The organism is Paraburkholderia monticola, assembly GCF_001580545.1.
Lineage (GTDB): Bacteria > Pseudomonadota > Gammaproteobacteria > Burkholderiales > Burkholderiaceae > Paraburkholderia > Paraburkholderia monticola.
This window is the reverse complement of sequence record NZ_LRBG01000008.1, coordinates 1-113,853: the sequence shown is the minus strand read 5'-3', so window position 1 is coordinate 113,853 and position 113,853 is coordinate 1. Positions and strand designations below refer to the sequence as shown.

The 113,853-nt window shown below is 64.3% G+C and carries 104 protein-coding genes and 6 tRNA genes (1 of these 110 only partly in view); 76 read left to right on the top strand and 34 right to left on the bottom strand.

Features of this window, described 5'->3' with window-relative positions; genetic code table 11:
• Positions 1-312 carry the 3' portion of a Rieske (2Fe-2S) protein gene (locus CI15_RS11655; RefSeq protein ID WP_062127852.1) on the top strand. The gene continues 102 nt to the left of window position 1, outside the view, so 312 of the gene's 414 nt are visible here — the last part of the coding sequence; its start codon lies off the left edge, out of view; it ends in the stop codon at positions 310-312.
• A 28-nt stretch (positions 313-340) separates the two neighbouring features.
• The gene (locus CI15_RS11650; RefSeq protein ID WP_062127850.1) at positions 341-1,342 is read left to right on the top strand and encodes a S49 family peptidase; all 1,002 of its coding nucleotides are present in this window, start codon (positions 341-343) and stop codon (positions 1,340-1,342) included.
• Between the two features lie 84 nt (positions 1,343-1,426).
• Here the strand turns inward: CI15_RS11650 and CI15_RS11645 are convergent, their stop codons facing one another.
• Entirely contained in the window at positions 1,427-2,146 is a 720-nt protein-coding gene (locus tag CI15_RS11645) for an SAM-dependent methyltransferase (RefSeq protein WP_062127848.1), read from the bottom strand.
• Positions 2,143-2,760: a Maf-like protein gene (locus CI15_RS11640; protein ID WP_062127846.1), complete on the bottom strand. Its 618-nt coding sequence runs from the start codon at positions 2,758-2,760 to the stop codon at positions 2,143-2,145. Before CI15_RS11640 ends, CI15_RS11645 begins: the two co-directional genes overlap by 4 nt.
• A gap of 291 nt (positions 2,761-3,051) precedes the next feature.
• Between CI15_RS11640 and CI15_RS11635 the strand changes: the two genes are divergently transcribed.
• The 22 genes from CI15_RS11635 (at position 3,052) to nagZ (ending at position 23,471) form a co-directional block, all read left to right on the top strand.
• Complete coding sequence (locus tag CI15_RS11635) at positions 3,052-3,708, top strand: DUF177 domain-containing protein (RefSeq protein ID WP_062127844.1); 657 nt, start codon at positions 3,052-3,054, stop codon at positions 3,706-3,708.
• A gap of 102 nt (positions 3,709-3,810) precedes the next feature.
• Positions 3,811-3,990: a 50S ribosomal protein L32 gene (gene rpmF, locus CI15_RS11630; RefSeq protein ID WP_006401275.1), complete on the top strand. Its 180-nt coding sequence runs from the start codon at positions 3,811-3,813 to the stop codon at positions 3,988-3,990.
• A 171-nt stretch (positions 3,991-4,161) separates the two neighbouring features.
• Entirely contained in the window at positions 4,162-5,268 is a 1,107-nt protein-coding gene (plsX, locus tag CI15_RS11625) for a phosphate acyltransferase PlsX (protein WP_062127842.1), read from the top strand.
• Positions 5,268-6,257, top strand: a complete 990-nt coding sequence (locus CI15_RS11620) for a beta-ketoacyl-ACP synthase III (RefSeq protein WP_062127840.1) — start codon at positions 5,268-5,270, stop codon at positions 6,255-6,257. The genes plsX and CI15_RS11620 overlap by 1 nt, the downstream gene beginning before the upstream one ends.
• Positions 6,258-6,375: 118 nt before the next feature.
• Positions 6,376-7,311: an ACP S-malonyltransferase gene (gene fabD / locus CI15_RS11615; RefSeq protein WP_062127838.1), complete on the top strand. Its 936-nt coding sequence runs from the start codon at positions 6,376-6,378 to the stop codon at positions 7,309-7,311.
• A 111-nt stretch (positions 7,312-7,422) separates the two neighbouring features.
• Positions 7,423-8,172, top strand: coding sequence for a 3-oxoacyl-ACP reductase FabG (gene fabG / locus CI15_RS11610; RefSeq protein ID WP_062127835.1), 750 nt, complete (start codon positions 7,423-7,425; stop codon positions 8,170-8,172).
• A gap of 152 nt (positions 8,173-8,324) precedes the next feature.
• Positions 8,325-8,564, top strand: a complete 240-nt coding sequence (acpP, locus tag CI15_RS11605) for an acyl carrier protein (RefSeq protein ID WP_004197638.1) — start codon at positions 8,325-8,327, stop codon at positions 8,562-8,564.
• Between the two features lie 255 nt (positions 8,565-8,819).
• Positions 8,820-10,058: a beta-ketoacyl-ACP synthase II gene (fabF, locus tag CI15_RS11600; RefSeq protein WP_062127833.1), complete on the top strand. Its 1,239-nt coding sequence runs from the start codon at positions 8,820-8,822 to the stop codon at positions 10,056-10,058.
• A 14-nt stretch (positions 10,059-10,072) separates the two neighbouring features.
• On the top strand, positions 10,073-10,591 hold the full coding sequence (locus CI15_RS11595) for a hypothetical protein (protein ID WP_082814205.1): 519 nt from the start codon (positions 10,073-10,075) through the stop codon (positions 10,589-10,591).
• 101 nt (positions 10,592-10,692) lie between these two features.
• Positions 10,693-11,292: an RNA polymerase sigma factor RpoE gene (gene rpoE, locus CI15_RS11590; protein WP_062127831.1), complete on the top strand. Its 600-nt coding sequence runs from the start codon at positions 10,693-10,695 to the stop codon at positions 11,290-11,292.
• Between the two features lie 90 nt (positions 11,293-11,382).
• Positions 11,383-11,991: a sigma-E factor negative regulatory protein gene (locus CI15_RS11585; RefSeq protein ID WP_062127829.1), complete on the top strand. Its 609-nt coding sequence runs from the start codon at positions 11,383-11,385 to the stop codon at positions 11,989-11,991.
• Positions 11,992-11,995: 4 nt separating this feature from the next.
• On the top strand, positions 11,996-13,036 hold the full coding sequence (locus CI15_RS11580; RefSeq protein ID WP_062127968.1) for a MucB/RseB C-terminal domain-containing protein: 1,041 nt from the start codon (positions 11,996-11,998) through the stop codon (positions 13,034-13,036).
• Between the two features lie 37 nt (positions 13,037-13,073).
• Positions 13,074-14,603: a DegQ family serine endoprotease gene (locus tag CI15_RS11575; RefSeq protein ID WP_062127827.1), complete on the top strand. Its 1,530-nt coding sequence runs from the start codon at positions 13,074-13,076 to the stop codon at positions 14,601-14,603.
• Positions 14,600-14,872 carry a glutaredoxin family protein gene (locus tag CI15_RS11570; protein ID WP_062127826.1) on the top strand — a complete coding sequence of 91 codons (273 nt, stop codon included), beginning with the start codon at positions 14,600-14,602 and terminating at the stop codon, positions 14,870-14,872. The genes CI15_RS11575 and CI15_RS11570 overlap by 4 nt, the downstream gene beginning before the upstream one ends.
• A 230-nt stretch (positions 14,873-15,102) precedes the next feature.
• A complete protein-coding gene (gene lepA, locus CI15_RS11565) occupies positions 15,103-16,896 on the top strand; it encodes a translation elongation factor 4 (RefSeq protein WP_062127824.1) in 1,794 nt (597 codons plus the stop codon).
• Between the two features lie 18 nt (positions 16,897-16,914).
• Positions 16,915-17,808, top strand: a complete 894-nt coding sequence (lepB, locus tag CI15_RS11560) for a signal peptidase I (RefSeq protein WP_062127822.1) — start codon at positions 16,915-16,917, stop codon at positions 17,806-17,808.
• A gap of 185 nt (positions 17,809-17,993) precedes the next feature.
• The gene (gene rnc, locus CI15_RS11555) at positions 17,994-19,271 is read left to right on the top strand and encodes a ribonuclease III (protein WP_075643691.1); all 1,278 of its coding nucleotides are present in this window, start codon (positions 17,994-17,996) and stop codon (positions 19,269-19,271) included.
• Positions 19,272-19,325: 54 nt separating this feature from the next.
• Entirely contained in the window at positions 19,326-20,225 is a 900-nt protein-coding gene (era, locus tag CI15_RS11550) for a GTPase Era (protein ID WP_062127818.1), read from the top strand.
• Entirely contained in the window at positions 20,212-21,117 is a 906-nt protein-coding gene (gene recO / locus CI15_RS11545) for a DNA repair protein RecO (protein WP_062127816.1), read from the top strand. The genes era and recO overlap by 14 nt, the downstream gene beginning before the upstream one ends.
• On the top strand, positions 21,114-21,878 hold the full coding sequence (pdxJ, locus tag CI15_RS11540; RefSeq protein WP_062127814.1) for a pyridoxine 5'-phosphate synthase: 765 nt from the start codon (positions 21,114-21,116) through the stop codon (positions 21,876-21,878). Before recO ends, pdxJ begins: the two co-directional genes overlap by 4 nt.
• Before the next feature lie 23 nt (positions 21,879-21,901).
• On the top strand, positions 21,902-22,369 hold the full coding sequence (gene acpS, locus CI15_RS11535) for a holo-ACP synthase (RefSeq protein WP_062127812.1): 468 nt from the start codon (positions 21,902-21,904) through the stop codon (positions 22,367-22,369).
• Positions 22,370-22,442: 73 nt separating this feature from the next.
• Positions 22,443-23,471 (top strand): beta-N-acetylhexosaminidase, encoded by a 1,029-nt coding sequence (gene nagZ, locus CI15_RS11530; protein ID WP_062127810.1) that lies wholly within the window; start codon positions 22,443-22,445, stop codon positions 23,469-23,471.
• A 111-nt stretch (positions 23,472-23,582) separates the two neighbouring features.
• Here nagZ and CI15_RS11525 read toward each other — a convergent pair whose 3' ends face one another.
• From CI15_RS11525 to earP, 4 genes are all read right to left on the bottom strand, one after another.
• Positions 23,583-24,965: a sigma-54-dependent transcriptional regulator gene (locus CI15_RS11525; protein WP_062127808.1), complete on the bottom strand. Its 1,383-nt coding sequence runs from the start codon at positions 24,963-24,965 to the stop codon at positions 23,583-23,585.
• 190 nt (positions 24,966-25,155) lie between these two features.
• Positions 25,156-25,362, bottom strand: coding sequence for a CsbD family protein (locus CI15_RS11520; protein WP_062127806.1), 207 nt, complete (start codon positions 25,360-25,362; stop codon positions 25,156-25,158).
• 272 nt (positions 25,363-25,634) lie between these two features.
• A complete protein-coding gene (efp, locus tag CI15_RS11515) occupies positions 25,635-26,192 on the bottom strand; it encodes an elongation factor P (protein ID WP_062127804.1) in 558 nt (185 codons plus the stop codon).
• A gap of 389 nt (positions 26,193-26,581) precedes the next feature.
• On the bottom strand, positions 26,582-27,775 hold the full coding sequence (earP, locus tag CI15_RS11510) for an elongation factor P maturation arginine rhamnosyltransferase EarP (protein ID WP_062127802.1): 1,194 nt from the start codon (positions 27,773-27,775) through the stop codon (positions 26,582-26,584).
• 227 nt (positions 27,776-28,002) lie between these two features.
• On the opposite strand from earP, the gene uvrC reads away from it, so the two are divergent.
• The 5 genes from uvrC to CI15_RS11485 all read left to right on the top strand — a co-directional run bounded on the left by uvrC (position 28,003) and on the right by CI15_RS11485 (position 31,592).
• A complete protein-coding gene (gene uvrC, locus CI15_RS11505) occupies positions 28,003-30,234 on the top strand; it encodes an excinuclease ABC subunit UvrC (protein WP_062127800.1) in 2,232 nt (743 codons plus the stop codon).
• 156 nt (positions 30,235-30,390) lie between these two features.
• Positions 30,391-30,984 (top strand): CDP-diacylglycerol--glycerol-3-phosphate 3-phosphatidyltransferase, encoded by a 594-nt coding sequence (gene pgsA / locus CI15_RS11500; protein ID WP_062127799.1) that lies wholly within the window; start codon positions 30,391-30,393, stop codon positions 30,982-30,984.
• A gap of 190 nt (positions 30,985-31,174) precedes the next feature.
• Positions 31,175-31,250, top strand: a tRNA-Gly gene (locus CI15_RS11495).
• A gap of 63 nt (positions 31,251-31,313) precedes the next feature.
• A tRNA-Gly gene (locus CI15_RS11490) sits at positions 31,314-31,389 on the top strand.
• 129 nt (positions 31,390-31,518) lie between these two features.
• Positions 31,519-31,592: transfer RNA gene (locus tag CI15_RS11485), tRNA-Cys, on the top strand.
• A gap of 142 nt (positions 31,593-31,734) precedes the next feature.
• Here CI15_RS11485 and CI15_RS11480 read toward each other — a convergent pair.
• Complete coding sequence (locus tag CI15_RS11480) at positions 31,735-32,790, bottom strand: hypothetical protein (RefSeq protein ID WP_062127796.1); 1,056 nt, start codon at positions 32,788-32,790, stop codon at positions 31,735-31,737.
• A 187-nt stretch (positions 32,791-32,977) separates the two neighbouring features.
• Between CI15_RS11480 and CI15_RS11475 the strand changes: the two genes are divergently transcribed.
• The 4 genes from CI15_RS11475 (at position 32,978) to CI15_RS11460 (ending at position 36,323) form a co-directional block, all read left to right on the top strand.
• Positions 32,978-33,712 carry a hypothetical protein gene (locus CI15_RS11475; RefSeq protein ID WP_062127794.1) on the top strand — a complete coding sequence of 245 codons (735 nt, stop codon included), beginning with the start codon at positions 32,978-32,980 and terminating at the stop codon, positions 33,710-33,712.
• Between the two features lie 132 nt (positions 33,713-33,844).
• A complete protein-coding gene (locus CI15_RS11470) occupies positions 33,845-34,594 on the top strand; it encodes a TraB/GumN family protein (protein ID WP_062127792.1) in 750 nt (249 codons plus the stop codon).
• 140 nt (positions 34,595-34,734) lie between these two features.
• Positions 34,735-35,715, top strand: coding sequence for a GGDEF domain-containing protein (locus tag CI15_RS11465; protein ID WP_062127790.1), 981 nt, complete (start codon positions 34,735-34,737; stop codon positions 35,713-35,715).
• A gap of 107 nt (positions 35,716-35,822) precedes the next feature.
• Positions 35,823-36,323 carry a GNAT family N-acetyltransferase gene (locus CI15_RS11460; RefSeq protein WP_062127788.1) on the top strand — a complete coding sequence of 167 codons (501 nt, stop codon included), beginning with the start codon at positions 35,823-35,825 and terminating at the stop codon, positions 36,321-36,323.
• 11 nt (positions 36,324-36,334) lie between these two features.
• Here CI15_RS11460 and CI15_RS11455 read toward each other — a convergent pair whose 3' ends face one another.
• Genes CI15_RS11455 through CI15_RS11445 form a run of 3 tightly spaced genes read right to left on the bottom strand, consistent with a single transcriptional unit; the run spans position 36,335 to position 38,474 of the window.
• On the bottom strand, positions 36,335-37,228 hold the full coding sequence (locus CI15_RS11455) for a cytochrome c oxidase assembly protein (RefSeq protein ID WP_062127786.1): 894 nt from the start codon (positions 37,226-37,228) through the stop codon (positions 36,335-36,337).
• Positions 37,229-37,261: 33 nt separating this feature from the next.
• Positions 37,262-37,723, bottom strand: a complete 462-nt coding sequence (locus CI15_RS11450) for a copper chaperone PCu(A)C (RefSeq protein ID WP_062127784.1) — start codon at positions 37,721-37,723, stop codon at positions 37,262-37,264.
• 28 nt (positions 37,724-37,751) lie between these two features.
• Positions 37,752-38,474: an SCO family protein gene (locus tag CI15_RS11445; protein WP_420915856.1), complete on the bottom strand. Its 723-nt coding sequence runs from the start codon at positions 38,472-38,474 to the stop codon at positions 37,752-37,754.
• Positions 38,475-38,797: 323 nt separating this feature from the next.
• On the opposite strand from CI15_RS11445, the gene otsB reads away from it, so the two are divergent.
• Positions 38,798-39,547, top strand: coding sequence for a trehalose-phosphatase (gene otsB / locus CI15_RS11440; protein ID WP_062127782.1), 750 nt, complete (start codon positions 38,798-38,800; stop codon positions 39,545-39,547).
• 52 nt (positions 39,548-39,599) lie between these two features.
• A complete protein-coding gene (gene otsA / locus CI15_RS11435; protein ID WP_062127964.1) occupies positions 39,600-41,078 on the top strand; it encodes an alpha,alpha-trehalose-phosphate synthase (UDP-forming) in 1,479 nt (492 codons plus the stop codon).
• Positions 41,079-41,162: 84 nt separating this feature from the next.
• On the opposite strand, the gene CI15_RS11430 is transcribed toward otsA, so the two are convergent.
• The gene (locus CI15_RS11430; RefSeq protein ID WP_062127780.1) at positions 41,163-42,998 is read right to left on the bottom strand and encodes an ABC transporter ATP-binding protein; all 1,836 of its coding nucleotides are present in this window, start codon (positions 42,996-42,998) and stop codon (positions 41,163-41,165) included.
• 694 nt (positions 42,999-43,692) lie between these two features.
• On the opposite strand from CI15_RS11430, the gene CI15_RS11425 reads away from it, so the two are divergent.
• The 3 genes from CI15_RS11425 (at position 43,693) to CI15_RS11415 (ending at position 46,496) form a co-directional block, all read left to right on the top strand.
• Complete coding sequence (locus CI15_RS11425) at positions 43,693-44,757, top strand: glycosyltransferase family 4 protein (protein WP_062127779.1); 1,065 nt, start codon at positions 43,693-43,695, stop codon at positions 44,755-44,757.
• 269 nt (positions 44,758-45,026) lie between these two features.
• Complete coding sequence (locus tag CI15_RS11420; RefSeq protein WP_062127777.1) at positions 45,027-45,881, top strand: hypothetical protein; 855 nt, start codon at positions 45,027-45,029, stop codon at positions 45,879-45,881.
• A gap of 150 nt (positions 45,882-46,031) precedes the next feature.
• Positions 46,032-46,496 carry a DUF2214 family protein gene (locus tag CI15_RS11415; protein WP_062127775.1) on the top strand — a complete coding sequence of 155 codons (465 nt, stop codon included), beginning with the start codon at positions 46,032-46,034 and terminating at the stop codon, positions 46,494-46,496.
• A gap of 61 nt (positions 46,497-46,557) precedes the next feature.
• Here CI15_RS11415 and CI15_RS11410 read toward each other — a convergent pair whose 3' ends face one another.
• From CI15_RS11410 to CI15_RS11390, 5 genes are all read right to left on the bottom strand, one after another.
• Positions 46,558-48,432 (bottom strand): ABC transporter ATP-binding protein, encoded by a 1,875-nt coding sequence (locus CI15_RS11410; RefSeq protein ID WP_062127773.1) that lies wholly within the window; start codon positions 48,430-48,432, stop codon positions 46,558-46,560.
• Positions 48,433-48,959: 527 nt separating this feature from the next.
• Positions 48,960-49,034, bottom strand: a tRNA-Val gene (locus CI15_RS11405).
• Positions 49,035-49,082: 48 nt separating this feature from the next.
• The gene (gene dnaQ, locus CI15_RS11400) at positions 49,083-49,817 is read right to left on the bottom strand and encodes a DNA polymerase III subunit epsilon (RefSeq protein ID WP_062127771.1); all 735 of its coding nucleotides are present in this window, start codon (positions 49,815-49,817) and stop codon (positions 49,083-49,085) included.
• A gap of 80 nt (positions 49,818-49,897) precedes the next feature.
• On the bottom strand, positions 49,898-50,344 hold the full coding sequence (gene rnhA, locus CI15_RS11395) for a ribonuclease HI (protein ID WP_062127769.1): 447 nt from the start codon (positions 50,342-50,344) through the stop codon (positions 49,898-49,900).
• Positions 50,341-51,222, bottom strand: a complete 882-nt coding sequence (locus CI15_RS11390; RefSeq protein WP_062127767.1) for a class I SAM-dependent methyltransferase — start codon at positions 51,220-51,222, stop codon at positions 50,341-50,343. Before CI15_RS11390 ends, rnhA begins: the two co-directional genes overlap by 4 nt.
• Before the next feature lie 18 nt (positions 51,223-51,240).
• On the opposite strand from CI15_RS11390, the gene gloB reads away from it, so the two are divergent.
• From gloB to CI15_RS11355, 7 genes are all read left to right on the top strand, one after another.
• Positions 51,241-52,032: a hydroxyacylglutathione hydrolase gene (gloB, locus tag CI15_RS11385; protein ID WP_062127765.1), complete on the top strand. Its 792-nt coding sequence runs from the start codon at positions 51,241-51,243 to the stop codon at positions 52,030-52,032.
• A gap of 157 nt (positions 52,033-52,189) precedes the next feature.
• Positions 52,190-53,878, top strand: a complete 1,689-nt coding sequence (locus CI15_RS11380; RefSeq protein ID WP_062127763.1) for a transglycosylase SLT domain-containing protein — start codon at positions 52,190-52,192, stop codon at positions 53,876-53,878.
• Between the two features lie 263 nt (positions 53,879-54,141).
• Complete coding sequence (locus tag CI15_RS11375; protein ID WP_062127761.1) at positions 54,142-55,383, top strand: MFS transporter; 1,242 nt, start codon at positions 54,142-54,144, stop codon at positions 55,381-55,383.
• Positions 55,384-55,710: 327 nt separating this feature from the next.
• Positions 55,711-56,865, top strand: coding sequence for a glutamine-hydrolyzing carbamoyl-phosphate synthase small subunit (gene carA / locus CI15_RS11370; RefSeq protein ID WP_062127759.1), 1,155 nt, complete (start codon positions 55,711-55,713; stop codon positions 56,863-56,865).
• Positions 56,866-57,023: 158 nt separating this feature from the next.
• Positions 57,024-60,278, top strand: a complete 3,255-nt coding sequence (gene carB / locus CI15_RS11365; protein WP_062127757.1) for a carbamoyl-phosphate synthase large subunit — start codon at positions 57,024-57,026, stop codon at positions 60,276-60,278.
• A 153-nt stretch (positions 60,279-60,431) separates the two neighbouring features.
• Positions 60,432-60,908, top strand: coding sequence for a transcription elongation factor GreA (gene greA, locus CI15_RS11360; protein ID WP_062127755.1), 477 nt, complete (start codon positions 60,432-60,434; stop codon positions 60,906-60,908).
• A 20-nt stretch (positions 60,909-60,928) separates the two neighbouring features.
• Positions 60,929-61,438 carry a DUF4149 domain-containing protein gene (locus tag CI15_RS11355; protein WP_174543223.1) on the top strand — a complete coding sequence of 170 codons (510 nt, stop codon included), beginning with the start codon at positions 60,929-60,931 and terminating at the stop codon, positions 61,436-61,438.
• Between the two features lie 131 nt (positions 61,439-61,569).
• Here the strand turns inward: CI15_RS11355 and CI15_RS11350 are convergent, their stop codons facing one another.
• Positions 61,570-62,100, bottom strand: coding sequence for a YhbY family RNA-binding protein (locus CI15_RS11350; protein WP_062127751.1), 531 nt, complete (start codon positions 62,098-62,100; stop codon positions 61,570-61,572).
• A gap of 189 nt (positions 62,101-62,289) precedes the next feature.
• Between CI15_RS11350 and CI15_RS11345 the strand changes: the two genes are divergently transcribed.
• The 11 genes from CI15_RS11345 (at position 62,290) to phoR (ending at position 74,579) form a co-directional block, all read left to right on the top strand.
• Positions 62,290-62,952 carry an RlmE family RNA methyltransferase gene (locus CI15_RS11345; protein ID WP_062127749.1) on the top strand — a complete coding sequence of 221 codons (663 nt, stop codon included), beginning with the start codon at positions 62,290-62,292 and terminating at the stop codon, positions 62,950-62,952.
• Positions 62,953-63,141: 189 nt separating this feature from the next.
• On the top strand, positions 63,142-65,031 hold the full coding sequence (gene ftsH / locus CI15_RS11340; RefSeq protein WP_062127747.1) for an ATP-dependent zinc metalloprotease FtsH: 1,890 nt from the start codon (positions 63,142-63,144) through the stop codon (positions 65,029-65,031).
• A gap of 83 nt (positions 65,032-65,114) precedes the next feature.
• On the top strand, positions 65,115-66,014 hold the full coding sequence (folP, locus tag CI15_RS11335) for a dihydropteroate synthase (RefSeq protein WP_062127961.1): 900 nt from the start codon (positions 65,115-65,117) through the stop codon (positions 66,012-66,014).
• 29 nt (positions 66,015-66,043) lie between these two features.
• Positions 66,044-67,402, top strand: coding sequence for a phosphoglucosamine mutase (gene glmM / locus CI15_RS11330; protein ID WP_062127745.1), 1,359 nt, complete (start codon positions 66,044-66,046; stop codon positions 67,400-67,402).
• A gap of 360 nt (positions 67,403-67,762) precedes the next feature.
• Complete coding sequence (gene pstS, locus CI15_RS11325) at positions 67,763-68,794, top strand: phosphate ABC transporter substrate-binding protein PstS (RefSeq protein WP_062127743.1); 1,032 nt, start codon at positions 67,763-67,765, stop codon at positions 68,792-68,794.
• A gap of 175 nt (positions 68,795-68,969) precedes the next feature.
• Complete coding sequence (gene pstC / locus CI15_RS11320) at positions 68,970-69,971, top strand: phosphate ABC transporter permease PstC (protein WP_062127741.1); 1,002 nt, start codon at positions 68,970-68,972, stop codon at positions 69,969-69,971.
• Positions 69,968-70,864 carry a phosphate ABC transporter permease PstA gene (gene pstA / locus CI15_RS11315; RefSeq protein ID WP_062127739.1) on the top strand — a complete coding sequence of 299 codons (897 nt, stop codon included), beginning with the start codon at positions 69,968-69,970 and terminating at the stop codon, positions 70,862-70,864. Before pstC ends, pstA begins: the two co-directional genes overlap by 4 nt.
• A 16-nt stretch (positions 70,865-70,880) precedes the next feature.
• Entirely contained in the window at positions 70,881-71,729 is an 849-nt protein-coding gene (gene pstB, locus CI15_RS11310; protein WP_062127736.1) for a phosphate ABC transporter ATP-binding protein PstB, read from the top strand.
• 28 nt (positions 71,730-71,757) lie between these two features.
• On the top strand, positions 71,758-72,462 hold the full coding sequence (gene phoU / locus CI15_RS11305; protein ID WP_062127733.1) for a phosphate signaling complex protein PhoU: 705 nt from the start codon (positions 71,758-71,760) through the stop codon (positions 72,460-72,462).
• Positions 72,463-72,488: 26 nt separating this feature from the next.
• The gene (phoB, locus tag CI15_RS11300; RefSeq protein ID WP_008922879.1) at positions 72,489-73,190 is read left to right on the top strand and encodes a phosphate regulon transcriptional regulator PhoB; all 702 of its coding nucleotides are present in this window, start codon (positions 72,489-72,491) and stop codon (positions 73,188-73,190) included.
• A 75-nt stretch (positions 73,191-73,265) separates the two neighbouring features.
• The gene (gene phoR / locus CI15_RS11295) at positions 73,266-74,579 is read left to right on the top strand and encodes a phosphate regulon sensor histidine kinase PhoR (protein ID WP_062127731.1); all 1,314 of its coding nucleotides are present in this window, start codon (positions 73,266-73,268) and stop codon (positions 74,577-74,579) included.
• 121 nt (positions 74,580-74,700) lie between these two features.
• On the opposite strand, the gene ppk1 is transcribed toward phoR, so the two are convergent.
• On the bottom strand, positions 74,701-76,764 hold the full coding sequence (gene ppk1, locus CI15_RS11290; protein ID WP_062127730.1) for a polyphosphate kinase 1: 2,064 nt from the start codon (positions 76,762-76,764) through the stop codon (positions 74,701-74,703).
• A gap of 206 nt (positions 76,765-76,970) precedes the next feature.
• Here ppk1 and ppx point away from each other — a divergent pair, with 206 nt between their 5' ends.
• Positions 76,971-78,623, top strand: coding sequence for an exopolyphosphatase (ppx, locus tag CI15_RS11285; protein ID WP_062127728.1), 1,653 nt, complete (start codon positions 76,971-76,973; stop codon positions 78,621-78,623).
• A gap of 93 nt (positions 78,624-78,716) precedes the next feature.
• On the opposite strand, the gene CI15_RS11280 is transcribed toward ppx, so the two are convergent.
• The 5 genes from CI15_RS11280 to CI15_RS37260 form a co-directional block, all read right to left on the bottom strand.
• Positions 78,717-79,529, bottom strand: coding sequence for a GNAT family N-acetyltransferase (locus CI15_RS11280; RefSeq protein WP_062127726.1), 813 nt, complete (start codon positions 79,527-79,529; stop codon positions 78,717-78,719).
• Between the two features lie 155 nt (positions 79,530-79,684).
• Positions 79,685-80,143, bottom strand: coding sequence for a phosphohistidine phosphatase SixA (gene sixA, locus CI15_RS11275; RefSeq protein WP_062127959.1), 459 nt, complete (start codon positions 80,141-80,143; stop codon positions 79,685-79,687).
• 219 nt (positions 80,144-80,362) lie between these two features.
• Positions 80,363-80,439: transfer RNA gene (locus CI15_RS11270), tRNA-Pro, on the bottom strand.
• 100 nt (positions 80,440-80,539) lie between these two features.
• The gene (locus tag CI15_RS35280; RefSeq protein ID WP_075643690.1) at positions 80,540-80,698 is read right to left on the bottom strand and encodes a DUF3309 family protein; all 159 of its coding nucleotides are present in this window, start codon (positions 80,696-80,698) and stop codon (positions 80,540-80,542) included.
• Between the two features lie 322 nt (positions 80,699-81,020).
• Positions 81,021-81,197, bottom strand: coding sequence for a hypothetical protein (locus CI15_RS37260; protein WP_162842045.1), 177 nt, complete (start codon positions 81,195-81,197; stop codon positions 81,021-81,023).
• A gap of 183 nt (positions 81,198-81,380) precedes the next feature.
• On the opposite strand from CI15_RS37260, the gene CI15_RS37255 reads away from it, so the two are divergent.
• On the top strand, positions 81,381-81,548 hold the full coding sequence (locus CI15_RS37255) for a hypothetical protein (RefSeq protein ID WP_162842044.1): 168 nt from the start codon (positions 81,381-81,383) through the stop codon (positions 81,546-81,548).
• A 291-nt stretch (positions 81,549-81,839) separates the two neighbouring features.
• On the opposite strand, the gene CI15_RS11265 is transcribed toward CI15_RS37255, so the two are convergent.
• The 5 genes from CI15_RS11265 to CI15_RS11245 all read right to left on the bottom strand — a co-directional run bounded on the left by CI15_RS11265 (position 81,840) and on the right by CI15_RS11245 (position 86,743).
• The gene (locus tag CI15_RS11265; RefSeq protein ID WP_062127724.1) at positions 81,840-83,219 is read right to left on the bottom strand and encodes an MATE family efflux transporter; all 1,380 of its coding nucleotides are present in this window, start codon (positions 83,217-83,219) and stop codon (positions 81,840-81,842) included.
• On the bottom strand, positions 83,216-83,524 hold the full coding sequence (locus CI15_RS11260) for a DUF2288 domain-containing protein (RefSeq protein WP_062127722.1): 309 nt from the start codon (positions 83,522-83,524) through the stop codon (positions 83,216-83,218). The genes CI15_RS11265 and CI15_RS11260 overlap by 4 nt, the downstream gene beginning before the upstream one ends.
• 1,001 nt (positions 83,525-84,525) lie before the next feature.
• Positions 84,526-84,852, bottom strand: a complete 327-nt coding sequence (locus CI15_RS11255; RefSeq protein WP_062127720.1) for a hypothetical protein — start codon at positions 84,850-84,852, stop codon at positions 84,526-84,528.
• A gap of 104 nt (positions 84,853-84,956) precedes the next feature.
• Entirely contained in the window at positions 84,957-85,679 is a 723-nt protein-coding gene (locus tag CI15_RS11250) for a peptidoglycan DD-metalloendopeptidase family protein (RefSeq protein WP_062127718.1), read from the bottom strand.
• A 155-nt stretch (positions 85,680-85,834) separates the two neighbouring features.
• Complete coding sequence (locus tag CI15_RS11245) at positions 85,835-86,743, bottom strand: aldose epimerase family protein (protein ID WP_062127716.1); 909 nt, start codon at positions 86,741-86,743, stop codon at positions 85,835-85,837.
• A 591-nt stretch (positions 86,744-87,334) separates the two neighbouring features.
• On the opposite strand from CI15_RS11245, the gene CI15_RS11240 reads away from it, so the two are divergent.
• Complete coding sequence (locus CI15_RS11240; protein ID WP_062127714.1) at positions 87,335-88,165, top strand: undecaprenyl-diphosphate phosphatase; 831 nt, start codon at positions 87,335-87,337, stop codon at positions 88,163-88,165.
• A gap of 68 nt (positions 88,166-88,233) precedes the next feature.
• A tRNA-Arg gene (locus CI15_RS11235) sits at positions 88,234-88,310 on the top strand.
• A gap of 65 nt (positions 88,311-88,375) precedes the next feature.
• Here the strand turns inward: CI15_RS11235 and CI15_RS11230 are convergent.
• Positions 88,376-89,908 carry a metal-dependent hydrolase family protein gene (locus CI15_RS11230; RefSeq protein WP_153041096.1) on the bottom strand — a complete coding sequence of 511 codons (1,533 nt, stop codon included), beginning with the start codon at positions 89,906-89,908 and terminating at the stop codon, positions 88,376-88,378.
• A gap of 259 nt (positions 89,909-90,167) precedes the next feature.
• Here CI15_RS11230 and CI15_RS11225 point away from each other — a divergent pair, with 259 nt between their 5' ends.
• The 3 genes from CI15_RS11225 to CI15_RS11215 all read left to right on the top strand — a co-directional run bounded on the left by CI15_RS11225 (position 90,168) and on the right by CI15_RS11215 (position 92,674).
• Complete coding sequence (locus CI15_RS11225; protein WP_062127712.1) at positions 90,168-91,736, top strand: methyl-accepting chemotaxis protein; 1,569 nt, start codon at positions 90,168-90,170, stop codon at positions 91,734-91,736.
• A 108-nt stretch (positions 91,737-91,844) separates the two neighbouring features.
• Positions 91,845-92,228, top strand: coding sequence for a hypothetical protein (locus tag CI15_RS11220; protein WP_062127711.1), 384 nt, complete (start codon positions 91,845-91,847; stop codon positions 92,226-92,228).
• Positions 92,225-92,674 (top strand): NUDIX hydrolase, encoded by a 450-nt coding sequence (locus CI15_RS11215; RefSeq protein ID WP_062127710.1) that lies wholly within the window; start codon positions 92,225-92,227, stop codon positions 92,672-92,674. Before CI15_RS11220 ends, CI15_RS11215 begins: the two co-directional genes overlap by 4 nt.
• 27 nt (positions 92,675-92,701) lie before the next feature.
• Here CI15_RS11215 and CI15_RS11210 read toward each other — a convergent pair whose 3' ends face one another.
• Positions 92,702-93,595, bottom strand: a complete 894-nt coding sequence (locus tag CI15_RS11210; protein ID WP_062127709.1) for a transporter substrate-binding domain-containing protein — start codon at positions 93,593-93,595, stop codon at positions 92,702-92,704.
• A gap of 203 nt (positions 93,596-93,798) precedes the next feature.
• Positions 93,799-95,523 (bottom strand): glutamine--tRNA ligase/YqeY domain fusion protein, encoded by a 1,725-nt coding sequence (locus tag CI15_RS11205; RefSeq protein ID WP_062127708.1) that lies wholly within the window; start codon positions 95,521-95,523, stop codon positions 93,799-93,801.
• Positions 95,524-95,785: 262 nt separating this feature from the next.
• On the opposite strand from CI15_RS11205, the gene ggt reads away from it, so the two are divergent.
• Complete coding sequence (gene ggt / locus CI15_RS11200; protein WP_062127706.1) at positions 95,786-97,549, top strand: gamma-glutamyltransferase; 1,764 nt, start codon at positions 95,786-95,788, stop codon at positions 97,547-97,549.
• Between the two features lie 58 nt (positions 97,550-97,607).
• Positions 97,608-98,168 (top strand): RBBP9/YdeN family alpha/beta hydrolase, encoded by a 561-nt coding sequence (locus tag CI15_RS11195; protein ID WP_062127704.1) that lies wholly within the window; start codon positions 97,608-97,610, stop codon positions 98,166-98,168.
• Between the two features lie 26 nt (positions 98,169-98,194).
• Here CI15_RS11195 and CI15_RS11190 read toward each other — a convergent pair whose 3' ends face one another.
• On the bottom strand, positions 98,195-99,415 hold the full coding sequence (locus CI15_RS11190) for a CaiB/BaiF CoA transferase family protein (RefSeq protein ID WP_062127955.1): 1,221 nt from the start codon (positions 99,413-99,415) through the stop codon (positions 98,195-98,197).
• A 321-nt stretch (positions 99,416-99,736) separates the two neighbouring features.
• On the opposite strand from CI15_RS11190, the gene alaS reads away from it, so the two are divergent.
• Complete coding sequence (gene alaS / locus CI15_RS11185) at positions 99,737-102,361, top strand: alanine--tRNA ligase (protein WP_062127702.1); 2,625 nt, start codon at positions 99,737-99,739, stop codon at positions 102,359-102,361.
• A 133-nt stretch (positions 102,362-102,494) separates the two neighbouring features.
• On the opposite strand, the gene CI15_RS11180 is transcribed toward alaS, so the two are convergent.
• Entirely contained in the window at positions 102,495-103,439 is a 945-nt protein-coding gene (locus tag CI15_RS11180; protein ID WP_062127700.1) for a LysR family transcriptional regulator, read from the bottom strand.
• Positions 103,440-103,540: 101 nt separating this feature from the next.
• Here CI15_RS11180 and CI15_RS11175 point away from each other — a divergent pair, with 101 nt between their 5' ends.
• The 9 genes from CI15_RS11175 (at position 103,541) to CI15_RS11135 (ending at position 112,205) form a co-directional block, all read left to right on the top strand.
• Positions 103,541-104,857: a YbfB/YjiJ family MFS transporter gene (locus tag CI15_RS11175; RefSeq protein ID WP_062127698.1), complete on the top strand. Its 1,317-nt coding sequence runs from the start codon at positions 103,541-103,543 to the stop codon at positions 104,855-104,857.
• An 88-nt stretch (positions 104,858-104,945) separates the two neighbouring features.
• Positions 104,946-105,977: a threonine aldolase family protein gene (locus CI15_RS11170; RefSeq protein ID WP_062127696.1), complete on the top strand. Its 1,032-nt coding sequence runs from the start codon at positions 104,946-104,948 to the stop codon at positions 105,975-105,977.
• A gap of 44 nt (positions 105,978-106,021) precedes the next feature.
• Positions 106,022-106,552, top strand: a complete 531-nt coding sequence (locus tag CI15_RS11165; protein WP_062127694.1) for an NUDIX domain-containing protein — start codon at positions 106,022-106,024, stop codon at positions 106,550-106,552.
• A gap of 201 nt (positions 106,553-106,753) precedes the next feature.
• Positions 106,754-107,902 (top strand): iron-containing alcohol dehydrogenase, encoded by a 1,149-nt coding sequence (locus tag CI15_RS11160; RefSeq protein ID WP_062127692.1) that lies wholly within the window; start codon positions 106,754-106,756, stop codon positions 107,900-107,902.
• A gap of 31 nt (positions 107,903-107,933) precedes the next feature.
• On the top strand, positions 107,934-108,383 hold the full coding sequence (locus CI15_RS11155; protein WP_062127690.1) for an acyl-CoA thioesterase: 450 nt from the start codon (positions 107,934-107,936) through the stop codon (positions 108,381-108,383).
• 4 nt (positions 108,384-108,387) lie between these two features.
• Entirely contained in the window at positions 108,388-109,326 is a 939-nt protein-coding gene (locus CI15_RS11150; protein WP_062127688.1) for a branched-chain amino acid ABC transporter permease, read from the top strand.
• 22 nt (positions 109,327-109,348) lie between these two features.
• Entirely contained in the window at positions 109,349-110,686 is a 1,338-nt protein-coding gene (locus CI15_RS11145; protein WP_062127953.1) for a branched-chain amino acid ABC transporter permease, read from the top strand.
• Entirely contained in the window at positions 110,683-111,483 is an 801-nt protein-coding gene (locus CI15_RS11140; RefSeq protein WP_062127686.1) for an ABC transporter ATP-binding protein, read from the top strand. The genes CI15_RS11145 and CI15_RS11140 overlap by 4 nt, the downstream gene beginning before the upstream one ends.
• A complete protein-coding gene (locus CI15_RS11135; RefSeq protein ID WP_062127684.1) occupies positions 111,480-112,205 on the top strand; it encodes an ABC transporter ATP-binding protein in 726 nt (241 codons plus the stop codon). Before CI15_RS11140 ends, CI15_RS11135 begins: the two co-directional genes overlap by 4 nt.
• Before the next feature lie 13 nt (positions 112,206-112,218).
• On the opposite strand, the gene gcvA is transcribed toward CI15_RS11135, so the two are convergent.
• The gene (gene gcvA / locus CI15_RS11130; protein WP_174543222.1) at positions 112,219-113,112 is read right to left on the bottom strand and encodes a transcriptional regulator GcvA; all 894 of its coding nucleotides are present in this window, start codon (positions 113,110-113,112) and stop codon (positions 112,219-112,221) included.
• A gap of 156 nt (positions 113,113-113,268) precedes the next feature.
• Here gcvA and CI15_RS11125 point away from each other — a divergent pair.
• Positions 113,269-113,853, top strand: a 585-nt coding sequence (locus tag CI15_RS11125; RefSeq protein WP_062127680.1) for a transketolase, incomplete at its 3' end; no start/stop codon positions are given.

Genomic DNA, 113,853 nt, shown 5'->3' with positions numbered 1-113,853 from the left:
GCGCAACTCGGCGGACAGGAGGTGGTGGTGTTCTTCGTCCGCTATGATGGCCGCGCATACGGCTATCTGAATCGCTGCGCGCATGTGCCGATGGAGCTGGATTGGCAGGAGGGGCGGTTCTTCGAATCGTCCGGCTTATACTTGATGTGCGCGACACATGGCGCGATTTACGCGCCAGATACCGGCAAATGCGTGGGTGGTCCGTGTCGCGGAGGCAGATTGCGCCCCGTACAGGTCGAGGAGCGCGATACGCGCGAGGGCCGTGCGGTATTCTGGCTGCCTGACGGCGAATTGATGCCGCTCTCGCGCTGATTTTCCTTTCAATCTTTCCACTCTCCGCATGTCCGACAATTTGACCCCCGAAAAAGACCCGGCCTCGGGCGGCCGCTCCCGTCCGTCCGCCGACGAGCCGGGCTGGGAGCGGGCAGCTCTCGAGCGCATTGCCCTCGCCGCGATCACGGAGCAACGCGCCGCGCGGCGCTGGCGAATATTCTTCCGCTTTGTGTTCCTCGCCGTGCTCGTGCTGGCCGTGTGGGGCGTGCTGAACTTTTCGGGCGAGCGGGTTGCCACTACCGGCCGTCATACGGCGATGATTTCACTTGATGGTGAGATCGCGACGGATACGAACGCAAACGCTGAAGATATCAACACTGCGCTCGATTCTGCGTTCGAAGATTCCGACACGGCAGGCGTGATCCTGTACTGCAACAGCCCAGGAGGCAGTCCGGTGCAGGCGGGCATTATCAACAGCGAGATTCGGCGGCTGCGTGCCAAATATGCGTCCATACCGCTGTACGTCGTAGTCGGCGATATGTGTGCGTCGGGCGGCTACTACGCGGCCGCCGCGGCGGAGAAGATTTATGTCGACAAGGCGAGCATCGTCGGTTCGATCGGCGTCTTGATGGACAGCTTCGGTTTTACAGGCCTGATGGACAAGCTGGGGATTCAGCGTCGGCTGCACACATCGGGTGAGAACAAGGGCTTTTTCGATCCGTTCTCGCCGGAAACGCCGAAGATGGATGAGCATGCGCAGGACATGCTGGATCAGATCCACGCGCAGTTCATCGACGCCGTGCGTCAGGGACGCGGCAAGCGCCTGCATGAGACCCCAGACATGTTCTCGGGCCTGTTCTGGACCGGGCAGAAGAGCGTCGAACTCGGCCTCGCGGACGGATTTGGCGACGCGGATTACGTCGCGCGTGAGATCTTCAAAGCGCCGGATATCGTCGATTACACGGTAAAAGAGAGCATTACAGACCGTGTTGCGCGCAAATTCGGCGCGGCGGTCGGCGCGGGTGCAGTTCGAGCGATGGCCCTTGGCGCGAAGCTGAATCTGCATTGATCTCGCAGCCATGAGAAAGCCCGCGCGCCCGGTCGGTCTGACCGGTCGCGCGGGCTTTGGCTTTGCGGGCGCGGTTTCGGGCGCTCAGGCCGCCAGGATCAGAAAAATCGCCGGCCGTTTATGCAAATCGATCTCCGACTTCTTTTTCCAGTCGGAGACAGTCCGGCTCGCGATCGTTTCGGTCGGGAGCGTCAGATCGACCGCCACACAGACCAGCGTCGACGGTGCGCAGGTCGCCAGCAAGGTATCGAGCAGCGCACGATTCCGGTACGGTGTTTCGATGAAAATCTGCGTCTGCTTGCCCTTGCGCGACTGTTGTTCGAGATCGCGCAGCCGTTTGGCCCGCTCGGCGGCGTCGACGGGCAGGTAGCCGTGAAACGCAAAGCTTTGGCCGTTCAGCCCCGACGCCATCAGCGCGAGAAGAATCGAGCTCGGCCCGACCAGCGGCACAACCTTCACGCCGCGCTCGTGCGCGCGTCGCACAAGCAGTGCGCCCGGGTCCGCGACCGCCGGACAGCCGGCTTCGGAGACGAGACCCGCATCGGTCCCGGCCAGCAAGGGCGCCAGCAGTTTATCGATCTCACCGGCCGGCGTATTGACGTTCAGTTCTCGAATCTCGATTTCCTGAATCGGCCGCTCGGTGCCGACTTTCTTCAGGAACGCGCGCGTCGTTTTCGCGTTTTCGCCAATGTAATAGCGCAGTGACGCCGCGCGGGCGCGCACGGGGGCGGGCAGCACCAGGTCGAGCGCGCTCGCGTCGCCTTCGCCTAGGGTGTTCGGGATTAGATAGAGTGTGCCGGTCATCGTGCCCCCAAAAGCGGATAGCCGGCCGCGAGCAGCATGCTCGACAGTGCGATCAGTGGCAGGCCGACGAGCGCGGTGGGATCGTCGGAATGGATGGCTTCCAGCAGCGCGATGCCTAGGCCTTCGGATTTGGCGCTGCCGGCTACGTCGTAGGGCGTTTCGGCGTGCAGGTAGGCGTCGAGCGCCGCGTCAGGCAGGTTGCGAAAGCGCACACGTGTGATCACGTCGACGGTTTGCGCGCTGTTCGTCGCGCTGTCGAACAGACACAGCGCGCTATGGAACAGTACCTCGCGGCCGCGCATGGCCCGTAGTTGCGCCAACGCTTTGTCGTGTGTGCCGGGTTTGCCGATCTGCAGGCCGTCGTAGGTGGCAACCTGGTCGGAGCCGATCACGAGCACGTGCTCGTCGGCGGCGAGCCCTTGGGCTACCGCGCGGGCTTTGGCTTCGGCGAGGCGTAGCGCGGTGGCTTCGGGCGTTTCGCCCGCGAGCGGGGTTTCATCGATCGCGGGGACGACGACGTCGAACGGCACGCGCAGGCGTGCGAGCAACTCGCGGCGATAGGGCGAACTCGACGCCAGAATCAGGCGTGGCGGGCGTTTGGAGGAATCAGGCATGGTTTGCGGGCAACGGGAGAGTCGGGTCGTACGGGGTCGGGCACGTACGGGCTTAAGTGTTTGACTCGAAAAGACAAAACGGATATGATTTCGGGCTTTTCACGGTATGCTTGCGCTTGAAGGGGTCTCGGCGCGTTCAGCGGCTTTCCGAAGATCGAAGAAAGCGCAGTAGGCTTGAACGCAATGTCCGCGGGCTTCACCGGCTACCTCGCACACCGGATATCTTCGCGGCGGATCTGATCGTCCTTCGCGAATCACCCCGGCAACATGCTTGCCGACGCAGGAGCGCACATGACTCAACATCTTGGCAAACCTGCAGGTCTGTCCGACCCGCATGAACTCGATCTGTTCGAATTTGCGCGGAGTGGGCGTCAGGCCGCGGGTGTCGTGCGCGTCTCGCAACTGCCGCGCATGTTAAACGAAGTCCCGGCGGAAGCGCCAGATCGCGACACCGCGTTCACATGGCAAGCCGAAGGGACGACGCAGCCGGAATTGCAGGACGACGGCACCGAAGGTCCCCAGCCTTATCTTCGGCTGGCGGTTCACGGTGCCACGTGGCTCGAATGCCAGCGGTGCTTGACGCCGTATTCGCAGGCGTTCAACGTCGATGCAACTTACCGGATCGTCAATACGGAGGCGGAAGCTGAAGAGTTTCCGCTCGACGAGGATGAAGTCGAGGTGATCGTGGGTTCGCGCCAGTTCGATCTCATCGACTTGATCGAAGAAGAGTTGCTGCTTTCCTTGCCGCTCGTGCCCAAGCACGAGGTCTGCCCTGAGGTGCACGAGAGTCTGGTCTCGGGTGCGGACGGCAGTGAAGGCGAGGGCGATGAAGCTGCGCAGGACGAGGCTGGCGATGCCGGCGAGCAGGACCAGTCCACGGAGCGGCGCAATCCGTTCGCGGCGCTCGAAAGTCTGAAGCGCGACGAACCGGGCGGCAAAAAGCATTGAACAGTTGCAGGTGGCGCGATGCGGGCATATTGGCCGTTTGGCCAGTGGTTAAGACCGTATCGGGCTGTGTTAGAATTCGGAAAATTTTTTGGAGTTTTAGTCATGGCAGTTCAACAAAACAAGAAGTCGCCGTCGAAGCGCGGCATGCACCGTTCGCACGATTTCCTGACGGCAGCGCCGCTGGCCGTTGAGCCGAGCACGGGCGAAGTGCATCTGCGTCACCACATCAGCCCGAACGGCTACTATCGCGGCAAGAAAGTCGTCAAGACGAAGAACGACTAATCGTTGACTGCGATGCGCCCTACGGCGTTTCGCGTAGCGATCGGCTCGCTTGACATTTTCCTGGTTCGGCAAAAAGGCGGCATTCACTTGCCGCTTTTTTGTGTCAATCGCAGTTGGCGCTTTGGTGCATACTGCGATCCCAAGCAGAGCGTCTGAATTTCGTCGCACTCCATGACAGTAAAGCTCACGATAGATTGCATGGGAGGCGACCACGGCCCGTCCGTGACCGTTCCCGCTGCCGTCAACTTCGTTCGTTCGCATCCCGATGCGCAGTTGCTGCTCGTCGGCATTGAAAGTGCCATTCGTGCGCAGCTGAAGAAGCTCAAGGCTCAGGATCTGCCGGCACTGACCGTCCTGCCCGCCACCGAGGTCGTCGCAATGGACGATCCGGTCGAGGTCGCGCTGCGCAAGAAAAAAGATTCGTCAATGCGCGTGGCGCTGAACCGCGTCAAGGAAGGCGAGGCGCAAGCCTGCATTTCCGCCGGCAATACCGGCGCGCTGATGGCGGTTTCGCGTTATGTGCTGAAAACGCTGTCGGGCATCGAACGCCCGGCCATCGCGTTTGCCCTGCCCAATCCCACTGGCTATACGATGATGCTCGACCTGGGCGCCAACGTCGACTGCGAGCCGCAGCATCTGCTGCAGTTCGCGGAGATGGGGCACGCGCTCGTGTCCGCGCTCGAGGGCAAGGAGCGGCCCACAATCGGTCTGCTCAACATTGGCGAAGAAGTCATCAAGGGCAACGACATCATCAAGCGCGCCGGCGAACTGCTGCGTGCGAGTACACTGAACTTTCACGGCAATGTCGAAGGCGACGACATCTACAAGGGCACCGTCGACGTGATCGTCTGCGATGGCTTTGTCGGCAATGTCGCGCTGAAGACGTCGGAAGGTCTCGCGCAAATGCTGTCCAACATCATCAAGGAAGAGTTTGGCCGGTCGTGGCTGACCAAGGTGATGGCGGTGCTCGCGCTGCCGGTATTGATGCGCTTCAAGAAACGTGTCGATCATCGGCAATACAACGGCGCCGCGCTGCTCGGCTTGCGTGGCCTCGTGATCAAAAGCCACGGCTCCGCCGATGCCTACGCGTTTGAGTGGGCTATCAAACGCGGGTATGATGCCGTCAAAAACGGCGTGCTGGAGCGCCTTGCGCGAGCGATGGAAGAGAATGCGGGTTCTCTCGAACAGGCGGCGCGCGACGCAAGCGGTGCGGGTCACGCAAGCCCGATCGCAGGCCAGCCGGCCGAGCCCTACGCTGCGCAATCCTCGAAGGCATAATGGCTCAATCCACAATCTATTCCCGCGTGCTGGGCACCGGCAGCTGTCTGCCGCCCAACCGCGTCACCAATCAGGATCTGGCTGAGCGCCTCGCCAGACAAGGTGTCGAGACGAGCGACGAATGGATCGTCGCTCGCACGGGTATTCATGCCCGTCACTTCGCCGAAGCGGACGTCACGACCAGCGACCTCGCGCTGGTCGCTTCGCAGCGCGCGATCGAAGCGGCGGACATCGATCCGCAGTCCATCGACCTGATCGTCGTCGCCACCTCCACGCCGGACTTCGTATTCCCGAGTACCGCCTGCCTGCTGCAGAACAAGCTCGGCATCAAGAATCACGGCGCCGCGTTCGATGTGCAAGCGGTCTGCTCCGGCTTCGCGTACGCGGTCGCGACGGTTGACAGCCTGATCCGCAGCGGCCAGCATCGCACGGCCCTCGTGGTCGGCGCGGAAACCTTCTCGCGAATCCTCGACTTCAACGACCGCACCACCTGCGTGTTGTTCGGCGATGGCGCGGGCGCTGTAATCCTGCAGGCATCCGACGAACCGGGCGTGCTGGCAAGCGCGCTGCACGCGGACGGCAGCCACTCGAACATTCTCTGCACGCCGGGCAACGTGAACGGCGGCGTGGTCGCGGGCAGCGCATTCCTGCACATGGACGGCCAGGCGGTGTTCAAGCTCGCCGTCAACGTGCTCGAGAAGGTCGCTATCGAAGCATTGGAAAAAGCCGATCTGAAACCCGAGCAGATCGACTGGCTGATTCCGCATCAGGCCAATATCCGCATCATGCAAAGCACCTGTCGCAAGCTCGGCTTGCCGCAGGAGCGCATGGTCGTCACGGTGGGCGAGCACGGCAATACGTCGGCGGCGTCCATTCCGCTCGCATTTGATGTCGCGGTGCGCGACGGCCGGATCAAGCGCGGCCAGAACGTGCTGATCGAAGGCGTCGGCGGCGGCTTCACGTGGGGTGCGTCGGTCATCCGCTACTGAGCGCGACGACGCATCACAGGGCGCCATTGGCGGCGCCCGTGCGGCCAGAGCTACGCGCGCGCCATGCAGCACGCCGCGGCCGGCCGCCACATCCGATTAAACAGATTTTGGGGACGATATGAAATTCGCGTTCGTTTTTCCTGGGCAGGGTTCGCAGGCGGTCGGCATGCTGAACGCATTCGCCGATCATGCCATCGTGCGTGAGACGGTCCAGGAAGCGTCCGACGCACTCAATCAGGACCTCGGCAAATTGATCGCCGAAGGCCCCGCCGAAGATCTCAATCTCACCACCAACACCCAGCCGGTCATGTTGACCGCGGCCTACGCGATCTACCGTGCGTGGCAGCAGGCGGGCGGCCCGGCGCCGGCGATCGTTGCCGGCCACAGCCTCGGTGAGTACACGGCGCTCGTCGCGGCGGGCGCGCTCGCCTTCCGTGACGCGGTGCCGCTCGTGCGTTTCCGCGCGCAGGCGATGCAAACCGCGGTGCCGGTGGGCGAAGGCGGCATGGCCGCGATTCTCGGCCTCGACGACGACACGGTGCGCGCGGTCTGCGCGGAAGCGTCGGTGGCGGGTGTCGTCGAAGCCGTCAATTTCAACGCGCCGGCGCAAGTCGTGATCGCAGGCCACAAGGCCGCGGTCGAAAAGGCGTGCGAAGTCGCGAAGGCGAAGGGCGCGAAGCGCGCGCTGCCGCTGCCGGTCTCGGCGCCGTTCCATTCGTCGCTGCTCAAGCCCGCGTCGGACCAGCTGCGCGAATACCTCGCGAGCGTCGACGTGCAAGTGCCGTCGATTCCCGTCATCAACAACGTCGACGTCGCCGTGGTCAACGAGCCGGCCAAAATCAAGGACGCGCTCGTGCGTCAGGCGGCCGGTGCGGTGCGCTGGGTCGAATGCGTTCAGGCCATGGCCGCGCAGGGCGTCACGCACGTGATCGAGTGCGGCCCGGGCAAGGTGCTCGCCGGCTTGACCAAGCGTATCGACGGCAATCTCGTCGGCGCGTCGGTGTTCGATCCGGCCTCGCTCGAAGAAACGCTGAAGCTCGTGAAGGCCGGTTGAGCGCGCTTTCGCGAGCGGGCATCGACAGAGCCGCGCCGCGCGAGCGCGGTATCCCTCGGAAGAATCAACAACGATCAATGAGCCCGATTTGAAGGGCATCCGGACTGACAGATGGAAAAGACTCTCGACAAGCAGATCGCAATCGTGACGGGCGCGTCGCGCGGTATCGGCCGTGCGATCGCGATGGAACTCGCGCGTCAGGGCGCGACGGTCATCGGCACCGCAACGAGTGAAAGCGGCGCGGCCGCGATCTCCGAAGCGTTCAAGGCGGCCGGCTTGAACGGCCGCGGCGCCGTGCTCGACGTCAACGACGCGGCCGCCGCCGAAGCGCTGATCGATGGCACGGTCAAGGAATTCGGCGTGCTCAACGTGCTCGTGAACAACGCCGGCATCACGCAGGATCAACTTGCGATGCGCATGAAGGACGATGACTGGGACGCGGTGGTCGACACCAACCTGAAGTCGGTGTTCCGCCTGTCGCGTGCTGTGCTGCGTCCGATGATGAAAGCGAAGGGCGGGCGCATCATCAACATCACGTCGGTGGTCGGCTCGGCTGGCAACCCGGGGCAGATCAACTACGCAGCTGCGAAGGCCGGCGTCGCGGGCATGACACGCGCGCTCGCGCGCGAGATCGGCAGCCGCGGCATCACGGTCAATTGCGTGGCGCCCGGTTTCATCGATACCGACATGACGAAGGCGCTTCCCGAAGAGCAGCAGACCGCGCTGAAAACGCAAATTCCGCTCGGCCGTCTCGGCAGCCCTGAAGACATTGCGCATGCGGTCGCGTTCCTCGCGTCGCCGCAAGCGGGCTACATCACCGGCACGACGCTGCACGTGAACGGCGGCATGTATATGCAGTAACCGATTTCGGTTACTATCCGCGCCTTGATGCGTTAGTGGAAAGCACGAGGCGCATGCGTTGACAGGAACCCGAAGCGCTGCTTTTTTGCCGGGTCAAACCTGATAAAATGCGCGCACCTGTATTTTTGAACTTCTTTTCCCTTGGAGGGGTAATGGACAATATCGAACAGCGCGTCAAGAAGATCGTCGCGGAACAACTGGGCGTTGCGGAAGCGGAAATCAAGAACGAAGCGTCGTTCGTGAACGATCTCGGCGCCGACTCGCTCGACACCGTTGAGCTCGTGATGGCCCTCGAAGACGAATTCGGCATGGAAATTCCGGATGAAGAAGCCGAGAAGATCACCACCGTTCAGCAAGCGATCGACTACGCTCGCGCGAACGTCAAGGCCTAAGGTCATTCGCGCCTGCGTTTCTGCACAGGCCGCGCATGACGCCCTGCCGTGCCGCTTGTCGGCGCCCGCAGGGTCGGCGCTACTGGAAGTGTCTGTTGGCACGCCAGGCGCCACGCCGCTTGCCATGCAGGAGCCCGCGATGTTGACAGCGCAACTTTTCGCGCGATTGCCGACTTAAACAGCCACAGGGCACACAGGGCGATTCCTGTGGGCGCTGTGGCTTTTGCTTTTGTCATCTATGAAAAAGGGGTTACCGTGAGCCGCCGTCGTGTTGTTGTTACAGGCCTGGGGCTGATTTCGCCTGTTGGCAATAATGTTGCCGATGGCTGGGCCAATCTGGTCGCCGGCAAGTCTGGGATTGCCAATATCACGAAGTTCGATGCGTCGAACTTCTCGACTCGTTTCGCCGGCGAGGTGAAGGGCTTCAATATCGAGGACTACATCCCCGGTAAGGAAGCGCGTCACATGGATACGTTCATCCATTACGGCGTGGCTGCGGGCATCCAGGCGATGCAGGACAGCGGCCTCGAAGTCACCGACGAGAATTCGGAGCGCATCGGCGTCGTGGTTGGATCGGGTATCGGCGGCCTGCCGATGATCGAAATCACCCAAACCGAGTTGCTCAATCGCGGCCCGCGTCGCATTTCGCCGTTCTTCGTGCCGGCCTCGATCATCAACATGATCTCCGGCCATTTGTCGATCAAGTTCGGCATCAAGGGTCCGAATCTGTCGATCGTGACCGCGTGTACGACCGGTCTGCACTGCATCGGCGAGGCTTCGCGCCTGATCGAATACGGCGACGCCGACGTGATGATCGCCGGTGGCGCGGAATCGACCGTGTCGCCGCTCGGCATCGGCGGCTTTGCGGCGGCGCGCGCGCTGTCGCAACGCAATGACGATCCGGCGACGGCAAGCCGTCCGTGGGACAAGGATCGCGACGGCTTCGTGCTCGGCGAGGGCGCGGGCGTGATGGTGCTCGAAGAATACGAGCACGCGAAGGCGCGCGGTGCGAAGATCTACGCGGAAATCGGCGGCTACGGCATGAGCGGCGACGCGTATCACATGACCGCGCCGCTCGAAGACGGCGACGGCGCACGCCGCTGCATGCTCGCCGCGCTGAAGAACGCGGGCATCAATGGCGATCAGGTGAACTACCTGAACGCGCACGGCACGTCCACGCCGCTCGGCGATCTGGCGGAAACGACCGGTATCAAGCGGGCGTTCGGCGACCACGCGAAGGACATGGTCGTCAACTCGACCAAGTCGATGACGGGTCACCTGCTGGGCGGCGCCGGCGGTCTGGAGTCGGTGTTCACGGTGCTCGCCGTGCATCATCAGGTTTCGCCGCCGACCATCAATATCTTCAACCAGGACCCGGCCTGCGATCTCGATTACTGCGCGAACACCGCGAGGGACATGAAGATCGACGTCGCGCTGAAGAACTCGTTCGGGTTCGGCGGCACGAACGGCACGCTGGTGTTCAAGCGCGCCTGATCGCCTGATCACGGGTGACGCGTCAGCTCACGACGCCGGCTTCGCCGGCGCTTTCCCCCGAACCGGTGACCTTGGGCTGGGCGACGCGGCGGATTACGCTGCGTCGCTCGGTTGCAATGCGCGCCGCGTTGGGGGCGTTCGCGCTGATTGTGACGTTAGCCGTCTACACCTGCCTTGCGCCCCGGTTGGGCGCGTGGCAGGCCGCTCCGCTTACGCTTGCCGTGGCGGCGCTGCTCGCGCTGCGCATGGCAAGGCATCACGTGGCGCAGCCCGTCGCGCTGCATATCGCGATGGGCGAGATTTCCGCCTGGAACCGCGCGGGCGCGTTGCTCGCGCGTGGCCGCGTGGTCGGTTGCGCGCATTGGAGCGGCCGTCTGCTGGTGCTCGTGCTGGAGCGCGAGGGCGGTCAGCGACGCAATTCAACGCTCCAGCCGCGTGCTCGCACCTGCACCATGCTGTTTCCCGCCGACGCGCTGCCTCCCACTGTTTTTCGCGAACTTTCCGTGCTGGGCCGGCGTGCGGCCGGCGCCTGACTGTAACGACTGTAACCGCTGTTACCGTAGTAACGTGCCCTCACGAGGGGGACGCTACAATGGTCCCCCGCCATGCGCCCTATAGTTAACGGATTTATCAGGTGAGCGAAAAAGAAATTGATCAGGTGCTGGTCGAGCGCGTCCAGAAGGGCGACAAGGCCGCGTTCGAGCTTCTGGTCTCCAAATACCACCGCAAGATTCTCCGGCTGATCTCACGTCTCGTGCGGGACCCCGCCGAAGTCGAAGACGTCGCGCAGGACGCTTTTATCAAGGCGTATCGTGCGTTGCCGCAGTTTCGCGGCGAGTCGGCGTTTTATACGTGGTTGTACCGGATTGCGGTCAATACTGCGAAGAACTACCTTGCCACCCAGGGCCGGCGCGCGCCGACCTCGACCGAAGCGGATGCTGAAGAAGCTGAAACTTTCTCCGACGCCGACCAACTAAGGGATATCAACACGCCTGAGTCGATGTTGATGAGCAAGCAGATCGCCGAGACGGTCAATGCTGCGATGGCGGTTTTACCGGAAGAATTGCGCACCGCCATTACTCTTCGAGAAATTGAGGGATTGAGCTACGAGGAAATCGCTGAGATGATGGATTGCCCGATAGGCACGGTCAGATCACGAATTTTCCGCGCTCGCGAAGCCATTGCGGCAAAATTGCGACCGTTGCTTGACACACCCGAAGGCAAGCGCTGGTAGGCGTGAACTTCCAGCGGGCTTGGCGGGGCAGCGGTGCAATATCTGGATTAGTGGTGTCACTACGGGGTATTTGGAAAGATGGGGAGCATCATGGGGTCGGTCTCGGTGCAATCGCAAGCGGGCTCGCACGGCGAGCGTCTGTCCGCTTTCGTCGACGGTGAGCTGTTCGGCGAAGAGCATGTGAATCTGGACAAGTTTCTTGCGGACTTCGACGGCGGCGATCGCACCGCCTGGTCGAGCTATCACCTGATCGGCGACGCGCTGCGCTCCGACGATCTGGCAGTCAGCCCGGCAAGGAGCAGCGCATTTCTGAGCGACTTCGCCGCGCGTCTCGAAAGCGAGCCGCATGTGCTGGCACCAGCGTCCGGGGCCGTCACGCGCCGACTGCTCGGGTTGCGTCGCCGCGTCGTACCGGCTTTTGCCGTCGCCGCCGCGGCCGCTACGCTGACCTGGATCGTCGTGCCGCAGTTGCAGGGCGTGCCGGGTGGTCCCGGTGCTCAGGTCGCTTCGCTGCAAGCGCACGGCGACGCCGTGCAGCGTGTCGCCATGGCCTCGGTGCCCACGCAAGACTCCAACATCATTCGCGACGCGAGCCTCGATCAATACCTCGAAGCTCATCAGCAATTTGCGCAACAACCGGTGATGGCAGGCTCGATGCCGGTAATTCGCGCTGCCTCAGTCTCCACGCAGGGCCAATAGTTTGATGCAGACTCCGCGGTTCAATAAAACGACTATCTGGGGGCGGTTGCCAGCATTTCTGTTCTGCGCAGCCGTGTTGTTGTCCGCTACACCGCGGGTCTTCGCACAAAACGATCCGGCCGCCGCCCGTCGCACGGCGGCGGAACTGCTCGATCGCATTCATCAGGCCGCCCAGCAGCAGAACTACGAGGGCGCGTTTGTCTATCAGCGCGGCAATTTCGTGCAGACGTCGCGCATCGCGCATTACTCCACGCATACGGACGGCGAGTTCGAACAGCTCGAAAGCCTCGACGGCAAGCCGCGCAAAATGCTGCGGCATAACGACGACATGTACACGTTCGTGCCGGAGCGGCATCTCGTCGTCGTCGAAAAGCGTCAGAACAAAGACGCGTTCCCCGCGCTGCTGGCCGTGAATGGCGAGCAGGTGTTGTCCGTCTACGAGCCGAAGATGCTCGGCGACGACCGAGTTGCGGGTGTCGACAGCCTCGTGATGGAGCTCGATCCGAAAGACGCGTACCGCTTCGCGTACAAGCTGTGGGCCGACAAAAAGACCGGTCTGCTGCTGCGCGCGCAAACACTCGACCCGAACGGCCAGGTGCTCGAACAGCTGTCGTTCTCGCAGGTCCGCATCGGCGTGCCGGTCGACAAGGCCGCCATCGTCAACGGCATTCGCAATCTCTCGGGCTGGACCATCGTGCGGCCGCCGGTTGAGCCGGTCGATATGGCCGCCCAAGGCTGGCAGATCGCGCCGTCGGTGCCGGGTTTTCACATGATTCGGCAGTTGCGCCGCCCGATGGCCTCTAGCGAAGCGGGCCGCCCGCCGATCCCGGTCGATCAGGCCGTGTTTTCCGACGGCCTCACGGCGATTTCGGTGTTCGTCGAGCCGGTCGAGAACAATACCCGCAAGGAGGGCACGGGCGATAGCGGTGCGACTCACGTACTGGTCAAGCGTCAGGGCGACTTCTGGATTACCCTGCTCGGTGAGGTGCCCCAAACCACATTGCAGCAGTTCGCGTCTGCCATAGAATACAAAGCTCCGAAGTAATCCTTCCGAATCCTGAAATCCCTCGGCTTGCTACGATATGACGACTTTCTCGGTGCGCAAATTCCTCGCAGCCGTAGTGGTGGCGGCGTGTTTGCCGCTTGTGCCGCATATGGCGTCGGCGGCTCCCGCCGCCAATCTGCCCGACTTCACTGACCTCGTCGACAAGGTCGGCCCGGCGGTCGTCAACATTCGCACGACAACGCGCGTGTCGGGCGGCAGTTCCCGCGGAGGCTTGCCGCCAGGTATGGACGACGGCGACATGTCGGAGTTTTTCCGTCGTTTCTTCGGTATTCCGTTGCCGCAGTCGCCGCAATCGCCGCATGGCGGCGATAACGGTGGTGGCGGGGGCGGCGGTAGCAGTGGCGGCGGTAGCGGAGGTAGCCCCGATTCACCGGACAACACCGACCCCGAACAGAACAGCGGAGTTGGCTCGGGCTTCATCCTGTCGGCGGACGGCTACGTGATGACCAATGCGCACGTCATCGACGACGCGGACACGATCTACGTGACGCTGACGGACAAGCGCGAATTCAAGGCGAAGCTGATCGGCGTCGACGAGCGCACCGACGTCGCGGTCGTGAAGATCAACGCGTCGAACTTGCCGACCATCACGATCGGCGATTCGAACAAAGTGCGCGTCGGCGAATGGGTCGTCGCGATCGGTTCGCCGTTCGGGCTCGAAAATACGGTAACGGCCGGTATCGTCAGCGCGAAAGGGCGCGACACCGGCGACTACCTGCCGTTCATCCAGACCGACGTGGCCGTCAATCCGGGTAACTCGGGCGGTCCGCTGATCAACATGCAGGGTGAAGTGATCGGCATCAATTCCCAGATCTACAGCCGCACCGGCGGGTTCATGGGCATTTCGTTCGCGATTCCGATCGACGAAGCGATGCGCGTGGCCGATCAGCTGAAGAGCTCCGGAAAAGTGGTGCGCGGCCGCATCGCCGTGGCGATCGGTGAAGTGACAAAGGACGTCGCCGACTCGCTCGGTTTGCCGAAGGCGCAGGGCGCGCTCGTCAGCAGCGTCGAGCCGGGCGGCCCGGCCGACAAGGCCGGCGTCCAACCGGGCGACATCATCCTGAAGTTCAACGGCCATCCGGTGGACACCGCGACGGACCTGCCGCGCATGGTCGGCGACACGAAGCCGGGCACCAGGACGACGGTCACGGTCTGGCGTAAGGGGCAAATGCACGAGCTGCCCGTCACGATCGCTGAAATGCAGCCGGACAAGGTCGCGAAGGCGGATCAGAAGAAACCGCAGGCGCCGAAGCAACGCGCGACGAACGCACTCGGCATCGCTGTCAGTGACATTCCCGCCGATCAGCAGAAAGCGCTGAAGATTCAGAACGGCGTGCAGATCGACGCGGTCGACGGTCCAGCCGCGCGTCTCGGTCTCCAGAAGGGCGACATCATCCTGCGGGTCGGCGATACGGATGTGACGAGCGCAAAGCAGTTCGACGAACTGACCTCGCACCTCGATCCGCAGAAGATGGTCGCGTTGCTGGTTCGCCGTGGCGACAACACGCAGTTTGTACCGATCCGCCCGCGCGGCGCACAAAAATGACGAAGACGGCATCGCTCACGCTTTACGGGCGCGCGTGGTGCCATCTGTGCGAGGACATGCGCGCTGCGCTCGAGCCGTTGCTGGCCGAGTTCGGCGCGCACTTGACGGTGATCGACGTCGACAGCGACCCGCAGCTCGAAGCGCGCTACAACGAGTTGGTACCGGTGCTGGTCGACGATGGCGTCGAGTTGTGCCACTACCATCTCGACGAAGCGCGCGTGCGGGCTGCATTGGCCGCACATGCGTCGCGTGCCGTTGTGGCCCCCTGATTCGCGCGATCCTTGCGCGTCTTGCCGGGGCTGACTTGCGGGGCCTATTTCCGGGACCTACTTCGATACCCACGGCAAATTTCTCGCATCTTCTGCGCCGTCTTTCGGCGCGCGCTTCGGAAGATGCGCCGGCCGAGGGGCTTTTCGGCTAAAATAGATAGGTTTTTCACCTACTTACAAGGCGTGCTCCGCTATTGTCCGGGCGCGCCTTTTCGCTTGATCGGCACTGAATGGATCATATTCGTAACTTCTCGATCATTGCGCACATCGACCATGGCAAGTCGACGCTCGCCGATCGCATCATCCAGATTTGCGGCGGTTTGTCCGACCGCGAAATGGAAGCTCAGGTGCTCGACTCGATGGATCTCGAGCGCGAGCGCGGCATTACCATCAAGGCGCAAACCGCCGCGTTGACGTATCGTGCGCGCGACGGTCAGGTCTACAACCTGAACATGATCGACACGCCGGGGCACGTCGACTTCTCGTACGAAGTCAGCCGCTCGCTGTCCGCGTGCGAAGGCGCGCTGCTCGTCGTCGACGCGAGCCAGGGCGTGGAGGCGCAGACCGTCGCCAACTGCTACACGGCCATCGAACTCGGCGTCGAAGTGGTTCCGGTGCTGAACAAGATCGATCTGCCGGCGGCGAACCCCGAAAACGCAATCGCCGAAATCGAGGACGTGATCGGCATCGACGCGACCGACGCCACGCACTGCAGCGCGAAGACGGGTCTCGGTGTCGAAGACGTGCTCGAAGCACTGATCGCGAAAGTGCCGGCGCCGAAGGGCGATCCCGAAGCACCGCTGCAGGCGCTGATCATCGACTCGTGGTTCGACAACTACGTCGGCGTCGTGATGCTCGTGCGCATCGTCAACGGCACGCTGCGTCCGAAGGACAAGATTCGGCTGATGGCGACCGGCGCGCAGTATCCGGTCGAACATATCGGCGTGTTCACGCCGAAGTCGAAGAATCTCGAGTCGCTGTCCGCGGGGCAGGTGGGCTTCATCATCGCCGGCATCAAGGAACTCGCGGCGGCGAAGGTCGGCGACACAGTCACGCTGGTGAACCAGCCGGCGGCGGCGCCCTTGCCGGGCTTCAAGGAAGTGAAGCCGCAGGTGTTCGCGGGCCTTTACCCGGTCGAAGCGAACCAGTACGACGCGTTGCGCGACTCGCTCGAAAAGCTGAAGCTGAACGACGCGTCGCTGCAGTACGAACCGGAAGTGTCGCAGGCGCTTGGTTTCGGATTCCGCTGTGGCTTCCTCGGTCTGTTGCACATGGAAATCGTGCAGGAACGTCTCGAGCGAGAGTTCGACATGGACCTGATCACGACGGCGCCCACCGTGGTCTACGAAGTCCTGCAGCGCGACGGCACGACCCTGATGGTCGAGAATCCGGCCAAGATGCCGGAGCCTTCGAAGATCGAGGAAGTGCGCGAGCCGATCGTCACCGTGAACCTGTACATGCCGCAAGACTATGTCGGCGCGGTGATCACGCTGTGTACGCAAAAGCGCGGCAACCAGATCAACATGCAGTATCACGGCCGCCAGGTTCAGCTCACGTATGAAATCCCGATGGGCGAAGTCGTGCTCGATTTCTTCGACCGTCTGAAGTCGATTTCGCGCGGCTATGCGTCGATGGATTACGAGTTCAAGGAATACCGCGCGTCCGACGTCGTGAAGGTCGACATGCTGATCAACGGCGACAAGGTCGATGCGCTGTCGGTGATCGTGCATCGCTCGCAAAGCCAGTACCGCGGCCGCGAAGTGGCGGCGAAAATGCGCGAGCTGATTCCGCGTCAGATGTACGACGTAGCGATTCAGGCCACGATCGGTTCGAACATTATTGCGCGCGAGAACATTAAAGCGTTGCGTAAGAACGTGCTGGCAAAATGCTACGGCGGCGATATTACGCGTAAGAAGAAGCTGCTCGAAAAGCAGAAGGCAGGCAAGAAGCGTATGAAGCAAGTGGGCTCGGTTGAAATCCCGCAAGAGGCTTTCCTCGCTATTCTGCGTGTCGAAGACAAATAAGTTGAATAACGGAACCCTATGAATTTTGCGCTGATTCTTTTTGTGCTCGTCGTTTTGACGGGTCTCGCATGGGTCGCGGACAAACTGGTTTTTCTGCCAAAACGGCGCCGTGAGGCGGAAGCCGCGGTCGCCGAATTCGATCGTCAGCAGGCACGCGTCGGCGAGCGTTTCGCCGATGAAAACGCCGCGCAAACGCGCGCGCGTCTGCGCGACGACAAGCTGCGCCAACCGTGGTGGCTCGAATATACGGCGAGCTTTTTTCCGGTGATTCTGGTGGTGTTCGTCGTGCGCTCGTTCGTGGTCGAGCCGTTCAAGATTCCTTCGGGCTCGATGGTGCCGACGTTGGTGGTGGGCGACTTCATCCTCGTCAATAAATTCGAATACGGTCTTCGTTTGCCGATCACCAACACGAAGATCACGCAGGGCCGTCCGGTCCAGCGCGGCGACGTGGTGGTGTTCCGTTATCCGAAGGACGAATCGGTCGACTACATCAAGCGTGTCATTGGTCTGCCGGGCGACGTGGTCGAGTATCAGGACAAGAAGCTCACGATCAACGGCAAGCCGGTGCCTGAAACAGCGCTGCCCGATTATCTCGACGAAGAGCGTCTCGGTTACGCGAAGCAGTTCCAGGAAGATCTCGACGGCCGCAAGAACGCGATTCTGAATAATCCGGCGGTGCCGCCGTTCATCGTTGGCGCGGAAGACTATCCGTTCCGCGACAACTGTCAGTACAACGCGCGTGGTGTGATCTGCAAGGTGCCACCCGGCAATTTCTTCATGATGGGCGATAACCGCGACAATAGCGCGGATAGCCGATACTGGGGTTTTGCGCCGGAACGCAATATCGTTGGACGCGCATTTTTCATCTGGATGAACTTCAGCGATCTGCGTCGCATCGGCTCCTTCCAGTGAGTCGCATGCGTTGATCGCTTCATGATCGCTTCTCACACGCCGCGCGAATAACCGGCATTCGGTTATCTCGGTCGCGGCGTGTTGTCATGCCACTTTAAGAACTCGCGGTAACGTCGCTTCACCACGCTTTTTCCGCTGGCGCCCCGCGTTTCCGCCGGGTCATGCGCCCGCGTTATACTCTGCCCATGCCCCTATCTCCGTTGGAAAGCCGTTTGCGCTACGAATTTCGCAATGCGGAATTGCTGCGCCAGGCTTTGACACACCGCAGTCATAGCTCCACGCATAACGAACGGCTCGAATTTCTCGGCGACTCCGTTCTGAATTGCGCGGTGGCTGCGCTTTTGTTCCAACGTTTCGGCAAACTCGACGAAGGCGACCTGTCGCGGGTGCGCGCCAATCTGGTGAAACAGCAGTCCCTGTACGAGATTGCTCAGGCGCTCAATATTTCGGAGGGCCTGCGGCTCGGCGAGGGCGAACTGCGCAGCGGCGGCTTCCGGCGGCCGTCGATTCTCGCGGATACGCTCGAGGCAGTGCTCGGTGCGATCTTCCTCGACGGCGGCTTCGAGGCCGCCCAGACGGTCATCAAACGCCTTTACGTGCCGATTCTCGACCATATCGACCCGCGTACGCTCGGCAAGGACGCGAAGACGCTGCTGCAGGAATATCTGCAGGGCCACAAGATCGCGTTGCCGACCTACACGGTCGTCGCTACGCATGGTGCAGCGCACAATCAGCAGTTCGAAGTCGAATGCACGGTGCCGAAGCTGGACGTCAAGGTGTCCGGCTCGGGCGCGAGCCGTCGCGCGGCGGAGCAGGCGGCCGCCAAGAAGGCGCTCGACGAGGTGATGGCCGCGGCGCCCGCCGTGATCGCGAAGCCGAAGCGCTCGAAGGGCGCGCGGGCCGCGAAAAACGTCGAGCAGGAAATCGTGCCGGGGGTGACCGGCGTGCAGGCCGCGTTGGATTTGCGTACACCGGATCGCAAAAACGAGCGCGGTACGATACGGGGCGAAGGGCGCGCGGCTGCCGCGGTCGAAACCCACGCCGACAAGCCGGCCGCTGAAAAACCTGCAGCCGAGCGCGCCGCGCCGGGTACCATCGGTGCGCCGCTGGCCGTGATCCGAGCCGCGCATGTCGAGTACAGCGGACAGGACAAGCCTGAGCGCGCCGAGAAGTCCGACAAGGTGGAGAGAACCGAGAAGCTTCCGGTCCACGCGGGCGAAAGACCTGCCGACAAGCCGGCCGAAAAATCCGCAGCCGACAAAACTCCCGATCTCAAAGCCGACGCACCGTCACACGCGCGCGGCGCAGAGCGCCAGCGCAGCCGCGAAGCCGCGCCGGGCGCGGCGGCATCGGCCGTTGGCGCAGCGTCGGTGCCAGTCGCCTCGGCGACCCCGGCAGCTGCCGAACACGAACCCGGTGTCGCCGGCGCGGTGCACACGCGCGTCGCCGATGCGGGCCATTGATTGCTATCGGCGTGCGCGTCGCGCACGCCGAACCGAACCTGCCGTAGTCCGAATATGAACGCTCCCACTCCCACTGGTTTTCGCTGCGGCATGGTCGCGATCGTCGGCCGTCCCAATGTCGGCAAGTCCACGCTGATGAACGCGCTGGTCGGCCAGAAAGTCAGCATCACGTCGCGCAAGGCGCAGACCACGCGCCATCGCATCACCGGCATCAACACGCTCGAAGACGCGCAGTACATCTTCGTCGACACGCCCGGTTTCCAGACCAAACACAGCGGCGCGCTGAACCGCTCGCTCAATCGCGCGGTCACCTCGACGTTGACCTCGGTCGACGCGATCCTGTTCGTCATCGAAGCGGGCCGCTTCGGCCCTGACGACCAGAAGGTGCTCGACCTGATCCCGCCGAAGGCGCCGACGCTGCTGATCGCGAACAAGCTCGATCGCGTGTCGGATAAAGGCTCGCTGTTTCCGTTCATGCAGCAGATGAGCACGCTGCGCGAGTTCAACGAGATCGTGCCGCTGTCGGCGAATAATCCCGACGACATCAAGCGTCTGATGGCGACCGTCAAGCCGTTCCTGCCGGAAGGCCAGCCGATCTACGGCGAGGACGACCTGACCGATCGCAGCGAGCGCTTCCTTGCCGCCGAAATCCTGCGCGAGAAAGTCTTCCGCTGGACCGGCGACGAACTGCCGTACACGAGCACCGTGCTGATCGACAAGTTCGAGACCGAAGGGCGGCTGCGCCGCATTTTCGCGACGATCCTCGTCGAACGCGACATGCACAAGGCGATGATCATCGGCCAGAAGGGCGCGAAGCTGAAGCAGATCAGCACCGAGGCGCGTCTCGACATGGCGAAGCTGTTCGACGGGCCGGTGTATCTCGAGACCTTCGTCAAGGTGAAGAGCGGCTGGGCCGACAACGAAGCCGGGCTTCGTGCGTATGGGTACGAATGACGCGTGGATGACGCTGAATTCAGACACGGCTCCGGACGATCCGGAGCACGAACCGTCACGGCCCGCACGTAGCGCGAGGAAATCTCCCGTCGCGGCAAAAAGCACGAAAAGCGCGTCCGCCGACGCCGGCGAGCCGCGTAAAACGCCGGCGCGTCGCGCGCCGCGCACCCCCGCATCCGAATACCGCATCGCCGAGCAGCCCGCGTTCGTGCTGCATAGCTACCCGTATCGCGAGACCAGTCTGATCATCGACGTGTTGTCGCGCGATCACGGCCGTCTCGCGCTCGTCGCGAAAGGCGCGAAGCGCCCGCACTCCGCGCTGCGCGGTGTGCTGCAAACCTTCCAGCCGCTCTCGCTCGCGTGGTCGGGCAAATCCGAAATGCGCACGCTGACTGGTGCCGAATGGGTCGGCGGCATGCTGCCGCTGGCGGGCGACGCGCTGCTATGCGGCTTCTACGTCAACGAACTGCTGGTGCGCTTCTGCGCGCGCGAAGATCCGCATCCTCAACTGTTCCATCACTACGTCGTCACGCTGACGCGGCTCGCGCACGACGAGCCGCCCGTGCAGGTGCTGCGTTCGTTCGAGCGCGTACTGCTGCGCGAGACCGGTTACGCCATGGCGCTCGATCGCACGGTCGCGCGCAAGGCGGTGCTCGCCGACGGCCGCTACGTGTTCGATCCCGAGCGCGGCGTCCGCGAGGCATCGGACGAATGGCCCGCGCAGTGGCCGGTGGTGTCGGGACAAACCTTGCTCGATATGGAAAAGGACGATTACCATCGAGCGCAGACCGTGGCGCAAAGCAAAACGCTGATGCGCTTCCTGCTCAACACCTATCTCGGTGGTGCGCCGCTTGCGACCCGCCAGATCCTGATCGACCTGCAGAACTTATGAGCTTCTTCCTGACTTCGCCGACCGTGATCGACCTCGGCGTGAACATCGACCACGTCGCCACGCTGCGCAACGCGCGCGGCACGTCTTATCCCGATCCGATCCGCGCCGCGCTGATGGCCGAAGAAGCCGGCGCCGATGTGATTACGCTGCATCTGCGCGAGGACCGCCGGCATATCGTCGACGCCGACGTGCGCAAGCTGCGTCCGCTCCTCAAAACGCGCATGAATCTCGAATGTGCGGTTACGCCGGAAATGCTCGACATCGCTTGCGAAGTGCAACCGCACGACGTGTGTCTCGTGCCGGAAAAGCGCGAGGAGCTCACGACCGAAGGCGGTCTCGACGTCGCGGGACAATTCGAGGCGGTGCGCGCCGCGTGCAAGCAACTGGCGGACGCGAGTTCGCGCGTCTCGCTCTTCATCGACCCCGAGGAAACGCAGATTCGCGCCGCGCACGAAGCCGGCGCGCCGGTGATCGAGCTGCACACCGGCCGTTATGCGGAAGCGCACGATCCCGCGGAACAGCAGCGCGAATACGAGCGCATCGTGCGCGCGGTCGAATTCGGCGCGACGCTCGGCCTCAAGGTGAACGCGGGCCACGGCCTGCACTACACGAACGTGCAGCAGATCGCGGCGATCGATGGCATCGTCGAACTCAATATCGGCCATGCGATCGTCGCGCACGCGATCTTCGCGGGCTGGGACAACGCGGTGCGCGAGATGAAGGCGATCATGGTCGCCGCGCGTCTCGGCGCGCGCGCGTAACGCACTCGGCGGCGGACGCACGCATGGCAATCTATGGCATCGGCACCGACATCGTTCAGGTGAGCCGCGTCGCGGCAGTGATGACTCGCACCAATGGCCGCTTCGCGGAGAAGGTGCTGGGTCCCGACGAACTGCGCGTCTACCACGCGCGCCACGCCCGCTCGGCGGCGCGCGGTCTCGCGTTTCTCGCGACGCGTTTCTCGGTGAAGGAGGCGTTCTCGAAAGCGATCGGCCTTGGCATGCGCTGGCCGATGACATGGCGCGCGCTGCAGACGCTGAATCAACCGAGCGGCGAGCCGATGGTGGTCGCCTCCGGCGAGCTGGCCGACTGGCTCGACGCGCGCGGCATCACGGCGCGCGTGACGCTCAGCGACGAGCGCGACTACGCGGTGTCGTTCGTGATCGCCGAGACGCAGCGGGCGGGCGGGGAGAAGGCCGCGTTGGCTGCATCGGCGTCGCGGGCCGCGTCCGCGCATTCCGCCACTGAATAGAACCTAGAATCTTGAACGCGGCCTCTGCGGGTCGCGTTCGTCTTTGCTTCAGACTCCTTTCCAGCGGAATTCGATGAAAACCACACTCGGACCGGTGATGCTCGACGTGGTCGGCAAAACGCTGAACCGCGATGACAAACGACGTCTCGCTCACCCGATGACCGGCGGCGTAATCCTGTTTGCGCGCCACTACGAGAGCCGGGCACAACTGGTCACGCTGACCGATTCGATTCGCGCGATTCGCCCGGATCTGCTGATCGCCGTCGATCACGAAGGCGGCCGCGTGCAGCGCTTTCGCACCGACGGCTTCACGGTGCTGCCGTCGATGGGCAAGCTCGGCGCGCTGTGGGACCAGGACGTGCTGCACGCAACCAAGGTGACGACTGCGGTCGGCTATATCCTCGCCGCGGAACTGCGCGCGTGCGGCATCGACATGAGTTTCACGCCGGTGCTCGACCTCGACTACGGACACTCGCAGGTGATCGGCGATCGCGCGTTTCATCGCGATCCGCGCGTGGTCGCATTGCTCGCGAAGAGCCTGAATCACGGCCTCGCGCTCGCCGGGATGAGCAATTGCGGCAAGCACTTTCCGGGGCACGGCTTCGCGCAGGCGGACTCGCACGTCGCGATGCCGGTCGACGAACGCCCGCTCGACGAGATCCTCGGCAACGACGTCGCGCCGTACGACTGGCTCGGTTTGTCGCTGGGCGCGGTGCTGCCCGCGCACGTCGTCTATTCGCAGGTCGATGCAAAGCCGGCCGGCTTCTCGCGGATCTGGTTGCAGGACATCCTGCGCGGCAAGCTGGGCTTCGAAGGCGCGATCTTCAGCGACGATCTGTCGATGGAAGCCGCGCGCCAGGGCGGCACGCTGACCGAAGGCGCGGCGGCCGCTTTGGAGGCCGGGTGTGACATGGTCCTGATCTGCAACCAGCCGGACGAAGCGGAGAAAGTGCTCGACGCGCTGCGCGTCACACCGTCGAAGGAATCGCGGCGGCGTCTGAAACGCATGCGGCCGCGTGGCGACGCGCTCACCTGGAGCAAGCTGATGGCCGAGCCGCGGTACGCCGAAGCGCAGAGGTTGTTGCGCAGTGCGTTCGCCTGAATGGAAATGGCGCCTTGAAGTAACTCAAGGCGCCATTTTTTTGTACGCTTCGAACGGTACGGGCCGCCGGCAAGCTTCAGCAAGCCGCCGCGGCACGCGCCATTCGATTTCTCAGTTCAAGCGCATGCGTTGCAGCTTGTTGTAGAGCGTCTTCGGGCTGATCCCGAGCAACGACGCCGCGCGATGCCGCGTGCCGCCGACCGCGTCGAGCGTCGCACGAATCAGCATTTCTTCGACGTCCGCGAGCGGCGTGCCGACCGTTACCTGCACGCGGCTGCCGTTCAGATCGCGGCCGTTCGCGGTGCCCGCCTCGTCGGCGCGCAACGACTCGATCACGTCCCCCGATGCCTGGTAGGCGCGTCGCACGCGCTCCTGCAGTTCGCGCACGTTGCCGGGCCAGTCGTACGCGAGGCATTCGCGCAGGAAGTGCGGCCCTGCCTGCTTCGCGACCTCGGTCGTGCCGCGCCCGGTTGCTTGCAGATTCAGTTCGTCGACGGTCGCCAGCGCGATCAGCACCGGATCCTCGCCACGCTCGCGCAGCGGCGGCAACGCGACCGCGGCGGCTTCGAGGCGCAGTGCGAGGTCCTGGTGCAGCGTGCCGTCCGCGACTGCCGCGCGCGGCGGCTTGCGCGTCGATGCGATCAGCCGGAAGTCGGTCACGATCTGGCTGGTACCGCCTACGCGCATGAACGTTTGCGAGTCGAGTGCCCGCAACAGCGCTTCCTGCTGCGCGCGCGGCAGTTCGGTGATTTCGTCGATGAACAGCGTGCCGCCGCTCGCCTGTTCGAAGAGGCCCGGCTCACGCTGATCAGCGCCGCCAAATGCGCCGCGTTCGTGGCCGAACAGCACGCTGTCGAGCGAGCGATTGAGGCCGCCCGCTGCCGCGCTACGGCAATCGAACGCGACGAACGGGCCTTTGCGGCGGCGGCTCATGTCGTGCAGCGTGCGCGCGGCGGTTTGCTTGCCGGTGCCGGCCTCGCCGGAGATCAGCACCGCGGCTTCGGTCGGTGCCAGACGCTCGATCGAGTCGTACACGTGCTGGATCGTGCCGCTACGGCCGAGCATCGAGCCGAACCGCCCAAGCTGACGCAGCGACGCGCGCAGCGCCTGCACTTCCTCGGTCAACTCGTACGGCCGCGGGATACGCGCGAGCAGGCTGCGCAGACGCGGGATGTTGACGGGCTTCAGCAGATAGTCCCAGATGCCGTGCCGCAAGCCCTCGATCGCGCTCTCGACCGTCGCATTGCCAGTCATCACGATCACCGGCAGCGCGCCACCCGGCGGATGCGCGGGCAGATGCTGCAACAGGTCGAGGCCGCTGCCGTCCGGCAGATTCAGGTCGACGAGCACGACGTCGGGAATAAAGCGCGTCAGTGCGGCGCGGGCCTCGGCGAGCGTGGTCGCGGTGTCGACGGAAAAGCCGTCGGCGGCGAGGATCGCCGACAGACCGGACAGGCTATTGGGATCGTCTTCAACAATCAGGGCGTGTGGCATGGCGAGCGCAATTTTATGAATGGGTTAAATGCCCGGCGCGCCGTCAACACTGAGGGTGCGCACCGCGGGCTCTGGCGGGCTCGATGACAGGGCTAAACGACTGGTCCTTGGGCGGTGAAGAAACGATGGCCGACCGACACTGCAGTGTGACTCGCACGGGCCGGTGCCTGTAGTTCCTTCACGGGTCTTGTCAGAAATCCCGGTTGCTATCGAAAAAACGGCGCACTTCGAGTTCCGCCTGTTCGCGGGTTTTGCCATAGCGTTCCTGGATCAGGCCAGCGAGCTTGTCGGCCCGACCTTCGGCCTTGGTCAGTTCGTCGTCCGTCAGTTCGCCCCATGCGGTTTTTGCCTTGCCGACCATCTGTTTCCATTTGCCTTCAGCGATGTCGTTGTTCATGGTGCCTCTCCCGTGCTGGAAAAATTAGCGGTAGTCGCGTAACTCTCGATCAAGCAGGGATCGTGCCAAAAAACATAGCTGAAATGGATCAAGGGCTTGCCGGGGGCCCGACGGGAAACCAGGATGTCGCGATGGCAATTTTGAGAAACGTGCCGGTAAAGTTTTCCTAAACCATACACGGCGCGACAGAAAAGAAAAAGCGCCCAAAATTGAGCGCTTTTTGTGCAGGCCGGCAGGGCGCCGGCGCTGGCGGGGTTGACGCAGGTAGGCGCTTAGGCGCGGCTGCGGTATTCGTGCGTACGCGTGTCGATTTCGATCTTGTCGCCGATGTTGCAGAAGAGCGGCACTTGCAGTTCGAAACCGGTGTTCAGCTTGGCGTTCTTCAGCACCTTGCCCGACGACGTGTCGCCCTTGACAGCCGGTTCCGTGTAGATGATTTCACGAACCAGCGTGGTCGGCAGTTCGACCGAGATCGCCTTCTCGTTGTAGAACACGACTTCGCAAGCCATGCCGTCTTCGAGGTAGTGCAGCGCGTCGCCCATCATTTCGGCTTCGACTTCGTACTGGTTGTAGTCGGCGTCCATGAACACGTACATCGGGTCGGCGAAGTACGAGTACGTCACTTCCTTGCGCTCGAGCACGACGACGTCGAACTTGTCGTCCGCCTTGTACACGGTTTCCATGCCTGCGCCGGTCAGCAGGTTCTTGAACTTCATCTTGACGACGGCGGAGTTACGGCCCGATTTGTTGTATTCGGCCTTTTGCACGACCATTGCGTCTGCGCCGATCATCACGACGTTGCCGGTGCGGAGTTCCTGTGCGGTCTTCATAAAACTGTCCTGTACGAGATAAATAGCTTAACTGTTGCTCAACGGCATACGGCGCAAGCGATTTCGGCGTTTCACCCACCACCTGCCGCATGAAGCGGCGGCACTGCCGGGATGCGTGAAACGGGGCCGGCTCGCGGCGGTAGCTCGCGGCGCTCTGCCACGGCATTTCCGCCTGTCCGTTACCTGATTTTTACCCTGTGCGGGCGTGTACACGAGTGGCGCCGATCTGCAGCACACCCCAACATACGTCCCTTTTTTGACATTCGCGTGCCCAATCTGACGATCGGGATGCGTGCTGTGTTTTTCCACGGGGACTGGTCAGCCGGGCTGACCACGGGGTTGTTGCTCGAATCGTGCCGCGCTTGCGTCGTCGGCCGTTGGATAACCGCTTATTTTAACTGAGTTTTTGCGAACGAGGTCAGATTTCCGGCGAGATCGCCGACTTGCGCGAGTTCGAGCGCCCAGGCGGCGGCGCGCCGCTTCAGCGCCGGATAGTGGCGATGCAAGTCCGCCCAGTCCGGCTGACCCGCGTCGTTCCACGCATGCCAGAAACGTTCGAGCGCGGCGCGCGCGTTGGCGGGCAGCGTGCGCGTGTAGTGCGCGAGTGCGGCGTCGAGCTTGGGCAGATGGGCGTTATCGGCCTGCGGATAGATGTGCCAGACGAACGGCTTCGCGGCCCACTGCGCCCGCACGAACGAATCCTCGCCGCGCACGAAGTTGAGGTCGCTCACCCATAGCAGCGCGTCGTAGCCGGGCTGTTCCGTGAACGCGAGGGCGTGCGCGCTAAGGTTGCCGCGCGTCGCATGGCTGCCCGCGGCAAACGACGGCAACTCGAAAAAGCGTGCGAGCGCGCCGGAAATGCGTCCTTCGGGCACCAGCAGCACGACCGGGCTGGCGCTGTCGCGCCATTGTTCGAGCAGGCTGTCGACGGCCGGGTTTTCGTAGGCGAACAGCGACACGACGGTCGCGTCGGCGGGCGGCGGCGCGTGGCCGGTGGCGCTGCGCCACCAGTCTGCTCGGGCGGCCGGCGAGCCTTCGAACGCGGCGCGCGCCGCGTCGAGATCGCGCTCCTTCAACACGCCGCCGGTGCCTGGGCCGAGTCCGGGGAAAAAGAAGGTCTTGTTGAGCGCGTAGCGCGGGTGCGGCGACGGCCGCAGATGAAAATCGGCGACCCAGTCCTCGGCGCTCAGATATTCGAGGTTGAACCACAGCGGCGCGCGCGCGCGTTCGGCCATCGCCGCGATATAGATGGGCGGCAGCTCGCAGGCGAACGCCTCGATCACGACATCGGCGACTTCGAGCGTATCGCCCGCATGGGACGGCTCGTGCCAATGCTCGATAACGATGCCCTCGACCGTCTGCCGCGCCCGCTCGGGCGCGAGCGACGGGCACAGCCTCTGGAACACATGCAGATCGTCGACGAACACCCGCACCTGCCAGCCATGCTCGCCCGCGAGTTGGCGCGCGAGGCGCCAACACACGCCGATGTCGCCGAAGTTGTCGATCACCGCGCAGAAAATATCGCAGGCGATCGGGCCGGCAGGGGCGGCGGGTGATCCGGAAACGGGCGCGACGGCGGACATGGCGGCTCGGCTGGCTGGGTGGCTCCGGCGACGCGGAGCGGGTTCGAACGAACGCGGAATGTTCTAAACTGGCGATTCTAAAGCCTCGCTCGCGATCGCGCGCGCCCTTTGCCCGACCCGCGGGCCGCATGGTACGACGCGCGACACGGCCTGCGGTGCGCGCTACCGCGCACCGGGCGGCACAATCGACGAGGCCGCGCGAGACCGTCCCACCCAATCGACCCCGCATGACCGAACCCGAAGCAACCGACGCCCCCGAGACGTTCGAGCCGAAACAAGTGCTCGCCCAATTGCCGCATCTGCCCGGCGTCTACCGCTATTACGACACGAGCGGCGCGGTGCTCTATGTCGGCAAGGCACGCGATCTGAAGAAGCGCGTCTCGAGCTACTTCACGAAGACGCAGCTGTCGCCGCGCATCGCGATGATGGTCACGCGCATCGCGCGCATCGAGACCACCGTCACGCGTTCCGAGGCCGAGGCGCTGCTGCTCGAAAACAATCTGATCAAGGCGCTCGCGCCGCGTTACAACATCCTGTTTCGCGACGACAAGTCCTATCCGTATCTGAAGCTGACCGGCCATAAATTTCCGCGCATGGCTTACTACCGCGGCTCGGTCGATCGCAAGAACCAGTACTTCGGCCCGTTCCCGAGCGCGTGGGCGGTGCGCGAGAGTATCCAGATCCTGCAGCGCGTGTTCCAGCTGCGCACCTGCGAAGACTCGGTGTTCAACAATCGCACGCGGCCGTGTCTGCTGCATCAGATTGGCCGTTGCACGGCGCCGTGCGTCGCGAACATCAGCGAAGAGGACTACGCGCGCGATGTCGCCAATGCGTCGCGCTTTCTGCTCGGCCGCCAGGGCGAGGTGATGAAGGAGCTCGAGCAGAAGATGCATGCGTTCGCGAGCGAGCTGAAGTTCGAGCAGGCCGCGGCGGTGCGCAATCAGATGAGTTCGCTGTCGACGGTGCTGCATCAGCAGGCGATCGAAGTCGGCAGCGATAGCGACGTCGACATTCTCGCGGTGGTCGCGCTGGGCGGCCGCGTCTGCGTGAATCTCGCGATGGTGCGCGGCGGACGGCACCTCGGCGACAAGGCGTACTTTCCCACGCACGTGGAGAGCGCGTTGACGGCGGAGGAGGGCGGGCTCGAGGACGAAACCGAACAGGAAGACGCAGCGGCGGATCGGCGCGTGGTCGCGCCGTCGGCCGCGGCGGCGAGCACCACGGCCGATGCGCTCGCGATCGCGCAGGACCTGCCGCCGGAAGACGAAGACGCCGAGGCCAGCGACGCCGAGGCCAGCGACGAAGTTGCCGAAGCGACCGCGGTTGGTGTCAGCGACGAAAGCGCCGACGAAAGCGCCGACGACAACCCGGAATCCGCCCTCACCGCGAAGCGTCGCAAAAGCCGCGCGCCGGGCGGCGTCGAATCCGAAGTGCTCGAAGCGTTCATCGCGCAGCATTACCTCGGCAATCGCGTGCCGCCGGTGCTGGTGGTGAGCCATGCCCCGGCGCGCGAACTCGTCGACGTGTTGATCGAGCAGGCGGGCCACAAGGTGAGCGTGCTGCGTCAACCGCAAGGTCAGCGCCGCGCGTGGCTCGCGATGGCCGAGCAGAACGCGCGGCTCGCGCTCGCGCGCCTGCTCTCCGAGCAGGGCTCGCAACAGGCGCGCACGCGCGCGCTGACCGATACGCTCAGCATGGAGTGCGACGACCTCGCGCATCTGCGCATCGAGTGCTTCGACATCAGTCACACGATGGGCGAGGCGACCCAGGCGTCGTGCGTCGTCTATCACCATCACAAGATGCAGTCGTCCGAGTACCGCCGCTACAACATCACCGGCATCACGCCCGGCGACGACTACGCGGCGATGCGTCAGGTGCTCACGCGCCGCTACGAGAAGATGGTCGCGCAGGCCGCCGCGAATGCGAGCGACGAGGCCGCCGAATCGCAAAGCGACGCGGCCGCCGATCCGTCGCTTGCCGCCGATGCCGCCGAGCCGGCCGCGGCCGGCGGCGTGCTGCCGACCATCGTCCTGATCGACGGCGGCAAGGGGCAGGTGGAAATCGCGCGGCAGGTTTTCACGGAGCTGGGGCTCGATACCGGCATGCTGGTCGGCGTCGCGAAGGGCGAGGGGCGCAAGGTCGGTCTCGAGACGCTGGTTTTCGCGGACGGGCGCACGCCGCTCGAACTCGGCAAGGAAAGCGCCGCGCTGATGCTGGTCGCGCAGATCCGCGACGAGGCTCACCGCTTCGCGATCACCGGCATGCGCGCCAAACGGGGCAAGACGCGCCAGACTTCGCGGCTCGAAGAGCTCGAAGGTGTGGGGGCGAAACGGCGTCAGCGCCTGCTCGCGCGCTTTGGCGGCTTGCGCGGCGTGGTGGCCGCGAGCGTCGAGGATCTCGCGAGTGTCGAAGGTATTTCGCAGGCGCTCGCCGAGCAGATTTACCGGCAATTGCACTGAAGCGACGGCTCGTGCCGCCGCCCCCGCTGCACGAACCATGCATCTGGCGCGGCCCGCTTGCCGGTCGGGCGCGGCCACGCCCGCGCTCGCTTGCTTGTGGCAGGCCTTGTGACACGGCACAATTGCAACTCACTCGTCAGACGCTGCGCCTGCCCCATGCCGTTTAATTTCCCGATCTTCCTGACCTGGCTGCGGATCGTGCTGATTCCGCTCGTCGTCGGTGTGTTCTATTTGCCCGACATGATGATGAGCCCCGCGCACCGCAATCTTGCGGCCGCGACGATCTTCATCCTCGCGGCGCTCACCGACTGGTTCGACGGCTTTCTGGCCCGTAAATGGAATCAGACCTCGGCATTCGGCGCGTTTCTCGATCCGGTCGCCGACAAGCTGATGGTGACCGCGGCGCTGCTCGTGCTCGTGCAACTCACGCGGATCGATTCGGCGATTGCACTCGTGATCGTCGGACGCGAAATCGCCATCTCGGCGCTGCGCGAATGGATGGCGCAGATCGGGGCTTCCAAGAGCGTCGCGGTGAATTCGCTCGGCAAGTTCAAGACCGCGTGCCAGATGGTCGCGATCCCGATGCTGCTGTTCTATGGTCCGCTGCCACTCGGTGGGGGTGTGACGGTCGACACCCGCGTGTGGGGTCTCTGGCTCATCTATCTCGCTGCGTTCCTGACGATCTGGTCGATGCTGTACTACATGAAGCTCGCGTGGCCGCAGATTCGCGAGCGCGGTGGCATCGCGTGACGGCGTGAAAGACGGGCCGCGTGGGAGCGCAAAAGTGTGTTCGAACCCCGCGCAACAACGAGCGAAATATTTCTTTAAAAGAGGTGGGGAAAAGGGGTTGACACGTTTCAGGCGCTTCTCCATAATCTCGTTTCTCCGATGCACGCAACGCGAAACACCGGAGACGCAGTAGAAGTAAATGCAGTTCAATGCGGGAGTAGCTCAGTTGGTAGAGCGCAACCTTGCCAAGGTTGAGGTCGCGAGTTCGAGCCTCGTCTCCCGCTCCAGTTTTCGAAGCATCGCGTTGTCCGGCGAAGTAAAAAACGCAGCGCGGTGTGAAGCAGTTCAATGCGGGAGTAGCTCAGTTGGTAGAGCGCAACCTTGCCAAGGTTGAGGTCGCGAGTTCGAGCCTCGTCTCCCGCTCCATACATCAGGGGAAGCGACGCTTCCCTTTTTGTTTGGAAGGCCGCTTGTTCTGAATATTCCAGAGCTTCGGTTCTTCTGGTGACCACCAGATAAATCTGCGAACCCGTTTCCAGGTTCCAGTCCGCTTGTGGCGCGATAGCAAAGCGGTTATGCAGCGGCCTGCAAAGCCGTTTAGGCCGGTTCGACTCCGGCTCGCGCCTCCAGTCTTTGAAGTAAAGAAAAGCCCCGACAAGTCGGGGCTTTTCTTTTTTCTGCGCCTTTTCGCCGGACTTTGTTGAAACGTCGCGATCAACTAGATCGGATCGGTCGATCCGAGCGGGTGTTGCAGGCACGCTGTCGAATCGATCAGAAGTTGAGCGCGGATTTGATCGACTGTACCGCAGCGTTGTTCAGAAAGTAGTAGTTCTGTTGCGGCGTCCCCCCGCCGAGCGGTGCGATCTGCACTGTCGTGCCGTTCCTGATCATGTAACCCGCGTAAATGCCGCCGTTGTACTGGTAGTACACGCGATAGTCGGTCGTACTGCCGCCGAGAACACTATTGGCCACCCATGCGCGAACGCCCTGCAACGTCACGATCTGGCCATCGGATAGCTGGTAGGTCTTGCCGTCCGTCGTGCTCGCGTAGGGGAAGAAACTTTCCAGCGTTGAGATCGTTGCCGAGCAGGGCGTTGGACTATTGCCTGTCGTGGATGGTGAAGCGCAGTCGTAGGTATACAACTCATCTCCGACTGTTTGCCGCACCACCTTGATGTAGGCGGCGCCTGCTTGCCAGTTTGCCTGCGCGTTGTACAGGGGCTGCCCGTTGATCGTATTCGTGATCAGGCCCAACGCGCTATTCGTGAAGAGTTCGGACGGCGACGCGGAAATCAGTCCGCTCAGCGAAACGACGGTGTAACTGGTGCCGAGGAGGGTGCGCATGACGGTACTGCCGTCCGTTGCCAGATAGTCGACCTGCACGTTCGGTCCCGCGTAGCTGACCCTCGCTTGCTCTGGAACCGCGCCGACATACACCGTGCCATTGACGACCTGACGTCCATTGCTGACCGTGCCTACTTTGAGCGTCGACGAGAGCGAAGTAGTCCCGGCAATCATCGACTGGATGCCCGTGGAAGGGCTTTGAGCAATGCTGGAGTCCGTGGTGAAAAACGTGCTGCTCGAACCGACAGACAGCGCGCCCGCCGAACTCGTGCTGAACGAGAGGCTGCCCTCCACGAAATGCAATCCACCGTTGGACGTGAGCGCAAAGCTCTCATAGTTCTTCTGCGCATCGCTCAGATTCGAGGTGCTTGCCGTCGATCCCGAATTGCTGGAGGAACCTCCGCCGCATGCGGACAATACCAACGCGCTCGATACCGCCAGAATGGCAGGCTTAATTACCATTCGCTTTTTGTAGTCTTTCATTTGTATTTTGTTTTCTTTCCGATTTATATCGTGATTATTGCTGTCGTCAATCCCGTGTGTGGCGGTACTATTCTAGCGACATTCGTGTAAAGTGGTCGCCGGTTTGGTATTTTTAAAGCCCATTATTGAGTATTAACCCGGATCGCCGGGGTCATTTTTCGTCGCGAATAAAACTTATATTCGACCTATGAAAAAAATCAGAGCTGTCGCGATGCTGTTGAGTCTCGCCGTGCCGTTGTCGGCGATCGCGCAATCGGCGTCGGCCCCCGACGTCAAACCCGGGGACACGTGGACATACACGTCGACGACTGAAAAAGGGCCGTCGGGCTGGAATCAGACGCACGAGCAGGTGACGGTGCTGCGCGCCACCTCGACGCACATCTATTTCGAATCGAAGCCGGTCGGCTCGACGCAGGCGCCACGCGAGCTGATCGCCGGGGCGGACTGGAGCCGCGAGCGCAGCGTGAACGGCACGGACACGGTCGTGAACCGGCCATTCGCGTTTCCTTTGTCGCCGGGCAAGACCTGGAACGTCGAATATGCCGAGCAGCATCCGAACCGGATATTCGCTTTGCAGAAGTGGAACTCGCAGTATCGGGTGGTCGGAACGGAAACCGTCGAAGTGCCCGCTGGCAAATTCCAGGCAATCAAGATCGAATCCGAAGGTGATTGGCTCGCGCAACTCGAGCCGCGGCAGACCGTCACGCAAGCTACGCAGGTCGAGCAGGGCGACACCGCGATGATCACGCATGCGCAGAAAATCGGTCCTGTTCAGGCGACGGGGCGCACTTATAAAGCGTTCTGGTATGTGCCGGAAGTCGGTCGTTGGGTGAAATCGGTGGAAGAGTATTACGGCAGCAATGGCGTGAGAAACGAGCGCTATACGACCGAACTCGAATCGTTTAAGAAAGGCGGCCAATAATCAGGCGTTTTAAACGCCTGATTGGTCGGCGCATTATTGTTGTTTGCCCTTTATCAATCGACGCCGGCGCGCCGTAGGCTGATCGGGCGATAGAATTGCAGTATCGTCATCGCTCGTGTTCACTGAAGCCGCATGTATTTCCAACTCACCGGCACCCACGTCCGCCTGCTCGGCTCGATGCATCTGTTTCCCGCGACGAGCCGTCGAACACCGCCGTGGATCGCCGAAGCCTATGACTGGGCCGACGCGCTCGTCGTCGAATCCGACCCGGCGACGATCCTGCCATTTCTCAAAGCCGACGCGCACCTCGACGCCGCGCAACTGCGGCCCCTGATGCGCGACGAAGCGTGGATGCAGTTGCAGGCGCTCTGGCCGACCGGCGGCCCGCTTGGGCCGCTTGAAACGCTGCGTCCGTGGGCCACGCTGATCGTTGCGCCGACGCTGTTGCAGCAGGTCGTCGAGGGTGTCGAGCCGCGCATGCTGCGCTCGGCGATGGCACAGGCGAAGCCATATCGCTATCTCGAGTCCGCGGGGGACGTGGCAGTCGCGCTCGAATCGATTCCGCTCCACGCCATCGCCGCCGCACTCGATATGCTGATAGCCGACCGTGGCGAGCCGCAGCGCACGCTCGAACGGATGCACGCGGCGTGGCTGGAAGGCGATCTGCACGCAATCCAGCGCATCGCTGTCGAATCGCCGATGTTCAATCTGCCCGGCATCCGTCACGCGATACTCGACGTGCGCAATCGCGCTTGGGCCGCGCGGCTGAACGAATTGCTGGACACGCGCGAGCGCACGCTGGTGGTCGTCGGCGCGCTGCATCTGTGCGGCCCCGGCAATCTGATCGACTGTCTCGCGCGACCCGTGCAAGCGGTGTTCTGAGTGTGTCGCCGGGATTCGCGACCGCGCACAGCCAGTCGCCGGGCAGAATGGGTGGCCGTTTCCGCCAATACCGTGCCTCGGCATAGCGCTATAAACTAACCGTTATCCACCGATCATCCGACTCCCGTCGACCTCACTCCATGTCTGTTGCACCACTGCCCAGCAATGAAAGCGCCCGTCTCGACGGGTTGCACGCGCTGCATATTCTCGACACTGCGCCGGAAGAGCGCTTCGATCGTCTGACCCGTCTCGCGCGGCGGCTGTTCGGCGTGCCGATCGCGGTCGTGAGTCTCGTCGATGCAAACCGGCAGTGGTTCAAGTCGTGCATGGGCCTCAACGCGAGCGAGACGTCGCGCGACGTCTCCTTCTGCGCCCATGCGATCCTCGGCGACGATATTCTGATGGTGCCCGACACGCTCGCCGACGCGCGCTTCAGCGACAATCCGTTCGTGACCGACGAGCCGAAAATCCGTTTCTATGCGGGCTGTCCGTTGACGGTTTCGAACGGCAGCAAGGTCGGCACGCTGTGTCTGATCGACACGAAACCGCGCATGCTCGATGACGAGGATCGCGCGTTGCTGTGCGATCTCGCCCGCATGGCCGAACAGGAGCTCTCCGCCATTCAGCTCGCCACGCTCGACGACCTCACACATCTGTCGAACCGGCGCGGATTCGAAGTGCTCGCGCAACACGCGCTGAGCGTCTGTAAGCGGATGGATAAGCCGGCGTCGCTACTGTTCTTCGATCTGAACGACTTCAAGCAGATCAACGACACCCTCGGGCACGCCGAGGGCGATCGCGCCCTGCAAGCCTTCGCCGAGGTGCTGCGCACCGGGCTGCGCGAAAGCGACGTGATCGGACGGCTCGGCGGCGACGAGTTCGTCGCGCTGCTGAGCGGCGCGAGCACGGCGGAGACGCATGAGGTGACGCAGCGTCTCGGGCAGCTGCTCGAGCTTCACAATGCCGAACTGCTGCGCGGCTATCAGATCCGCTTCAGCGTCGGCCAGGTGAGCTATGAGCCGGAGCACCACGGCACGATCGCCGAATTGCTCGCCGCGGCCGATGCGGCGATGTATAGCCACAAGCAGGCGTCGAAGGCGCGCTCCGCGCAACGCCACTGAGGGGCCGCCGATCCGCAGCCGACCCGCCCGATAGCCTCGCGCGGGCACGCGCGGCATAATTGCGGACCGTTGCCCGCGCTGTCGCGCATTGACTCTGAAAACTACCGATGACTGATTCGCAGCCCACCGCCGCCGCGCGGCTCGCCCAACTCGAATGGCGCTGGAAGCCGTTCGTGAACCTGACGAGCGTCGAAGTCTACGAGATGCTGGCCGCACGTAGCGCGGTGTTCGTCGTCGAACAGAACTGCGTGTATGGCGATATCGACGGGCTCGATGTCGAAGCGTGGCATCTGCTCGCGTATGGCGCTGGCGACGATGCCGCGCTGCCGCCGCTGGCCGGCTATCTGCGCGTGCTGCTACCAGATGCGGCGGATGCCGACGTGCGGATCGGCCGCGTCTTGACGACCGCGCCGTTTCGCGGCCACGGTCTCGGCAACGCGATGCTCGAACGGTCGCTCGCGCATATCCGCGCACAGTGGCCCGATACGCCGATTCGCCTGCACGCGCAGGCGCATCTGCAAGGCTTCTATGGTGCATTCGGCTTCACGCCGGTCTCCGACATTCACGACGAAGATGGCATCCCACATGTGTGGATGCGCTCGGTCTGAGCGCGAACGGTTCAGCGCTGCCCGCTCGTCCCGCTCGTCGTTTGCGACGCCGCATGGGTGAGCCCGCGCGGCGTTTGCGCGCGTCGCTCGGTGCGCAGGCGTCCGCGCGCCGATAGGCGCATCCAGTGACGCAGCGCGATCAGCGCGCCGATCACGCTCATCATCGAACCCGGAATCCAGAGCAGAAGGCCGCCGATCTGCTGATCGCGCATCGGGCTCAGCCACGTGAACGCGCGCCCGCAGATCGAATAGATCGGATACAGCTCGTGCGGCGTAAAAAAGATGAACGCGCCGAGGATGATCTGCGGCGGAATCGCGGCGATCACGACGAGCACGCGCTTGCCCGGCGACAGGCGCGCGGGCGGCGCCGGACGCGGGTCGAGCACGAGCCACCAGAACAGCAGACCGTCGATCGCCATGCTCCAGTTCATCACGCGATACAGCCGCCAGTCGAGCATCGCGACGAAATGGATCGGCGACAGCAGCCAGAAATAGATCAGCCCGACGAACAGCGTGACCGCGACGACCGGGTGCATGACGACGTCGAGCACCTTGCGCACGAGCGGTGTTTGCAGCGCGGGTCGCAGGAAGCGTTGCCGCCAGCGCAACGGAATCCCCGCGCGCAACGCCGCGCCCGGATACGACAACGCAATGAAAAACGGCCCGAGATGATGCAGCACCAGATGCTGCAGGCGATGCATGAAGAACTCATGCTCGAAGAAATAATCGAGCCGCGTATGCAGCACGACATACAGCGCGATCAGACCGAACCAGAACGACAGACGCCGTGCGAACGACAGCCGCGCCTTGCGGGCGCCGCGCACGAACAGGATCGCGGGGACCAGCAGCGCGATCACGACGGTCGGCGAGAACTCCCAGGGGTCGAGCCAGTAGAGCAGGTTCATGTCGAGGGCGATTGCGGCGGCGCGGGGTGCCGGTTACTTGGTCTGGGCCGGTGATTTGACCGCGAACGGCGTGCTCAGCGTTTCGCCATCGGAGAACTTCAGCGTCAGATGCACCGTGTCGCCCGGCGCGATCTTGTGCTTCGCGTCTTCGAGCATCACGTGATAGCCGCCGGGCGCGATCGCGACCTGGCCATGCGCGGGCACCGTCAGCTTGTCGACCATCACCATCTTCTGCGACGAACCGCTCGATACCGTTTGATGCAGCATCGCGTCGCCGTAGTCGTCGCTCGAAATATCGACGAGGTCGATCGGCTTGTCGCTCGCGTTGACGAGCGTCGCGTAGCCGGCCGCGGGCAGGTTGTTCGGCAGCCAGCGCACCCAGGCGTCCTTGACGCTGATCGCGTGGGCATCGGCCGCGTGCGCGGTCGACAGGATACCGAACGACAGCGCGAAGGCGCCTGCCAGCGAAGCGAACGTGTTGAGCTTGATCGTCATGATGGGATGGATGGGGATCAGTTGAGAATCAGGATTGGTCGTCGATGACGCGACGCAGGTCATGCGCGATCGCATCGGGTGTGTCGTGGTCGGTGGCGAGCAGGCGGGCCCGGCCCTGGCTGTCGAACACATAGACGGCGGAACTGTGCGTGACCTCGTAGTTGCCGTTCGGGTCGCGCTTTTCCATCTGATACGCGACACGATAGCGCTTTGCCAGCGACTCGATCTGCCAGTCGGTGCCCGTCAGCCCTTCGGCGTGCTGTGCGTCGAACGCGCCGACGTAGTCGTGCAAGGCCTGGGGCGTGTCGCGCGCGGGATCGACGGTGATGAACAGGATCCGCACCTTCTGCGCATCGGGGCCGAGCTTGCCGAGCACCTGCATCAGGCGGCCCATCGTTTCGGGGCAGACGTCCGGGCAATGGGTGTAGCCGAAGTAGACGAGCGAGGCCCGGCCTTTGAACGACGCGGCGCTGGCGGGGCGGCCGGTGTCGTCGGTCAGGCTGAAGTCGAGGTCCGGCAGATGGCCGCTCACGTTGGTCAACTGCCACGGCTCGGCGCGCTGCGTGCAGCCGCTCAGTGCGGCGAGCGCGACCAGCGTACCCAGCGTCGCGCCCGCGGCGATCCGACGTGCCAGTCCGTGCATGGATCGCCTGGATCGTGTGCGGGACAGGTTCGGCTGCGAGCGCTGGAGTGGGAGGATCGGGAACAAAGCAGGGTTCAATGACTCGATTGGAGAGCAGGCAACACGAATCGATGGAGCATGGAGGCGGCAGCGTCACCCGGCGTGCAACGATGTCCATCACGCCGACATTCCGCGTGGCAGCGACTGTAGCGCAAAATCGTCGGCGGTGTCGCACGGCGCGCCGGGTGCACGAATTGCGAGTCAATTTGACGCAGACGGCTGAAAGCCCGGCGAAGCCTGATCGTTGCGCTCTTGAATGCAATCGACACGGGCGGACGCGCAGACCACCCACCGGGCTTGAGTCTCCGCTTACTTTCTCGAAAAATTGACGGATGCGCGGTAAGATGCGCACACTTTTCCGGCCGTATGTGGCTGAAAGGCGAACCCAGGCGATGCAAGCACTTCCGGCTGTTCTGTCTCCGAGCGAGACGGCATTTTTCTTCGATTTCGACGGCACGCTCGTCGAACTCGCCCCCACGCCGGACGGCGTGCTCGTGCAGCCACGCGTGATCGACCTGCTGCGCGAGCTGCGCAGTCTGACGAATGGCGCGGTTGCGGTGGTGTCGGGGCGCGGCATCGACAGCATCGACAGTTTTCTCGGCATGCCCGATCTGCCGGTCGCCGGCCTGCACGGCGCCGAGCGGCGCGATGCGAATGGCGACACGCAACGCATCGGCTTTCACGACCAGCGCCTGTTGCGCATGGAGCAGGTGCTCGCGCAGGTCGTCAACGAACATCCAGGTATGCTGCTCGAGATCAAGGGCGCGGCGCTCGCGCTGCACTATCGCAACGCGCCGGACCGCGAACCGGTCGCGCGCGAGGCGACCGAGCGGCTCGTGGCCGATTACCCGGCGTCGTACGTGCTGCAGCCGGGCAAGATGGTCTACGAGATCAAGCCGAAAGACGTCGACAAGGGCCGCGCCACGCGTGCGTTTCTCGACGAACTGCCGTTCACCGGCCGCACGCCGGTATTCGCGGGCGACGATCTGACGGACGAAAAGGGCTTCGCGGTCGTCAACGAGCGCGGCGGCCTGTCGATCAAGGTCGGCGCGGGCGAGACGTTGGCGCGCACGCGCGTCGAATCGGTGTCGTCATTGCTCGACTGGCTCGAAACGATTGTCGCGGCAGCGCGCGCGGCGTGACGCCGGCGCCCCGCTCAACGAAAACAACATACTGCATCGGGAATCGCGCTTCATGAGCCGACTGATCATTGTTTCGAACCGGGTGGCGCCTATTTCGGAGGGCGGCCCGGCGGCGGGCGGTCTGGCGGTCGGCGTGTACGACGCGCTGAAGGAGACCGGCGGCATGTGGTTCGGCTGGAGCGGCGACGTGCTGAGTTCCGGCCAGCCGCAGATCAAGGTCGAGGAGCGCGGTCCGGTGACCTTCGCGACGGTCCCGCTGATGCGCCGCGATTACGACCAGTACTACCGCGGCTTCTCGAACGCGACGCTATGGCCCGCGTTCCACTATCGATCCGACCTGCTGCACTACGACCGGCACGACTTCGAGGGCTACTGCCGCGTCAACGCCTGGCTCGCGCAGCAACTGGTGCCGCTGTTGCGCGAAGACGACGTGATCTGGGTGCACGACTATCACCTGATCCCGTTTGCGCAGTCGCTGCGCTCGGCGGGCGTGAAGAATCGCATCGGCTTTTTCCTGCACATTCCGTTTCCGGCCTCGCAGGTGCTGCTGACGGTGCCACCGCATCGCGAACTCGTCGAGGCACTGTGTTCGTTCGACCTGCTCGGCTTCCAGACCGAGCCCGATCTGCGCGCGTTCTGCGACTACGTGATCAACGAGGCGGGCGGTTCGGTCGACGCAGCGGCGAAAGGGCCGCTCACCGTGCACGCGTTCGGCCGCACGTTGCGCGCGTCGGCCTATCCGATCGGCGTCTATCCGGACGAGATCGCCGAGCTCGCGAAGGCGGGCGAGCGCGGCAAGCCGGTGCGCACGATGAAGGCGACGCTGCATTCGCGCAAGCTGATCATGAGCGTCGACCGGCTCGATTACTCCAAGGGGTTGGTCGAGCGATTCCGCGCGTTTGAGCGCCTGCTCGAGCATGCGACCGCGCAGCGCAACAAGGTGTCGTTCCTGCAGATCGCGCCGCCGACGCGCGCCGACCTGCACGCGTACCAGGACATCCGGCTGCAGCTCGAAAGCGAGTCGGGCCGTATCAACGGACGTTTCGCCGAGCTGGACTGGACGCCGATCCTGTACATCCACAAGCAATACGAGCGCTCGGTGCTGGCGGCGCTGTTCCGTACCGCGCACGTCGGCTATGTGACGCCGTTGCGCGACGGCATGAACCTCGTCGCGAAGGAGTACGTGTCGGCGCAAGATCCGGAAAATCCAGGCGTGCTCGTGCTGTCGCGCTTCGCCGGTGCCGCGCAGGAGCTGGATGGCGCGCTGATCGTCAATCCGGTCGACATCGACGGGATGGCCGAAGCGCTCGCGCAGGCGTTAGGCATGCCGCTCGCCGAGCGGCAGTCCCGCCATCGCGACATGATGGCCCAGCTGCGTGAGAACAACGTGTCGGTGTGGCGCGATAACTTCATGCGCGATCTGCAGAACGTCGAGGCCGCCGGACGCGCTGGAAGCGCGAAGCCGCGCGCGGCCGCGGGTGCGGCCGGCGCCGGGCGCAAGAAGACGGCGCGCGAAAGTATGAGCGGCTGAGCCTACCGCTTGCCGGACAACAAAAAGCCGCTCCTCGGAGCGGCTTTTTTATGGGGCGCGCAGCAGCGCGCTGACTGCGCGTGTTCAGGCCACGTGCTGCTCGTCGACCTTCTTGCCGCCGATATGCAGCGTCTGGCCCTTGCCATACTGCTTCGCGAGCAGGTCGCGATAGAGGCCCGGACGCTGGCGCAATTCGTCCGGCGTGCCGTCGTCGATGACCTTGCCGGCGCTCATCACGATGATCCGGTCGAAGTTGTTCAGCGTCGACAGACGGTGCGCGATCGCGATCACCGTGCGGCCGACCATCAGCCGGTCGAGCGCCTTCTGGATCGCCTCTTCGGAGGCGCTGTCGAGCGCGGAAGTGGCTTCGTCGAGCAGCAGGATCGGCGCGTTCTTCAGAATCGCGCGCGCGATCGCGATGCGCTGGCGCTGACCGCCCGACAGCTTCACGCCGCGGTCGCCGACGATCGTGTCGTAGCCTTCCGGCATCGCTTCGATAAAGTCCGCGCAACGCGCCTCGCGGGCAGCGGCCATCACTTCCTCGCGGCTCGCGTCAGGCCGGCCATACGCAATGTTCTCGTACACCGACCGATGGAACAGCGAGATGTCCTGCGGCACCAGCGCGATCGCGTGGCGCAGGCTGTCCTGGGTGATCGCCGCGATGTCCTGGCCGTCGATCCTGATCGCGCCGCCCTGGGTTTCGTAAAAGCGCTGCAGCAGAGCGAGCACCGTCGATTTGCCCGCGCCCGACTTGCCGATCAAGCCGACGCGCTGACCCGGTTCGATATTCAGGACGAAGTGATCGAGAATCGCCCGGCGGCGCGGATAGGCGAACGTGACGCTGTCGAACGTGACGCGGCCGCCTTGCGGCACGAGTTCCGTGGCGTCGTCGCGATCGGGCATGCCGTGCGGTTCGAGCAGCGTGCGTACGGCTTCCGCGAGCCGCGCGACGTGCTGCGTGACGTCGACCAGCGCGACGGCGAGGTCGCGCGTGCCGTGCAGGATCGTGAAGCCGAGCGAACTGACGAGCACGATGTCGCCCGAGGTCGCGCGGCCCTGGTCCCACAGCCACAGCGCCCAGCCGAGCAGGCCGGCCGACAGCAGCGCGGTGATCACGGCGTGCAGCAGACGCAGCTTTTCCAGATACAGCAGGCTCTGCTGGCGCGCATCCATTTCCGACTTGACCGTGGCCGCAAAGCGGTTGTGTTCGCGAAACGTCATGCCGAACGCGCGCACGAGGCCCATGTTGCTGATCACGTCGACGAGTTCGCCGTCGACCGATGCCGCCTTGGTCGCGAAATTGTGGTGGCGCGCGGAGCCGCGGCCCGCGAGCTTGTACAGCACGACCGACAGGATCGCCGAGCACAGCATCAGGCCGGCGGCCATCAGCGGGTTCACCGCAATGATCATGACGATCGCGCCGAGCACCGCGATGCACGGCGGCAGCACGTTCCAGGCGGTGGTGTTTTCGGCGGTGTAGACGGCGTTCGAGGTCGCGGTGATCCGGCTTGCCAGCATGCCGGGCTGCTTTTCGGCGTAGTAGGTCGGCGAGTGGCCGCTCAGGTACTGGAACAGGTCGCGCCGCAGATCGCCCGTCACGGCGACGAACGTGTGCGCGGCGAACCAGCCGCCGACCCGCCACAACAGGTTGTCGGCTGCGATCAGCCCGACGAGGATCGCGAACGCGCCCCACAGGGGTCCCGGATGATGCCGGCCGCCGCCGAGCACGTCGATCAGGTGCTTGATCGCGTACTGCGAAGCGAGCGCACAGCCCACGGCCGCAAATACGCTGCACAACACGATCGCATGCGCGAACGGATGACGGCGGATGAAGCGGAAGAGAAACGCAAGCGGCCGGTGCGCATAGCTCGCGAGCTTTGCGTTCTGGGCGTTACGCTGGGCGATGGTCAAGTGTTCCAATTGAGCTGAGATCGATGTGTTGCGGGTTGTGCATGCAAAGCGCGGACCACAAGGAAAAGATGGCTCTCCGTGAAGCCGATGCTTCGCATTGTAAACATGCAAAGGCGATTGCGCCCTGTGTATCCGGGCTTGGGCGCGATTGATTTCGCGATAGACCTCCGCGATCTGCGGCGTCGCGACGCACCAGCTGGCGGGCGATCCGTGCAAATTGCGGATAATTTCGAGATATAATTACAAATTGCATTCAACTGCGGTGCGGCAATTTTTCAATGTCTGCCGGCAAGTTGATGCACGAGAGCTCACAGACGCTGTGCCGTCGTGTCAGGCCGAAACCTGTTGGCACTGTAGAACTGTCTTAGAAAACAAGGGTTTGCAAAGTGTTTCGCGTTTGTAACAACGTAAAGACTTTGAAATGTTGTGGTGCGGCAACAATTCGGGCATCGATAATGCATGCTCGTTAGCCCAGCAAATTTTCTGACAGTTTGTCAACGTAGGTACCGCATGCGCGTTTATTGGCACATGCACAGACGCTGATCCAGTGGTCTGGGCTCGTTATCAAAGCGATCCATCGCAGGATTTCTCAAAAGAATCAGGCCCGCGCCGGCATCTCCGGCCAGACTGCCCTGGCGAGCAAGCGAGTCGCTTTTTCCATACGCAGTACTTTTGCCTGATTTTTTACTAGGAGTTCGTCATTATGCGAATCGCTCAAATCGCTCCGCTGCACGAGGCGGTTCCTCCCAAGCTGTATGGTGGTACGGAACGCGTGGTGTCCTATCTGACCGAGGCGCTGGTCGAGCAGGGCCACGACGTCACACTGTTTGCAAGCGGCGATTCGCAGACTTCGGCGAAACTCGAAGCTTTCTGGCCGCAGGCGCTGCGCCTCGACCCGACGATCCGCGACGTGATGGCGCCGCACATGCTGTTGCTCGAAGAAGTGCGCCGCCGCGCGGACGAATTCGACGTGCTGCATTTCCACATCGACTATTACCCGTTCTCGCTGTTCGCGCGTCAGCCGGTGCCGTTCGTGACGACCATGCACGGCCGTCTCGATCTGCCGGAACTGCAGCCGATCTTCAACACGTTCAATGACGTGCCGGTCGTGTCGATTTCGGACAACCAGCGCATTCCGCTCGCCCAGGCAAACTGGCAGCAAACGGTTTATCACGGTCTGCCGGAAAACGTGCTCACGCCGATCAAGGACGTCGAGCCGGGCTACCTCGCATTCCTTGGCCGCGTCTCGCCGGAGAAGGGTCTCGACCGTGCGATTCGCATCGCCGGCCAGGCAGGTATGAAGCTCAAGGTCGCCGCCAAGATCGACAGGGCCGATCGTGCCTATTACGAAGAAGTGATCAAGCCGCTGATGGCGCTCCCGCACGTCGAATACATTGGCGAAATCGGCGAAGGCGAAAAGCGTGAGTTCCTCGGCAACGCGCATGCACTGGTGTTCCCGATCGACTGGCCGGAGCCCTTCGGTCTGGTGATGATCGAAGCGATGGCTTGCGGTACGCCGGTGATCGCGTTCAATCGCGGTTCGGTGCCGGAAGTGATCGAAAACGGCGTGTCCGGTTTCGTCGTCGAAGACGAAATCAGCGCGGTCGCGGCGCTCAAGCGTCTGCACACGCTGCCGCGCGCTGGCGTGCGCAAGGCGTTCGAATCGCGTTTCTCGTCGAAGGTCATGGCGAAGAACTACGTCGCCGTGTACGAAGATTTGCTGCGTCAGAAGCACCGCACGGTGCTGCGTGAAGTCAACGCAAACTGATCGGCGATCGATTCGTCGCAGTTGATGCCTGATGCGCAGTAAGTAAAGCGCTTGCAGCAGGAGAACCCGTTACACGTGTCCTTTGCTGCTCTCAACGCCCCGCCGGCGCCTTGCCGGCGGGGCGTTGTTGCATTCGCGCCGCGTTTTTCGACGGTGCGGATCGGAAAATACCGGATTCCGCGCGGCGCGAACGAGCCAGTCTCGGTAATATCCCTATAATGGCCGTGCCGCAAATTGGGCTGCGGCGCCGCCGACGACAGGAGGATGCCTTGGCGAGAACGAAAGAGACGCGTGCGAACGCCGCGCCCGGCGCCGGAACGATTTTTACGTTGCGCGCCATCGGTCTCGTGCTCGCCGCCCGTTGGCTTTTCTCGATGTCCCAGATGAGCCTGACCACCGCGCTGACTGCGATGGCGTCTTCGCCGTGGGCATGCATCAACCTTGTTTTCCTGTTCCTGCTGATTTTCCTGCCGAGCGCGCGCGCCGTCGCCGAGCGTCCGTTTCATCCGCTGCCGCAATGGCTGCGCCAGGCGCTGCGCCTGTTCGCGTTCCTCGGCTTGCTGTTTGCGCTGTGGTCGGTCGGCGCGTTCGTCGTGAGCGCGGGCTGGCGTCGCGCGATGCAGGCGGTCGCGGCCACCAACGGCTGGCTGCTCGCGGCGCCGGTGCTGTATGCGGCCGTCGTGTGGATCTGCCGACCGCGACCCTTGTGGCGCACCAATGTCGCGGCGCGGCGTTTCGCGATCGGCCGCTATGCGGTGTCGCTCGATCCGCTGACCCGCACCGTCGTCGTGTGGGCCGAGCGGCGCAAGGTCGGGCAGTACGATGCGCGCGAATTGTCGGTGCATTGGGCGAATGCACCCCACGTGCACGCGACGCCGGCGCCCACGCCAGCGGTCGCGTTCGGCACGGTGGGCGAGGCCGGCGCGTCGGCCGCGCCGTTGGGGCAAGTGGCCGTCCCCTCGCTGGCGCGCAGTATGTTCGGCGTGCGTCCGAAGGTGGAGTTGCAGTGGGATTCGCCCGCCGCCGCGGGTCATAACCGGCAGACCGTTTTCCGCGCCGCGCTGACGACCGAAGGCGATCGCGTCGCCGCCCGCGCGCTCGACACGACGCTGCGCCAGGTCTGACGCTGCACGTTTTGTGCTATCGACCACATCGCGTGGCCGATGCACGCGTTCCGGAGCGAAGCTTCGCCGATAATGCAATCAAGCCGCCCGGCCTGCAGGCGGGCGAGTAGAACACTCATCGATCGTATTGCGTCTTTCGCAGGAGTCGCCATGCTGGTTCGCTGGTTGCTTGCCTTCCTTCATCTGCTCGCTTATGGCTTTGCGCTCGCGTCGATTCTCAGACGCACGTGGTCGCTGCGTCGCGCGTCGGTGCCTGCCGCGTTGCGGTCGGTGTTTCGTGCCGATTCGCGTTGGGGCATCGCCGGGCTGGTGCTGATCGTGACCGGTCTGATGCGTGCGTTCGGTGGCTATGAGAAGGGCCCCGACTACTACCTGCACGAGCCGCTCTTTCACGTGAAGATGACGTTGCTGGTGCTGATCCTGATCCTCGAAGTACCCACGATGCTCGGTTTGATGCGCTGGCGCGCGTCGATCCGCAGCGGCACGGCGCCGAATCTGAAGAAGGCGCGTTCTTACGCGCATTTCAACGTCATCCAGACGGTGCTGCTGGTCCTGATGGTGTTTGCCGCGACGGGAATGGCACGCGGCATCGGGCTACCCGCCGGCGTGGTGTAGCGCGGCGGGCCATCCGTTTTTGGGGAGCTGGGGGGGCTAGCCCTCCAGTCCCCTCGTCGCACTAGTCAACCAGCAAGCCGGAATCGTCGACCCGGTCAGCCTTGAGCTCCGACGTCCCGCGCGCAAGCTCCGACTCGCCGAGCCCCTTGATCAACTCCAGGGCCTGACGCTCGAACAGGCGCCGGTACAAACCGTTGTCGCGTTTGATCAATGCCTCGTGGCTGCCTTCCTCGATCACCTTGCCCTTGTCCAGCACCAGCAGCCGATCGAGCGCGCGCACCGTCGACAGCCGATGCGCGACCACCAGCGTCGTGCGGCCTTGCATCAACCGCTCCATCGCGCGCTGGATCAGTACCTCGCTTTCGCTGTCGAGGCTCGAGGTGGCTTCATCGAGAATCAGGATCGGCGCGTCGGCGAGAAAGGCCCGCGCGATCGCGACGCGTTGACGCTCGCCGCCCGATAGTTTGATCCCGCGTTCGCCGACCAGCGTGTCGTATCCGTTCGGCAGCGCCGCGATGAAGTCGTGCGCGCTCGCGAGCCGCGCGGCCCGCTCGATGTCGGCGCGGCTCGCGCCGGGCCGCGCGTACGCGATGTTCTCGGCAAGCGAGCGGTGAAACAGCACCGGCTCCTGCTGGACGATCGCGATCTGGCTGCGCAGCGACGTCTGCTGGACTTGCGCGATGTCCTGACCGTCGATCGTAATCCGCCCGCCCGAAATGTCGTGAAGGCGCTGGATCAGTTTGATGAAGGTCGTCTTGCCGGAGCCCGAATGACCGACCAGCCCGACGCGCTCGCCCGGCGCGATGCGCACGGAAAAGTCGTCGTAGAGCGGCCGGCTGTGCGCGCCATAGTGAAACGACACGTGCTCGAAGCGGATTTCGCCGTTGCGGATCGCGATCGGGCCGGCGCCGGGACGATCCTCGATGCCGAGCGGCTGGCTCTCCAGCGACACCAGTTCCTCCATGTCGTTGACCGAGCGCTGCAGGTTGCGAATGTGCATGCCGATGTCGCGCAGGTAGCCTTGCAGCATGAAGAACATGGTCAGCGCGAAGGTGATGTCGCCGACGCTCGCTTCGCCGCGCGCCCACAGCAGCAGCGCCACGCCGAGAATCGCGGCCTGGATCGCGGCCAGCATGCCGCCCTGGAGGCCGCCGTTGAGCGTGCCGCGCACCCAGGTGCGGCGCGTGCGTTGCCGCCATTTACCGATCACGTGCCCGAGACGTGCTTCCTCGCGCGCTTCCGCGCCGAACGCCTTGACGACGCCGTTGCAGCTGACCGCGTCGGCCAGCGCGCCGCCCATGCGCGTGTCCCACGCGTTCGCGAGACGCGCGGACGGCGCGACAAAGCCGAGCGAGACCGTCACGGTCACGCCGATATACAGCAGGGAGCCGATGCCGACGACGATGCCCATCATCGGCCAGCGCCAGCCGAGCAGCACGGTGGCGCCGACCAGCATCGCGAGCGACGGCAGTAGCGCGATCAGCAGCGTGTCGTTGAGCAGATCGAGCGCCCACATGCCGCGGGTGATCTTGCGCACGGTCGAGCCGGCGAAGCTGTTCGCGTGCCAATCGGTCGAAAAGCGCTGCACGCGATGAAACGCGCGCGCGGCGATCTCGCTCATCATCTTCAGCGTGAAGCGGATGATGTTGAAGTAGACGCCCTGGCGCAGCAGCGTCGCGGTGAGGCCGAGCGCGGCGAGCACGCCGAAGGCTTCGAGCGCGCGATGCCAGACGGGCGCTGACGAGGCCGGGCCGGCCGCGATCGCGTCGACTAGGCGTCCGGCGAAGACGGGCGTCAGGATGTCCGCGCCCGCCGTGAACAGCGCAAGCGCCGCGATCACGACGATGCGCCACGGCTGTTGCGCCCAGTGACGGAAGGTGAAGCCGAGGACATCCTTGAAGGCTTGCCCGCGAAAGTCGAATTTTCTATTGGCCATTTGCTTTCGACCCGGCGACGCGTGAGCGCGCCGAGGTTCCAGTCAGAAGCGAAAAGGGCAGACAGCCAGCGGATGCCGGAATGCGCACGGAAAGCGCGCGAAAAAAAACGACGGCAGACAACGGCAACGGAACAACGGACTGTCTGGAATGGATGCGACGCGCCTGTCGAGGCGGCCCCGCATCGGCGACGACGCTGCGACCTTTATGGTCGCGCTGGTCGCACCGGTCGTGGCGGACGGGCCAACGGTCGCGAGACCATGCGAGGAAGCGCGCGATGCACTGCGAACATGTGGCGCCTCCCTGTGATGGTTCAAGATGAAGAAGCCGGACGATGCCGGACCGGGCGAATGCCCGAGCGTCGAATATATCAACAGGGCGGGGCGCTCGCCAACCTACGGAACGACGTGGTTCTTCAACCGGCGGTACCTGCCAATGACGCACTCGACGTACTGCCGGCAAATAGAAAAAGGGCTTACGCCTTGCTGCGTAAGCCCTTTTGTCTTCGGTGATCGACACACCAAGAATCTGGTGGGTAGTACTGGGATCGAACCAGTGACCCCTGCCGTGTGAAGGCAGTGCTCTACCGCTGAGCTAACCACCCGAAGAGATTGAGATTATGTCAGGGATTTTAGGGTTCGTCTAGTCTTTTTTAAGTAGTTTGCTCATCGGCGGCGGGTGCGGGTTCGAGGCGCCATACGCTCGCGCCTTTGACCTCCTTGTCGAGACCGTCGAGCACTGCTTCGTGGGCGGCGTTCTCGTCGTCGCTGGCGGCGAGAACGATCAGTTCCAGCGAGTCGAGCGCGACGCGCGGCGCATGCGTATCGCCGCCGGCCTGCGCTTCGCCGAGCATGTCGATGACGAGGCTTTCCTGGCCGCGCGTCATCGCCAGATAGACCTCGGCGAGCAGTTCCGAGTCGAGCAGCGCGCCGTGCAGCGTACGGTGTGCGTTGCTGATGCCGAAGCGATCGCACAGCGCGTCGAGCGAATTGCGCTTGCCGGGGAACATCTGCTTGGCTTGCGCGAGCGTGTCGATGATCTCGCCGCAGTGGGTGCTCACCGGCGGCAGGCCGAGCAGCGCGAACTCGGCGTCGAGAAAGCCGATGTCGAACGGCGCGTTGTGGATGATCAGGTCGGCGCCCGCGATGAAGTCGCGCAATGGGTCGACGATCTCGGCGAACTTCGGCTTGTCGCTCAAAAATTCGGTGGTCAGGCCGTGCACCGCGAGCGCGCCAGGATCGCTGTCGCGCTCCGGGTTGATGTAGAAGTGCAGGTTGTTGCCGGTCAGCCGGCGGTTCACCAGCTCGACGCAACCGAGTTCGAGAATCCGGTCGCCGCCGCGGGCGTTCAGGCCGGTAGTTTCGGTGTCGAGGATCAGTTGACGCATATCGGATTAGCCTGCTTCGAAAAAATTGCAGAAAAAAGCGGAGAGGGCGGTGCACGTCGTTGCCGACGCGCGCAGTCTCTTTACATCTCGGCGAGCGACGCCACGCCGCGATTGGCGAGCTGATCGGCGCGCTCGTTTTCCGGGTGTCCGTTGTGTCCGCGCACCCAGCGCCATTCGATCTCGTGTTGCGCGACGAGCGCATCGAGCCGCTTCCACAGGTCGGCATTCTTGACTGGCTGCTTTGCCGCGGTGATCCAGCCTTTTTTCTTCCAGCCGTGAATCCACTCGCTGATGCCTTTCTGCACGTACTGCGAGTCGGTGTGCACGATCGCCTTGCATGGACGCTTCAACGCCTCGAGCGCGGAAATCACGCCCATCAACTCCATGCGATTGTTGGTCGTGTTGGCCTCGCCGCCGAACAGTTCTTTTTCCTGGCTGCCGAAGCGCAGCAACGCGCCCCAGCCGCCAGGGCCGGGATTGCCCTTGCAGGCGCCGTCGGTATAGATGTCGATGTGATCAGGAGTCATTCGGTGTGGTTACGTGTGTTCGGGGTGGCGGCGGGCGCGAGGCCCGTCGCGAGTACGGGCTTTTTCACTTTGAGCGGCCCGACGAGGCGCATGCCGGGCACGCGCTTGATCGCCTTGATCATGTAGGTGGCGCCGAAAATCGGCCACCAGCGGTCGCCGGCGGCTTCCATGAAGCCATAACGAGCCAGCCATTGCTCGCTCGCGAGCGGCGGACGATAGCAGCCGAAACGCCCGCGTTCAAGGTCGAAGCCGAGCAGCTTGATCCAGTCCTTCAGACGCGTGAACGCGATCAGGTCGACGGCGGAGGGCACGAACGGGCGTCCCGTCATCTTGCCGACCGACTGCCGCGCGCCCCACAGCGACAACGAGTTGAAGCCGAGAATGATCAACTGGCCCTCTGGCACCAGCACGCGTTCGGCTTCACGCAACAACCGGTGCGGGTCACTGGTGAATTCGAGCGTGTGCGGCATCACGAGCAGGTCGACGCTTTGCGCTTCGAACGGCAGATCGAGCAGGTCGCACCAGACCGCGCTGCGCCCGGGCGGCGCGTGCAGACCGGGAGCGACTGGTGCCGCGTTGACGGGATTGTCGCCGCTAACGTTGCCCGCGCCGCTGATGCCGCTCACGACGCCACGGCGCGCCGCCCGTGGATACGTGTACGGACTGCTCGCGCCGCTCGCCGCGTCGAGCACGAGGCCGCGGCACGGCATGCGGTTTTCGCGCAGCGCATCGAGCTGTGGCAGGCCGAGTTGCAGCGCATGATAGCCGAACACGTCCGACACCACGCGATCGAGCTGGGTTTGCTCCCAGTCGAGCACGTAGCGGCCGGGCGGTGAATCGGTCCACGCGGGCCAGTCTATAATCGCTCGGTCAGTCATATTAAAAATGCGTCGCCTATGAATGCGCTCGAGTACGTACCGGTCCCGGCGTTTGAAGACAATTACATCTGGGTCATTGCCGACGGACACCACGCGGTCGTCGTCGATCCGGGCGAAGCCGCCCCTGTGCGCGCCTGTCTGGCCCAACGAGGCTGGCGGCTGAGCGCTATTTTACTCACGCACCATCATCAAGACCACGTCGGTGGGGTGGCCGATCTGCTGAACGGCCAGGACGTGCCGGTCTACGGCCCCGCCGGCGAAGCGATAGCGCATCTGACGCACCGTCTCGAAAACGGCGATCACGTGACGATCGCCGCTCCCGCGCTCGAATTCAGCGTGCTCGACGTGCCCGGTCACACGAGCGGACATATCGCCTATTTCCAGGCGGCCGATTCGCGCGGCACGCCACACGTGTTTTGCGGCGACACGCTGTTTGCGTGCGGCTGCGGGCGGCTTTTCGAAGGCACGCCACAGCAGATGCTGAATTCGCTCGATGCGCTCGCCGCTTTGCCAGGCGCGACCGAAGTGCATTGCGCGCACGAATACACGTTGTCGAACATCCGCTTCGCGCTCGCTTGCGAGCCGCACAACGCCGAGCTGCAGGCGTGGCGCGACAAGGCGAGCGAGCTGCGCGCGCGCCATCAGCCCACGCTGCCGACCACGATTGCACACGAGCGCGCGGTGAATCCATTCCTGCGCGCTGGCGAGCCGGCGGTGCAGTCGAACCTCGAAGCACAATTGCACGAAACGGTGTCTGATCGGCTGACGGCCTTCACATTGATGCGCGAATGGAAGAATCGTTTTCGTTGATCCGGAGCGCATTCGGCGGTTCTTCACGCGATGAATCGGAAAAATTCGCCAAGCCCCAGATTTGGTTGATTTTTTTCTCAATTTTCCAATTGACGGAAACGTTGACGTTTCGTACTATCGGCTGCAAATTCCAGCCCTTGTGGAAGCCGAGACGTTCATGCGATTTATCTTAAGTGCGTTATTGGTCCTGACACTCGCCGCCTGCGCGAGCCAGGGACCGATGACGAATAACGCCAATAACCCTGCCAGCCAGCAAGCAGTAGCCGACGCCCTTCGCAAGAACGCCACCGCTAAAGAAACCATCAATGTCGATCAGGGCTCCGTCAATCAGTTGACGAGCCAGGACGCCGATCTGTGGGGACGCATTCGCCGTGGCTTCCAGATGCCGGACCTGCAGAGCGACCTCGTCGACATGCAGCTGAACTGGTATCTGCAGCGTCCCGATTACGTGCAGCGCATGACCGAGCGCTCGCAGAAATACCTGTATCACATCGTCGAGGAGCTCGAGGCGCGCCATATGCCGACCGAGCTCGCGTTGCTGCCGTTCATCGAGTCCGCGTATAGCCCGCAGGCGTTGTCGGTCGCGAAGGCGGCGGGTATGTGGCAGTTCATGCCGGGCACGGGGCGCACCTACAACCTGAAGCAGAACATGTGGCAGGACGAGCGCCGCGACGTGCTCGCATCGACGAGCGCCGCGCTCGACTATCTGTCGAATCTGCACGACATGTTCGGCGACTGGCAGCTCGCGCTCGCCGCATATAACTGGGGCGAGGGCAACGTGCAGCGCGCGATCGCGCGCAACGAAGCCGCGGGTCTGCCGACCGACTACATGAGCCTGCGCATGCCGAACGAGACGCGCAACTACGTGCCGAAGCTGCAGGCGGTCAAGAACCTCGTGATGAACCCGCAGATGTATGGGCTCACGCTGCCGGCGATTCCGAACCACCCGTATTTCGTGACGGTCACGACGTCGCATGACATCGACGTCGATGTCGCCGCGCGGCTCGCCAATATGTCGACGGATGAATTCCGCTCGCTGAACCCGTCGTTCAGGAAGCCGGTGATTCTCGGCGCGACGCAGCCACAGATTCTGTTGCCGTTCGACAACGCGTCCGCGTTCGAGCGCAATCTGAAAACGTACTCGGGCTCGCTGTCGTCGTGGACCACCTACACGGTCGACTCACGCGCGACGCCGGCTGCGATCGCGCAGAAAATCGGCGTCGACGCCGACACGTTGATGGAAGTGAACAAGATTCCAGTCGGCATGCGCCTGAAGCCGGGCTCGACGATCGTCGTGCCGCGTGGCACGGACGACGACGAGGACATCAGCGCCGACGTCGCCGAAAGTGCGGTGCTGGCGATGGAGCCCGACGTTCCCGACACGCGCAAGATGCTGATCCGAGTGCGCCGCAATCAGTCGATGGCCGCGATCGCGCTGCGCTACGGCGTGTCGGTCGGTCAGTTGAAGGCGTGGAACAAGACGCATCGCGATCAGGTTTCGCGCGGCCAGGTGATCGTGCTGCACGTGCCGGTGGGCAAGGCAATTCCGAGTGAGCCGGGACCGGAGAAGATCGCCGCCGATGTGCAGGGCGGCAGTGTGCAGAAGATCGGCGTCCATGTCGCAGACACGCACAGCGATTCGCGTTACGATAAGAAGAAAGGGCGCGGCCACTCTGCCATCGTCAAGGTGTCCGAGCCGAACGGCAAGAGTGACAAGCCGGCGGCGCCCGTTGCTAGCAAGGGCAAGGTCGAGAAAGTCTCGGCCTCTGTGCCCGGCAAGGCGTCGAAGGCCGCGGCAGAGAGCCGCCCGAAGACCGCGGCCAACGCGAAGAAGAAGGGTAAATAGACCAATAGCGGCTCCCACGGTAGTGACCACATGCGTTGCGGGGGCAGCGCATGGATTGCGCTCCGATCACGCACCGTGTTCATGTAACGCCGTCACCTCAGGGTGACGGCGTTTTTCATTGTGCAGACGATTCCTGCGAATTTGCCGTATTTACTTTATTGTTCGTGCTTTGGCACCGCTGGCGGTTGCGTGCCGTTTCTGTTCTGATTCGTTCGAATCTCGAATCAGACTTCGAGGTTATTTCCAGGCTTGCTTCCCGATTCATGTCGTCGACCCAACTGCGCGTCTTTCTGCTTTTTTCCGCCGGCTACTTCGTCTCCTACGTGTTTCGGGGCGTCAATCTCGGCTTCGCGCCGTTCATCACGCGCGATCTCGGCTTGTCCGCCGCAGATCTGGGTGTGCTGACCAGCCTGTATTTCCTGGGTTTCGCCGGCGCGCAGATCCCCGCCGGCGTGCTGCTCGACCACTTCGGCGCACGTCGCGTGACGGCAGTCACGTTGCTGTTTGCCGCGCTCGGCATCTGGGTATTCGGCGCCGCACACAGTCTCGGCATCATGATGGTCGGGCGGCTGCTGATCGGCGTTGGCGTGTCCGTGTGTCTCGGCGCCGCCTTCAAGGCGCTCGCGCAGCATTTTCCTGTTGCGCGTCTGCCGCTGATGAATGGGCTCGTCATGGCGATCGGCGGCTTCGGCGGTGTGATGGTCGGCTCGCCGCTCACGTGGGTGCTCGGTTTCTCGAGCTGGCGCGCGGTATGCGTCGGGCTCGGCGTGCTGACGGTGGCGGTTGCGCTCGCCCAATGGACGCTCGCGCCGGACGCGCGCGAAACGCACGGTCGGGCGAGCCTCGTCGCGCAGTTCAAGGGCACCTGGCACATCCTGCGCAGCCCGGTGTTCTGGAAGATCGCGTCGTTCTCGGTCGTGACGCAAGGCGTTTTTTACGCGATGCAGTCGTTGTGGGTCGGAGCATGGTTGCGCGACGTGCAGGGTTTCGAGCCGCATCGGGCGGCGGCGCTCGTGTCGATTCTCGGCTTTGCGATGATGGCCGGCTGCGTCGGCTTCGGCGCGGCGGCGCGCAGTCTCGAGAGGCGCGGCATCTCGCTGTATGCGTTCTGCGGCATTGGCATGGCGCTCTACGTGCTCACGCAGTTGCTGATCATGTTCCAGGCGCCGCTGCCGGCGAGTCTGTTGTGGGCCGCCTACGGGATCTTCGGGGGCACCGGCATTCTGAGCTACGCGGTGATGGCGCGGCATTTCCCGCCGCAGATGATCGGCCGGGTCAACACGACGCTGACGCTGATCATTTTTCTGCTGATCTTCGGCTTTCAGATTGGCGTCGGCGCGGTGCTGTCGCACTGGCCGGCGAGCGACGGCCATTACCCGGCGCTCGCGCATGTGACCGCGTGGGAAATCCTCGTCGCGCTGCAGGTGCTAAGCGCGATCTGGTATGTGCTGCCTGGGCGCCGGCTCGCCAGATCGGCCGAAATGGGCGCCGAACAGGAGGCCTGAGCGGCCTGACCGGCGTGCCGTCCCAGTTTCGCGGCCTATCTCGGATTTGGAGGGAAGGGTGGATTCAGGCTATAATTTCAAGGTTTGAGCTTATCAACCCGCACCCTAGCGCCTACCTCCCCCATACCGTTCATCCGCCGCGCGCCATTGGCGTAGCAAGAAGGGCCCCGCACCCAGCCGAGTCGTCCACACAATGGACCCATCGCGCCCCTTGCAGCGTCACCGGCAGCTCGCGAGCGAGTCTGCGCGCGCATCCAGGATGTGTTTCGCTGCGGCTCGAAATCGGATAGACAGGTGGCAACAGGGTGTTCCCCCAAGGAGTCTCCCGTGTTGCCGTCATTTTCTCCCGCTCTACTCGCGCTCGCCGACGGCACGGTCTTTCGTGGTTATTCGATCGGCGCCCCCGGGCATACCATCGGTGAAGTGGTGTTCAACACTGCCATCACCGGCTATCAGGAAATCCTGACTGACCCGAGTTACGCGCGCCAGATCGTGACCCTCACGTACCCGCATATCGGCAACGTCGGCGTGAACGCCGAAGACGTCGAAGCGACGAAAGTCCATGCCGCCGGCCTGATCATCCGTGATCTGCCGGTTCTCGCGTCGAACTTCCGCATGGAGCGCACGCTCCCGCAATACCTGCAGGACGAAGGCGTGGTCGCCATCGCCGGCATCGACACCCGCAAGCTGACCCGCGTGCTGCGCGACAAGGGCGCGCAAAACGGCGCGATCCTCGCCGGTTCGGACGACGAAGCCCGCGCCATCGAGCTCGCGCGCTCGTTCCCGGGCCTCGCCGGCATGGACCTCGCGAAGGTCGTATCGACGCAGGAAACCTACGAGTGGACCCGAACCGAATGGCGTCTGGGCAGCGGCTACGGCGAGCAGAAGGCGCCGAAGTACCGCGTGGTCGCATTCGACTACGGCGTCAAGCAGAACATCCTGCGCATGCTGGCCGAGCGCGGCTGCCACGTCACCGTGCTGCCGGCGCAGTCGAGCGCCGCTGACGCACTCGCGCTCAATCCGGATGGCGTGTTCCTGTCGAACGGCCCCGGCGACCCGGAACCGTGCGACTACGCGATCGCGGCGACGAAGCAGTTCATCGAGCGTGGCATCCCGACCTTCGGCATTTGCCTCGGCCACCAGATCATGGGCCTCGCGGTCGGCGCGAAGACGATGAAGATGAAGACCGGCCACCACGGCGCGAACCACCCGGTCAAGGATCTCGAAGACGGCCGCGTCGTGATCACGTCGCAGAACCACGGTTTCGCGGTCGATGCCGCCACGCTGCCCGCCAACGCGCGCGTGACCCACGTGTCGCTGTTCGACGGCACGCTGCAGGGCTTCGCGCTGACCGACAAGCCGGCGTTCTGTTTCCAGGGCCACCCGGAAGCATCGCCCGGTCCGAACGACGTCGCGTACCTGTTCGACCGCTTTACCGCGTTGATGGACGCGCACAAGAACGGCAAGAACGCAGCGGCTTGAAGCAGTGACGGCCGGCCGCCACAGCCAGCCGGACACGGCTCGCGGCGGCCGCGGCAACCCGCGGCACGAGTCGGCGGGTGTGCCGCGAAACAGCGCGCGCAACGTGAAAACGGCGCGCGCCGACGGAAAGAATTCAGGAATACATTAGCGAGAGCGTTATGCCCAAGCGGACAGACATCAAGAGCATCCTCATCATCGGCGCGGGTCCGATCATCATCGGCCAGGCGTGCGAGTTCGATTATTCGGGCGCGCAGGCATGCAAGGCGCTGCGTGAGGAAGGCTACAAGGTCATTCTCGTCAACAGCAATCCGGCGACGATCATGACCGACCCGAACACGGCCGACGTGACCTACATCGAGCCGATCACGTGGGAAGTGGTCGAGCGCATCATCGCGAAGGAGCGCCCGGACGCGATCCTGCCTACGATGGGCGGCCAGACCGCGCTGAACTGCGCGCTCGATCTGCACGCGCACGGCGTGCTGGCGAAATACGACGTCGAGCTGATCGGCGCATCGCCGGAAGCGATCGACAAGGCGGAAGACCGCCAGAAGTTCAAGGACGCGATGACCAAGATCGGCCTCGGTTCGGCCAAGTCGGGCACCGCGCATTCGATGGAAGAAGCGCTGCAGGTGCAGGCCAAGATCGCCGGGGAAACCGGCAGCGGCGGCTATCCGGTCGTGATCCGTCCGTCGTTCACGCTGGGCGGCTCGGGCGGTGGCATCGCGTACAACCGCGACGAGTTCGAAGAGATCTGCAAGCGCGGTCTCGACCTGTCGCCGACGCGCGAACTGCTGATCGAAGAGTCGCTGCTCGGCTGGAAAGAGTATGAGATGGAAGTGGTCCGCGACAAGGCGGACAACTGCATCATCGTCTGCTCGATTGAAAACCTCGACCCGATGGGCATCCACACCGGCGACTCGATCACGGTCGCGCCGGCGCAGACGCTGACCGACAAGGAATACCAGATCCTGCGTAACGCGTCGCTCGCGGTGCTGCGCGAGATCGGCGTCGACACGGGCGGCTCGAACGTGCAGTTCTCGATCAATCCGAAAGACGGCCGGATGATCGTGATCGAAATGAACCCGCGTGTGTCGCGTTCGTCGGCGCTGGCGTCGAAGGCCACCGGCTTCCCGATCGCGAAGGTCGCGGCGAAGCTGGCGGTCGGCTACACGCTGGACGAACTGAAGAACGAAATCACCGGCGGCCAGACCCCGGCGTCGTTCGAACCGACGATCGACTACGTCGTCACCAAGATCCCGCGCTTCGCGTTCGAGAAATTCCGCGAAGCCGATGCGCGCCTGACCACGCAGATGAAGTCGGTCGGCGAGGTGATGGCGATCGGCCGCACGTTCCAGGAGTCGTTCCAGAAAGCGCTGCGCGGCCTCGAAGTCGGCGTCGACGGTCTCGACGAGAAGACCACGAGTCGCGACGAGATCATCCGCGAGATCGGCGAAGCCGGTCCGGATCGTATCTGGTATGTGGGCGATGCGTTCCGCGTCGGCATGAGCGCGCAGGAAATCTTCGAAGAAACCGCGATCGACCCGTGGTTCCTCGCGCAGATCGAGCAGATCGTGCTGAAGGAAAAGGCGCTGGCCGGCCGCACGCTTGCGAGCCTCACGAAGGAAGAGCTGAAGTATCTGAAGCAGAGCGGCTTTTCGGATCGGCGTCTCGCCAGGCTGCTCGGCGCGAAGCCGGCGGACGTGCGCGCGCGTCGTATCGAGCTGAACGTGCGTCCGGTGTACAAGCGCGTCGATACCTGCGCGGCCGAGTTCGCGACGAAGACTGCTTACATGTACTCGACCTACGAGGAAGAGTGCGAAGCGAATCCGACCAGCAACAAGAAGATCATGGTGCTGGGCGGCGGTCCGAACCGGATCGGCCAGGGTATCGAGTTCGACTACTGCTGCGTGCACGCCGCGCTCGCGATGCGCGAGGACGGCTATGAAACGATAATGGTCAACTGCAATCCGGAAACCGTCTCGACCGATTACGACACCTCCGACCGTCTGTACTTCGAATCGCTGACGCTCGAAGACGTGCTCGAAATCGTCGACAAGGAAAAGCCGGTCGGCGTGATCGTGCAATACGGCGGCCAGACGCCGCTGAAGCTTGCGCTCGATCTCGAAGCGAACGGTGTGCCGATCATCGGCACGTCCCCGGACATGATCGACGCGGCAGAAGACCGCGAGCGCTTCCAGAAGCTGCTGCAGGACCTCGGTCTGCGTCAGCCGCCGAACCGCACCGCGCGCGCCGAAGACGAAGCGCTGAAGCTCGCCGACGAAATCGGCTATCCGCTTGTGGTGCGTCCGTCGTACGTGCTGGGCGGCCGCGCCATGGAAATCGTCCACGAGCCGCGTGACCTCGAACGCTATATGCGCGAGGCCGTCAAAGTGTCGAACGATTCGCCGGTGCTGCTCGACCGCTTCCTGAACGACGCGATCGAATGCGACGTGGATTGCATTTCGGATGGCGAAGCCGTGTTCATCGGCGGCGTGATGGAGCACATCGAACAGGCGGGCGTGCACTCGGGCGACTCGGCCTGTTCGTTGCCGCCGTATTCGCTGTCGAAGGCGACCGTCGCCGAACTGAAGCGCCAGACCGCCGCGATGGCGAAGGCACTGAACGTGGTCGGCCTGATGAACGTGCAGTTCGCGATCCAGCAGGTTCCGCAGGCTGACGGCTCGAAGGACGACATCATCTACGTGCTCGAAGTGAACCCGCGCGCGTCGCGCACGGTGCCGTACGTGTCGAAGGCGACCAGCCTGCCGCTCGCGAAGATCGCGGCGCGCGCCATGGTCGGCCAGAAGCTCGCCGCTCAAGGCGTGACGAAGGAAGTCGAACCGCCGTACTTCAGCGTGAAGGAAGCAGTGTTCCCGTTCGTCAAGTTCCCGGCTGTCGACCCGGTGCTCGGACCTGAAATGCGTTCGACCGGCGAAGTGATGGGTGTCGGCCAGACGTTCGGCGAGGCGCTGTTCAAGTCGCAGCTCGCGGCGGGTTCGCGTCTGCCGGAATCGGGCACGGTGCTGCTGACCGTGATGGACGCCGACAAGCCGAAGGCGGTCGAAGTCGCGCGCATGCTGCACGAACTCGGTTATCCGATCGTCGCGACCAAGGGCACGGCTGCCGCGATCGAAGCAGCGGGCGTGCCGGTCAAGGTCGTCAACAAGGTGAAGGACGGCCGTCCGCACATCGTGGACATGATCAAGAACGGCGAGATCGCACTCGTCTTCACGACCGTCGACGAAACGCGCGCGGCGATCGCCGATTCGCGTTCGATCCGCATGAGCGCGCAGGCGAACAAGGTCACCTACTACACGACGATGTCGGGCGCACGCGCGGCGGTGGAGGGTCTTCGCTATCTGAAGAACCTGGAAGTCTATGATTTACAAGGGCTCCATGCTCGCCTAAACTAAGGCTTCGACTACCTGTCCAAGATGTAAGTGCCGCGGTTAAGCGGCGTTCCGCAGGTGCTGCGGCCCGGGTCTGTCCATGGGCGGCGGCTTTCGCGGAATGCACTTAACCGCGGTGATTTTTTTTATGGCCGTTTTTTGCCTCCAGAGTTGTTTATGAGCACTATTCCATTGACGAAGCGCGGCGCAGACATGCTGCGCGATGAATTGCAGCGCCTGAAATCGGTTGAACGTCCGGCCGTGATCAACTCGATCGCGGAAGCGCGCGCCCAGGGCGATCTGTCGGAAAACGCGGAATACGACGCTGCGAAGGAAAAGCAGGGCTTCATCGAAGGCCGCATCGCCGAAATCGAGTCGAAGCTTGCGGGTGCGCAGGTGATCGATCCGTCGCAAGTCGAAGCGGATGGCCGTGTGGTGTTCGGCGCGACGCTCGAGCTCGAAGACCTCGAATCGGGTGCGTCGGTCAAATATCAGATCGTCGGTGACGACGAAGCGGACATCGATCACGGCCTGATCTCGATCAGCTCGCCGATCGCGCGTGCGTTGATCGGCAAATCGGAAGGCGACGTCGCGTCGGTGCAGGCGCCGGGCGGTGTGCGCGAATACGAAATCATCGCGGTCAGCTACGTCTGAGGATGGCGCCGGTGTCTCTGATGCCGCATCGTTTTTTCCGCCTGTTGACGGTGGTGTGGGTCGGTAGTCTGCTGACTATCGGCTATGCGGTGGCGCCCGTGTTGTTTACGACGCTCGACCGGAGCACGGCCGGTTCTGTCGCCGCGCAACTGTTTCGTATTCAGGGCGTGATTGGCGTGGTCTGTGGCATCTTGCTGCTCGGTCTGGCCAATCTGCTCGTGCGGCGCGGGAGTGGCGCGTATCGCCGCTTGCGCTGGCTACTCGCCGGCATGCTCGTATGCGTGCTGGTTGGATACTTCGCGTTGCAGCCGTTCATGAACGCGATCCGCGTTGCCGCGCTCGAGGCGGGCAGCGACGTCGGGCATTCCGTTTATGCGACGCGCTTCGGCATCTTGCACGGCGTGTCGAGTCTGTTCTATCTGGTCGAGAGCTTGCTGGGGCTTGCGCTGGTGTGGCTGCTGCCGGCGCGTGTAGACGCGGTGGCTGAGGAAGAGGGCGCGCGCGGAGTCGCGGGGAAGGTGGTGGGCTGAGGTTCGCGTGCGGCTGACGACGTGATTTGGTCGGCCCAACCGCAGCCCACTCGCGAGACGCTTCGAGCTTTTTTCTCGAGGCCGGCGCCGCGCCGCGTGAAGCGGCGGCGCACACCCGGCCGCGTCTTCGGTTACTTCGACGACTGATGCGAGCGCTTTGCGCTGGTTTGACGCTTTTTCGCTCGCTTGATGTTGCCACCTTGCGTCACGCGTTCATTGCCGCGCACCAGCACCGCTTTGGCTCGCGGCTTGCGCAACGGCACGTCGGTCGGCTTGACGACCTTGACGACGCGCGGCGCGCGTCCCTTGGCGGGGCGGGCTTCTTCGGCGGCCGCTTCGCGCGCGCTCGGCAACGCGCCACGCTTCGTTTTTGCCGCCGGCTGCGCCGATTCGGGCTTCCAGATCACGAGCAGCTTGCCGATATGCTGGATCGGCGCCGCGTTCAACGTGTCGCAGATTTCTTCGTAGATGGCGATGCGATCCTCGCGCTCGTCGCCGAACACGCGGATCTTGATCAGTTGATGCGCGGCGAGGTGCACCTTGATTTCAGCGAGCACCGCGTCGGTCAAGCCTTCGGCGCCGACGAGCACCACCGGTTTGAGCGCATGTGCCTGGGAGCGCAACTCGGCGCGTTGGTCGGAAGAGACTTTGAGGGCTGGCATGGAAAGTGGAAGACTCGACTAAAATAGCGGCTCCTGCGTTTTCGCCCGAGCGATTCGGGCGGCTTGATTCAACAGGGCGCGCGTCAGAACAACAGAATCGCGGATGGTCGCCAGTTTGGCGGGGCCGCGCGAATTAACCGCGTATTATCCCCTAAAGCGCGACCCGACGCAGCAATAGTTCAATCTTTAATGGCAAAAAACAAGTTCAATACCGCGTGGCTGCATGACCACATCAATGACCCGTACGTCAAAATGGCGCAGCGGGAAGGCTATCGCGCCCGCGCGGCCTACAAGCTCAAGGAAATCGACGAGCAGGACAAGCTGATCCGTCCGGGGCAGGTGATCGTCGATCTGGGTTCCACTCCAGGCAGCTGGAGCCAGTACGCGCGCAACAAGCTCGCGGGCGGCGCGCAGCGCAACGCGGAACGCGAAGGCGGTATCGACGGCACGATCATCGCGCTCGACATCCTGCCGATGGAGCCCGTGGCCGACGTCCACTTCATTCAGGGCGATTTCCGCGATGACTCGGTGCTGGTGCAACTCGAAGAATTGGTCGGCGCGCGCCAAGTAGACCTTGTAATTTCGGATATGGCACCCAACCTGTCTGGCGTGGCGATCGCGGATGCGGCGCGGATCGAGCATTTGTGTGACCTCGCGCTCGAATTCGCGCAAAATCACCTTAAATCGGATGGCGCCCTTTTAGTCAAATGCTTTCACGGCAGTGGCTATAGTCAGATCGTCGAAAAGTTTAAACGCCAGTTCAAGGTGGTGGGGGCTCGCAAGCCTAAGGCGTCGCGGGATAAATCGTCAGAAACATTTATTTTGGGTAAGCATTTGAAACGTCCCGCATAAGGGGGCGCCAAGCCGGTTCTACCTCTGCCAATAACGAATCCGATGCGTCGGAGACCGGCGTCAAACCGGTCCGCAACCCTATTTCCGCGGTAGCGAAACGTTATGGCAGGGGTCTGCGGACTGGATTAGAATGCTTTCGTGGTGCCGCAAGGCAAATGTAGGCGCCCGTCTAAGTGAAGGAGTGGTGCTTTGAACAACAATATGTTTTCGAAAGCAGCAGTGTGGCTGGTGATCGCACTGGTGCTGTTTACGGTGTTCAAGCAGTTCGACAAGCCCCGTGTCCAGGAAGGTGTTTCCTATTCGCAGTTCATGGACGACGCGAAGAACGGCAAAGTCAAGAACGTCATTGTCCAGGGGCGGAACCTCACGGTCACTCCAGCAGACGGCCAGAAGTACCAGATCGTGTCGCCGGGCGACATCTGGATGGTCGGCGATCTGATGAAGTACGGCGTACAGGTGAGCGGCAAGGCTGACGACGAACCCAACGCACTGATGTCCGTGCTGTATTACCTCGGGCCGACGATCCTGATCATCGGTTTCTGGTTCTACATGATGCGACAGATGCAGGGGGGCGGCAAAGGCGGGGCCTTCTCGTTTGGCAAGTCGCGCGCGCGGCTGATCGACGAGAACAACAACGCAATCAATTTCACCGACGTCGCCGGTTGCGACGAAGCCAAGGAAGAAGTGTCGGAACTCGTCGACTTCCTCCGCGATCCGCAGAAATTCCAGAAGCTCGGTGGTCGTATTCCGCGTGGGGTGCTGCTCGTTGGCCCGCCGGGAACGGGTAAGACGCTGCTCGCGCGTGCCATCGCCGGCGAGGCGAAGGTGCCGTTCTTCAGCATTTCGGGTTCGGACTTCGTGGAAATGTTCGTCGGTGTCGGCGCGGCTCGTGTGCGCGACATGTTCGAGCAGGCCAAGAAGCACGCGCCGTGTATCGTGTTCATCGACGAAATCGACGCTGTCGGTCGTCATCGCGGCGCAGGCATGGGCGGTGGTAACGACGAGCGCGAGCAGACGCTGAACCAGATGCTCGTCGAAATGGACGGTTTCGAGGCGAACTCGGGTGTCATCGTGATCGCCGCGACGAACCGTTCGGACGTGCTCGACAAGGCGCTCTTGCGTCCCGGCCGTTTCGACCGCCAGGTCTACGTCGGGCTGCCCGATATCCGCGGCCGCGAGCACATCATGAAGGTGCACCTGCGCAAGGTGCCGATCTCGAACGACGTCGATGCGGCAGTGATCGCGCGCGGCACCCCGGGTTTCTCGGGCGCCGACCTGGCAAACCTCGTGAACGAAGCAGCACTGTTCGCGGCTCGCCGCGGCAAGCGCATCGTCGAAATGACGGACTTCGAGGACGCGAAGGACAAGATTTTCATGGGTCCCGAACGCAAGTCGGCCGTGATCCGCGAAGAATCGAAGCGTGCTACCGCCTATCACGAATCGGGTCACGCGGTGATCGCGAAGCTGTTGCCGAAGGCCGATCCGGTGCACAAGGTCACGATCATTCCGCGCGGCCGTGCGTTGGGTGTCACGTGGCAGTTGCCGGAGCACGACAACGAGACGTACTCGAAGGACTATTTGCTTGACCGTCTCGCGATCCTGTTCGGTGGCCGCGTCGCGGAAGAGCTGTTCCTGAACCTGATCAGCACCGGCGCGTCGGACGACTTCAACAAGGCGACGCAGACGGCCCGTGCAATGGTCGCCCGTTTCGGTATGACGGACGCGCTTGGACCGATGGTCTATGTCGATGACGAGAACGATGCTTCGCCGTTCGGCCGCGGCTTTACGCGGACCATCTCGGAAGCGACGCAGCAGAAGGTCGACGCGGAAATCCGCCGTGTGCTGGACGAGCAGTACAATCTCGCGCGACGCCTGCTCGACGAGAACCGCGACAAGGTCGAAGCGATGACCGCCGCACTGATGGAGTGGGAGACGATCGACGCCGATCAGATCAACGACATCATGGCAGGCCGTCCGCCGCGTTCGCCGAAGAGCTCGCCGCCGTCGGCAAGCGACGCTTCGTCGGGTGGCAGCCCGGGCACCGAAGTCAAGCCCGGCAGCGCGACCGCTCCGGCCTGATCGGTAACCAGTAGAAAGTGCGGGCCGGTGTGCTACACACCGGCCCGTTTTGCATTTATCCGTTCCAAGTGAAGCACTGCTACGTGTCGACAGTCGATTCTTCTTCCGTTCCCCTTCCAGAGCCGTTGCAATGCGGCCGCTTCAAGCTGACGTTTGAACGCCCGTTGGTCATGGGCATCCTGAACGTCACACCCGATTCCTTTTCCGATGGCGGCCTGTACGCGATGCGCGGCGATGCGCTGCGCCAGGCCGAGCGCATGATGCTCGAGGGCGCTGACATCATCGACATCGGCGGCGAATCGACGCGTCCAGGCGCGCCGCCGGTGCCGCTCGACGAAGAACTGGAGCGCGTGCTGCCGCTCATCGAACAACTGCGCGGCGCGAACGTGCCGTTGTCGGTCGATACGTACAAGCCGGAAGTGATGCGTCATGCGTTGAATGCGGGCGCCGACCTGATCAACGACATCTGGGGTTTCCGCATGCCCGGCGCGATCGACGCGGTGCGCGACAGCGACTGCGGCATTTGCGTGATGCATATGCTCGGTGAACCGCAGACCATGCAAGTCGGCGAGCCGCACTATGACGACGTCGTCGGCGACGTGCGCCAGTTCCTGGAGGAGCGCGTCGCGACGTTGCAGCAGGCGGGGATTGCGCGCGAGCGCATCAGCGTCGATCCGGGTTTCGGCTTCGGCAAGACCGTCGTCGAGCACAACTATGCGTTGCTCGCGCATCTGCGGGACACGGCGCCGCGCGCCGCGTCGCCGTATCCGATCCTTGCGGGTGTGTCGCGCAAGTCGATGATCGGCGCGGTGACGGGGCGCCCCGCGCCAGAGCGCGTGGCCGGCAGCATCGCCGCGGCGGTGTGCGCGGCCGAGCGGGGCGCCGCGATTCTGCGCGTACACGACGTCGCACAAACAGTCGATGCATTGAAAGTATGGGCAACCCTACGCGACGCGGCCAAGGCGAGCCGCGCGCACGGTTGAACCCTCAGTCAGATACAGGGAGATCAAATATGGCACGTCGTTACTTCGGAACGGACGGCATTCGAGGCAAGGTCGGCGAAGGTCCGATCACACCGGAATTCGTGTTGCGGCTCGGCTACGCGGCCGGCAAAGTGCTCGCGGGCGCCGATCGTTGGGCCAAAACGGGCACGCGTCCGACGGTGCTGATCGGCAAAGATACCCGGGTGTCCGGCTACATGCTCGAAGCCGCGCTCGAATCGGGCTTTTCGGCGGCCGGCGTCGACGTGATGCTGGCCGGCCCGATGCCGACGCCCGGCATCGCCTATCTGACGCGTGCGCTGCGGCTTGCCGCGGGCGTCGTGATCAGCGCGTCGCACAACCCGTACTACGACAATGGCATCAAGTTCTTTTCGGCCGACGGCAACAAGCTGCCGGACGACGTCGAGGCGCAAATCGAAGAGCAGCTCGAGTTGCCGCTCGCGTGCGCGGCCTCGGAGCGACTGGGCAAGGCGCGTCGTCTCGACGACGCGGCTGGCCGCTACATCGAGTTCTGCAAGAGCACGTTCCCGGCCGCGTACGACCTGCGCGGCATGAAGCTCGTCGTCGATTGCGCACATGGCGCCGCGTACGACGTCGCGCCGCACGTGTTCCATGAACTCGGCGCGGAAGTGATCCCGATCGGCGTCTCGCCGAACGGCTTCAATATCAACGACGGCGTCGGTGCGACCGCGCCGGATGCGCTGGTTCGCGCGGTGCGGGCGAACCACGCGGACCTCGGCATCGCGCTCGATGGCGACGCCGACCGTCTGCAGGTCGTCGACGCGTCCGGCCGCCTGTTCAATGGCGACGAACTGTTGTACGTGCTGGTCAAGGACCGCATCGCGACCGCGGGCCACGTGGAAGGAGCGGTCGGTACGCTGATGACCAACATGGCCGTGGAAGTCGCGCTGCAGCACGCCGGCGTCAAGTTCGTGCGTGCCGCGGTCGGCGACCGCTATGTGCTCGAGCAGCTTCGCGAGCACGGCTGGCAGCTCGGCGCGGAAGGCTCGGGTCACATTCTGTCGCTCGATCGCCATTCGACTGGCGACGGTATCGTGTCCGCGCTGCTCGTGCTCGCGGCGATGCAGCGCAGCGGCAAATCGCTCGCGGATCTGCTCGATGGCATCACGCTGTTTCCGCAGAAGCTGATCAACGTGCGCATGAAGCCCGGCGCGGACTGGAAGGGCAGCGAGACGATCCGTCGCGCGATCAAGGAGGCCGAAGGCGCGCTCGACGGCCGCGGCCGCGTGCTGATCCGCGCGTCGGGCACCGAACCGGTCCTGCGCGTGATGGTCGAGGCGCAGAACGTCGCGGATGCGCTTGAACATTCGGAAGCGATTGCCGAAGCCGTGCGGGAAGCAACGGCCTGATCGGCTTCGAGGTAGGCGGGCGGCCGGTGGAGACCGCCTGCCGCCGCCTGCTGCCGCCTGCCTTCCCAGGGCAGCCAGGCCCACCCCGCGTCCGCCAAAAGTCCGGCGCATCCCGCACAAAAACCCGCCCCCACGCTGAGCGCAAACGTTCACGCCCCATCTTTTCCGCCTTCCTTGCGTACTGCGATGCAACCCGCATCGCAGTAGCAGCAATTTGCCGGCTCCGGCACCTTTCACCCGGTAATATTACTGTCACATCTGATTCACGATCAGTCACGTTTTTGTCATAAAGAGACCCTAAGCTTCGCGGTGTTCGCGTTTTCCGCTCACACTACACGCTCACACTCCCTTGGAGGTCTCATGAAATTGATGCAAACCGTGTTCGCTGGCGTCGCTGGCGCGCTCTTCGCAATCGCAGCGCAAGCAGCAGACATCACCGGCGCGGGCAGCACGTTCGCGGCACCGATCTATACGAAGTGGGCCGACGCTTATCAGAAGTCCGGCGGCGGCAAGGTCAACTACCAAGGTATCGGTTCCTCGGGCGGCGTGAAGCAGATCGTCGCGAAGACCGTCGATTTCGCCGGTTCGGACGCGCCGCTGAAGGACGACGAACTCGCCAAGGAAGGCCTGTTCCAGTTCCCGACGGTGGTCGGCGGCGTGGTGCCGGCCGTCAACGTGCCGGGCGTGAAGCCGGGCGAACTGGTGCTGTCGGGTGAAGTGCTCGGCGACATCTACCTGGGCAAGATCAAGAAGTGGAATGACCCGGCGATCGCCGCGCTGAACCCGAAGGTCAAGCTGCCGGATCTGGACATCGCCGTGGTGCGCCGCGCCGACGGTTCGGGCACCAGCTTCATCTGGACGAACTACCTGTCGAAGGTCAACCCGGAATGGAAGGCGAAGGTCGGTGAAGGTTCGACGGTCAACTGGCCGACCGGCACGGGCGGCAAGGGCAACGACGGCGTCGCGGCATTCGTGCAGCGTCTGCCGGGCGCCATCGGCTACGTCGAATGGGCATACGCGAAGCAGAACCACATGAATTACGTCGCGATGAAGAACGAAGCCGGCGCTGTGGTTCAGCCGCAGACCGAAACGTTCAAGGCGGCGGCTGCTGGCGCGGACTGGTCGAAGTCGTTCTACCAGATCCTGACGAACGAGCCGGGCAAGAACGCATGGCCGATCGTCGGCGCGACGTTCGTGCTGCTGCACACGACGCAGGACAAGGCGCCGCAAGGCACGGAAACGCTGAAGTTCTTCGACTGGGCGTTCAAGAACGGCGGCACGGCTGCGAACGATCTGGACTACATCTCGCTGCCGGAATCGGTCGTCTCGGAAATCCGCACGCAGTGGAAGCAGAAGGTGAAGGATTCGGCAGGCAAGACGCTGGCCGAGTAAGTGGCACAGGCGCGCTGATCGCGCGCGGGCGCGGCCGGTCGACGCCGCGCCCTGTCGTATCCTGGCCGTCCTCGTATGAGGACGGCCTATGACATTGATGCGGCATGTGCCGCAAGCATTACCGACCGCCCGACATGTGTCGTCCGGCAACTGGAAACAGGTCCCTCAGGCTCTCATGTCCGATATTCGTCTAGCGTCCGGCACGGGCCGGGCCACTCCGCCTGGCAGCGCGTCGCAGCAGAAAGCGCCTGGTCGTTCCGGCGATGTGGTCTTCGGCGGCCTCGCACGCCTTTCCGCCATCGTTACGCTGTTGCTGCTCGGCGGCATCATCGTGTCGCTGATCATCGCCTCGATGCCGTCGATTCGCGAGTTCGGTCTCGCGTTCCTGTGGACCGCAGTCTGGGATCCACCCAGCAAGCAATTTGGCGCGCTCGTGCCGATCTACGGCACCCTTGCGACGTCGATCATTGCGCTCATCATCGCGGTGCCGGTCAGCTTCGGCATTGCGCTATTCCTGACCGAACTGTCGCCCGCCTGGCTGCGCCGGCCGCTCGGCATCGCGATCGAGCTGCTCGCCGCGATTCCGTCGATCGTGTACGGCATGTGGGGTCTGCTCGTGTTCGCGCCGATCTTCGCAATGTGGTTCCAGAAGCCGCTCGGCGCGGTGCTCGGCGGCATTCCGATCGTCGGCGCGCTGTTCTCGGGCCCGCCGATCGGCATCGGCATTCTGTGCGCGGGCGTGATCCTCGCGATCATGATCATCCCGTACATCGCCTCGGTGATGCGCGACGTGTTCGAAGTGACGCCGGTGCTGCTGAAGGAATCGGCCTACGGTATCGGCTGCACGACCTGGGAAGTGATGTGGAAGATCGTGCTGCCTTTCACGAAGAGCGGTGTGATCGGCGGCGTCATGCTCGGCCTCGGCCGCGCGCTCGGTGAGACGATGGCGGTCACGTTCGTGATCGGCAACACCAACCTGCTCGACAACATTTCGCTGTTTTCGCCGGGCAACAGCATCACGTCGGCGCTCGCCAACGAGTTCGCGGAAGCGGACCCGGGCCTGCATACGTCGGCGCTGATGGAGCTCGGCCTGATCCTGTTCGTGATTACTTTCATCGTGCTGGCGATTTCGAAAATCATGCTGCTGCGTCTCGAGAAAGGGGAGGGCGCGAAATGAGCGGACCGTCCCTGAATATGCCGGGTCTGAAGGACCCCGCGGCGCTCGAATCGATGCGCGTGCGTCTGCAAGGGCGTCGTCGCATGACCAACGCGGTCGCGCTGACGCTGTCGCTCGCCGCGATGGCCTTCGGTCTCCTGTGGCTCGTCTGGATTCTGTATACGACGCTGCGTCTCGGTATCGGCGGCCTGTCGCTCGAACTGTTCACGCAGTCGACGCCGCCGCCGAACACCGACGGCGGTGGCCTCGCCAACGCGATCGTCGGCAGCCTGATGCTGGTCGGGCTCGCGACCTTCGTGGGCACGCCGATCGGCATCATGGCGGGCGTCTATCTCGCCGAATACGGCCAGAAAGGCTGGCTCGCGAACCTCACGCGCTTCATCAACGACATTCTGCTGTCGGCGCCGTCGATCGTGATCGGTCTGTTCGTCTACGCGCTCGTCGTCGCGAAGATGGGCCACTTCAGCGGCTGGTCCGGTGTGCTCGCGCTGGCGCTGCTGCAGGTTCCGATCGTGATCCGCACGACCGAAAACATGCTGAAACTCGTGCCGAACGCGATGCGTGAAGCGGCGTTCGCACTCGGCACGCCGAAGTGGAAGATGGTGCTGTCGATCACGCTGAAGGCGTCGATCGCGGGTATCGTCACCGGCGTGCTGCTCGGGGTCGCGCGCATTGCCGGCGAAACCGCGCCGCTGCTCTTCACCGCGTTGTCGAACCAGTTCTTCTCGGTCGATATGGGCCAACCGGTCGCGAACCTGCCGGTCACGATCTACAAGTTTGCGATGAGCCCGTTCGCGCAGTGGCAATCGCTCGCGTGGGCCGGCGTCTTCCTGATCACGCTCGCGGTGCTGGGATTGAACATCCTTGCGCGCACGATCTTCTCGAACAAGTAAGGGCGGAGTGAATCCGATGAACATGGCAGAAACCCAACTTAATCCGATCGGGCACGCAGCGGCGCCCGCGGGCTCCGACCCCGAAACGAGCGCTCACGCGCAAACGCCGTCGCGTCCGAAGATCGAGGTCAAGGACCTGAACTTCTTCTACGGCAAGTACCACGCGCTGAAGAACATCAATCTGCAGATTCCCGAGGGCAAGGTGACCGCGTTCATCGGCCCGTCGGGCTGCGGCAAGTCCACGCTGCTGCGTACCTTCAACAAGATGTACGCGCTCTATCCGGAGCAGCGCGCGGAAGGCGAAATCGTGATGGACGGCGAGAATCTGCTGACCACGCGCCAGGACATTTCGCTGCTGCGCGCGCGCATCGGCATGGTGTTCCAGAAGCCGACGCCGTTCCCGATGTCGATCTACGACAACATCGCGTTCGGCGTGAAGATGTTCGAGAAGCTGTCGCGCTCGGAAATGGACGACCGCGTCGAATGGGCGCTGACGAAGGCGGCGCTGTGGAACGAAGTGAAGGACAAGCTCGGCCAGAGCGGCTACGGATTGTCGGGCGGCCAGCAGCAGCGTCTGTGTATTGCGCGCGGGATCGCGATTCGCCCCGAAGTGCTGCTGCTCGACGAGCCGTGCTCGGCGCTCGACCCGATCTCGACGGGCCGCATCGAAGAGCTGATCGCCGAACTGAAGAGCGACTACACGGTCGTGATCGTCACGCACAACATGCAGCAGGCTGCCCGCTGTTCGGACTACACTGCCTATATGTACCTCGGTGAACTGATCGAATTCGGCGATACCGAAAAGATCTTCATCAAGCCGGTCCGCAAGGAAACCGAGGACTACATCACTGGCCGCTTCGGCTGATACGCCGGGCAATACAACGGAGTACGACATGTCCGATAAACATCTGTCCAGCCAGTTCGACGCCGATCTGAATCTGGTTTCGTCGAAGGTGCTCGAAATGGGCGGGCTCGTCGAGTCGCAGATCGTCAACGCGATGCAGGCGCTCAATGAATTCGACCTCAACGTGGCCGAGCAGGTCATCGCCGCCGAAGAGCGTCTGAACCGGATGGAAGTCGAAATCGACGAAGAGTGCAGCAACATCATCGCGCGCCGTCAGCCGGCCGCGCGCGACCTGCGCCTGCTGATCGCGATCTCGAAGACCATCACGAACCTCGAGCGCGCCGGCGACGAAGCCGAGAAGATCGCGAAACGCACCAAGCGTCTGATGGAAGACGGCGCCTCGCGCACCATCAACATCGCCGAGATCAAGCTGTCCGGCGAAATGGCGGTGTCGATCCTGCGCCGCGCGCTCGACGCGTTCGCGCGTCTCGACACGGTCGCCGCCGCGCAGATCGTGCGCGACGACAAGGCGATCGACGAGGAATTCCGCGCCTTCGTGCGCAAGCTGATTTCGTATATGACCGAAGATCCGCGTTCGATCTCGGTGGGCCTCGACTTCCTGTTCATCGCCAAGGCGATCGAGCGGATCGGCGATCACGCCAAGAACATCGCTGAGTTCATCATTTACATCGTGAAGGGTACCGACGTGCGGCACCAGTCGCGCGACACGCTCGAACGCGAAGCGCTCAGCTAATCCAGAGAAAAGGAACAGAGGTGCCGATGCCCAGCAGCATTCTCGTCATTGAAGATGAGCCCGCCATTTCCGAACTGATTTCGGTCAATCTTCAACACGCCGGACACTGTCCGATCCGGGCGTACAACGCGGAGCAGGCACACAACCTGATCAGCGACGTGCTCCCCGATCTCGTGCTGCTCGACTGGATGTTGCCGGGCAAATCGGGGATTTCGTTCGCGCGCGATCTGCGCAACAACGAGCGAACGAAGCATATCCCGATCATCATGCTGACCGCGCGTGGCGACGAGCAGGACAAGGTGCTCGGCCTCGAAATCGGCGCCGACGACTACGTCACGAAGCCGTTCTCGCCGAAGGAACTGATGGCGCGCATCAAGGCGGTGCTGCGCCGCCGTGCGCCGCAGCTGACCGAAGACGTGGTCGCGATCAACGGCCTGAAGCTCGATCCGGCCACCCATCGCGTCGCCGCACATGCTGAAGGCAGCGAGATCAAGCTCGATCTCGGCCCGACCGAATTCCGTCTGCTGCACTTTTTCATGACTCACCCGGAGCGCGTGCACAGCCGCACGCAACTGCTCGACCAGGTGTGGGGCGATCACGTGTTCGTCGAGGAGCGTACCGTCGACGTGCATATCAAGCGCCTGCGCGCGGCACTCAAGCCCGCCGGGTGCGATGCTATGATTGAAACGGTACGCGGCAGCGGCTATCGGCTGGCGAAGAGCGCCTGATAGCCGTCGGCGGTACATTGCACTGTGCCGCCAGACCTCCCTCCTGCGCTGTATTTTCTCTTCGATCGCTAGACCATGAACATCATCTGGGCGCGGTCCCTCGTGTCGGTCGTGCTGCTTGCTGTTCTGTGCGCGGTGGTCGGCGCACTGGTGAACGTCAAGGCGGGCCTCGCTCTCGCCATTGTCATGCTGCTCGCGCAGAGCATCTTCAGCACTTTCCACAAGCAGCGTCTGTGGCGTCTGCTCGACGCGCCGGTGTACGGCGAAGTGCCGAGCGCCCCTGGCATCTGGGGCGAAATCTACTACCGTCTGCACAAGCTCGCGAAGCGCTGGCACGCCCAGGTGCGCCAGGTCGAGCAGCAGCATTCGCGCTTCATCCAGGCGATCCAGGCGTCGCCGAACGGCGTCGCGATGCTCGACGATCACGATCAGATCGAATGGTGCAACGCGATTTCCGAAAGCCACTTCGGGCTCGATGCGAAGCGTGATCTACGTCAGCACATCACGCACCTGGTGCGTCATCCGGAATTCGTGCGCTATCTGAATTCGCATCGGTACGAGGAAATGCTGATCATGCGCGGCATGGGCGACAAGCGCCAGAACGTGCTGTCTGTGCAGGTGTTTCCTTATGGCGACAATCGCAAGCTCGTGCTGTCGCAGGACATCACCGAGCTGGAGCGCACCGATGCGATGCGGCGCGACTTCGTCGCCAACGTGTCGCACGAATTGAAAACACCGCTCACCGTGCTGTCCGGTTTTCTCGAGACGATGCGCGAGCTGCCGTTGAGCGAAGGCGAACGCGCGCGCTATCTCGAGTTGATGGAGCAGCAGGCGTCGCGCATGCGTCATATCGTCAGCGATCTGCTCGTGCTCGCGACGCTCGAGGGCGACAACAAGACGCCGAGCGATCAGATGATCGACATGCACGCGGTGTTGCGGCATCTGCGCGACGACGCGCAAAGCCTGTCCGGCGATCATCACAAGATCGTCTTCGATGCCGACGAGGCGCTGACCGTCACCGGCGTCGAAACCGAGATTCTCAGCGCGTTCGGCAATCTGGTGACGAACGCGATCCGCTATACGCCGGATGGCGGCTCGATCAAGGTCAACTGGCGCGCGCAGGGCGGCCATGCGGTGTTCTCGGTCACCGATAGCGGCTTCGGTATTCCGGCTGCCGATATCCCGCGGCTCACCGAGCGCTTCTATCGCGTCGATCGCAGCCGTTCGCGTGACACGGGCGGCACCGGCCTCGGTCTTGCGATCGTCAAGCACGTGCTGCAACGGCACGATGCGCAACTCGACGTGAAGAGCGAAGAAGGGCGCGGCAGCACGTTCACGGTGCGCTTTCCGGTGTCCCGAACGGCGCGTTGCCAGACCGCGCAGGTTTGAACGCGACAATCGGCGACGACGCCGATCCACGATGAAAAAAACCGCCTGAAAAAGGCGGTTTTTTATGCGCGCTCGCTTTTGAAGCGCCCGCCGTCGCGGCGAGCCCTCCGGTCCCGAAAGACTACGAACAGAACTTGCCGAGCAGACTCATCTGCGCATTGCGCGAGGCCTTGCCCGGCCGGCGCCGGCGATAGTGACCGTCGCTTTGCATCAGCCAGGCCGACTGGTTGTCGCCGAGAAACGCCGACAGCCCTTCGGCGATCACGCGCCGCTTCAGCCGCCGGTTGTTGACCGGGAACGCGACTTCGACACGCCGGAACAGATTGCGATCCATCCAGTCCGCGCTCGACAGATAGACCTGCTCCTTGCCGCCGTCGTAGAAGTAGTAGATGCGATGATGCTCGAGAAAGCGCCCGACGATCGAGCGCACCGTGATGTTCTCGGACAGCCCCGGCACGCCGGGCTGCAGAGAGCACACGCCGCGCACGATCAGATCGATCTTCACGCCGGCCTGTGAGGCTTCGTACAGCTCCGCGATCACCGTGGGTTCGAGCAGCGCGTTCATCTTCGCGACGATGCGCGCCTTCTTGCCCGCGCGCGCATGCTCGGCTTCCTGACGGATCGCGTCGACGAGCTTCGGATGCAGCGTGAACGGCGACTGCCACAACTCGTGCAGCTTCAGTTCGCCGCCGATGCCGGTCAGCTGCTGGAACACGTGGTGCACGTCCTCGCAGATCTTCTGGTCGGCGGTCATCAGACCGAAGTCGGTATAGAGGCGCGCGGTACGTGGATGGTAATTGCCGGTGCCCAGGTGCACGTAGCGCTTGAGCGTCGTCTTGCCGCCCGCCGAGACGCGTCGCACGATCAGCATCATCTTCGCGTGGCACTTGTGGCCGACCACGCCGTAGACCACGTGCGCGCCAACCGCTTCGAGCTGCGAGGCCCAGTTGATGTTGGTTTCCTCGTCGAAGCGCGCGAGCAGCTCGACGACCACCGTCACTTCCTTGCCGTTGCGCGCGGCCTGCATCAGCGCATCCATCAGCGGCGAGTCGGTGCCGGTGCGGTAGATGGTCTGCTTGATCGCGACCACGTTCGGGTCCTTGGCCGCCTGCAGCAGCAGCTCGAGCACCGGCTGGAAGCTCTCGTACGGATGATGCAGCAGCACGTCGCCCTGATCGATCACGTCGAACATGCTCGCGGCGTTGGCAATTTGCGGGGGTGTCGACGGAATATGCGGCACGAACTTCAGATCGGGGCGGTCGACCATCTCGGGCAACTGCATCAGCCGCACCAGATTGACGGGGCCGTTCGCGTAGTAGCAGTCCTTGTTCGACAGACCGCTTTCGTCGAGCAGGCGCCGCACCACATGCGCGGGCGTTTCCGCCGACACTTCGAGCCGCACCGCGTTGCCCAGATGCCGTGCCGGCAGTTCGCCCTGCAGCGCGACGCGCAGATTGGTGATTTCGTCTTCGTCGACGAACAGTTCGCTATTGCGCGTGATGCGAAACTGGTTGCAGCTGCGCACCAGCAGATTCGGAAACAGCTCGCCGACAAAGTGCTGCATCAGCGAGCTCAGCAGCACGAAGCCATGCGGATAACCCGACAGCTCCTGCGGCATGCGCACGAGGCGCGGCAGTGCGCGCGGCGCCTGCACGATGCCCATCATCGCCTGACGGCCGAATGCATCCTTGCCTTCGAGCTCGACGACGAAGTTCAGGCTCTTGTTGAGCACGCGCGGAAACGGATGCGCGGGATCGAGTCCGATCGGCGTGAGCACCGGCAGCAGCTCGTCGAAGAAGTAATTGCGCGCCCACTCGGTCTGCGCCTCGCTCCATGACTCGGTGCCGTGGAAATAGATGCCTTCCTGTTCGAGCGCCGTGAGCACGGTGTCGTGCAGCATCGTGTACTGGCGATGCACCAGCTTTTGCGCGCGCTCGACCACGAGGTCGTACACGTGCTGCAGCGACATGCCGTCGGGCGACAACGCGCCCGGGTTGTCGCGCATCTGTTCCTGGAGCCCGGCCATACGGACTTCGAAGAATTCGTCGAGGTTGCTGCTGGTGATGCAGATAAAGCGGAGACGTTCGAGCAGGGGGACGGCGGGATCGGCGGCTTGCGCCAACACGCGCTCGTTGAAACCCAGAATGCCCAGCTCGCGATTCAGTAGGGGATAGCGGACGGACATCGGCGGTGAGGTTGGAAGGTCTGAAAGGGAGACGGAAAGACGCTCGGAAATTCTCACGGTTTGATGACGTCCTGATGACATCGGCGGTGTTTTTGACATTTTATGCCGCAATCGTCTTCTGTCGTCAATATGACGCGCTGCTTATGCGAGCATACGGAACCCCCTGTGCGCGGCGAGGTGACATTGTGAAGGCTGCTACGCTTAGAATGGCGTCTTTGAACAGTGCAGCCGGCCGCGACGCGCATCCTGCGTCGAAGGCGCCGGGCAGGCGGACGGCGCTGCCAGCGTCGAGCGCCGCGCCCACGGCCGCAGCGGCCGCGCTTGCGCGTATGGAGTACGCTTACCCGATGGTCAATACCCCTCAACTCCTCGCCGCCGTCGACCTCGGTTCGAACAGCTTCCGGCTGATCGTGGGCCGGGTCGAGGAAACCGACGCGGGCAGCCAGATCTATCAGGTCGACGCTTTGCGCGAGCCGGTGCGGCTCGCGGCCGGGTTGTCGCGCGACAAGATGCTCGACCGCGCCTCCCAGGTCCGTGGCTGGGACGCGCTGAAGCGCTTCGGCGAACGGTTGCGCGATTTTCATCCCGACCACGTGCGCGCGGTCGCGACCAATACGCTGCGCATCGCGAAGAACGCGGGCGAGTTTCTCGGCGAGGCGCAGGCCGCGCTCGGATTCCCGATCGAAGTGATCGCCGGGCGCGAGGAAGCGCGTCTGATTTATGCAGGCGCCGCGCACTCGGTGCCGGCGAGCGCGGGCAAGCGGCTCGTCGTCGATATCGGTGGCGGCTCGACGGAATTCATCATCGGTTCGCACTACACGCCGATCATGATGGAGAGCCTGTACATCGGCTGCGTGAGCCATAGCCGCGCGTTCTTCCCGGCCGGTAACGTCGACGAATACACGATGCGCCAGGCCGAGCTCGCCGCGCGGCGCGAAATCCAGATCATTTCCGCCGAGTACAAGAAGACCGGCTGGGAGCAGGCCATCGGCTCGTCGGGCACCGCGCGCGCGCTTGCCGAACTGGTCGAGGCGAACAATTTCAACGATGCGGGCATCACGCACGGCATTTCACGCGGCGGCCTCGAACGTCTCAAGCGTGCGCTGATCAAGGCCGAAAACGTCAACCGGCTGAAACTGGTCGCGCTGAAGAGCGACCGCATACCGGTGCTCGCGGGCGGCCTGTCGATCATGATCGCGGTGTTCGACGAACTGGGCGTCGACTATGTCGACACCACCGACGGCGCGCTGCGCCTCGGCGTCCTGTACGACCTGCTCGGGCGCTCGCAGCACGAGGACATGCGCACCGTGACGGTCGAGGGCTTCATGCGCCGCTACGGCGTCGATCGCGCGCAGGCGGGGCGTATCGGCGAGTTGTCGATGAGCTTCTACGACCAGTTCGTCGAGCCGGACGAAGAACGTCGCGTGGAAAACCGCATGTTCATCGGCTGGGCGGCTTCGCTGCATGAAATCGGATTGTCGATCTCGCATAGCGCGTATCACAAGCATTCGGCCTATATCGCCAGCAACGCCGACATGCCGGGCTTTTCGCGCACCGACCAGGCGCGCGTAGCGGCGCTCGTGCTCGGCCACGCGGGCAAGCTCGGCAAGCTGTCGCAGACGCGCGACGTCGAATGGCCGCTGCTGTTCTGCCTGCGGCTCGCGGCCTTGCTGTGCCGTCGACGCGCGGATGTCGGGCTGCCAGGCATCGCGGTGGCTCAGGTCAACGGCGGTTACGAAGTGCGTTTGCCGAACGAGTGGGTCGCCAATAATCCATTGACGGATTACAGCCTGATCCAGGAAGCGGCGGAGTGGGAAAAAGTTGGGATCCCGTATCGTGTCGTTTATACGGACGATTGACGCGACGCGGATCGCCGCATGCGATGGTCCGCAGCGTGCGCATCAACGAAAAAAGCCCTGCAAATGCAGGGCTTTTTCGTCTCCCGGCGCAGCTTAGCGGGGCAGTGCGTCGCCGAGGAAATGGCGTGCGTAACGCGAGTTGATATCCGACAGACGGAACAGCGTCAGAAAGTCCGCGGTATTGAAGTCAGGGTCCCACGCCGGCGCGCCGCAAATCTTCGCACCCAGACGCAGATAGCCCTTCACGAGCGGCGGCGGCGCGACGGCGGCGCCCGTTTGCAGTTCGTCGACCGGCAGCGGCGTATGCGGGAACGCGCGATATTCGGGCGCGGTCAGCGCGTTCTCGCGCAGCGAGCAATACAGGTTCGCCGCATAGTGGCCGCCGTCGGCCATCGCGACGCTCGCGCAGCCGAGCATGGTCTCGTAGCCGTTGTGCTTCATGTACGCGGCGAGCCCCGCCCATAGCGACATGATCACCGCACCGCTGCGATAGTCGGGATGCACGCACGAGCGGCCGACCTCGACCATCTTCGCGCGCAGATGCGTGAGGCGCGACACGTCGAACTCGCTCTCGGCATACAGACGGCCGATGCGCGCGGCTTGGTGCGGCGGCAGCGCGCGATACGTGCCGACTACCTTGAGCGTGTCGAGATCGCGCACCAGCAAATGATCGCAGTACGAATCGAATGCATCGACGTCGAGACCCGCGGGGCCACTGAGGCGCGCGCCCATTTCGTCGGCGAAGACACGGTAGCGCAGACGCTGCGCTTCGCGCAGTTCTTCGTCGGTGCGCGCCCACGACACTTGCAGGCGATGCTGGGCGGTGACCGTTTCCTCGGCGCGCGGCAGGCGGCGCGGTTCGAAGAGCGTGGCGAAGGGCAGGGTGGGCGTCGGCAGTTCTCGCATTGGCGGTCCTGGTCGAAAAGAGTGAGGATTTCTTTTTTCGCCAATGTAGTAATGCGGGGTGACGCTCGCATGGCAAAGCCGTGACGATTGGATGACTGTCCGTAAGCCCTCGCGTGTGTGCCTGTAATGTCGGATGCGCGGTGCGACGCGCGGGATCAGATCAGGTCGGGACTGATGGCGGCGCGCAACACTGCCTGGTCTTCGCCGTCGCGCTCGCGGCTTTCGATCCACCAGATGCCGGCTTTTTTCAACGGCCAGCTCGCGCGGCTGTCGCCGAGCAGTTGCGCGGCGACGTGGCCGAGCGTCGGCTGATGTCCGACGATCACCACGGTCTGCGCGATGCCGCCAGGCCAGCCGGCCGCTTCGAGCACGTCGTCCGCGCTCGCGTTCGGCGCGAGCTCGCGGATGACGCGATACTGGTCGCTCAGTGTCTCGGCGGTCTGGATCGTGCGCGTCGCGGGGCTCGCGAGTATGACGGCGTCTTCGGGCAGACGCGCGCGTAGCCATTTGGCGACGTTCTGTGCCTGCTTGCGGCCGCGTGTGGTGAGTGCGCGGGAAAGATCGCTCGCGGCGACATCTTCGGCTTCGGCGTGACGCCAGAGGATCAGGTCCATGAGAGTCTCCTTTTTGAGCGGCTTGGGATGCGTTGCCGCGGCTTTGCGTTCGGCATTGCGCGTCTTCGGAGTGAGGTACGTGCTCAAGCACTGTCGCATGCGCGCGTGCTGATTTGCAAGGCAGATGCCTGGCCGCGGAGGTCGGCGTTTGAAGAAAGGCGAGCGAAAAAGCAAAAACCCGCGAAGCCGGAAGCTTCGCGGGTTTCATCTTGCTTTTCGTGGTCGGAGCGAAAGGATTCGAACCTTCGACCCTCTGATCCCAAATCAGATGCGCTACCAGGCTGCGCTACGCTCCGACGAATCAATGATTATAGAGGGTGCCGGTTAATGGCGTCAATCCTTTGGCGAGACAAATCGTATTGGCAGTGACATTCACCGCTGCGGCCTCGTGGGGACCTAGATGCGTCCCATCAACAGCAGAACGATCACGATGATCAGCACGACGCCGAGGAGTCCAGTCGGCCGATAACCCCAGCCGCTGCTATACGGCCAACTCGGCAGCGCGCCGATCAGTAGCAGGATGAGTACGATTAGCAGGATGGTACCGACGGTCATGGCGTTCTCCTTTTGGGGTGGCTGGGCATCTGTTGCTGGCTTCGAGTTAGCAAGGTATGTGCCCATTACCGATGACGATTGATGCAACGCCTGCTCGAGGCGAACGCGCAGAAGGAGAGCACGACGCGCAAATGCGTCGTGGAGTGATGCAAGTCGAGGGAAGCGGAAAGACGTTGCGCGTTGAGCGCGTGTTGATGCGCGCGGCGCGCAGACGCGCCGCAACGCGGGTCATCGCGTTATCGCGTGGACGCGAAGCTGCGGCACCGGGCCATGCCGGTGCCACGACCAGAAGCCATTCGATCCGAGTCGAATCCCGCTCGCGTCAATGGCGCGGGCGCCTCCAATGCGGCATATGCAGATGCTGATGCGTCCAGTGATGCACCATGCCCTCGCCACCGTGTTCACGCCGATAGGTGCGCGATTCGAAGATCGACAACGCCACCAGCACGAGCAGGCCTATACCGAGGCCGATGAAGCCCGCGATCGATTCACTGTCCATGGCAGTCTCCTGATAGGTCCGGCCATGCCCCCATAGTAGCTCACGTCTCGCGAAATCTCACGCAATGGAAAGGGCGCGGCACCCGCGCGCCTGACGGCGTCACGCGACGCGCTTTGCGGGTAGACTCTCGGCGCGTCGGCGGACGACCGTCCGCCATCCCTTTGTCCCGGAGACGATTGCAAAATGACCCGAGTTCTGACTCTTGCCTTGCTGCTGTGCGCCGGCGTTGCCGGTTGCGCGGACAATTCGTCCGCGCATCACGGCAGCCCGCCGCACGACCCCGCCGACTACCACGGCGTGCCTACCGACGATCGGCCGCCCTCGATGGTGCCTGCGCCCGACGCGCAGTAAGCCGCTCGGGCGCCCCTCGTCAGCGAACAGCGCGGTCCGTGGCGAGGCTGTGCAGCGAAAGCGATGGCAGCGTGAAGACGAACGTCGGTAGAGCGAGGGCGGCTGGGAAAGGGCGAGGGAAGGCGAAGCACCGGCGCGGGCACGCCGGCACTTCTGACCCGTGCGGACTGTTCGCGCGGAGAGCACGGGCTGGAATCATTCTAGGGCGCGCGCGTTATGCGATATGTATGCGCTTGTTTCAAGCCGTAACGGTCTGTCGTTCGCCGAACGGCGAACCCGGCCGCATGCGTGTCACGCCGCTTCAATCCGGCGCGACATCCCCGGCAAATAACGCGCGAGCGTAACCCCCCGGGTCGCCATGAAGATCAGCAGCGCGATCCATAGCCCGTGATTGCCATGCCATGCGAGCAATGTCGACGACGCCGCCACGAAGACGGCAAGCGACACCACCATCGCCATCATCAATTCGCGGGTGCGAGTCGCGCCGATGAACACGCCGTCGAGCAGAAAGCCCCAAACCGAAATCACGGGCGACAGGGCCGCCCATGGCAGATAGGTTTCGGCCGCGGTGCGCACCGCGGCCTGATCGGTCAGCCGCTCGATGATCCACGCACCCGCGCCCCAGTACAAGAACGCGAACCCGATCGCGCCGAGCGCCGACCACAGCGCGGTGACCTTGACCGCCTGCGCGAACGCGTGACGATCGCGCGCGCCGATCGCCGCGCCGACCAGCGCCTCGGCTGCATGGGCGAAGCCATCGAGGCCATACGCCATGAAGGTCTGGAAATTCAGCAACAGGGCGTTGGCGGCGAGCGTGGCATCGCCTTGCCGCGCGCCAAGATGTGCGAACCAGCCGAACGACCCCAGCAGGCACAGCGTGCGCACGAAGATGTCGCGATTGAGCACGACGAGCCGCTTCAGGGCGGCGGCGTCGAACAACGCGGCGCGGTTCAGCGCGTGCAGGCCGCGTGGCCTGCCGTGCCAAAGCAGAGCAAGGCCGAGCACGAAGCCGAGTGCGTCGGCGGTCGCGGTGGCCGCGCCGATGCCGGCCACACCCCAATGAAACGCGTACACGTACAGCACGACCGCGACGATGTTCACGGTGTTGATGAACACCTGCGACAGCAATGCGAGCCGCACCCGCTGCGTGCCGAGCAGCCAGCCGAGCACGACGTAGTTGCCGAGCGCGAGCGGCGCGGCCCAGATGCGCGCGTGGCAATAGACCTGCGCGTGCCGCTGCACGGCATCGCTGCCGCCGATCAGCCGCAGCGCGTAGTCGATCAGCGGTTGCTGCACGAGCAGCACCAGCGCGCCGATCGCGGCCGCCATCAGCAGTGCGCGTACGACGGTGTTGCGCAGTTCGTCGCTTTGGCCCGCGCCGTGCGCCTGCGCGACGAGGCCGGTCGTGCCCATGCGCAGGAAGCCGAAGCCCCAGAACACGAAGTTGAAGAAGAGCCCGCCGAGCGCGACACCGCCGAGATACGCCGCGCCGTCCAGATGACCGGCGACGGCGGTGTCGACCGCGCCGAGGATCGGCTGCGTCAGATTGGCGAGGACGATCGGAAAGGCGAGCGCGAGCACCCGGCGATGCCAGCGCACCGGCAACGCGGGCGCGTTGGTCGCGGATGCGGCGGTTTCAGGCGTCCCGGCGTCGGGCGCGGCGTCGCTCAAGAGCGCTCCTGCACGCAGACCCACGGCGAGACGACGACCGCCCACAGATCGGGGTCGCGTGCCGCGAAATCGGCGGCCGTCTCGGCCTGCACGCGCTCGACGAGGCCGGCGGACAGCCATTGCGCGACCTGAGCGGTGTCGTCGCTGGCGATCGCTTCGGCGACGCTCACGAGATCGAGGTCACGCGCGACGCGCAGCAGGATGCCCCGCGCGAAGAAACGTTCGAGTTCGCTCCAGCCGATCTTGGCGGTTTCGCCGAGCAGCTTGGCGTACAGGGGGCTTTGGGGGGCGTCGTTGGAAGTCATCGTAAGCGGGGTCGAACGGGGTCGTCACTATAAACCATGGGCGCGAACCGCCGGGGCCGCGCGGCGGCCCGGCGAAACGCGGCCGGCAATCTTGCTGCGCGCAAAACCGGCTGAGTCGGATTCTGAACCTGGATGCCGGCGGATTCAACGACGGCAATGCGCCACCTGTCTTCCCACGCCCGCCTCCATTAAATCGTCGGATTATTGAAGATTGAAACGCAGTTTGAATGCGATTTCAGGATTGTCGACGGATTTGTCACTGCTGAATATTTCGCCATACGCGAATTTGTTGTGAAGAAATATCAAAGCTTATTCGGAAGCACCGTCGCGACTAATCGGTGCGTTACGTGCGTTTCCGCACCAAGTTATTATTCTCAATGGAGAAGGGTCGTAACGCCGAATGAGTTAGTGTTATTCGGCCAGACGTCTTTCATCTGCTGTTTTGGCGGGGTTTTCCGCAGACCAGCCGAGAGCATTGGCTGGTGCGACAGGTGCGCATTCCCGTATGGAGGAGCCGGCGCATCGAGAATCCCGGTTGCGGCGAATTCAGCCGGTCTCATTCCGACATTTCCGATTCACGGATTGCGGAATCCGTACGCCGTGTAACATTGACCGCGAAATTAATCGATTGCACTTGTAAATGCACATTGTTACATTTCGTTCTGGCGCATGGTGAACCGGTCCTTTGCCGATATGCGCCGAACCCCCGTTAGCCCGGCCTCGTGCCGGGCTTTTTTTTAATGGACTTACGTGAATGTTAAAAGCTGACGGGCCGATGTTCACCACGAATTCACATACACGGCTGATGATGACGGATTATTTCTATTCCACGCGAGCCTCATGACCAGAGTGATCATTTTCGTCGGCGTGTGGGGGCTCGCGCTTGCGTTGCTGCTTCGCTTCGCCGCGCGCATCGATCCGCGCTCGGGGCGCTGGCGGCGCCGTTGATTGGCGTCGCTAATCGCCAGGGCGGCCGCGCGCGCTGGACAGTGCTGCCGTCATTACTGCTTGCAGCGAATCACCATCGAGCGATTTTTCACATTCGCGCCAAAAATCCCGCCAATCGTACCGCCCGACGTCGCACCGTTGTCGACGTCTTTCGAAACGACGTCGTATCCATAGTTGCCGCAGGCTTCGCCCGCGCGCTTGTAGCATTCGGCCCAGCTCGTGCTCGCGTCGCTGCCGCTACAGTTGATCGCGAAGCCGGTGTCGCCGCTCGGCAGATAGGTCATCGTGGTCGTCGTCGAGCAGCCGCCGAGGCTGCCGAGCGCGAGCAGACCGAGACCGATCGTTGCCGCTGTCGCGACGCACGCCAATGGGCTTTTCATTTCCAATTCCTTGCAAATAACGGAGGCGGCGTGGCGGGCAGCCACGCCGCTTCGAATTGAGCGTTTTATAGCACGGCGGGTTCCCGCTCCCGCGCCTGTCCTCCCTAGCGTGGCGGCAGCTCTTTCGACGGGTCGATCGAGCGGCCCTGGTAGCGCAACTCGAAATGCAGCATCACGCGATCGGTGTCGGTGTCGCCCATTTCGGCGATTTTCTGGCCGCGCTTGACCGATTCGCCTTCCTTCACGAACAGCGCGCGATTGTGCGCGTACGCCGTCAGATAGTCGGCGTTGTGCTTGAGGATCAGCAGATTGCCGTAGCCACGCAGGCCGTTGCCCGCATAGACGACGGTACCCGGCGCCGCCGCGACGATCGGCGTGCCGGCCGCCGAGGAAATATCGATCCCCTTCGAGTTGGCGCCGTCGAAACGGCGGAACACGGTGCCGTCGGCTGGCCATACCAGCGAGATCGGCGTGGGCGCGGTGGCCGGCGCGGTATCCGCGGGCGCCGGACGCGGCGCGGCGGACGCGCTCGCGCTGCCAGCGCCACTGCCGTTGCCGCCGCTGCGAATCGCGCCGCTCGTCGACGCCGCGCCGCCCGGCGGCGCGACACGCAGCACCTGGCCGACCTCGATGCTGTCGGGATTGGTGAGGTTGTTCCAGCGTGCGATGTTCTGCACCGATTGCCGATTGCCGCGCGCGATTTTCGACAGCGTATCGCCCCGTTCGACCCGGTAGTAGCCCGGCCCCACCGGCGCCGACCCGCACGCGGCGACGAGCGCGAGCAACGTCGCGCAGCCGAGTCGTTTGATTGTTGTTGTATCCAGCATTGGCCCTCGCAAAGCGCTGCCGCGCGCCGATCCCGATCACGCGGCACAGACAGACAAAGCGTTCGATTCTAACGGTTTTGAGTGGTGCCCCCCGCGAGGGGGACGACCGGGCGGCGGCCGGGTACGTCGTACGGGCCGCCGCGAACGGCGGGATCTCAGCCGGTTTTCTCGACGGTAATGCGCAGTGCCGCCGTTTCGGTCTGTCCCGGTTCGAGCCAGCGCAAACCCCGGCCGTTATGGATCGCATCGGGCAGCCCGAGCCACGGTTCCACGCAGTAAAAGTCCGACTGCGGCGTTTCGGTCCACGTCGTGACCGAATACCAGGCGACCGAGCCCGGCCGCTGCAGATCGATCGTGATCACGCGGTTGATCCCCGGCGCTTCGACCCGCACCGGCCGATCGGGCGTGCCGCTCAGGCAATGGAAACGGTCGTAGATGCGGTCCTCGTCGAGCGTGTAGCTCGCTTCACCTGGCTCGGCGGCGCTGATCGAGCCGTCTTCGAGCTGACGGCACCGCTCGGTGCGCGGCAGCTCGATCGTCGTTTGCGCGCGCTGCGTATGCGGCAGCGTGAAGTAGAAATGATGGCCGGCGTAGTAGGGCAGACGCGTGTCGCCGGTATTGGTGGTGGTGAGCGTCACCTCGAGCGTGCGCGGATCGACGAGCTCGTAGGCGGCCTCGAAGCGAAAGCCGAACGGATAGAAGCCGCGGGTCGCTTCGCTGTCGGTCAGGACCATGCGCAGGCCGGCGCCATGCACGTCGGCGTGGGGCTCGAACGGCAGGTCGCGCGCGAAGCCGTGCATCGGCAGCTCGCGCACGGTGCCCTGGGCGTCACGCCAATAGCCGATCTTGCCGTCGACGCGATGGCGGCCGAGAAACGGAAACAGCAGCGGGTTGCCGCCGCGAATCCGCGCGGGCACGCTCCAGTCGGCGTGCTCGGGCCAGTGGATCACCTCTTCGCCGTCGATCGTCCACGACAGCAGACGGCCGCCGGCTTGCGGCGAAAAGCGGAGCACGGAGGCGTCCTGGGCGATCTCGAGAATGTCCTGTTCCGGGGAGAGGGGCATGGTCAATGGGTAGCCAGATAAAGGTTGAGGGGCGCGCAAAAGCGGACGCGCGTCGGCTGCTGCATCTGCATGGAAGCGGCGTTTCGCGCCAGTCGCCGCGACTGTGTCGCGCGCGGCGAAACCGCGATTTTGCGCTGCTTTGCGCTACGGGGAAACCCTTCCCGGGAAATTGCGGGTGTCGCGAAAGCGCTAACGTTACCGATAATCCGGCTGAGCGTCCGGTCAATTCGACTCCCGGGCGAATCGGCTCAGGAGGCATCATGGATCTCGCAACGGCAATGGCGGTCGCCTTGTTCGGTATTTTCACGGCCAGCACGTACTTCTTCTTCCACTCGCTCAAACGCTGACTCCGTCGTCGGTCTTTCGTCACTCTTCGCAATACATCGCTGCGCTCATCTGCGCAGCCGACTTCCTTGCTCTCGCGTAACAACCGTGTCGAGTTGTGACGCAGCGCGTCAAAATATCTCCGAATGTGGCCTAACCGCTTGGCGCTGAGTGAGCAGCCAGGCATAATCGGTGCGCTTTTGACGCGCCGGCTTCCTCTTTGTGCGGCGCGCTGTTCCCCGACAATTTCCTTACAAGGACCGCCGCGTGAACCTGTGGTTTCTGATTTTCCTGAGCGTGCTGCAAGGCGTCACCGAATTGTTCCCAGTGAGCAGCCTGGGCCACACGCTGCTCGTGCCGGCGCTGTTCGGCATCCATATCGATAAGCATGCGCCCCAACTGCTGCCGTTCCTGGTCGCCCTGCACCTGGGCACCGCGTTTGCGCTGCTGTGGTACTTCCGCGCACGCTGGTGCGCGCTGGTGCGCGGTTTCTTCGCCTCGCTCGGCGGGCGCCGCAATGACGACGGTCACATGATGTGGGCGCTGATCATCGGCACGATCCCGGCGGGTCTCGTCGGCCTCGTGCTGGAGAAGCGCCTCGAGGCGATTTTTCATGATCTGCGGATCGTGGCGATTGCGCTGATCGTCAATGGTGTGCTGCTGTGGTTCGGCGATCGTCTGCAACGCACGCGCGTGCATCAGGCGCCGGAGAAGCTGACGTTCGGGCAGGCGTTCTTCGTCGGTCTCGCGCAGATCGGCGCGCTGATTCCGGGCTTTTCGCGCAGCGGCCTGACGATGATCGCCGGCAATGCGGCTGGCCTCACCACCGAGAAAGCCGCCGAGTTCTCGTTTCTGCTCGGCACGCCGATCATTTTCGCGGCTGGCGTGCTCGAACTGCCGAAGCTGCTGCACGCGCCGAGCCAACTCGCCGACGCGGCGCTCGGCGGCGTGCTGACCGCGATCGCCGCGTACCTGAGCGTGCGTTTTCTGATGCGCTATTTCGAAGGCCGCGGACGTCTCGCGTCGTTCGGCGTGTATTGCGCGATCGCCGGGATCGTGTTCCTCGGCTGGTTCCTGCTGCATCCGCAGCCGGTCTGAGCGCGCCGGGCGATCGGTTATAATCCGGGCCCGGTTGGTTGCAGGTCAGTTAGAATTTTGGTTTCAATACGGCAGTAGCTCAGCTGGATAGAGCATCGGCCTTCTAAGCCGAGGGTCGGGGGTTCGAGCCCCTCCTGCCGTACCAGAATCATCGAAGGGTTACAGGCCGCCTGCCTGTAACCCTTTTTGTCTTTTTGCGTCCCGTGCGGATCAGTTGAACGCCACACCCAGCGTGTTCTTGTAGATCCGCCCATCCTTCATGATGACCGCGAGGTTGCTCCCCGGATCGGCGAGCAGCTGGATATTCGCGAGCGGATCGCCCCGGACGATCAACATGTCCGCGAGCGCGCCCGGCTCGATCACGCCGAGCTTGCCGGGGTAGGGGTTGCGCGGCCCCGCCATCGCCAGCAGTTCCGCATTGGTCCTCGTCGCCATCGTCAGCACGTCGACGGCTTCGTACCAGCGCGTCATCTTGGCGAGCTGCGCGCCCTGACGGGTCGCGAGCTTCGCGTCGAACAGCGTGTCGGTGCCCCATGCGGTTTTCAGGCCGTGTTTCTTCGCGAGCGCGTAGGCCGTGTCCGTACCGTTCGACATCTCGATCTGCTTCGCGCGGCTTGGCGATCCCGCCGGGAAAAAGATCGCGTCCTCGTCGTCGAGAAACGGTTGCAGGCTGATCCAGATGCCTTCGCCGGCGAGCAGCTTGGCGGTTTCCTCGTCCATCAGCTGGCCGTGCTCGATGCAGCGCACGCCGCCGCGCACCGCGGTGCGGATTGCGCGGGGCATGTACGCGTGCACGGCCACATAGGTGCCCCAGTTCTCGGCGGCGTCGACGGCCGCGCGAAACTCGGCCTCCGTGTATTGCGATACGTCGAGCGGATCGTAGTTCGACGCGACGCCGCCGCCCGCCGCGAGCTTCAGCTGACTCGCGCCGAGCATCAACTGCTCGCGCGCTCGCTTGAGGATTTCGGCCGTGCCGTCGGCAATCGCGCCGGCGCCCAGCACCTCGCCGCGCGACGGCGACTGCCCCGCATACGACGGAATCTCGAACGGCATGCGAAAGTCGCCGTGCCCCGAGGTCTGCGAGATCATCGCGCCTGACGGCCAGATGCGCGGCCCCGGCATCATGCCGATATCGATTGCCTTCTTCAGCGAAAACGCCGGGCCGGCCATGTCGCGGATGCTCGTGAAACCGCGCATCAGCATGCGCTCGGCTTCGCTCGCCGCGGCGAGGTTGATGAAGCCGATGTCGGCGACCATCAGCTGAGGCATCGACAGCGAGGTCATCATGATGTGCGCGTGCGCATCGATCAGCCCGGGCATCAGCGTATGCCCGCTGCCGTCCACCACCTGCATGCCGTCGAGTGTCTGGCCGTCGTCGGGCTCGACCGCGACGATCCGGTTGCCGTCGACGATCACGCGATAGCCGTTCTTCAGCGTTTTGCTGTTGCCGTCGAAGAGGCGGATGTTCGTGAAGGCGACGCGCGGCTGCTGCGTTGGCGTGCCCGCGGATGCGCCTGACTGCGGAGCGGCGGGGGCCGCCGCGCTGGCCGCGGCCGTGGCGCCCGGCAGCATGCCGGGCGGGACGAGCAGGGAGGAATGACTGAAAGGCGGCTCGATCGACTGATCGGGCGCCTCGAGGTGCAGTTGATCGAGACGCGCGTTGAGCCGCAAAAAAGACGGGCTGTGGCAGATACATCCCCAGCCGGCGGTGCGTGCGTGGCCTTGCGATGCTTGCATTTCCATTCGAGACTCCCGGGCTCAAAAGGGGACGCCGCCGCCGATCCAACGCTGCACCAGGGCAGGCGCTCATCGTGCACTCGGCGCATCTTAGCAGGTGGTTCCGGCGGCGCGGTAGCCGTTGCGCGCGAGCGGCAAGACCCCGCGCGCACAGTGCCGATACGTCATTGCACGGCTCGCTTCAGGTGTTTCCCGACTCAGGAAATCACGCGCGGCGCCGTTAATTCACGAGAACCGTCTGACGTGCCGTGATAAAGGAACCCGCGTGAACCGACTCAGCCTCAACACCAAACTCTGGCTCGCGCTGCTGATTACCTGGCTCGGCCTGCTCGGCCTCGGTGGCTGGGCCGCGTGGCAGTCGCGCGCGACGATGCTCTCCGAGCGCAAGTCGGCGGTGCAAAACGTCGTCGAGAGCGCGTACGGCATCGTCGCCGATTACGCGCAGCGCGCCGACCAGCACGAGTTGTCGCCCGAACAGGCGCAGCAGCAGGCGATGGCGCGCCTGTCCGCGATGCTCTACCCCGGCAGCGGCTACATGATCGTGACGACCGCGACACCGGTCGTGATCATGCATCCGGTCCTCGCCGACCTGCGCAACAAGGACGTGTCGCACTACGCGGACACCGACGGCAAACTGCTGTTCGTCGAGATGGTCAAGGTTGGACAGGCGCAGGGACAGGGTTTCGTCGATTACATGGGGCGCCTGCCCGGCAAGAGCGAGCACGTGCCGAAGATCAGCTTCGTCAAGCGCTTTGCCGCGTGGGACTGGTATCTGATCTCGGGCGTCTACGTGAACGACATCGACGCGGCGTTCCGCGCCGATCTGCTGCGCTATCTGCTGACGATCCTCGCGATCGGCAGCTTCAGCACCATCGCGCTCGTGCTGATCATCCGCAACGTGAAGCGCAGTCTCGGCGGCGAGCCTGCCTACGCGGCGAGCGTCGCGGAGACGATCGCCGAAGGCGATCTGTCGCGTCCGGTCGCGCTCGCGGGCGACGATCGGCAGAGCATGCTGTTCGCGATGCAGCGCATGCAGACCCGGCTCGCCGACGCGGTCCGGCGCATTCGCGGCGGCACCGAAACGATCACGGTCGCGGCCGAAGAGATCGCCGCGGGCAATCTCGATCTGTCGGCGCGCACCGAACAGCAGGCGTCGTCGCTCGGCGAAACGGCGGCGAGCATGGAGCAGCTGACGGCGACCGTCAAGCAGAACGCCGACAACGCGCTGCAGGCCAACCGCATGGCGCGCTCCGCCTCGCAACTCGCGAACGAAGGCGGCGAGGCCGTGCAGCAGGTCGTCGCGAACATGCAGAGCATCGCGGCGAGCTCGACACGGGTGGTCGATATCATCGGCGTGATCGAGAGCATCGCGTTCCAGACCAACATCCTCGCGCTGAACGCGGCCGTCGAGGCGGCGCGCGCGGGCGAAGAGGGGCGCGGTTTCGCGGTCGTCGCGGGCGAAGTGCGCAACCTCGCGCGCCGCAGCGCCGACGCGGCCAAGGAAATCAAGTCGCTGATCGAGGATTCGGTCGAGCGCGTCGGCAGCGGCAAGGCGCTCGTCGAGAAGGCGGGCGGCACGATGGACTCGCTCGTCGATGCGGTGAAGCGCGTGACGGACATCATCAGCGAGATTTCCGCCGCCTCCGACGAGCAGAGCCGCGGCATCGAGCAGGTCAACCTGGCGATCGCGCAGATGGACGAGACCACCCAGCAGAACGCCGCGATGGTCGAGCAGGCCGCGGCCGCCGCGCAGTCGATGCAGGAACAGGCGCAGATGCTGCGCGACGTCGTCAACATGTTCCGCCTGCAGGGCACGGCCGCCGCGCGTGGATGAGCGTCGAGGGCCGCTACCTGCCGAAGCGTGCATGCTATGCTTTTGAGGATTGGATCAAAAGCCGCCGCGCGCCGCCGCGCGCCGGGCACACTTCGAGGAGAGTCCTTCATGCCGACGCGAACCTGTGTGCTGTTCCACCTCAGTGCCGCGAGCCTGCTGCTCGGCGCGTCGATCGGCGCGCAAGCGGCGAATCTCGCCTTTCTGAACGACACGCCGCTCGCCTACATGCATCAGCGCGACAACGACTCGATCAAGCATGCGGTCATGAGCGCACTGAACGACAAAAAGGACGGCGAGAGCTTCACGTGGGTCAACGACGGCACCGGCAATAGCGTGAAGATCGACGCGAACATCACGATGGACAGCACCTCGACCGACGGCGGACGCACCTGCCGCGCCCTTGGCGTCGTACTCAATGCGAAAGGGCAATCGATCAACCTGCGTCCGAACTTCTGCAAGGTTGGCGGCGCCTGGCAGCTGCAAAAGCGTTGAGTCCGCGAATCGTCTCGTGCGGGATCGTGTTGCTCGATCCCGACGGGCGCGTGCTGCTCGCGCACGCCACCGAAACGACTCACTGGGATATCCCGAAAGGCCACGGCGAAGACGGCGAGGCCCCGCACGTGACCGCGCTGCGCGAGCTGGTCGAGGAGACCGGCATCGCGCTCGAGGCCGATCGTCTGAAGGATCTTGGCCTGTTCGTCTACCGGCGCGACAAGGACCTGCATCTGTTCGCAGCGCGCGCGAGTGCCGACGAACTCGACCTGAGCACGTGTACCTGCACGTCGCTGTTTCCGCGCCGCTCGGACGGCACGCTGATTCCCGAGATGGACGACTACCGTTGGGCGTCGATCGACGAAGTCCCGCGCTATGCGAGCCGTAGTCTGACGCGGCTCTTCGAGACCACGCTGTCGCTCGCGGCGTTGCACCGCTCGCTCTAGAACTTCGCCTTCAATCGAACACCGCCTTCAATCGAGCGCGCGGTCGTTCGGATGCGCGAACAACGCGCGGTTCTGTTCCGACAGCGGGTAATCCACATTGATGCCGTACGGCGGAATCGGCTGCGTGAACCACTGCCGGTACAGACGCTCGGCGTCGCCGGACGTTTGCGAATGCGCGATCACGCGGTTCACGAGCGCGCGGAACGGCTCGTCGCCCTTGCGGAACATGCACGCATACACCTCGTAGCCGAGCGGCGTGCCGGTCACGATGAAATCGTCGGGGTGCGGGTCGGTCGCCTTGAAGCCGTAGACGATCGGCTCATCCATCACGAACGCCACCGCATGACCGTCCTTCATCGCGTTGAACGCTTCCTGATGGTCGCGCGCGCTCATGATGCGCATGTTCAGTTGCTTGTCGGTATTGAGGCTGCGCAGCAGGCGTTCATCGGACGTGCCCGCGGTCGTCACGACCGGCTTGCCGGCCAGATCGGGGAAATCGGTGATGCCGCTGCTCTTGCGCGCAATCATGCGCACCGCGTACTGGAAAAAGCTGTTCGAGAACGCGGCGACTTTTTCGCGCTCGACCGTGTGCGTGGTCGAGCCGCATTCCAGGTCGATCTGGTTGTTCATCAGCATCGGCGTGCGGTTCGACGACGTCACCGTGACTTCGTGAACCTGCAATTGCGGCATGCCGAGCGTTTTCCTGATTTCGTCGACGATCTGCATCGCGATCGCCTGCGAATAGCCGACCGTGCGCTTGCCGTCGAAGTACGAGAACGGAATCGACGCCTCGCGCACGCCGAGCACGACGACGCCGTCGTCATGGATCTTTCTCAGCGTACCGGTCAGTTCGTCCGCGCGGGCGGGGGTGGCGAGCGCGAGCGCGCCGCAGGCGGCCAGCGCGACGAGCACGCCGTGCATGCCGCGCAGCAGACGCGGGAAGGGCCGGCACCGTGCGAGGCGAACCGTGCCCTCAGCGCCTTCCCCGCGGCGGGCTGCAACCTTCATCGGACCTCCCGGACCGGCGCGCTCAGGCGAGCGCGCAGTGAGTGTCGATCGAACATCCTGCAACCACGAGGGCCGACAACGCCGGGTCGTCGGATCGCCGGGCTGCCGACCCGAGTTTATGCCGGCTTGCCCCAACTGTCGCGCAGACTGACGATGCGGTTGAATACGGGCTTACCCGGCTTCGAATCGACGCGGTCGGCGACGAAATACCCATGACGCTCGAACTGGTAGCGCTGCTCCGGCAGTGCATGATGCGCGCCGGTTTCGATGTAGGCATGGACCACGCGCTTCGAGTCCGGATTCAGCGCTTCGAGGAAGTCACGGCCGCCGGCGTCCGGTTGCGCTTCCTTGAACAGCCGGTCGTAGATGCGCACTTCGGCCGGGCAGGCCGCGGCGGCGCTGACCCAGTGGATGTTGCCCTTGACCTTGTAGTTGTTCGCGCCTTCGGTGCCCGACTTGCTGTCCGGGCAGTAGTTGCAGTGCACCGCGACCACGTTGCCGTTTTCGTCCTTGTCCGCGTGCGTGCATTCGATCACGTAGCCGTAGCGCAGACGCACCTTGTTGCCCGGAAACAGACGGAAGTAACCCTTCGGCGGTGTCTCCGTGAAGTCGTCGCGCTCGATCCACAGCTCGCGCGAAATCGGGAACTGGCGCAGGCCCTGTTCCGGATGATGCGGATGCACCGGCGCAGTGCACGGCTCGGTGAGGTTTTCGGGGAAGTTGTCGATGATCAGCTTGAGCGGATCGAGCACCGCGGCGATACGCGGCGCCTTGTCGTCGAGATCGTCGCGCAGCGCGCCTTCGAACACGCTCATGTCGATCCACGAATCGACCTTGGTCACGCCGATGCGCTCACAGAACAGCTGGATCGACTCGGGCGTGAAGCCGCGCCGGCGCACCCCGACGATGGTCGGCATGCGCGGGTCGTCCCAGCCGTCCACATGGCCTTCGTTGACGAGTTGCAGCAGCTTGCGCTTGCTGGTGATCGCATAGGTCAGGTTCAGGCGCGAAAACTCGATTTGCTGCGGCAGCGGACGCTTGAAGATGCCGGCTTCGGCGAGTTCGTTGAGAATCCAGTCGTACAGCGGCCGATGGTCTTCGAATTCGAGCGTGCACAGCGAATGCGTGATGTTTTCGAGCGCGTCCGAGATGCAGTGCGTGTAGTCGTACATCGGGTACACGCACCAGGTGTCGCCGGTACGGTAGTGATGCGCGAAGCGAATGCGGTAGATGACCGGGTCGCGCATGTTGAAGTTCGGCGACGACATGTCGATCTTCGCGCGCAACACGTGCTCGCCTTCCTGGAACTCGCCCGCCTTCATGCGGCGGAACAGGTCGAGGTTTTCCTCGACCGAACGATCGCGGAAACGCGACGGCGTGCCGACTTCGGTGGCCGAGCCGCGGTTCGCGCGGATTTCCTCGGCCGACTGGCTATCCACGTACGCCTTGCCGCGCTGGATCAGCAGCTCGGCGAACTCGTAGAGCTTGTCGTAGTAGTCGCTCGCGTAATACAGATGTTCCGTGCGTTCCTTTTGCCACTCGAAGCCGAGCCAGCGCACCGAGTCGATGATCGACTCGACGTATTCGACGCTTTCCTTTTCCGGATTGGTGTCGTCGAAGCGCAGATGGCACACGCCGCCGTAGCTGCGCGCGACGCCGAAGTTCAGGCAGATGCTCTTCGCGTGACCGATGTGCAGATAGCCGTTCGGCTCCGGCGGGAAGCGCGTTTCGACGCGCTGGCTCCATTTGCCGGTGCGGTTGTCGTCGTCGATGATATTGCGGATGAAATTGGATGCCGCGGGCGCGTCGTTGCGTTCAGCGTCTTTGCGTTCGGTATTCATGCGAGAAGATGGGAGTCCGTAGGGGCGCGCAATGCGCCCGCTTAGCCGTCAATTCTACCTGACGAGCCCGCTTGCGGCAGGCGCTTGCGGCGCGCAGCCAACGGCGGGGCGGGTTTGGCGAGCGTCCCGGGGTTCGGGCCGCGAGCGCATGGGGCTGTAACAGGAGGTAAATCGGGTTGGCGCCGCGCCAGGCGGCGACCTAGGATGCGCTGCTGCGCGCGGCCCGCGCGCCGTGCTCGCCTCGTTGCCGGAGTTTTCTCGGATGTCTGTCCCGACGTATGACGCGCTTCGCGCGCCTTTCGCCCGCGCTTTGGCTAGCGCCCGTGTTGCTTGCCGAACCCGCCGTGTGCTCGCCTCGGCCTGGTTGGCCGCGTTCGTCGTGAACGTGGCCGCGCCGTTGCCCGCCGCCGCAAAAACGCCGACGCCGAAGCCGGCGCTTGATGCGTCGGCGCTCGCCGCGCCGGATCGCTACAGCGCCGACACCGCGCAGCAGATTTTCGCCGCTGGCGGCAACGCGGTCGATGCCGCGGTCGCGATGGCCTTCACGCTCGCCGTTACGCGGCCAGACGCCGGCAACCTCGGCGGCGGCGGTTTCATGACGTTGCTGGTCGACGGCAAGCCGTATTTTCTCGACTATCGCGAGCGCGCGCCGCAGCAGGCGACCCGCGACATGTATCTCGACGACAAAGGCAACGTCGTGCCGGGGATGAGCATCGTCGGTCATCGCGCGGTGGCGGTGCCGGGCACCGTCGACGGCATGTGGCAAGCGCAGCGGCGCTTCGGCAAGCTCAAATGGAACCAGGTGCTCGCGCCCGCGATTCATTACGCGACCGATGGCTTCCAGGTCGACCCGCGGCTGCAGCAGCGGCGCGACGCGGCCGCGAAGAATTTCTCCGGCAAGACCAATTTCGACGCCTATTTCGCGAATCTGAAGGCGGGCGCGACGCTGCGTCAGCCGGAGCTCGCGCAGACGCTCGGGCGGATCGCCAGCGACGGCGGCCGCGAATTCTACGAGGGCCGCACGGCCGGGATGATCGTCGCGCAGATGTATGGCCATGGATTGATCACCAACCGGGATCTGAGCCAGTACAAGGCGGTGTGGCGCGAACCGCTCGCCGCCGACTGGCACGGCTACCGGGTGATCACCGCACCGCCGCCGAGCTCGGGCGGCATCGGGCTGATCCAGATGCTGAAGATGCGGGCCGATCTGCAGCCGGCGTTCGAAGGCCTTGCGTTGAATTCGGCGCCGTACATCCAGCTGATTGCGCAGATCGAGGACCGCGTATTCGCGGACCGGCAACGCTATATCGGCGACCCCGACGCGGCGCCGGTGTCGGTCGCGAAGCTGACCGACGACGCCTACCTCGCGCAGCGCGCGGCCGAAGTCAAAGTCGAAGAAGCGCCCGCCGCGGCGCCGGTGACGCCCGGTTCCGACGGCGCTGCCGCAGCGGAGAAGGCGCAGACGACGCATTTCTCGGTGATCGACAAGTGGGGCAACGCGGTGTCGAACACCTACACGCTGAACGGCGATTTCGGTTCGGGCGTGGTGGTGGACGGCGGCGGATTCCTGCTCAACGATGCGATGGACGATTTCGTGATCAAGCCGACGGGCGCCGCCGACACGGAACTGAACACGATCGGGCCGGGCCGCCGCCCGATTTCGTCGATGACCCCGACGCTGCTGCTGAAGGACGGCAAGATCGCGCTCGCGATCGGCACGCCCGGCGGCTCGCGCATCCTGACGACGATCTTCCAGGTAATGACGAATCTGTACGACTTCAACCTGTCGCCGACGGACGCGCTAGCCGCGATGCGGTTCCATCATCAGCTGCTGCCGCAAAAGACGATCTACTTCGAGCCGTACCACCCCGCGCCGGAGGAGCTCGCCACGCAACTGAAGGCGCTTGGCTACACGGTCGAGCAGCAGTCGTTCAACGGCGACGTGCAGATGATCCGCGTGGACGGCACGACGCCCGAGCCCGCCAGCGATCCCCGTGGTGCCGGCGTCGCGCGCGTGATACGTTAGACGGCCCGCCGCGCGGTGCCGCGAGCGGGTCATAAGTCGAACACGGGGAGCTCGATCGATGCACGGACACCAACCGACCACACTCGTACTGCCGGGCTATCTAGGCTCCGGCCCAGGCCATTGGCAAACGCGCTGGGAAGCGCTCGATCCCGCTTTCGTGCGCGTGCCCATGCCGGACTGGGACCACCCTTCACGCGACGCCTGGTGCCGCACGCTCGACGCCGCGCTCGCCGCCGCCCGCGCGCCGGTCGTGTTCGCCGCGCACAGCCTCGGCTGCCTGACCACGGCGTTCTGGGCTTCGCAGTACGCGAGCGCGGCGCAACTCGCGAAGGTGGCCGGCGCGCTGCTGGTCGCCGTGCCCGATCCGGCCGGAGCGCATTTCCCACAGGACGCGACCGGCTTCGCGGCCGTGCCGCTCACGCGCCTGCCGTTTGCGACGATCGTCGTGGCGAGCAGCGACGATCCGTATGGCGGCGCGCCTTTTTCGCAGACCTGCGCGAGCGCGTGGGGCAGCCGCTGGATCGGTATCGGCGCGCGTGGCCACATCAATGCCGATAGCGGCCTCGGCGATTGGGACGAGGGGCGGGGCTGGCTGGCTTCGCTCGCGGCGGCGCGCTGAGCCTGCCGCCTCATCGGCCTCAGCGATCAGATCACCGATTTTCCCTTCAACTCCGCAATTCTCTGCGCGTCGTAGCCGAGCACGTCGCGCAGCACGCGCTCGGTATGCTCGCCGAGCAGCGGCGGATGGCTCAACGCTTGCGGCGGTGTGCCGCTCATGTTGATCGGATTGCGCACGAGCTTGACCGTGCCGCCCGACGGATGCGGCAGATCCACCTGCAGACCGCGCGCGATGACCTGCTCGTTGTCGAACACCTCGTCGAGGTTGTTGATCGGCCCGCACGGCACGCCGGCCGCGTCGAGCGCGCCGATCCATTGCTGCTTGCCCTGCAGGCGCACCATGTCCGCGAGAATCGGCACGAGCAGTTCGCGGTTGCGCACGCGCGCGGGGTTGGTCGCGAAACGATCGTCGTCGGCGAGTTCCGGGCGGCCGCCCACCTCGACGAACTTGCGGAACTGCCCGTCGTTGCCGACCGCGACGATGATCCAGCCGTCGCTCGTCTGGAAGGTCTGGTAGGGCACGATGTTCGGATGCGCATTGCCCCAGCGCACCGGCGGCTGACCGCTCGCGAGGTAGTTCGAGTTCATGTTGGCGAGCATCGCGACCTGCACGTCGAGCAGCGCCATGTCGATGTATTGGCCTTCGCCCGTGCGGTCGCGATGCGTGAGCGCGGTCAGCACCGCGATCGTCGAATACATGCCGGTCATCAGGTCGGCGATCGCGACGCCGGCCTTTTGCGGGCCGCCGCCCGGCTGACCGTCGCGCTCGCCGGTGATGCTCATGAAGCCGCCGATGCCCTGCACGATGAAGTCGTAGCCCGCGCGCTGCGCATACGGCCCGGTTTGCCCGAAGCCCGTGACCGAGCAGTAGATCAGGTCGGGCTTCACCTGTTTGAGCGATTCATAGTCGAGCCCGTACTTCTTCAGCTGGCCGACCTTGTAGTTCTCGAGCACGACGTCGCTTTGCGCGGCCAGCTCGCGAACGATCCGCTGGCCCTCGGGCGAGGCGATGTCGAGCGTGACCGAACGCTTGTTGCGGTTCGCCGCGAGATAGTAGGCGGCTTCGTGGGTGTCCGCGCCGTCCGGCGTTTTCAGGTACGGAGGGCCCCAGTGGCGCGTGTCGTCGCCGACCTCGGGCCGTTCGATCTTGATGACGTCGGCGCCGAAATCGGCAAGCGTCTGCGCGCACCACGGGCCGGCGAGCACGCGGGTGAGATCCAGCACGCGGATGTGACTGAGAGCGCCCATGTCGTTGAATGTCTCCTGATGGTTGCAGGCGGCGCGCGGGCTGCCATGCATTGTTTCGCGCGAAGATTCGTGAAAGCCATCTTAAGCGATTCCCGCCGCCGGTCGCAGTCAGCCGAACGTCATAGCGCGGATCGGACGCCGGGACACACGGGTGTCGCAGCAGGCGCGTCGCGCCCTGGCCGGATGGCCAGCGAGGCGCTGCGCAGTGCCTCGCGCGCTTGCCGATCCCGTATAATCAGTCGTTTAAAGAAACCGACAGTTGGCGCATCCCACCGACCGCCAGTCCCAGTCAGGAACCGTCAGGACAGTCCCCCGCACGCTATGAAAGCCGCTGATATCCGCGAGAAATTCCTCAAGTTCTTCGAATCGAAGGGCCACACGATCGTCCGTTCGTCGAGCCTCGTGCCCGGCAACGACCCGACGCTGCTCTTCACCAATTCGGGGATGGTGCAGTTCAAAGATGTGTTCCTCGGCGCGGAATCGCGTCCGTATGCGCGCGCCACGACCGCGCAGCGCAGCGTGCGTGCCGGCGGCAAGCACAACGACCTCGAGAACGTGGGCTACACCGCGCGTCACCACACGTTCTTCGAGATGCTCGGCAACTTCTCGTTCGGCGACTACTTCAAGCGCGACGCGATCCACTACGCGTGGGAACTGCTGACCGAGGTCTACAAGCTGCCGAAAGACAAGCTGTGGGTCACCGTCTACCAGGAAGACGACGAAGCGCACGACATCTGGGCGAAGGAAGTGGGCGTGCCGGTCGAGCGCATCATTCGCATCGGCGACAACAAGGGCGCGCGCTACGCGTCGGACAACTTCTGGCAGATGGCCGACGTCGGCCCGTGCGGCCCGTGCTCGGAAATCTTCTACGACCACGGCCCGGACGTGTGGGGTGGCCCGCCGGGATCGCCTGAAGAAGACGGCGACCGCTACATCGAAATCTGGAACCTCGTGTTCATGCAGTTCAGCCGCGACGCTCAGGGCAACATGACGCCGCTGCCCAAGCAGTGCGTGGACACCGGCATGGGCCTCGAACGTATCGCCGCGGTGCTGCAGCACGTTCACAGCAACTACGAAATCGATCTGTTCCAGGCGCTGATCAAGGCCGCTGGCCGCGAAACCGGCGTGACCGATCTGGGCAACAACTCGCTGAAGGTGATCGCGGATCACATCCGTGCGTGCTCGTTCCTGATCGTCGACGGCGTGATTCCGGGCAACGAAGGCCGCGGCTACGTGCTGCGCCGTATCGTGCGCCGCGCGATCCGTCACGGCTACAAGCTCGGCAAGAAGGGTTCGTTCTTCCATCGCATGGTCGCCGACCTCGTCGCGCAAATGGGCGACGCGTACCCGGAACTGAAGGACGCCGAAAAGCGCGTGACCGACGTGCTGCGTCAGGAAGAAGAGCGCTTCTTCGAAACCATCGAGCACGGCATGTCGATTCTCGAAGCCGCCCTGGCCGACCTGGACGCGAAGGGTAGCAAGACGCTCGACGGCGAACTCGCGTTCAAGCTGCACGACACCTATGGCTTCCCGCTCGACCTGACCGCGGACGTCTGCCGCGAGCGCGAAGTGACCGTCGACGAACCCGCGTTCGACGAAGCGATGGCGCGTCAGCGCGAACAGGCCCGCGCGGCGGGCAAGTTCAAGATGGCACAGGGCCTCGAATATTCGGGCGCGAAGACCACGTTCCACGGCTACGAAGAAATCGTCTTCGACGACGCGAAGGTCGTCGCGCTGTACGTGGATGGCGCGTCGGTGCAGCAGGTGCAGCACGGCCAGCAGGCGGTCGTCGTGCTCGATCACACGCCGTTCTACGCGGAATCGGGCGGCCAGGTCGGCGACCAGGGCGTGCTCGCGAACGCCAGCACGCGCTTTGCCGTCGCCGATACGCTGAAGGTGCAGGCCGACGTGGTCGGCCATCACGGCACGCTCGAGCAGGGCACGCTGAAGGTTGGCGACGTGGTCAAGGCGGAAATCGACGCGGTGCGTCGCGCCCGCACGGCCCGCAACCACTCGGCCACGCACCTGATGCACAAGGCGCTGCGCGAAGTGCTCGGTTCGCACGTGCAGCAGAAGGGCTCGCTCGTCGACGCCGACAAGACCCGCTTCGACTTCGCGCATAACGCGCCGATGACCGACGAGCAGATCCGCCGCGTCGAGGAAATCGTCAATGCGGAAGTGCTCGCGAACGCGCCCGGCATCGTGCGCGTGATGTCCTACGACGATGCGGTGAAGGGCGGCGCGATGGCGCTGTTCGGCGAAAAGTACGGCGACGAAGTGCGCGTGCTCGACCTCGGCTTCTCGCGTGAGCTGTGCGGCGGCACCCACGTCAATCGCTCCGGTGACATCGGATTCTTCAAGATCGTGATGGAAGGTGGCGTTGCGGCAGGCATCCGTCGCGTCGAAGCGATCACCGGCGACAACGCGGTGCGCTACGTGCAGGAGCTGGAAGGGCGCGTCAACGCGGCCGCCGCGGTACTGAAGGCGCAGCCGGCGGAGCTCACGCAGCGCATCGGCCAGGTGCAGGACCAGGTGAAGGCGCTCGAGAAGGAACTGAGCGCGCTGAAGTCGAAGATGGCGTCGAGCCAGGGCGACGAACTCGCGGGCCAGGCGATTGAAGTCGGCGGCGTGCATGTGCTTGCGGCAACGCTCGAAGGCGCGGACGTGAAGACGCTGCGCGAAACGGTCGACAAGCTCAAGGACAAACTGAAGAGCGCGGCGATCGTGCTCGCGTCGGTCGAAGCCGGCAAGGTCAGCCTGATCGCCGGTGTCACTGCGGACGCCAGCAAGAAGGTCAAGGCGGGCGAGCTGGTCAACTTCGTGGCCCAGCAGGTGGGCGGCAAGGGCGGCGGCCGTCCGGACATGGCGCAGGCGGGCGGTACCGAGCCGGCCAAACTGCCGGCGGCGCTTGCGGGCGTCAAGGCCTGGGTCGAAGGGCAGCTTTGATTTTGATGGACGGTTGAGTCCGGCTCGATTCAAACTCGAGCCGGGTTTGACGAAGGGGCCACGTGGTGCACCGGCAGGACGGGTGCGTTGCGTGGCCCCTTTGCTTTTGCTGACACCGGCGTGAATTCAACGATCAGACAACATTGACATCCACGGACACTGGCGCCTCCGCACGCGGCAAATCCGCGTCGACGCTCTCGGCCGCGCCTTCGTGCGACGCCATCAGCGCGCGCCGCAACGCATTGAGCGCCGACGAAAAATGCCCGCGTCGCCAGACCAGCAGCGTGTCGATCAGGCCGATATCGGGCAACTCGTGCACCGCGATATTGCTCGTGTCGGCTTGCAGATCGAGCACCGTGCGCGGCGCGACCGCGACCCCCGCGCCGGCCGCCACGCACGCGACGATCGCGTGATACGAGCCCAGTTCCAGCACGCGCGCCGGCCGCACGCCGTGCTCCAGATACCACCTCTCGATATACGCGCGGTACGCACAGCCGCGCTCGAACGCGATCAGCGTCGATAGCGCGATGTCGCGCACTTCACGGATCGGCCGATGACCCCGCGGCGTCAGCATCACGAGCTCTTCGCGGAAGACCGGCACGGTCTCGAACAGATCGCCGATCGAGGCGGGATCGAGCGGCGTCGCGACCAGCGCCGCGTCGACCTCGAACTCGCGCACCCGCTCGATCAGTTTGCCGGTCGTGCCGATTTCCAGCTCCAGTTCGACGGCCGGCCATTGCTGGTGATAGTGCGCGAGCAGGCCCGGCAGACGCGTCGCCGCGACGCTTTCCATCGCGCCGAGACGCAGCCGCCCGCTCGGACGATCCTCGCGCACCGCGTGACGCGCCTCGTCGGCGAGCGCGAGCAGGCGCTCCGCGTAGGGCAGCAGTGTCTCGCCGGCCGGCGTCAGCACGAGGCGGCGGCCGTCGCGGATAAACAGCTCGGTGCCGAGTTGCTCCTCGAGCTGCTTGATGCGAGTCGTCACGTTCGATTGCACGCGATTGAGCTTTGCCGCGGCGCGCGTCACGCCGTTTTCGCGCACGACCGCGCGAAAGATGGTCAGAGCGGCCAGATCCATGATTCTCTCCCGGCGATGATTTACATTCTAATTATTCATTTTTCGTGATCAAAAGATCAAGCTAGCATGAATGCATATCATCGCCGTTTGACCCTCCGATCATGACCGACCTTGCCTCCCACGCGTACCCGCACTTGCATGAACGTCACGCCGGCCGGCGCGCGGCGCTTGCCTGCATGGTGACGCTGGCCGTCGCGCTCGGCATCGGGCGCTTCGCTTTTACGCCGCTGCTGCCGCTGATGCTGCATGGCGCCGCGCTCGGCCAGCCGCAGATCGATATCCAGCATGGCGGCTGGCTCGCGTCGTTCAACTATGCGGGCTATTTCGCCGGCGCGGTCTCGTGCGCGGCACTGCGGGCCGACCCCGCGCGCATGGTGCGCGTCGGGCTAGTCGCGACGGTGCTGCTGACGCTCGCGATGGGCCTCACTGGCCAGTTCTGGGTGTGGGCGCTGGTGCGCTTCGTCGCCGGCGCGGTCAGCGCGTGGACCTTCGTGTTCGCGTCGCAATGGGGCCTGCGGCGGCTCGCCGAAGTCGGTGCGCATGCGTGGAGCGGGGTCATCTATACGGGGCCGGGCGTGGGTATCGTCGGCACCGGTTTGCTGGTCAGCGTTGCGGGCGGCTATGGGGCGGTGCCCGGATGGATCGGCTTTGCGGTGATCGGCGCGGTGTTGTCGGCGCTGGTGTGGCCGGTGTTCGGCGAGGCGCGCCGCACGGCGGCCGCATCGTCCGCATCGCCCGCCGTGGCAAGCTCCGGCGTCGCACAATCCGCTGATGCATCGCGCACCGGCGCCAACCCGGCGCCTCGTACGGCGGGCGCTCATCCGAGCCGCGCCGCCCACCGCGCCGACGCTGTCTGGCTGGTCCTGCTCTATGGCATTCCGGGCTTCGGCTACATCATCACCGCGACGTTCCTGCCGGTCATCGCCCGACACGCGTTGCCGGGTTCGGCATGGCCGGATCTGTTCTGGCCGATGTTCGGCGCGGCGCTGATCGTCGGCGCCTTGCTCGCCGCGCGATTGCCCACGCACTGGGACAACCGCGCGCTGCTCGCGGGCGCGTATGTGTTGCAGGCGATCGGCATCGCGCTGGGCATCGTGTGGCCGACGGCGGGCGGGTTTTCGCTCGGCAGCATCCTGATCGGCCTGCCCTTCACCGCGATCACGCTGTTTGCAATGCGCGAGGCGCGGCGTCTGCACGGCGACGACGCGGCCGGGCTGATGGGCTATGCGACGGCGGCCTATGGCATCGGTCAGATCGCCGGTCCGCTGGTGGCCGCGCCGATTGCCGCGCACACGGGCTCGTTTTCGCCGGCGCTGTGGCTCGCCGCGGGCGCGCTGCTGGCCGGGGCGGTGGGCCTGATCGCGGTGACACGCAGGCCGCGCGGCCGTGGCCGCATGCCGGATTGCGGCTGCAACTGACGCCCCGAAAACAAAACTCGCACGAGCGCACTAAAATGACCGCTTTCCGTCATTCCCACGCGCCTGTCGCCGGGCGCGTCGCTCGATCATGCAACATTTCGCGTCCGACAACTACGCCGGCATCTGCCCCGAAGCGCTCGAAGCGCTGATCGCCGCCAACAACAGCGGCCACGAGCCGGCCTATGGCGACGACTCGTGGACCAACCAGGTCTGCGACCGTCTGCGAGACCTGTTCCAGACCGACTGCGAAGTGTTCTTCGTGTTCAACGGCACGGCGGCCAATTCGCTCGCGCTCGCCTCGCTTTGCCAGTCGTACCACTCGGTGATCTGCCACGAGCTCGCGCACATCGAAACCGACGAATGCGGCGGTCCCGAATTCTTCTCGGGCGGCTCGAAGCTGCTGACGGCGCCGGGCATCGGCGGCAAGCTCACGCCCGATGCGATCGAAGCCATCGTCACGCGGCGCGCCGATATCCACTATCCGAAGCCCAAGGTCGTCACGCTGACGCAGTCGACCGAGGTTGGCACCGTCTACAGCGTCGAGGAAGTGCGCGCGATCGCCGCGATCGCGAAACGCCGTCATCTGAAGGTGCACATGGACGGCGCGCGCTTCGCGAACGCGGTCGCCGCGCTCGATGTGCATCCGTCGGAAATCACGTGGCGCGCGGGCGTCGACGTGCTGTGCTTCGGCGGCACGAAAAACGGCCTGCCGGTCGGCGAGGCGGTGGTGTTCTTCGATCGCGCGCTCGCCGACGATTTCGCCTATCGGCTCAAGCAGGCGGGGCAGCTCGCCTCGAAGATGCGCTTCATCTCCGCACCCTGGCTCGGCCTGCTCGACAACGACGTGTGGCTGCGCAACGCGCGTCATGCGAACGCGATGGCGCGTCTGCTGGAGACGCGGTTGCAGGAAATTCCCGGCGTGAGCATCATGTTCCCGAGCCAATCGAACGCGGTGTTCGCGCAATTGCCGCCGCAGGCCGCCAAGGCGATGCGCGCGCGCGGCTGGAAGTTCTACGAGTTCATCGGCGCGGGCGGCTGCCGGCTGATGTGCGCGTGGGACACGCAGCCCGACACGGTCGAGCGTTTCGCCGCCGACGTGCGCGAGTTGTGCGTCGCGTGATGCAGCCCGCTACGAAACACGAGACCCAAGAGACGTCGCCCGCCATGACCGAGTATCGATTCTGCCCCCGCTGCGCGAAGCCCCTGACCGAACGCACCGACCCCCTGCACGAAGGCGGCCGTGTGCGGCAGAGCTGTCCCGATACCGAGTGCGGCTACGTTCATTGGAATAATCCGCTGCCGGTCGTCGCCGCGATCGTCGAGTACGAGGGCAAGATCCTGCTCGCGCGCAATGCCGCCTGGGCCGAGGGCATGTTCGCGCTGATCACCGGCTTCCTCGAAAACGGCGAGACGCCGGAGCAGGGCATCGCGCGCGAAGTGCTCGAAGAGACGTCGCTGCACGCGGAGTCGGTCGAGCTGATCGGCGTGTACGAATTCATCCGCAAGAACGAGCTGATCATCGCGTATCACGTGAAGGCGCACGGCACGATCGCGCTGTCGCCCGAACTGCTCGAATACCGGCTCGTCGAGCCCGCGAAACTGCGGCCGTGGCGCGCGGGCACCGGCCAGGCGCTCGGCGAATGGATGCGGCGGCGCGGCTTGCCGTTCGAATTCGTCGAACGGCCGGGGCAATGAGGCGCGCGGCCTCGAGAGCGGCAACGTAAGCCATCGCACAGACAACACAAAGACAACGAGAGACAACCCCTCAGCGAAGCAGACACCCGACCCCACATCGCACCCACATAGCACCCACTCACGCGGCACCGAACGGATCATCGACGTCAATCAGCGGTCAATCAGCGGTCAATGAGCGCACGCTCAGGGAGAAGCAACGGCATGGCCTACATCTACTACCTGACCCACATTCATCTGGGCTACGAAGCACTGGCGCAACTGTCGTCCGAGTGCGCGCGCATCGGCATCAAGCGGCCTCTGGTGATCAGCGACAAGGGCGTCGTCGCGGCCGGCATCGCGCAGCAGGCGCTCGACGCGCTCAAGCTCGGCGAGGTGCCGCTGTTCGACGACACGCCGTCGAACCCGACCGAGGCAATGGTGCTCGCGGCCGCCCAGGTGTATCGCGACCAGCGCTGCGACGGGTTGATCGCGGTGGGCGGCGGTTCGTCGATCGATCTCGCCAAGGGCGTCGCGATCGCGGCCACGCATCCGGGGCCGCTCACGCAGTACGCGACGATCGAAGGCGGCAGCGCGAAGATTACCGATGCCGTCGCGCCGCTGATCGCGATTCCGACCACGGCCGGCACCGGCAGCGAAGTGGCGCGCGGCGCGATCGTGATCCTGAACGACGGCCGCAAGCTCGGTTTTCACTCGTGGAATCTGCTGCCGAAATCGGCGCTGTGCGATCCGGGCCTCACGCTCGGTCTGCCGCCGGGTCTGACCGCGGCGACCGGCATGGATGCGATCGCGCATTGCATCGAGACCTTCCTTGCGCCGGCCTTCAATCCGCCCGCCGACGGCATCGCGCTCGACGGTCTCGAGCGCGCGTGGGCCAGCATCGAGCGCGCCTGCGCGGACGGCAGCGATCGCGAGGCGCGCCTGAACATGATGAGCGCGTCGATGCAGGGCGCGATGGCGTTCCAGAAGGGCCTCGGCTGCGTGCACTCGCTGTCGCATCCGCTGGGCGGCCTGAAGGTGAACGGCCGCACGTCGCTGCATCACGGCACGCTGAACGCGGTCGTGCTGCCCGCGGTGCTGCGCTTCAACGAGCGTGCGCCGAGCGTGGTGGCCGAGCGCCGCTATGCGCGCATGCGTCGCGTGATGGGGGTGCCCGAGCATACGGATCTCGCGCAGACGCTGTTCGACATGACGGCGCGGCTCGGTCTGCCGACCGGCCTCAGCCAGATGGGCGTCGACGCAAGCATGTTCGACAAGGTGGTGCAGGGCGCGCTCCGCGATCACTGCCATCGCACGAATCCGCGCGAAGCGAGCGCCGACGACTATCGGCGCATGCTGACGGAGTCGCTGTGACGCATCCCCGCATCCACCTACACCACCTCCGATGAACAAACCCGCCCCCGCCGGCCGCGCCGCGTATCCGCATTTCCTGCCGATCACCACGCGCTGGATGGACAACGACGTCTACGGCCACGTCAACAACGTCGTCTACTACAGCTATTTCGACACCGTCGTGAACGACTATCTGATCCGCGCGGGCGTGCTCGATTTCGAGCACGGCGCGACGATCGGGCTCGTCGTCGAGACGCAGTGCAACTACTTCGCGCCGCTCGTGTTTCCCGATCGCATCGACGCGGGCTTGCGGGTCGCGCGGCTCGGCACGTCGAGTGTGCGCTACGAGGTGGGGCTGTTTCGCGAGGGCGAAGCCGAGCCCGCCGCGCAGGGGCATTTCGTGCACGTCTACGTGGATCGCGCGAGCCGTCGTCCGGTGAGTCTGCCCGCCGAACTGCGCGCGGCGCTCGAACCGTTGTGCGTCGCCGGCCTGGCGGACTAGACGCGTGCAGTCGTTCATCGTCACGGTGCTCAACGGCCTGAGCTACGGGCTGTTGCTGTTCATGCTGTCGGCCGGGCTCACGCTGATTTTCAGCATGCTCGGCGTGCTCAACTTCGCGCACGCGAGCTTCTACATGCTCGGCGCCTACGTCGGCTTTTCAGTGGCGGCGCGCGCCGGCTTCTGGAGCGCGCTGGTGGTCGCGCCGCTCGTCGTCGGACTCGTCGGCGCGGCGCTCGAGCGCTGGCTGTTGCGGCGCGTGCGCGGGCACGGTCATCTGCCCGAGCTGCTGCTGACCTTCGGCGCCGCGTATCTGCTCGGCGAGCTCGTCAAGCTCGGCTGGGGGCTCAGTCCGTTGACGGCGAGGCTTCCGGCCGTGCTCGACGGTCCGCTGTTCTCGCTCTACGGCGCGGTCTTCACGCGCTATCGCGCGTTCATGATGGCGGTGTCGCTTGCGATGCTCGCGGCGCTCGTCGCGGTGCTGCGCGTGTCGAAGACGGGCTTGATCGTGCGCGCCGCGCTCACGCATGCGCAGGCCGTCGAGGCGCTCGGCCACAACGTGCCGCGCGTGTTCACCGGCGTATTCGCGGCCGGCACCGCGCTCGCCGCGCTCGCCGGCGTGATCGGCGCGCCGCTGTTCGTGATCGAACCGGCGATGGCGGAGTCGCTCGGCTCGATCGTGTTCGTCGTCGTCGTGATCGGCGGGCTCGGTTCGCTGAGCGGGGCGCTCGTCGCGTCGCTGCTGGTGGGATGCCTGCAGACGCTGGCGGTCGCGAGCGATGTGTCATTGGGCGACGTGGTGTCGCTCGCCGGCGCGGTGCTGCCGCCCGAATGGGACGCGTTGACGCTCGCGCAACTCGCGCCGCTGCTGCCGTATCTGCTGCTCGTCGCTGTGCTGGCGGTGAGGCCGCGCGGGCTGTTCGGACGGCGTGACGATCATGCGTAAGCGAGATGCGTCGCCGATCCCGATGCCAGGCGGTGCGCCGCCTCGCAGGCCCGGCCGCGCGCTCGCGCCATGGCTCGGACTCGTCGTGTTCCTCGCCGTGCCGCCTTTCGTCTGGCCGCATAGCTGGCTGCTCGCGTACCTCGCGCAAAGCGCGACGATGATCGTGTTCGCGCTGTCCTACAACCTGCTGCTCGGCGAGACCGGTTTGCTGTCGTTCGGACATGCCGCGTATGCAGGGCTCGGCGCGCTGATCGCCGCGCGCGTGTTCAACGCGGGCGGCGTGCCGCTCGTGCTGCTGCCGCTCGCCGGTGGCATCGGCGGCGCGCTGTGCGGCGTGCTGTTCGGCTTCATCGCGACGCGCCGTGCCGGCACCGCGTTCGCAATGATCACGCTCGGTCTCGGCGAGCTCGTCGTCGCGGCGGCGTGGACGCTGCCGGGCTGGTTCGGCGGCGAGGCGGGCGTCGCGATCGATCGCGCGAACGGGCCGCCTCTCGGCACCTGGCATTTCGGGTCGGCGCGCGAGGCCTATGCGCTGATCGCGCTGTGGTGCGTGACCGCGTGTGTCGCGATGTTCGCGCTGTCGCGCACGCCGTTCATGCGGCTCGCGAACGCGGTGCGCGACAACCCGGCGCGCGCCGCGGCGATCGGCTGCTATCCGCGGCGGATTCGCTATGGCGTGGTCGTGCTGTCGGCGTTTTTCGCGGGCATCGCGGGGACGCTCGGGCTGATCAATATCGAGCTCGTGTCGACCGAGAGCGTCGGCATGATGCGCTCGGGCGCGGTGCTGATCGCGACCGTGATCGGCGGTACGGGGGCGTTTTTCGGACCGGTCGCCGGTGCGATCGTGCTGACGTTTTTCAGCGTGGTGGTCGCGAGTGTCACGCGGGCGTGGCTGTTCTATCTGGGGCTGTTCTTCGTCGTCGTGGTGATGTTGGCGCCGGATGGACTCGCGGGCTTTGGCGCTCGGCAGACGACGCGGCTCGCGACCTATGGCTGGCGACGCTGCCGCGCCGCGTATCTGTGGAGCGCGGCGGCGGGGTTGCTGTGGCTCGCGGCCACCGTGCTCGCGGTGCAGTGGGCCTATGCGGCGCAGTTCGGCGCGGACGAAGGCGCGGCTTCAGGCGCGTGGTTCGGCGCGTTGTTTGGCAGCAGTGCGGGCGCGGGTGCGGGCGCGGGCGCGGGCACGGCTGTCACCGGCGTGCCGCTACCGTCGCCGCCCGCCGCCGCGCCGCTGTATCTGGCGCTTGCGCTCATTGTGCTCGCGGCCCTGGCCGCGCTGAGCACTCGCTACGCGCTGCGCGCGCATGCCCGCGTCGCGGCCCACGCGCGCGCGGCACGATCCTCCGGAGCCGCACGATGATCCCCGCACTCGCGCTCTACGGCATCGACAAGCGCTTCGGCGCGACGCAGATCCTGCGCGGCGTCGATCTCGCGATCGAGCCCGGCGAACGGCATGCGCTGATCGGCCCGAACGGCGCGGGCAAGTCGACGCTGTTCAACCTGATCGGCGGCGGCGCACGGCCGAGCGCGGGACGCATCCATCTGTTCGGCGCGGACATCACGCGGCTCGCGCCGGCCGCGATCGCGCGCCGCGGCCTCGCGCGCAGCTTCCAGAGCACCAGCGTGTTCGCGCGGCTGTCCGTGTTCGATAACCTGCGCTGCGCGGCGCAGCTCGCCGAGCGCGATCGCACGCGCTGGTGGCAGCGTCCGACCGGCACGGCCGCAGTCGATGCGCGCGCCGCCAACGTGCTCGAGGCGGTCGGCCTCGGCGCGCGCCGCGACGTCGCGGCCGGCACGCTCAGCTACGCGGAGCAACGCGCGCTCGATCTCGGCATCGCGCTCGCGGGCGGCGCGCACACGCTGCTGCTCGACGAGCCGACCGCGGGCATGAACCGCGCGGAAGCGGCACGTGCGATAGAGCTGATCCGTAACACCACCGCGGGCCGCACGCTGCTAATGGTCGAGCACGACATGGACGCGGTGTTCGCGCTTGCCGATCGGATTTCGGTGCTGGTGCAGGGGCGCATCATCGCGAGCGGGTCGCCGGCCGCGATTCGCGCGGACGCGGCCGTGCGTGCCGCTTATCTGGGCGAGGGCTTCGATCAGAACCCGGGTACCCGGACCGGCGATCGAGCCGACAAGGGAGGCGGCCGATGAGCGCGCTGCTCGAAATCCGCAACCTGAACGCGTGGTACGGCGCGAGCCAGGCCTTGCACGGTGTCACGCTGGACATCGGGCCCGGCGAAGCGGTCGCGCTGGTCGGCCGCAACGGCTCCGGACGCTCGACGCTCGCGCGCGCGGTGATGGGCCTCGTGCGCTGCGAGGGCGAACTGCGTTTCGCGGGGCGTTCGCTCGCCGGTCTGCGCACGTTCGAGATCGCGCGGCTAGGGCTCGGCTATGTGGCGGAGCATCGCGACGTGTTCGCCGCGCTGAGCGTCCATGAAAACCTGCTGCTCGGCATCGCACCGGCTGCCGCTTCGCGTGCGCGCGGCCGCGCGCCGCGCTTCACGCTCGACGACGCCTACGCGCTGTTTCCCGTGCTGGCCGAGCGCCGGCGCACGCGCGCCGGTGCGTTGTCGGGCGGCGAGCAACAGATGCTCGCGCTCGCTCGCGCGCTGCTTGGCGACCCCGATCTGCTCGTGATCGACGAACCCGGCGAAGGGCTCGCGAGTCTCGTGATGCAGCAGGTTGCCGATTGTTTGCGCGCGCTGCGCGAGCGTGGCGTCGCGATCCTGTTGATCGAGCAGCGGCTCGTGATCGCGCGGGACCTCGCGAGCCGCGTCGCCGTGATGGGGCACGGCGAGATCGTGTTCGACGGCGCGCTCGCGTCGTTCCTGTCGCGTGACGATGTGATGCGCGAATGGCTCGGCGTCGGTTGACTCGCGAATGAGCTCAGCCCGCCCCGAGTTCCTCGAATAGCCAGTCCTGAAAGCTCCTCAGCTTGGGCAGATCCGCACGCGATTTCAGCAGGTTCAGCGTGTAGCCGTTGACCTTCAATCCGTCGAGTCCCAACGGCGCGACCAGGGTCCCGGTTTCCAGTTCGCGTTGCGCGAGCAGCAGACTCTCCAGACAGACGCCCATGCCGTCCGCGGCCGCGCTGATCGCCATGAACGAGCGATCGAAGCGCGGCCCGCGCGTGATGTCGAGCACGACCTTGCGATGCAAACGCATCCAGTCGCGCCATCCGACGAGACACCCCTCGCTATGGATCAGCGTGTGATGCCGCAGGTCCGCGACCGTGCGGATCGGATGCTCGCCGTTGGCAAGACGTGGCGAGCACAGCGGCACGATGGTTTCGAGCGGCAGATCGAGCACCATCGTGCCGGGCGGCTGCAAGCGCCGCGCGCCGTAGCGGATGTCGATATCGACCGACTCCTTGATCAGGTCCACCGCCGCCGATGACGCATTGAGCCGCACGTCGATATCCGGATGCAGCGCGCTGAATCGCGCGAGCCGCGGCATCAGCCATTGCGTGGCGATGCTCGGCGTCGCGTGCACGGTGAGGATGTCGCTTTTCGCGACCCGGCCGATGTCGCGCGTCGCTTTGTCGATGCGCGCGAACGCCGCGCCGATTTCCTCAGCGAATTGACGACCCATGTCCGTGAGCACCACCGCACGGTGCACGCGATGAAACAGCCGCACGCCCAACTGGTCCTCCAGCAGCTTGACCTGATGGCTCACCGCCGAGGGCGTGACGAACAGCTCTTCTGCTGCGAGCGCGAACGACGAGAGCCGCGCGGCGGCCTCGAAAGCCTGAATGGACTTGAGTGTGACGCGATGGTGCATGGCAGCATTCACATGAACTGAGTTCAGCAATAGCCCACTTTAATTCGTTTGAGCGAATCTATTCAAGTCGATACGCTGTATCCATTCGCAGTGCAATCAAACCGAGGGATTACCCGGGGCTGCGATCAGGCCGAATCATTCTGCAAGGAGACATGCGTGAATACGAGCGAAGCCGGGCGCACCGCCCAACTCGCGGACCACGCCTACCGCATCCGCCGCAACGCGTTGCTGATGGGCGAAGTACAGGGGCAGGGCTATATCGGCCAGGCGCTCGACATCGCCGATGTGCTGGCCGTCGCCTACTTCGGCGCGATGCGTTACCGCGCCGACGACCCCGAATGGGAAGGGCGCGACCGCTTCCTGCTGTCGAACGGGCACTACGCGATTGCGTTGTACGCGGCGCTGTTCGAGGCCGGCATCCTGCCCGCCGACGAACTCGAAACCTACGGCAGCGACGACAGCCGCCTGCCGATGTCCGGCATGGCGAGCTATACGCCGGGCATGGAGATGTCGGGCGGCTCGCTCGGCCAGGGGCTGACGATCGCGGTCGGCCGCTGCCTTGGCTTGAAGCGCAAAGCTTCGGACTCCTTCGTCTACACGCTGTTCTCCGACGGCGAACTCGACGAAGGCGCGGTCTGGGAGGGTCTGATGTCCGCCGCGCACTGGAAGCTCGACAACCTGATCGCGATCGTCGACGTCAACAACCAGCAGGCCGACGGTCCGCCGCCTCCGAGAACGGGC

Bases quoted from the DNA above. Each gene is read 5' to 3' on its own strand.
- fabD (WP_062127838.1), top strand. From the start codon at position 6,376: ATGAAATTCGCGTTCGTTTTTCCTGGGCAGGGTTCGCAGGCGGTCGGC.
- pstS (WP_062127743.1), top strand. From the start codon at position 67,763: ATGAAATTGATGCAAACCGTGTTCGCTGGCGTCGCTGGCGCGCTCTTC.
- CI15_RS11650 (WP_062127850.1), top strand. From the start codon at position 341: ATGTCCGACAATTTGACCCCCGAAAAAGACCCGGCCTCGGGCGGCCGC.
- CI15_RS11245 (WP_062127716.1), bottom strand. From the start codon at position 86,743: ATGCCCCTCTCCCCGGAACAGGACATTCTCGAGATCGCCCAGGACGCC.
- CI15_RS11230 (WP_153041096.1), bottom strand. From the start codon at position 89,908: ATGGAAATGCAAGCATCGCAAGGCCACGCACGCACCGCCGGCTGGGGA.
- CI15_RS11180 (WP_062127700.1), bottom strand. From the start codon at position 103,439: ATGGATCTGGCCGCTCTGACCATCTTTCGCGCGGTCGTGCGCGAAAAC.
- CI15_RS11450 (WP_062127784.1), bottom strand. From the start codon at position 37,723: ATGACGATCAAGCTCAACACGTTCGCTTCGCTGGCAGGCGCCTTCGCG.
- CI15_RS11425 (WP_062127779.1), top strand. From the start codon at position 43,693: ATGCGAATCGCTCAAATCGCTCCGCTGCACGAGGCGGTTCCTCCCAAG.
- CI15_RS11190 (WP_062127955.1), bottom strand. From the start codon at position 99,415: ATGGGCGCTCTCAGTCACATCCGCGTGCTGGATCTCACCCGCGTGCTC.
- acpS (WP_062127812.1), top strand. From the start codon at position 21,902: ATGGCAATCTATGGCATCGGCACCGACATCGTTCAGGTGAGCCGCGTC.
- CI15_RS11195 (WP_062127704.1), top strand. From the start codon at position 97,608: ATGCACGGACACCAACCGACCACACTCGTACTGCCGGGCTATCTAGGC.
- phoR (WP_062127731.1), top strand. From the start codon at position 73,266: ATGAACATCATCTGGGCGCGGTCCCTCGTGTCGGTCGTGCTGCTTGCT.
- CI15_RS11470 (WP_062127792.1), top strand. From the start codon at position 33,845: ATGTATTTCCAACTCACCGGCACCCACGTCCGCCTGCTCGGCTCGATG.
- earP (WP_062127802.1), bottom strand. From the start codon at position 27,775: ATGTCCGCCGTCGCGCCCGTTTCCGGATCACCCGCCGCCCCTGCCGGC.
- nagZ (WP_062127810.1), top strand. From the start codon at position 22,443: ATGAAAACCACACTCGGACCGGTGATGCTCGACGTGGTCGGCAAAACG.
- CI15_RS37260 (WP_162842045.1), bottom strand. From the start codon at position 81,197: ATGGACAGTGAATCGATCGCGGGCTTCATCGGCCTCGGTATAGGCCTG.
- CI15_RS11570 (WP_062127826.1), top strand. From the start codon at position 14,600: ATGACGAAGACGGCATCGCTCACGCTTTACGGGCGCGCGTGGTGCCAT.
- rnc (WP_075643691.1), top strand. From the start codon at position 17,994: ATGCCCCTATCTCCGTTGGAAAGCCGTTTGCGCTACGAATTTCGCAAT.
- CI15_RS11410 (WP_062127773.1), bottom strand. From the start codon at position 48,432: ATGGCCAATAGAAAATTCGACTTTCGCGGGCAAGCCTTCAAGGATGTC.
- pstA (WP_062127739.1), top strand. From the start codon at position 69,968: ATGAGCGGACCGTCCCTGAATATGCCGGGTCTGAAGGACCCCGCGGCG.
- CI15_RS11355 (WP_174543223.1), top strand. From the start codon at position 60,929: ATGCCGCATCGTTTTTTCCGCCTGTTGACGGTGGTGTGGGTCGGTAGT.
- CI15_RS35280 (WP_075643690.1), bottom strand. From the start codon at position 80,698: ATGACCGTCGGTACCATCCTGCTAATCGTACTCATCCTGCTACTGATC.
- ppk1 (WP_062127730.1), bottom strand. From the start codon at position 76,764: ATGTCCGTCCGCTATCCCCTACTGAATCGCGAGCTGGGCATTCTGGGT.
- lepA (WP_062127824.1), top strand. From the start codon at position 15,103: ATGGATCATATTCGTAACTTCTCGATCATTGCGCACATCGACCATGGC.
- CI15_RS11345 (WP_062127749.1), top strand. From the start codon at position 62,290: ATGGCAAAAAACAAGTTCAATACCGCGTGGCTGCATGACCACATCAAT.
- CI15_RS11635 (WP_062127844.1), top strand. From the start codon at position 3,052: ATGACTCAACATCTTGGCAAACCTGCAGGTCTGTCCGACCCGCATGAA.
- rpmF (WP_006401275.1), top strand. From the start codon at position 3,811: ATGGCAGTTCAACAAAACAAGAAGTCGCCGTCGAAGCGCGGCATGCAC.
- CI15_RS11585 (WP_062127829.1), top strand. From the start codon at position 11,383: ATGGGGTCGGTCTCGGTGCAATCGCAAGCGGGCTCGCACGGCGAGCGT.
- gloB (WP_062127765.1), top strand. From the start codon at position 51,241: ATGAATGCGCTCGAGTACGTACCGGTCCCGGCGTTTGAAGACAATTAC.
- ppx (WP_062127728.1), top strand. From the start codon at position 76,971: ATGGCGTCTTTGAACAGTGCAGCCGGCCGCGACGCGCATCCTGCGTCG.
- acpP (WP_004197638.1), top strand. From the start codon at position 8,325: ATGGACAATATCGAACAGCGCGTCAAGAAGATCGTCGCGGAACAACTG.
- CI15_RS11205 (WP_062127708.1), bottom strand. From the start codon at position 95,523: ATGAATACCGAACGCAAAGACGCTGAACGCAACGACGCGCCCGCGGCA.
- CI15_RS11415 (WP_062127775.1), top strand. From the start codon at position 46,032: ATGCTGGTTCGCTGGTTGCTTGCCTTCCTTCATCTGCTCGCTTATGGC.
- ggt (WP_062127706.1), top strand. From the start codon at position 95,786: ATGTCTGTCCCGACGTATGACGCGCTTCGCGCGCCTTTCGCCCGCGCT.
- lepB (WP_062127822.1), top strand. From the start codon at position 16,915: ATGAATTTTGCGCTGATTCTTTTTGTGCTCGTCGTTTTGACGGGTCTC.
- CI15_RS11155 (WP_062127690.1), top strand. From the start codon at position 107,934: ATGAACAAACCCGCCCCCGCCGGCCGCGCCGCGTATCCGCATTTCCTG.
- CI15_RS11640 (WP_062127846.1), bottom strand. From the start codon at position 2,760: ATGCCTGATTCCTCCAAACGCCCGCCACGCCTGATTCTGGCGTCGAGT.
- CI15_RS11165 (WP_062127694.1), top strand. From the start codon at position 106,022: ATGACCGAGTATCGATTCTGCCCCCGCTGCGCGAAGCCCCTGACCGAA.
- dnaQ (WP_062127771.1), bottom strand. From the start codon at position 49,817: ATGCGTCAACTGATCCTCGACACCGAAACTACCGGCCTGAACGCCCGC.
- CI15_RS11375 (WP_062127761.1), top strand. From the start codon at position 54,142: ATGTCGTCGACCCAACTGCGCGTCTTTCTGCTTTTTTCCGCCGGCTAC.
- CI15_RS11525 (WP_062127808.1), bottom strand. From the start codon at position 24,965: ATGCCACACGCCCTGATTGTTGAAGACGATCCCAATAGCCTGTCCGGT.
- greA (WP_062127755.1), top strand. From the start codon at position 60,432: ATGAGCACTATTCCATTGACGAAGCGCGGCGCAGACATGCTGCGCGAT.
- CI15_RS11475 (WP_062127794.1), top strand. From the start codon at position 32,978: ATGAAAAAAATCAGAGCTGTCGCGATGCTGTTGAGTCTCGCCGTGCCG.
- carB (WP_062127757.1), top strand. From the start codon at position 57,024: ATGCCCAAGCGGACAGACATCAAGAGCATCCTCATCATCGGCGCGGGT.
- CI15_RS11460 (WP_062127788.1), top strand. From the start codon at position 35,823: ATGACTGATTCGCAGCCCACCGCCGCCGCGCGGCTCGCCCAACTCGAA.
- CI15_RS11260 (WP_062127722.1), bottom strand. From the start codon at position 83,524: ATGACTTCCAACGACGCCCCCCAAAGCCCCCTGTACGCCAAGCTGCTC.
- CI15_RS11175 (WP_062127698.1), top strand. From the start codon at position 103,541: ATGACCGACCTTGCCTCCCACGCGTACCCGCACTTGCATGAACGTCAC.
- CI15_RS11160 (WP_062127692.1), top strand. From the start codon at position 106,754: ATGGCCTACATCTACTACCTGACCCACATTCATCTGGGCTACGAAGCA.
- era (WP_062127818.1), top strand. From the start codon at position 19,326: ATGAACGCTCCCACTCCCACTGGTTTTCGCTGCGGCATGGTCGCGATC.
- CI15_RS11140 (WP_062127686.1), top strand. From the start codon at position 110,683: ATGATCCCCGCACTCGCGCTCTACGGCATCGACAAGCGCTTCGGCGCG.
- CI15_RS11250 (WP_062127718.1), bottom strand. From the start codon at position 85,679: ATGCTGGATACAACAACAATCAAACGACTCGGCTGCGCGACGTTGCTC.
- CI15_RS11620 (WP_062127840.1), top strand. From the start codon at position 5,268: ATGGCTCAATCCACAATCTATTCCCGCGTGCTGGGCACCGGCAGCTGT.
- CI15_RS11520 (WP_062127806.1), bottom strand. From the start codon at position 25,362: ATGAACAACGACATCGCTGAAGGCAAATGGAAACAGATGGTCGGCAAG.
- CI15_RS11465 (WP_062127790.1), top strand. From the start codon at position 34,735: ATGTCTGTTGCACCACTGCCCAGCAATGAAAGCGCCCGTCTCGACGGG.
- CI15_RS11380 (WP_062127763.1), top strand. From the start codon at position 52,190: ATGCGATTTATCTTAAGTGCGTTATTGGTCCTGACACTCGCCGCCTGC.
- rnhA (WP_062127769.1), bottom strand. From the start codon at position 50,344: ATGACTCCTGATCACATCGACATCTATACCGACGGCGCCTGCAAGGGC.
- CI15_RS11390 (WP_062127767.1), bottom strand. From the start codon at position 51,222: ATGACTGACCGAGCGATTATAGACTGGCCCGCGTGGACCGATTCACCG.
- CI15_RS11480 (WP_062127796.1), bottom strand. From the start codon at position 32,790: ATGAAAGACTACAAAAAGCGAATGGTAATTAAGCCTGCCATTCTGGCG.
- CI15_RS11280 (WP_062127726.1), bottom strand. From the start codon at position 79,529: ATGCGAGAACTGCCGACGCCCACCCTGCCCTTCGCCACGCTCTTCGAA.
- CI15_RS11645 (WP_062127848.1), bottom strand. From the start codon at position 2,146: ATGACCGGCACACTCTATCTAATCCCGAACACCCTAGGCGAAGGCGAC.
- CI15_RS11455 (WP_062127786.1), bottom strand. From the start codon at position 37,228: ATGAACCTGCTCTACTGGCTCGACCCCTGGGAGTTCTCGCCGACCGTC.
- pdxJ (WP_062127814.1), top strand. From the start codon at position 21,114: ATGAGCTTCTTCCTGACTTCGCCGACCGTGATCGACCTCGGCGTGAAC.
- CI15_RS11580 (WP_062127968.1), top strand. From the start codon at position 11,996: ATGCAGACTCCGCGGTTCAATAAAACGACTATCTGGGGGCGGTTGCCA.
- glmM (WP_062127745.1), top strand. From the start codon at position 66,044: ATGGCACGTCGTTACTTCGGAACGGACGGCATTCGAGGCAAGGTCGGC.
- phoB (WP_008922879.1), top strand. From the start codon at position 72,489: ATGCCCAGCAGCATTCTCGTCATTGAAGATGAGCCCGCCATTTCCGAA.
- pgsA (WP_062127799.1), top strand. From the start codon at position 30,391: ATGCCGTTTAATTTCCCGATCTTCCTGACCTGGCTGCGGATCGTGCTG.
- CI15_RS11170 (WP_062127696.1), top strand. From the start codon at position 104,946: ATGCAACATTTCGCGTCCGACAACTACGCCGGCATCTGCCCCGAAGCG.
- CI15_RS11575 (WP_062127827.1), top strand. From the start codon at position 13,074: ATGACGACTTTCTCGGTGCGCAAATTCCTCGCAGCCGTAGTGGTGGCG.
- otsA (WP_062127964.1), top strand. From the start codon at position 39,600: ATGAGCCGACTGATCATTGTTTCGAACCGGGTGGCGCCTATTTCGGAG.
- pstC (WP_062127741.1), top strand. From the start codon at position 68,970: ATGTCCGATATTCGTCTAGCGTCCGGCACGGGCCGGGCCACTCCGCCT.
- CI15_RS11135 (WP_062127684.1), top strand. From the start codon at position 111,480: ATGAGCGCGCTGCTCGAAATCCGCAACCTGAACGCGTGGTACGGCGCG.
- CI15_RS11255 (WP_062127720.1), bottom strand. From the start codon at position 84,852: ATGAAAAGCCCATTGGCGTGCGTCGCGACAGCGGCAACGATCGGTCTC.
- CI15_RS11220 (WP_062127711.1), top strand. From the start codon at position 91,845: ATGCCGACGCGAACCTGTGTGCTGTTCCACCTCAGTGCCGCGAGCCTG.
- recO (WP_062127816.1), top strand. From the start codon at position 20,212: ATGGGTACGAATGACGCGTGGATGACGCTGAATTCAGACACGGCTCCG.
- otsB (WP_062127782.1), top strand. From the start codon at position 38,798: ATGCAAGCACTTCCGGCTGTTCTGTCTCCGAGCGAGACGGCATTTTTC.
- efp (WP_062127804.1), bottom strand. From the start codon at position 26,192: ATGAAGACCGCACAGGAACTCCGCACCGGCAACGTCGTGATGATCGGC.
- CI15_RS11210 (WP_062127709.1), bottom strand. From the start codon at position 93,595: ATGCACGGCGTGCTCGTCGCGCTGGCCGCCTGCGGCGCGCTCGCGCTC.
- CI15_RS11145 (WP_062127953.1), top strand. From the start codon at position 109,349: ATGCCAGGCGGTGCGCCGCCTCGCAGGCCCGGCCGCGCGCTCGCGCCA.
- phoU (WP_062127733.1), top strand. From the start codon at position 71,758: ATGTCCGATAAACATCTGTCCAGCCAGTTCGACGCCGATCTGAATCTG.
- alaS (WP_062127702.1), top strand. From the start codon at position 99,737: ATGAAAGCCGCTGATATCCGCGAGAAATTCCTCAAGTTCTTCGAATCG.
- gcvA (WP_174543222.1), bottom strand. From the start codon at position 113,112: ATGCACCATCGCGTCACACTCAAGTCCATTCAGGCTTTCGAGGCCGCC.
- sixA (WP_062127959.1), bottom strand. From the start codon at position 80,143: ATGGACCTGATCCTCTGGCGTCACGCCGAAGCCGAAGATGTCGCCGCG.
- pstB (WP_062127736.1), top strand. From the start codon at position 70,881: ATGAACATGGCAGAAACCCAACTTAATCCGATCGGGCACGCAGCGGCG.
- plsX (WP_062127842.1), top strand. From the start codon at position 4,162: ATGACAGTAAAGCTCACGATAGATTGCATGGGAGGCGACCACGGCCCG.
- CI15_RS11350 (WP_062127751.1), bottom strand. From the start codon at position 62,100: ATGCCAGCCCTCAAAGTCTCTTCCGACCAACGCGCCGAGTTGCGCTCC.
- CI15_RS37255 (WP_162842044.1), top strand. From the start codon at position 81,381: ATGACCCGAGTTCTGACTCTTGCCTTGCTGCTGTGCGCCGGCGTTGCC.
- uvrC (WP_062127800.1), top strand. From the start codon at position 28,003: ATGACCGAACCCGAAGCAACCGACGCCCCCGAGACGTTCGAGCCGAAA.
- fabG (WP_062127835.1), top strand. From the start codon at position 7,423: ATGGAAAAGACTCTCGACAAGCAGATCGCAATCGTGACGGGCGCGTCG.